We start from the raw sequence: 112411 nt of genomic DNA on the forward strand, positions 1-112411 counted from the left end.
CGCAGGGACCTCCTGACCTTCGGCGAGGTCAATGCGCTGGTAATGTCCGACGACATCGACCTGTTCGTGATCGCCGACCAACTGGTTTCAGGCAAACTCGATCATATCGACCATTCCTTCCGGATGCGCCATGCCAACGGCCACTGGATCTGGCTCCGCGTCCGCTGCGAGCTGAGCCAGGGGCAGAACGACAGCGGCAGCCACCTGATCGGTATTGCCGTCGATATCACCGAACAGAAGAGCCTCGCCGAGAAGACCGTCGAAGCCGACCTGCGGCTGCGCGACGCCATCGAGACGATTCCGGAAGCCTTCGTGCTGTGGGATGCCGACAACCGCCTCGTGCTTTGCAATTCGCACTTCAAGCGCCTGCACAAGCTCCCCGACTCCGCCGTCAAGCAAGGCACGTCCTACGAAACCGTCATCCAGGTCGGCCGTATGCCGGAAATCCGCACCCGGATGCCGAATTCGCCAGCCCCCGGCGCGCGCACCTTCGAGGCGCAACTGGATGACGGAAGCTGGCTGAATATCAGCGAACGCCGCACCAAGGACGGCGGCTACGTTTCGGTCGGCACCGATATCACCCAGATCAAGCTGCACGAGCAGAAGCTGATCGATAACGACCTCCGCCTCACCGCGAACGTGATCGACCTGAAACGCTCGCAATCCGAACTCGAGCGCCAGGCCCAGTTGCTCGCCGAACTCGCCCAGAACTACGCCGACGAGAAAAACCGCGCCGAGGAAGCCAACCAGACCAAGTCCAAATTCCTGGCGAACATGAGCCACGAATTGCGCACGCCGCTGAACGCCATCATCGGTTTTTCGGAAGTCATGGGCAGCGGCATGTTCGGCGCGCTCGGCTCCGAGAAGTATCAGGAATACTGCCACGACATCATGACCAGCGGGAATTACCTGCTGGACGTCATCAACGACATCCTCGACATGTCGAAGATCGAAGCCGGCCGCATGAAACTCGACTACGAGCCGCTCGATCTCGCCCAGACGCTCACCGAATCCCTGCGGGTCGTCTCCGGCCGCGCCGAAAACAAGAACCTCACAGTCAACGCGGATATTCGCGGCGCGATCCCGATCCTCGCCGATCGGCGCGCCATGAAACAGATCGCGGTCAACCTGCTGTCGAATGCCGTGAAATTCACACCCGACGGCGGCAAGGTCACGGTACGCAGCAGGATGCGAGATAATACAGTCCTGCTCACCATCGCGGACAGCGGCATCGGCATCGCGCCACAATCACTGGCGAAACTTGGACGGCCGTTCGAGCAGGTCGAAAGCCAGTTGACCAAGACCTATCACGGCTCGGGTCTTGGCCTCGCCATCGCCAAGTCGCTCGTCAACCTGCATGGCGGCTCGATGAAGCTGCGCTCAAGGCTCGGCGCCGGGACCATCGTTTGCGTGGCGCTGCCGTGCGGACACGGCGCGAATATCGCACCGGGCATCAGTGCCGGGGCGTCCCCTCAAGCAGCGCCAGAAACACCTCGCGTACCTCATTCTGCGTTTCCCGTACACGCGCTTCAAGCGACGAAAAGTCCGGCGCATCGCCCGCCCGCGTCATCACCCGCAGAAGATCTTCCCCTGCTGTTTCAGGCTTGAACTTCCCGATCACGCAAAGCCGGATGATTTGCGTCAGATCGTGATAGAGACGTGACGCCGCGCGAAGGACATCGGCGTCGGATTGCGGCAGCACGCCCAGCCGCGCCGCGCTGTCCAGCACCTGCACCGTGCTGACGTTGAGAATACCGGGCTTGTCCGCCGCGTGGATGAGTTGCAGATACTGCGCGATGAACTCGATATCGACCATGCCGCCGGCGGCGTTCTTCAGATCCCATATGTCGCCCTCGCCCTTTTCCTCGGCGATGGCGCGGCGCATTTCGAGAACATCGTTGGCAATGATGCCGGTTTCGCGCTTGCGCGTCAGCACGTCACGGATGGCGGCTTCGATCTTAGCGGCGAACCGGGGCGACGCGGAAATTACGCGGGCGCGCGTCAGCGCCATGTGTTCCCATGTCCAGGCTTCGTGTTCCTGATATTCCGCGAAGGAATCGATCCGCGACGCCAACGGCCCCGCCCGGCCTGACGGCCGCAGCCGCATATCGACCTCGTAGAGCACGCCGTAGTTGGTGCGCGTGGTGAAGGCGCTGATGAGACGCTGCGTCAGCCGCGCGAAATACTGCGAACCGTGCAGCGGGCGCGGGCCGTCCGAGTCCGGAGCCTCGTGATCGAAGTCGTAGATCAGGATCAGATCCAGATCGGACGATGCGGTCATCTCGCGGCTGCCGAGCTTGCCCATCGCCACGATGGCCGTTTCCTGATCCTTGATCCGCCCGTGCTGCTCCGCGAACTGGCCCATGACCAGATCGTGCACGGTATGCGCAATGCCCTCCGCGACGTCCGCGAACGCCACGCTCGCCTGCTGCGCCGACACCGTGCCGGACAGGATGCGCGTGCCGATCAGGAACAGGCTCTCCTGCCCGAACAGCCGCAGACGATCCAGAAACTCCTCGTAGGAATTGGCGTCGGACAACGTTGCGGAAAGCCGCGCGGATAATTCGCTCTGATCCGGCATCGCGCCGAAGAACCGCGGATCGATCAGGCCGTCCATGATCTGCGGCTTCCGCGCCAGCATGTCGCTGAGGCGCGGCGCGGCGCCCAGCACCAGCGCCACCAGCGCCACCAGTTCCTTGTTCTGGCTCAGCAGCGAGATTAGCCGCCCGCCTCGCTGCAAGGCTTGCAGAAAGCGATCGAATGCGGTCACCGCGTCGTCCGGCTCCTCGGCGCGCGACAGGCCGCGCATCAGGTCGGGCACGAATTCATTAAACGCCTGCCGCGTCGCCTCGATCTTGAACACGCGGTAATCCCCGCTCATCCAGGTGCGGACGGTTTCCGCCACCATCTTCGGCTTCTTGAAGCCGAGCGTCAGCAGATGCTCCAGCAGGCCCTTGTCGTCGGGCCCCGCGTTGTAATCGATGTCCGGCAGCTTCTCCGTGCCGGTGGGGTCGCCCTCGAACAGGCGGCCGTAGTGATTCTGCACGCAGGTGAGATGCGCCAGCAGATCTTTCGCAAAGGCGGCGCGGTCGTCGTATCCGAAAAAGCGCGCGAAACGCTCGACCGCCTCCACCTCGGCGGGCAGCGCATGGGTCTGCTCGTCGGCCAGCATTTGCAGCCGGTGCTCAACGCGACGAAGGAAGTCATAGGCCGCCGTCAGTTCGTCACGCGCCTCGACCGTGATCCAGTTGCTCGCGGCGAGAACGTTCAGCGCCTCGAGCGTCGGGCGTACCCGGAGTTCGGGATGTCGCCCGCCCGCAATCAATTGCTGGGTCTGCGCGAAGAACTCGATCTCGCGAATGCCACCGCGCCCGACCTTGACGTTATGGCCCTCCACGGAAATCTCGTTCTGGCCGCGGAACGTCTGCATCTGGCGCTTCATGTCGTGAACGTCGGCGAGCGCCGCAAAATCGAGATGCTTGCGCCAGACGAACGGCGCGATTTCCGCCAGCAGCGCGTTGCCCGCTTTCAGATCGCCCGCGCAAGGCAAGGCCTTGATCATCGCGGCGCGCTCCCAGGTGCGACCTTCGCGCTCGTAATAATGCAGCGCCGCCGCGATCGAGATCGCAACCGGCGTGGATGCCGGGTCCGGCCGCAGTCGAAGATCGACGCGGAACACATAGCCGTCGCCGGTGCGCTGTTGCAGCAGCCGCGACAACCCCTGCGCAATCTTGACGAAGAACGGCGACGGCTCGATGCCTTCCGCGAGCGTTGCCGCCTCCAACTCGTAGAAAACGATCAAGTCGATGTCGCTGGAATAATTCAGTTCGCCCGCGCCCATCTTGCCCATGGCGAGGACGACAAGACCGCTGCCCTCTTCCGGATGCTCGGCATCGAGCGGCAGCAGACGCCCGCGCGCGGCTTCCTGCTTGAGCAGGAAACGAATAGCGCACTGGACCGACGTGACCGCGATGTCGGTCAGCGCCCGCGTCACGCGCATCACCGGCCAGACGCCGCCGATGTCGCAGAGCGCGATCAGCAGCGCCGCCTCGGACTTCATCCGGCGCAGCGCCGTCATGATGTCGGCTTCGCTCGCGGCGGCGGCGGCATCGGCCACCGCCTTGCCGAGCAGCGCGGCGATATGGCCGTCCGGTTCGCATTGAAGCAGACGCAATGTCCGCCCCGCGTCCGCGCGCATCAGATCGAAAAGGTAGGGCGACGCCTCGGCAATACCTTCAAGGATCGCTTTCGCCTGCGGGAACTCGCGGGAAATATCCTTGAGTGCGTTCGCATGCTCGGGCGAACAGTCGCCCAGCCAGTCCGCAAGCCGCTGTTCGGCGGCCTCGCGCGCGAACAACTTCGGTCCGGCCACGAAACGGGCCGCCAGGGGACGGTCCGCGCCGCCCATCGCGGGTGAAGTCATACGCTCTTTTGTTCCACGCCCCGGCTCGGGATCACAAGCGTCACGCGCAGCCCCGGCTGGCTGTCCGCGAGTCGCAGGCCGCCACCATGCAACGTCGCGACGGCCGATGCCAGACTCAAACCGAGCCCCGACCCCGGCTGGGTCCGGCTGGCCTCCAGCCGCACAAAACGCTCGACCGCGCGCTGGCGGTCGGCCTCGGGAATGCCCGGCCCGTGATCCGTGACACTGAGAAGAACGTCGTCGCCGTCCCGTCGGGCCTCGATCAGAATGTCGGACGGGTTGCCCGCGCCGCCTGCGACCGGCTGGCCGTATTTGATCGCGTTCTCGACGAGATTGGCGAGCGCCTGACTGATGAGCTCGCGGTTGCCGTGGATTGTCGCGGTGTCGGCCTTCACGGTCAGCGTGAGGCCCTTGTCTTCCGCCAGCGGCTCGTAGAGTTCGTGAATGCCGTGGGCGATTTCAGCGGCGTCGAAGTCGGTCATGTTGTCGCGGGCCTGGCCGGATTCGGCGCGCGCGATCATCAGCAGCGCGTTGAAGGTCCGGATCAGTCCGTCGGATTCATCGATGGTCCGTTCCAGCGCGGCGCGGTATTCGCCTTCGTTGCTGGATTTCGCCAGCGCTTCCTCGGCACGATTGCGCAGCCGTGTTAGCGGCGTCTTGAGATCGTGGGCGATGTTGTCGGAGACTTCCTTCAATCCCGCCATCAACGCCTCGATGCGCTCCAGCATGGCATTGAGATTTTCCGCGAGCCGGTCAATCTCGTCGCCGCTGCGCCCCACCGGGAGGCGTTCGCTGAGATCGCCGGCCATGATCCGCTGCGTGGTGCCGGTCATGGCGTCGATCCGGTGCAGCACGCGCCGCGCCACGAAGATGCCGCCGCCGAGGCCCAGCACGACAACGATCAGGACCGACCATTGCGCGGCCTTGGCGACGATGCCGAACAGCCGCCGCCGTTCATCGAGATCGCGCCCCACCAAAATCCGGAAGCCGCCGGTCAGCTGCGACACCTTCACCAGCGCGAAGTGGTTCTTGGTGTCGGTTTCTTCCAACCGCTTGTAAGACGTCTCGGCCCAGCCGGGCTTGTCCATCACGCCAGGCGCGAGCGACGACACGTTGCCCGCGACGCCCTGCCCCTGCGGCGTGGTGACGAGATAGAGATTGGCGCCCGGACGCAGCGCGCGGCCTTCCACCCCGGCGACCAGTCCGCGCAGGCCGCCGCGCTCATACTGGCTGATGAGTTCGCTTAGTTCGGAATTGACGGTCTCGGTGATCTGTTCGGTGATCAAGCGCCGCGTGTTCCAGGCGAAATAACCCAGCAGTGACGCAGCAAACAGCGCGAACAGGAAAAGATAAACCAGCGTCAGCCGGAACGCCGTGGTCCGGATCAGTTTACCGAATGCCGTCACGGATCATGTATCCGGCACCACGAATGGTGTGCAGCAGCGGACGATCGTGTCCCTTGTCGATCTTGGAGCGCAGCCGCGAGATATGCACATCGATCACATTGGTTTGCGGATCGAAATGATAGTCCCACACGTTCTCAAGCAGCATGGTGCGGGTCACGACCTGCCCCGAATGCTTCATCAAATATTCGAGCAGCCGGAATTCGCGCGGCTGGAGCGTGATCTCGGTCGTGCCGCGCTTGACCTGATGGGACAACCGGTCGAGTTCGAGATCGCCGACACGATAGGTTGTCTCTTCGGACGGTCCGCCGTGACGGCGCGACAGCACCTCGACGCGCGCCAGCAACTCGGCGAATGAATAAGGCTTCGGCAGATAGTCGTCGCCGCCAGCCCGAAGTCCCTTGATGCGGTCATCGACCTGGCCGAGCGCCGACAGGATCAGCGCGGGCGTGTGATTGCCCTTGCCGCGCAGGGTGCCGATGATCGACAGGCCGTCGCGCTTGGGCAACATGCGATCGATGACAAGCACGTCGTAGTCGCCGGACTCCGCCAGCGCGAGACCCTCCTCGCCGTCGCTCGCGAGATCGGCGACATGACCGACCTCGCGAAATGCCTTCACGAGGTAGTCCGCCGACTCGCGGTCGTCTTCAACGATGAGCAGTCGCATCTGTGATTCGGTCTGGCTCGATATGACAGGGCTTTGTAGCACCATGGCGCGATGATCGTCCTCATGCAAGGCAACGAAACGTGTCGCTCGCCCCGGCTGAAAAAAAACGGGCGGTGAAGCTGGGGGACCTCACCGCCCGCACTGCACGACCGACTGGAGTGCGATCGCGCCTGCACTCGACGGAGGGGGGCGTTTTCCATCGAGAGCAATCCGGGCATGACGGCTGGGGGACCGTCACACTCTGATTTCAAGGGACGGGTTTTTAAGGCCCGTCCCCGGGAAGGAGCCGTCGGCGGGGGCGAATTTGCCGGCGACAACTCCCCATTTCTCGTCCGCTCGCGCGGACCGTTAACTGTCGAAGTGGGCATGATCTGATCCGAAAACCGGTGCCCACTTTTTGCCTCAGCCCTTGGAGACCGGCATCGCAACGAAGCGCGACGAGTCACCGGACTTCACGCGAACCAGCACGCTGTTCTTGTTGTCGGCGCGCGCCGCGGTGATCGCATCGCGAACCTCGCCCGGCGTTCCGACCAGCTTGCCGGCGACTTCGAGAATGACGTCGCCTTCCTTGAAGCCGCGCTCGGCCGACGGGCTGTTCGGATCGACGTCGGTTACGACGACGCCGTCCTTGCCCGCACCAGCCACGCTGTTGGCCGGAGCCAGCGTCAGTCCGAGGTTGGGCACCGTTACGCTGCCCTTCGAGAACTTGCCGCCACCATCCTTCTGATCGGTGTCGGCCTTCGCCTGCCTGGCGTTCGGCAATTCACCGAGCGTCATGTTCAGGATCTTGTCCTGGCCCTTGTGGACCACAACCAGCTTCACGGTCTGGCCGGGAGCCATGCCGCCGATGGTCCGCGCAAGCTCGCGCGCATCCTTGACCGGCTGATCGTTCACCCGCGTGATGACGTCGCCGGATTCAACGCCCGCCTTCGCGGCCGGGCCGTTGGCCTGCGGTTCCGCAACCAGCGCGCCTTCGGTCTTCTTCAGGCCGAGGCTGTCGGCAATCTCCGGAGTCACCTGCTGGATCTGAACACCGATCCAGCCGCGGCTGACCGAGCCCTTGTCCTTGAGTTGCTGCACGACGCTCTTCACCGTGGAGGCCGGGATCGCGAAAGCGATGCCGACGCTGCCGCCGGACGGCGAGTAGATCGCGGTGTTGACGCCCATCACGTCGCCTGTGGTGTCGAAGGTCGGGCCACCCGAGTTGCCCTTGTTCACGGGCGCGTCGATCTGGATGAAATCGTCATAAGGTCCGTTGCCGATGTCGCGGCCGCGGGCCGAGACAATGCCGGCGGTCACGGTGCCGCCGAGGCCGAACGGATTGCCGACCGCCAGCACCCAGTCGCCGATGCGCGGCTGACTGTCGGAGAGCTTGGCGAACGCCAGATTGCTGACGCCGTCGACCTTGATCAGCGCGAGATCGGTGCGCGGATCAGTGCCGATCACCTTCGCGGTGTGGACCTTGCCGTCGTCGGTGGTGACTTCAACCTTGTCCGCGCCGTCGACCACGTGGTTGTTGGTCACGGCAAAGCCGTCAGCCGAGATGAAGAAACCCGAGCCCTGCCCGGTCATCTGGCCACCGCCGCGGCCACCGCGGCCGCCACGTCCACCCGGGAATCCATCGGGACCGCCGAAGCGCTTGAAGAAGCGCTCCATCGGCGAATTAGGCGGGAACGGCGAATCTTCCGAGGGGCCATCGTTCGAGACCTGCTTCTCGGCCATCTTCACGCGCACCGAAATCACCGACGGCTTCACGCGCTCGACAATGTCCGCGAAGCCGATCGGCTGCTGAACCTGCCGGACTTCCTTGTTGACCTGCGCATGGGCGGTCGTGGTGAGCACGTCGAAGTTGTTCGCGGGGCTGAGGCCGTAACCGGCAACGCCGAGACCCGCGACGACCGAAGCCATCAGCGCGAACTTGCGCGCGGAGAACAGCGAACGGCGCGGCGCAAGATAGGACGGGAGTTTCGAAAGATCGGTGGGATGGTCGGTCATGAATAATCTCCAGGAGGGCGAAAGCGGACGGGAAATCTCGCGGTGCCGAATCTTGAAAGACGCTGCACCTGTCCTCTGGAAGATGGGACACGCGGCCTTACCGCGCTCTGACGGGGGAATTAATGTTTTGTAATAAAAAAGCGGCCTGAAACAGCCGCCGGAACCGGCTTTCGACTGGTCCTGGAACCGCGCAAAATCCCGCGTCAGACGGGCTTTTTCGCAGCTTCCTCGCCGGCGATCAGCTTTTCCAGCCGGGCCTCTTCCTCAGGGGTGAGCTGGAATGACGCACCCTCCTCGTCGGCGGCAACGCGCGCGCGGCGACGGCGATTCCCGAGCCAGAGCGCCAGCCCGCCACCGGCCATAACCAGCGGGGGAACAAGCCACAACAGCAGCGTGCTGCTTTGAACGCGCGGCTTGAGCAGTACGAACTCGCCGTAGCGCGCCACCAGGAAATCCATCACCTGTTCGTCGGTGCTGCCGGCGGCGATGCGCTCGCGTACCAGGAGCCGCAGGTCGCGCGCCAGCGGCGCATCGGAATCGTCGATGGACTGATTCTGGCAGACCATGCAGCGCAATTCGCGCGACAGATTTCTGGCCCGCGCTTCCTGCACAGGATCGGCCATGATCTCGTCGGGCTGCACGGCGAAGACCAGCGACGGCATGAGCGTCAGCACGATTGCAAACAGCGCCGGCAGAATACGTTTCATCGCAGCTACTCCGCCGCCTGCAACGCGCCGGTCTTGCCGGTCTTGCCGGCCTTGGCGGGCTTCGGCGCACCGACGCGCAGCCGCCGGTCGGTCAGCGAGAGAAATCCGCCGAACGCCATCAGCAGCGGGCCGAACCAGATCAGCAGCACCATCGGCTTGTGATAGATGCGCGCCGCCACCGACCCATCGGCGTTGCTATCGCCGAGCGAGATATAAAGCTGGCTGAAGCCGCGCGTCAGCAATGCGGCTTCCGTCGTCGACATCGCGCGCGTGGAGAAATTTCGCTTCGACGGCGTCATGACGCCAATGGTCTTGCCGTCCAGCGACACCGTGAAATGCGACACCACCTCGCGGAAATTCGGACCCTGCTGCTGCGTCACGTCGTCGAGCCGCACCTGATAACCGCCGACGGTCACCGTGTCCTTCGGCTGCATCGATGCGATGCTCTCGCTGTTCCAGGTGGTCTCGCAGACGATCCCGATCAGCGCCACGCCGAGACCCGCATGGGCGAACGCCGAGCCCCAAGTGGAGCGCGGCAGGCCGCGTGCGCGGCTGAACGATGTGGCAAGCGGCGCGCGGAACAGTTGCGTGCGCTCGGTAATGTCGGTGATGGCGCCCAGCACGACAAAAGCCGCGATACCGATTATCAACGGCGCAAACGCGCCGCCGCCGCGGGTCCACGCCCACAGCACGGCAATGGTCACCAGCGCCACGATGCCCGCCGCCATCAGGCGCTGCGCCGCGCCCACGATGTCGCCGCGCTTCCACGCCAGTTGCGTGCCGAACGGCACCGCGAGCAGCAGCGGCAGGAACAACGGCGCGAATGTCAGATTGAAGAACGGCGCGCCGACCGAAATCTTCTCGCCGGTGAGAACCTCGAGCGCCAGCGGATAGAGCGTGCCGACCAGCACCGTGGCGCAGGCTGTCGTCAGCAGCAGGTTGTTCAGCACCAGCGCGCCTTCGCGCGAGATCGGCGCGAACAGCCCGCCCTGCTTCAGCGCCGACGCCCGCCACGCATAGAGGCCGAGGCTGCCGCCGATGAACAGGCACAGGATCATCAGGATGAACACGCCGCGCGATGGATCGCTGGCAAACGTATGCACCGACGTGAGCACGCCCGAACGCACAAGGAATGTTCCGAGCAGCGAGAGCGAGAACGTCAGGATCGCAAGCAGGATGGTCCAGACCTTCAGCGCCTCGCGCTTCTCCATCACCACGGCGGAATGCAGCAGCGCGGTGCCCGCGAGCCACGGCATCAGCGACGCATTCTCCACCGGGTCCCAGAACCACCAGCCGCCCCAGCCAAGTTCGTAATAGGCCCAGTAAGAGCCCATCGCGATGCCCAGGGTGAGAAAGATCCACGCCATCAGCGTCCACGGGCGCACCCACCGCGCCCACGCCGCATCGATGCGGCCTTCGATCAGCGCGGCGACGGCGAACGCGAACGAGATCGAGAAGCCGACATAGCCGAGATAGAGCATCGGCGGATGGATCGCGAGGCCGATGTCCTGAAGGATCGGGTTGAGGTCGCGGCCCTCGATCGGCGGATTGGCGATGCGCGCGAACGGATTCGAGGTGGCAAGAATGAAAAGATAGAATGCCGATCCGACCCAGCCCTGCACCGCAAGGACATGCGCGCGTAGCGCGCGCGGCAGGTTGTTGCCGAAGGCCGCCACCAGCGCACCGAACAGCGCGAGGATCAGCACCCACAGCAGCATGGAGCCTTCGTGGTTGCCCCATACGCCGGTGATCTTATAGAGCAGCGGCTTCAGCGAATGGGAATTCTCGTAGACGTTCAGCACCGAGAAATCCGACGTGACGTGCAGCCAGGTCAGCGCTGCGAACGACAGCGCGGTGAACATGAACTGCGTCAGCGCGGTGGAGCGCGCGACGTTCATCAGCGCCGGATCGTGCAGCCGCGCACCGATCACCGGCACCACCGACTGGATCAGTGCCAACGCGAGCGCCAGCACCAGTGCATAATGTCCGGCTTCCGCGATCATTTCGCGTTCCCCTGCACGCTTGACGCGCCGGACGGTTTCTTGTCGTAATCGTCCTTCCAGTGGCCGGTCTTTTTCAGTTCGTCCGCGACGGCTTTCGGCATGTAGGTCTCGTCGTGCTTGGCCAGAACCGTGTCGGCCTTGAACACGCCGCTGGCGTCGAGCGCGCCCTCGGAAATGATGCCCTGCCCCTCGCGGAACAGATCCGGCAAAATCCCTTGATAAGTCACCGGCAGGGTTGCATTTCCGTCGGTCACTTCAAACTTCACTTTAAGCTGGTCGCCGCGCACCAGCGATCCCTCGCGCACCAGACCGCCGAGCCGGAACCGCTTGCCGGGCTGGATTTGCTTTTCAGCGGCCATGGACGGCGTCGAGAAGAACACGATGGAGTCGCGCAGCGCGTTCAGCACCAGCGCAGCCGCGATCGCGAGCACCGCGAGCGCTCCACCGATCAACGTCAATCGCCGCTGCTTGCGCGTCATTAATTTACCCGTCTAATCCGAGACTCTTGAGACCGTCGTTCAACTGCTGCAGCCGCGCGGCGTCGCCGCCGACCGCCTGCCGCGCCTCGCCGCGCGCCGCCTGCGCCTTGTCGCGCTCGCCGAGAACCATATAGGCGCGCACCAGCCGCAACCAGCCCTCGACATCGTCACCGTTATCCTTCAGCCGCGTGGCGAGGCGATCCACCATGCCGCGGATCATGCTGTTGCGGTCGCCCTCGGTCATGCTCTTGGCGGCGGCGACATCCTCATCGGACAGCTTGGGAGCCGCAACGCCGATGCGCGTCAGCGCGTCCTGCACCAGCGGACGCCACGGCGCATCGGCCGGCGCCGAGACCAGCATCGCGCGCCAGATCTTCGCGGCGTCGTCCTTGCGGCCGTCCTGTTCGGCGGCAAGGCCGACAAAATAGCGCGCCTTCACTTCGTTCGGATCGAGCGCGATGGCGCGCTCGAATTCAGTCTTTGCCTCCGCGGTGACGACGCCGCCGCTGGCGGCCGCCATCGCCTCGCCGAGATCGGCGCGGCGTGCCGCGCTGTCGCCGTTATAGGTAATGGAATTGCGCCAGGCTCGTGCGGCATCGTCGAAGCGGCCGAGCTTCACCAGTACGGGCGCGAGCACTTCCCAGCCGCGTCCGTCGGTCGGATTCTTTTCGAGATGGGTTTCGACCTGCGCGACCAGCTTGTCCATCGGCGTGGATGCGGCCGGCGCCTGGGCGCGCTCCGCGAGCGGAAAGTCGCCGAGCGAGGGTGAGCCGAACTGCGCGTACATCCCGGCGGCGAGCAGCGGCAGGCCGACCAGTGCGACCACGGCGACGACGCGGCGAAACGTCGTGCTCGACGACGACGTTGCATTTGTCTCGGCGTCGGACGCCGCGAGCAGCCGGCGGCTGATTTCGACGCGCGCGGCTTCGGCTTCGCTGACGCCGATCATGCCTGCGGCGGCGTCGCGCTGCACCTCGGCGAGTTGATCCTTGTAGACCACCGCCTCGCTGCCCTCGCGCGCCGGCGACGTGCCGCGCCCGAGCGGCCACAGCACGGCAAAAGCCGCGGCGGCAGTCATCAGCGCGAACACGAACCAAAGCGTCATTTCAACGGGTTCCCGGCGAGAATAGAGCCGTTACAAGCGGCCCTTTCGTGCCGGGTTACACCACGGCTGGCGGAACCGTGCAATTGACATTTCCGTCACGGATTCAACGGGATTCCGGGCCGCCTTGCGGCATTTCAGCACGAAAGAATATGGGGAAGGACTAAGGCGCGAGGCTAGGATCAACTCGCGCGCGAGGGCTTGCGGTCGGTGGCGCGCGTCGCCTCGGGTGCCTTGCGCTCGGCGGGGCGCGCCATTTCGGCGGCCTTGCTCATCAGCGACGCGTAGTCCGGTCCGAACAGGACTTCGCAGAACCGGATCGCGGCCTGCATCTGCATCAAACGGAAGGCGCGGACCTTCTGGTCATGGGTGCGGAGCGATTCCACCAGCGTCTCGGTGGCCTTCTCGACGTAGTGCTGCAATTCGGTGTAGGCGCGCAGCGACACTTCGTTGATCGCGAGTTCGCTGGCATAGGAACGGCAGACCGCGACGAAATCGATCAGCGCGGCCGTCTCCTCGATGTCCACCGGATCGATCCGGTTGGCGGAGGTCACGTCCTTGTCCGGCCCCTGCCGCAGCAGCCGCCGCACCCGGCCCGGCACGCTGTCGATTTCCGATTGCAGCGCATTGGAAATCTCGGAGCGGATCGAGGCCAGTTGCTTGCCCCACGCCGAGTCCGAGCGGATGTCGAGTTCGGTGCGCAGGCCGCGCATGCCGTCGTGCAGCGTCTTGAGATGGTTGGAAGTGTCCTTGAACTGGCCGCGCTTGATGTCGTTGCGCAGGTCGGAGGCCGTGCGCGAAAGATCGTGCATCGCCATCGTCACGGTGACGCCGAACGGCGTGCCGGCAACGCGGATCTCGTCGTCGGATCCGGCCACCATGATGCCGAGACGGACGATCTGCCAGGGCGCCGCGAGCCGCTGCATCAGCAGCGACACGGCGAACGGCAAAACCTGCGGCGTTTGCAGCGATGGCATGTTGAGCGCCGCCATCGCCGACCTGATGTGGGATTCGGCGAACACGCGGATATTGCCGGGCAGCTTGTGATTGAGCTTGTCCAGTGAGTCGCGGGCGCCCAGCACGGCGCCCATCGGCGCGATGTCCTCGATCACGCTCGTCGCACCGAGCCGGCCGAGCGTGCGCTGCCGGTCGCCGCCGCTGACGGCGGCAATCGCTTCCGAGGCGGCAAGCTGGAGGGTCCGCACGGCGGCGTTGAGGTCGGGAGCGCCTGCCGTGTCGTGCGGATGCGCGAGCGCCGCAGCGAAGGCGGCGACGGCTTCGGGGCAGCCTTCGCGGCCGAGCCAGAGCCAGACCGGGCCGAGCGACGACCGCCTGATCTGGCCGGGACGGACATGAGGAACGTTTTCTACCAGAAACGGCTCGAGCGGCCGAAATACCTGCCGCATCGGGTCTTCGCTGCGCGGGGTTATGTCCTCGCTCGGCGCGCGGACGATCATGCGCAACTGCTCAAGCACGAAATTCGCGACGGTTACGTCCTCGCCGCGCTCGATGGCGCGCTCGAACTCGCGCATCAGCAGGGCCTGCGCCTTCGGCGGCAATTGCCCGAGATAGTCCCTCAACCGCTCGATCGACGATTGGCTCATACGCCCAAACGCTCACTGGCCGGAGCCCGACAGACGGGGTCCACCGGGTGTCATAGCCGGAACGTCGTTAATTTGGGGTTGAGGAACAAGAACCTGAATTCGCCAAAAGCTGTCCGAAGCCGGAATATTAAGCGCTTTTGGATGCTGATAAGCTCAAATTCTCTGCAATCAGATGTTCCGGTATCGGACCAATAGCTACTCGAAAATCATGGATTTCCATTTCATTCTCTGGATCGGAACGCAACGACAGCGTCATCCTATATCGACCGGCTTCAGAGAGTTTAAGGCTATTAAATTGAAATCCCATAATCGATCGCCCCTCAGTACCTTCTTGAGGAGGCGACGGAGACAACACGACATCACCGCCTATAACCGTTGCACCGCTTGGGGCACGAATCCTCATTGTCAAATCGATCTCATTCGATGGGCTCCGAGCGAACACAGTGAAAACCAAAATTGGAATCACGGTGGGCAGTTGGGGTACAATCATGTCCTCAGTATACATTCCTCCGATTACAAATTTTCCCGACTGATCCAGCGTCGCGAAATCTGACATCAAAACAAAACGGATATCTGGAAGCTCAATCATTTAGTTGCCTGGCCGATAACCGTTGAAATCACGTTGGAAGTTTTGGGCAACCGATTTCCGGTCAGGAGAAAACTTCCGACAATATTTCTGGCTGACGAGGTGGATGAATTTGCAGTTGGCTCCGCCGTCCAATTATGAGGTCGCATCTCTTCAATTGCCTCAGGAAGAAAAGCCAAGCGAAAACCGAGCGCAGATGTCAGAAGAACAATGGTATCTAAGGTTATTCCCGAGCGTGCGGATAAAACTCTGGAAATTTGACCTTTGTCTCGTCCCAATGCGTCGGCCAACGATTTTATTGTTACACCGTTTTCCTTCGCGCGTTTTTTGAATGCCGATTTGAGCGCTAAATAAGCTCGCATACGCCCATCGGCCTTATAATCTGCCTGCTCAACCTCAGACAGTTTCTTCAGTTCAAATCCCGCCATCGAAATCTCCCAACAACTCTACGCGAGGCGCTTTCAACATTTTGCGATCAGGAAAGAGGACTTCCCACCGCTGGCGAACGAGATCGATTATTGGTTGGAAACCGTACGCGGCCAACTGGCTGCGAATTCCATAAGAAAGCGCAACAAATTCGCCTTTCCTAAGGAAACCTCCCAAGACACGCGCTTGGGGAAAATAAATGATCTTGATTTCCCATATTCCGAGTTTGCCGTCCGGACCTTTAGTGATCGGCTTGAACATAGCGTCATCATCAAAGTCGGCTCCTCCCACAAAAGAACGAAATACGGCGCGAACGCGTGCGCCATACTCAACACCTTCGTCTGGCGCATTAGCCCATGCATGGACTTTCGGATGGAGCCAAAGGCGCCGGTTACAAGATCGGTCAGGCCACAAATCAGGAGAGTGATGGACAAGACTACGGACCTTATGAAGCTCCGAAAGATGATCTTCTGTTGACTTATTTGTCAACCACCACCCCTTAAATATGATGAACGTTAGCAAATGGAACCCCAGTATGGAGGATGGTGATGCAATAGTGCAACCTTTGTACGCCTAGCGGGCGAAACCTTCACACCCCCGGCAGGGTCAGTTCGGCCCGGAGGCCCCCGATCGGGGCCGTTCCCAGCGTAAGGCTGCCGCCATAAAGGGCTGCGAGGTCGGTCACGATGGACAGGCCGAGGCCCGAACCGGGTTTGGTCTCGTCCAGCCGCTGGCCGCGGCGGGCGACCTGACTTCGTTCGGCGGGCGACAGTCCCGGCCCGTCGTCATCGACGATGATCCGCAGCGTCGGGTCGAGCGCCCCGCCCGGCGTCAGTTCCAGCAACACCTCGATGAACACCCGCTGCTCGGACCACTTGCAGGCATTATCGACAAGGTTGCCGGTCATCTCCTCGAGATCCTGCTTCTCGCCGCGGAACTTCACGCCACCCGCCGCCTCGACGTCGATGAGAATGTCGCGGCCGCGGTGAATCTTTTCCATGGTGCGGGCCAGCGCCTCGAGAACTGGCGCGACCTCGGTCACGGTGCCGATCGTCTGCACCCGCGCGGCGATCCGCGCGCGCTCCAGATGATGCGCGACCTGATCGCGCATGATGCCGGCCTGCTCCAGAACCTTCGCCGCGAACGGATCGTCCCTGTTGGCGGCAGCCTCGTTGACGATGACGGAGAGCGGGGTCTTGATCGCATGGGCCAGATTGCCGACATGCATGCGCGAGCGCTCGACGATGGCGCGATTGGCGTCGAGCAGCGCGTTGGTTTCGCGCGCAAGCGGCGCGATCTCCAGCGGGAATTTACCCTCCAGCCGCTCGGCATTGCCGGAACGGATGGCGGAAAGCGAATTGGAAATGCGCTTGAGCGGCGCAAGACCGAAGCGCACCTGAAACAGCGTGGTGAGCAGCAGGCCGGCGGTCAGCGCCGCGAACGTCACCCCGAGATAGGTGTTGAAGGTCCAGGTTTCTTCCTCGATCTCGGTGGCGTCGCCCGCCACTGAAGCAAGGAATTTTCCATCGACCCCGAGATCGACCGGCCGCTCGACCATGCGCAGATACTGGTTTTCCGGCCCGTTGACATAGGCAAGACGAACGCCGGAGGGATCGAGATCGATACCCATATCCTCGAGCCTGGGCAGCTTGACGTCCCACAGCGACCGCGACGCGCGCACCTCGGGCTTGTCGCCGTCGATGCGCTCCATCCGCCAGTACCAGCCCGACAGCGGCAGTTCGAACAGCGGCTCGCCGAGCGACTGCACCGACTTGTCGGATTTATCGCCCTTGTCGTTCGGATCGTCGGGCTGCGCGGCTTCGGCGATCAGGGTGCGCAGATAGAAATTCAGCCTGCGATCGAAGGCGCGCTCGGTGGAGCGCTTGTAGACCGAGGACAGCACGAAGCCGGTGATGAGCAGAATCAACACCACCCACGCCGTCGCGGACAGGAAAAGCCGTGTCGCGAGTGAGTTCGTGCGGTTCAAAAGGTCTTCCCGTGCCTGTCGCGCCTCTGCACACGCGTCATTGCGAGGAGCCGTGGTTTCACGCCCACGTTAACCGATTATCCCCTAGCGCGCATCGGTTGCGGGAGACTTCGCATCAGCCACCGGCGGCGTCAGCAAGTAGCCGAGGCCGCGCACGGTCTGGATGATGTCGACCTCAAGCTTCTTGCGGATCCGGCCGACGAAAACCTCGATCGTGTTGCTGTCGCGGTCGAAGTCCTGATCGTAAAGATGCTCGACCAGTTCGGTGCGCGAGACCACGCGGCCGGAATGATGCATGAGATAGGCCAGCAGCCGATACTCGTGCGACGTCATCTTGATGGGATTGCCGTTGACGCTGACGCGGTTGGTGCGGGTATCGAGCATCACCGGCCCGCAGGTCAGCTCGGACTGCGCATGTCCGGCAGTTCGGCGCAGCAGCGCGCGAATCCGAGCGAGAACTTCTTCGAGATGAAACGGCTTGGCGACATAGTCGTCGGCGCCGGCGTCGAAGCCCTGCACCTTGTCGCTCCAGCGGTCGCGCGCGGTGAGGATCAGAACCGGCATGGTGCGCTTGTTGCGCCGCCACGCCTCCAGCACCGAAATGCCGTCCATCTTGGGAAGGCCGATATCGAGCACCACCGCGTCATAGGGCTCGCTATCGCCGAGGAAATGCCCCTCCTCGCCATCGAAGGCACGGTCCACGACATAGCCCGCGTCCGACAGGGCTGTCGTGAGCTGACGGTTCAAATCCGGGTCGTCTTCAACGACAAGAAGGCGCAAGGCGGTCTCCGCAAATCTGACATTCCACTAACGCTATCATGAACGGCGCGGCGGTGAATGATGGATGAACGGCGGCGCCCCCAGGACAACTTCCAAGATTACTTTTTCGTCACGGTCGCTGTTTTGCCGGTCACCGCCCTGGCCAGTTTGTCGAACACGCCGGGAGCATCCTGGCCGGTAGCTGCGCAGACCTTTTCGCGGGTGCGGCCGCTCATGTAGACGCCTAACACGCCGAATCGGAAGCCCCAATAGCTCACGAGAAGGCCCGTCGCGCCGACCAGCGCGTTGATCGCCGCCATGTCGCCAGTCCAGAACTCATGAACAAGAACACCCCACAAGGCCGCGCATTCCACGGTCAATTCCAATGCATAAAGCGGACGCCACCAGCGCTGCAGCGCATCCTCGCCGGTGAGTTCCGCGCGAATCGTCGCCTGGGTTTCCGCAATGGAGCCGCGCGCCGCTTCGGCCTCAGCGCGAACAGCCTCGGCCCATGTGGATTCGGCCTGCGCGATCCGGTCCGCGCCGCCGGCCGACAGCGCCTTGCCCACCGCCTCCGGCGTGGCATCGGTTGCGCCGACGACATCCGCGAGAATTCGTCCTGCGGCAGCGCCGAGCGGGCCGCCCAGCGCCGTGCCGAGAATCGGCGCGCCGAGCCCGATCACCTGTCGCGCCACATCAGCCCAATTCATGGGATGTCCTTTCAGCCAAAGGCGGCACCGCCGCTTCCTGATTCACGCGCCGGCGCCAGCGCCAGATGAGAAAGATTGCGAGCGCTGTGAGCCCGGCTGCCGCGGCGACTGCCGCCGCCACCTCAAGCCGCGACGTCGCCACCGCAGCCGCCGCGCCAGCGGCGATGACCGCGCCCGCGGACGCCTGCCCCGCCGGAATTGTCGCGGGCACAACGGCCTTGCCTTCCGACGGCGTGCTCGCGACGGGCGCAGGCGGACGGCTCTGTGCCATCGCCAACGCCGCTGTGCGCACGCCGCCCACGCGCGCGGTCCAGCCGCGCCCGAACACCGGAAATGTTTTCAGCGATTTCAGGAACGCGAGACGCTCCGCGCAGATCGCAATGACGAGATCGCCCGCGTGACGCCGCGCGGCGGCAGCGACCACATCGTCGGTGATCGCACTCGTATTGTCGGACATCGTGAGCATGCGCCGCAGCACCTTGCCCGCGCGGCCGGTGCCGGAATTCACGCCGTAATCGAACACCGCGTAATCGACACCTGTGGGAAGCTCGTCGCAACGCATCGCGTTCCAGTAGCGCTCGCGATAGATTTTGCGCGCGACGCTTTGCGGCAGCGCGCGCACGTCGTCGGCGGTGGCGTTGACCTTCCAGTAACGCCGCGCGTCGGCCAGCGTGATGCCGAAATTGGTCGGCCCGCCAGGATCCGAGGGATGATCGGTGTAGCCGCCCTCATCGCGGAGCAGCCGCGTCAGCGCCTGATCGTAGGACGCCGCCGCCATCTCAAAACGCCCACGCGACGACGATGAGCGAGACGAGCCACACGACAAGCACAGCCTTCAATGTGATCCAGGGCCGCGCCGCGATCTGCCTTGCAATCCATTCCAAAGGCACAGCGAGGCGATCACGCAATGAAGCGAGCGTCATTTTGATTTCTCCGTGGGACAGCGGCCCGCGACGGGCAAAGAAAAAGCCCCGCACGAAGCGAGGCTCGGGTTCGTCAACCTTGTGGTACGGCGCCCATAGCGCCTTCCCCGTCGCCTGCCCGCGGCTGGCGTTGATGATCGCTGGAAATTTGTAATCCGCGCTGTAGGAGCCTCTTTTTAGCAGGTTGGCCGTTTCCCCGGCAGCCTTGATCGCATTCACACGCCCTTCGGGAACGTGAAGTCGCCCGGCACCATGCTACCTCCAAAATTTTGTTTCTGGCCGGCCCGCGCCCGCACGAGCTGTTCGCGAAAATCTTCCCAGCGATTGCTGCGGGCTCCGGCCGAACGAGAGGCTTGGCATCAGTGCGGGAATCTGCCTAAGCCTTCAGTAACTAATCAGAAAGAAAGCGATGACGGATACAGGAGCCCCCGAGAAAGCTCAGGGCCGCAGAGGAAAACTTCTTGTAACCGCTGTCCTTCTCTTGGCCGCAACGATAACGGCTGTTTACAACACCACATTCGCCAATTTTACGGATTCGATCGCGCGATTTAGTGCGCATGGCCTCGTGTTGATCGTGTGCGCGATCTTGACCGCGTTTCTGGTTGCAGCATTCAGACTGAAGCTGATCGCCGCCGACTTCGGTTATCCTCTGACTTTTTCCCAAAGCGTCGCGACGGTCAGCGTTGGCCAGGTCGGAGGATTCCTCTTTTTCCAGTTGATCGGCCAGCTGATGGCGCGCGGCGCATACCTCGCTCGTCACAATATCTCGATGACCGGAACGGTGCTGATTACCGGAACAGAGCGGGTTGGAGCGGCTTTGATTTCTGCCGCTCTCGCCGTGTCGGGAGCGATTTACATTTTCAGCGGACTAACGCTGCAGGTGAACCTCAGTCCGATCCGCCTGATCGTGGGGATGTCATTCGTTCTCCTCGTCTCAGGCTATATGTGGCGCGGTGCGCTTTTGACCGCATGGCGCGCAATAACATTCAGCGACGTCAAAAAGCTGCTGCGATCCCTCGCGGTTTCAGTTCTCGTTCAGCTTCCGATGATGGGCGCGTATGTAACCGCCGCCCACGCGATAGCTCCGCAGATTCCGCTGCTTGATCTGGCCGCCGCCGCCACTCTCGTCATGTTCGCCGCTAGCATTCCGATCAGCTTCGCCGGTTGGGGCGTCCGCGAGTTGAGCGCCGTCGCAGCCTTAAGCGCAATCGGCGTTCCCAAAGAAGGCGCACTGCTCGTTGCCTTGCTCATCGGAACAATATCGATCTTGGCCGCGTTCTTTTTGACTGCGGTATCGACGGTTGGCCGGGTCAACAAAATCGAGGCTCCCGCAGCGTCACCACACGCCGATCGATTGACGGCGCGCGATCTCCTGCTGCCGCAGATCATTCCCGTCGTCGCAGCCGTCCTGATTTTCTTTCAAGTCAACCTTCCCACCCAATCGACTCTGATCAATGTCAATCTTGCCGACCCGATATTGATTCTCGGCGGATTGATTTCCTTGTTTGCGATGTCTCAGGGGCGATTTCCGCAATGGCGGATTTCCGGAATGAATCTGCATTTCATTGCCTGCACTCTCGCGATGACCCTGGCGCTCCTGATCGGCGCTCACTCGATCGGCTGGACCGAATGGGCCCTGGCAAACAAGTATCTTGGATGGTTCGTTCTCATGGCGACCGCGCTCACCGGAGCGATGTCAGCCAACATCGGCCTTGAGAAGATATTGAGAACTTTTGTCGTTGCCGGTTGCGCGGTTATTGTCTTCCAGTACGGCTCGAACCTTCTTCAGATTTTTGGCATCATCAAAACCAGTCTGACGGTCGGTTTTACGCAAAACTCAAATGCTTTCGCATTTCAATGCATCATGGTTCTGTGCGCGGCCTTGGCGCTGCCAGGGCGGCGAACGCTATTCATAGCCATCGCGTTCACTGGACTGTGGCTGGCGCTTTCAAGGGCCGGCTTGATTGCCGGCATAGCCGTCATCCTGATAGCCTCCATCTATATCAGAGGCGTCGTTGTCCCAGTTGCACTCGCTCTGTGCATCGCGGCGCTCGCGACGATCTCACTTCTGCTTGTTTCAGGTTACTCGACCGGACTTTACACCGGGGGCGGTTTGCAAGCCGTCGATAAGCTTGCTGTCTGGCGTGTGGATTCTTCCACCACTGAGCATCTGACGAATGCGACGGGCGCGGTCAAAATGTTTACCGAAAATCCGTTGTTCGGAGGCGGGCTCGGTGTCTACATCCATCAGTGGAAAACAAATGCTTTGGTCATCCACTCCACACCTCTTTGGCTCCTTGGTGAGTTCGGCCTGGTCGGACTACTTGTCTTCTTTGCCCCGATTGCGCGCATCGTCGGCGTCGAGCTGCCGCGATTTCGTTCCAACGATATGGCAGGCAATTTTACGGTTCTGATTATCGTTGCGCTTGCTGTCATGTCGCTCTCTCACGAATTGCTCTACCAGAGAACTTTCTGGTTCCTGCTGGGCGCCGCCTTGATACCGCGCCCGCACGAGTTACACGTCGGACAACCAGCCGCACAAATCCGCGCTTGAGTTCGCTCGCTAATGCACCGTGAGCCCCACGCCGTAAATCGGCACGCTCTTGCTGTTCAGCGTCTTGATCCGCGCCTGAAACGATGTACCCGACGTAAGAGCCGTGTCCGCCGTCTCTGCGACCTTGCGGCCGCCCTGGCTGTAAGACGTGACCGCGGACAGCGTTGCGCTTGCCCAGTTCGTTCCGCCGTTCGCGGAAATTTCCACCGTCAGATCGGTGTTGAGCGCAGGCGCTGCCGTATTATCGTATTCGATCAGAACCCTGCCGGTGCTCACGGATGAATCCGCCGTCTGCGCCGTCGTCACCAGTGTCATGTCGGCGGGGGCGCTGGTCGCCGTGTGCGTGTAACGCATCGGATAGGTGCTGCCGGTGTCTTCGCCCGCCGTGGCCTGCCCCGTTCCGGTCAAATCGGCCGCGACATAGGCGCGCCCGCCCGACGTGTTCTTGACGTTCGGATTCGATCCACCGGCGCCAACGTAACCCGCAAGATAATACGATCCGCTGCCGGGCACGGCATAAGACGAAGTGAGCGCAAAATCCTCCCAGCCAGAACCGGTATGTGAGAACGTCTGGGAAACGACCACATCGTAATTGTTCGCGGAATTTCGCTTTACAATCTTGGCGGTCACGCTGCGCGCAACCGTCGAATACCAGCCGATGCGGGAAACCGTCACACTGTTCACAAGCGCTGTGGTGCGATCGACAAAGGTATATGTCTGACCGGCCACCGTGGTATCGGCGGAATTGATCGTGACCGTCGTGCCGCTGACGGTTGCCGTCGGAAGAACATATCCGCTCGCGGCTGCATTCGTGGCGTCGTAGTTGCTCGACGATCCTGCGACGATCCCGCGCAGCGTATCGGTCGAGGCCTTGAACCCTGTTGCAAACAGGTTCACCAGCCGCCGGATATCGCCGAGCGACTTCGACTGGTAGATCAGACCGAGCACCGAGTTCTGCCGCTCGGTGTCGGTCATCCCGGCTGCACTTCCTCCGCCGCTGCTCGTCGACGCGATCGCGCGCCACCGCTGCGTGGTGCCGTCGTAGCGCAGCGACAGCGAGGCATTCGCAGCGAGCGTGACATTGCTGCCCAGCAGGAAGCGATTGGCCGCCGCCGATGCCGAATCCTGGTTGGTCAGGACGATGTTCTGGGAGCCGACGTTGTGAATGATGATCGTTCGCCCGTCCGCGCCGCCCGCAAGCCCGGTGACGTTCCGGCTGGCATCGCTCGACAGCCGGAGCGTCGAGGCAGCAGCAAAGCCGGTCGGCGCATAGTCGTTCTGCGCCGACGTGATCTGCGACGGCGAGATCACGCCGGTCAGCGCAAGCCCGCGCTGGAGTGAGGCGTTGCCGGTGCTCTGGTTGAACGTGATCGCCTCGACGAATGTCGATCCGTCGTTCGAGACCTTGAGCTTGAACGTATCCGATTCCACGAGGCCGAATTCTGCGCGGCCGGAGAACGCATCGGAGAACACCACCGACGCGGTATTAGCGCTTCCCTCCTTCGAGATCTGCACGCGCATGTCGCCGGAGCCGCCATCGGCCACGCCGACGGCGTTGAAGAGCGCCGCGTTGGATTTCACCGTCAGCAGGTTCGGATCGCTCGCGGTGTCGTTGATGCCGAGTTGCGCGACGCTGCCGGACACGGCGCCGATCCCGCCGCTCGCCGCCGCGGTCCATGCTGCACCGTCATAGACAAGCAACGCGCTGTCGGCGTCGGACCACGCGCACCAGCCAAGCTTCGGCGTGAGAAAGCGCCACGCCCCGTCTTCGTATACGGCGACCGCGTCATCCTGTCCGGCCCACGTGCCGGTCGCACCACTCGCCACGATATGGCGATCGCCCTCCGCTGGCGTCGGCGGCGGCAGGGTTTGATCGGTATCGAGCACTCCGATCTGGATCGCGGCATCCAAGATTCGCAACGCTTCATTGTGCGTAATATGTTTCTGCGCCTGGCTGCCTTCGATGAAGGGCATCCCGAGATGAGGTGTGTTTGTCATGATTGCTCAGATCGTGAGAGTGAATTCTGCCGGATGCCCGCGCCCGACCGTGCTTGACATCTGCACAACGCGGCCATGGAGGCTTGTTTGCGGCGCGCCGAAATCCGCGAGTTCGTCGGCGCTCGCGTAGAACGCCGCAGGTGCGATGCAGGGAATGCTTCGCACCACCGACGCGCCCGAGAGAATGTCCAGCGCGTAGGCCTCGGTATCTTCGCCGAGCGGCACTTCCACGCCCCAGCTGTCGCCGTCGCGGCGCGTCCTGCGAATCCAGGACACATGAATGCCGTCACCCGTGCGCGCGGCCTTCACATGCACCGGCGACAACGGCATCAGCGCGGTCGGCTGCGGCGTCACGGTCAGCGACAGCGCCGACGGATCGTCGTGACTGCGGCCTGTCGCGACAATGCGCAGATCGATGGCGCGGTCGAGCGCGCCGAGGCCCCGCGCGATTGCGAGCAGATGATCGTCGAGCAGCACGAACGGCGCGCCGGCGGGCAACGGATCGGCGATGGCCTGCTCGCTGCCCGCCTGCCCGCGTAGCAACCGCGAAAGCCTGTAGGTCTTGTCGTCCACCAGTTCGGCGTTGGCGAACTGAAGAATTTCCCACGCGCCCGTGGTGTTGAGCACCGCAGCCGCGTTCGCGCCGTCAAGCACGCGCGCGTCCGCGACCGACGCCAGCGCGCCGCCATAAAGCTGCACGCGCATGTTGCCACCGCGATCCCACCGGCTCGTCGGTCCCGCCGGCAGCGGATCGAGCGTCTCGCCGATGATCGAGGGTGCAAACGCCGTCGCGGCTTTCTCAAAACTCAAGCCATCGGTGGAGCGCCACACCGTCATCGACCCCGGCCAGGGATCGGCGAAGATCGCGAGCCGCGTCAGCACCGGCGGCTCGGACGCATCGATGCCCGGAAGATCGAGCACCAGCGCCTGCACCGGACCCAAAGCCGGCGGAATCACCGGCGGCTTCACGCGCGGCGCGAACAGTGGCACCGAGAAAACCTCGGGATCGATGCTGCGCGCCTTGACCTGTCGCGAGGTCGTATCGACCAGTTCACCGATCTCGAACAGCCTGCGCCGCGCGTTGATGGTCACGCCGACCACATCGCCGGGCGTCAACGTCAAAGCCCTCATGCCGAGCGAGAACTCTACGCTCTCGCGTCCCGCCCACAGATCCTGCAACCAGATGTCGGCGCGGCGCGTGGCGGCGGCATCGTCCGTCACCACCGCGAAATCCGAATGCAGCGCGCGGTTCGATCCGCCGGTGAGACGCCGCGAGGTAACGGCGGAACGGCGATAGTCCGCCGCGCCATCGGTGAATCCAAAAGAAACCTCGCGCGGCAGTTCGGTTTCCTGTCCGCGCGTCAGCCGCGCCAGCGCGCCCTTCGCAGGGTCCACAAGCTCGTCTTCGGTAATCTCCGCAACCGGTGGCGCGCCACACTGCACGAACGTCAGTTCGCCGCCCGCGACCGTCGCATCAAATGCGTAAGCCATCGCCAACGGATCGATCGCCGCGCGCGGCGACATCGGCCGGTCGATGACATAGCCGTCGCAGCTTTCGCGCAGTTCATCTGTGCGCGCGCCGGTCACAGCCGCGTCGTCGAGAATCGCCCCGACCAGCGCATCAAGCGGCGCGGCGCCGAGCCGTCCGGTCAGCCAGTGCCCGGTCTGCCAGTTCGGCGCGTCGCTCCAGACATCGGCAGCCGCCGGAAACACCGGATACGGCCGCGCGTCCCAAGTCCACAAATGCAGTCCCGACACATCGATCATCCGCCCGCCATAGACGGGTGACACCGGATTCAATGCGCCACCAAACGCGGGATCGAACGCGGCGATGATCGTCTCGATGTAGCGGCGCTGGATCAGGTCGTCGCGCTGCCCGTTCGAGAAATAAGGAATATTGCCCTCGGCGGATTTAGCATCGGGAAACACGCTGGGCTGGTTCGCGCCCTTGTCCACGGCGGGACAGCCGACTTCCGTGAGCCAGATCGGCTTGCTGCGCGGCGTCCACGCGGTCGCGCCGCCGAGTTCGACGCCGCCGACGCGCTCCACATGCGCGTTGGCCCACCAGTTCCACAGATCCTTGGGGCGATAGGTCCACGGCTTGCCGAGGCCATCGGTGATGCTTGCGCGGGTCTGCGCGGCGCGTGCCGCATCATCGGCGTAGTACCAGTCATAGGCTTCGCCGCCGTCGAGGTTCGAGCTGAGATAATCGCGGTCATGGATCGACGACGTGATCGACGCGTCGAGTTGCCCGGCGGCGTCGCGCCAGTCCGACAGCGGCGCGTAATAATCGATGCCGACGACATCGATGGCGGAGGACGCCCACAGCGGGTCGAGCGGAAAGCGCACCTCGTCGCCCACCACATGCGAGCCGTACTCGGTCCAGTCCGCGCCATAGGTCACGACGGTGCCCGCGCCGACGACAGCCTTTACATCCGAGGCCAGTGTCGTCAGCGCAGTCACCGCAGGATAGACGCCCGGCGACGAGCGCACGCGCGTCAATGCCTTCAGCTCCGAGCCGATCAGAAATGCATCGACGCCGCCGCAGGACACAGCGAGGCTGGCGTAGTGCAAAATCATGCGGCGATAGTTCCAGCCGCCCGGCCCGCCGCCGGAAAAGAAATTCGTCACCTGCGACGCCGCCGTGCTGATGCCGTCCACCGAGCCGCTGACTCCCGGGGCGGGATGACAGGTGATGCGGCCGCGCCAGGGATAGACCGGCTGCGGCGCGACGCCGGTCCATGGATCGGTCAGCGAGTTCCCTGCCGCAATGTCCATCATCAGGAACGGATAGAGCGTGACTTTAAGCCCGCGTGCTTTCAGCTCGGCGATCAGATGGCGCAGGCTGTCGTCCGACGGAGTGCCGCCATAGGCCGGACGCCCGTCGATGGACGAGACAACGTAAGCACCTGCCCGGCTCAGGCCCGCGACCGACCACGTGCCGCCCGACGTCACTTTGATGGCGTTGTCCACGCCGGGGCGCACGGTGCAGTTGCCCGCCCGCAGATCGTTGCCGAACCAGGCCACGACAATGGCGACGCGTTCGAGGTTGGGACACGTCGCCTGCAGATCGTCGAGCGACGCCATGACATTCGACGCGGCACTGGTGACGTGACGGTTTTCCGGCGCGGACTGGCCGGGGCCGAGCACGCGCACCACGGCGGATGTCTCGTAGCCGAATTCGGTGGTGCCGGGGATCAGCGTCACCGCGCGCGCCATCTGTTCGAGCTGGCCGATGGGCCGCACGATCTCGAACGACAATTGCGGAATCCGGTTGCCGAAATCCGCCAGCGGCAGCCGCTCGAACACGACATAGGCGACGCCGCGATAGGCTGGCGCGTTGGCCGCGCCCTCCTTGGCGACGATCAGATCGTCCGCCGCCTGATCCTCGCCGCCGCGATGAACGCGCATGGTGAGTCCGGACACATCCAGCGGCTTGCCGTCAGCCCAGATGCGGCCGACCTGGCCGATCTCGCCTTCGCACAGCCCGACCGCGAAGTTCGCATAATAAGAGTATGTGGTCGTCGTGGTGGTGACGGCGCCGCCGCCTCCGCCGCCGTCACCGAAGCCCTTTCCTCCGCCGCCGCCTGACGTCTCGGTGCGCGTCGAGACCACTTCCTCGAGCCGCGTCGCCCAGATCACCTGGCCCGAGAGACGCGCGCGTCCATAGACACGCGGGATCGGCGCGCCTTCGGTCGAGGCCATAATGTCGAGATCGGCGAGCCGCGGCCCCTGCACACTGCGGCTGGAATTTTCCGCGAACAGCGAGCGGTCGAGAATGTTTCCGGCCAGCGCGCCGGCGATGCGGCCGGCGATCGCGCCCGCAGGCCCGAACACCGCGCCCGCAGCACCACCGGCCACTGAAAGAACAAGGGCTGCCATCTGGATGTCTCGTGTTGGCGTCCCGGGCGCGATGCAATGCGCAGCGTTGCTTCGCAGAACCGGGACCGCAAAATCTCGTATGTAACGGTCCCGGCTCTGCGGATCGGCACTACGTGCCGCACCGCGTCCGGGATACAGCGGGAACTCAATCTTCCGCCACTCCCGGAAACCGGAACGCAAATGCGAGCCGCCTGCGCCACCACGCCGACAGCGCGACCTCGCACACCGCAGCGCCGTCATGCGCGTGGATCATCGTGCCCTCGGATGTGGCAATCGCCGCATGCTTGGCGACAAAGCCGTCGCGCCAGCGAAACAGCAGCACGTCGCCGCCGCCGATCTCCTCACGCGCCACCGGCACGAGATGCCGCAATGCAGCTTCAGCAAGCGTCTCCGCGCCCGATGCCTCCGCCCAGTCCGGCGCGTAAGCCGGCGGCGTCTCTGGCTCGGAGCCGACGCAGTTGCGCCAGACCCCGCGCACCAGACCGAGACAATCGCAGCCGATGCCCTTCAGCGAACCCTGATGGCGATAGCGCGTGCCGATCCAGTCGCGGGCCTCGGTGACGATGGCGGCGCGGGTGAGAGATGGGGTCATTGAGTCTGATCCGATTAGGCCGTCGAGCCGCCGTCATTGCCCGCGCCCGCGTCCGGCGAGGCGATGACAAAGTCGTTGCCGGGAATTTGTGGAAAGCCGCGAAAGTTGACGACGTTGGCGAAGCGGTCGCGGCAGGTCGCCAGCCGCTTGTCGCATCCGGCGGTGACGACAAACGCGTCGCCGTCCGCAATCGGTTCGGGCATCGCCTGCCACAACGACAGCCGCGCATGGCCCGCGACGATCCGGTGATCCTTGATCTCCACCGCCAGCCCGTCATTTTCTCCCGACGTCCACGTCAGCTTGCCGCCGGTGAAAACACCTTCGGAAAATCCGTCGAGCCCTGCGGCGACAAGTGTGGACGTGGACTCGATCGATGACACGCTGCCCTCGCCTTCCAGTCCCGCCGCGGCGAGATCGAATTTGCAATGCACGTCGCCGAGATCGGCGCTGCATCGCGCGGTGAACAGCCGCCCGTTCGCCTGCGACAGGGAATCCGCCAGACCGCGCAGCTCGGCGCTGAACGCCTGCCCTTCACGCCGCACCTCGCCGAGGGTGGAGCGCGCGGTCAGCACACGCAAGCTCACATCGCTCCAGTCCACCAGCCAGGTCTCGACGCGTGCGGCATCGTAGCGGCCCGCCGCCAGATCGCTTTCAAGAAGCGCATCGTCCGACAGCGCGCCCGCGATTTCCGCGCCGTCCACCGACAGGTCGAAGCGGCTGGTGGCCTCCGACGAGGTGAAGCCAGTCCCCGCGCGATAGGTCACGCCTTCAATAAGCAGATCGTCGTCATGATCGGTGAAGCCCTGAACGACATCGTCGCGCCGCGTCAACCTCCAGCAATGACACAACGTGGTCACGCCGGAATCCAGCTTCGCCTGCAAGGCGGTTGGGATGTCCCTCATGGCCGGATCTCCACCAGCGGAATTTTCGGGATCGCACCCGCAGCGAAGGCCGACAGATCGACCTCGAGATAATCCGTATCGAACCGCACCGGCACATCGAACTGAAAGCCCGCCGTCACCGCCGCGCCCGATGCCGGAACATGCCCCGGCAGGAACGTCACCACACCAGTCGCCGTGTCACAGGTGAACGCCGTGCCTGACGGCACTTCACTGCCCGCGACGGCGACACGCACGCTGCCGGGCACCGGCTTGGACACGGCGCGCGTATACGGCGCGTAGGTGCTGCCGTAGGTTTTCAGCAGCTGGAACGCTGTTTTCGTGCCATCGCCCGTGCCGAGCGCCTGGTCCAGCGGCGAAATCGCCGACGCCGGCGGCGCGGACGAATGATCGAGCCGGTCGCGCCAGCGGAAGCCATAGAGCTGCCCGCGCCGCTCCTCGAAGAACGCGACCACCTCCTGCAATGCATCGAGCGTTTTCACACCATAGCCGGCATCGAAGCGGCGGCGCGAATGCGCCCAGCGCGCATTGCGTTCCTCGCGTCCCGAACCGAACGTAATAATGTCGGTGCGCCGCTCCGGCCCGCCCGCGCTTTTCAGCGCGATGTCGAGCGGGAACAGCACCTCATGAAAACCGGCGGGCATCGTTCAACCTCGGCGTTTGTTTGAAGGTGGACCGGGAACCGATGCGCCCGGCAGCCATTGACTGATCGGATGTCGAGGCAACCAACGGGAGATCAGACATGACCCAGTGCGAAACCTGCGGAAACGACTACGACAAGGCATTTCAGGTCACGACGGGCGGCAAGACCCACACCTATGACAGCTTCGAATGCGCGATCCATGCCCTGGCGCCGACATGCGCAAACTGCGGCATTCGCATCGTCGGTCACGGGCTCGAGGCTAGCGGCAAGTTCTATTGCTGCGACCACTGCGCCGAGCACAAGGGCGTCAAGGGGCTGCGCGACCGCGTGAACTAGAGACCGGTTCGGCCTGTTGGTTTTGTCCTCACCGCGCTTGTCCCGGGCGCGATGCAGCGTGTAACGCTGCTTCGCAGAACCGGGACCATCACAGGCTCAGAGCCTCGAACGGCGTCGGCTCAGCAGTGCACTGCTGCGCACTGCACTGCGTCCGGGGCACGACCGAAACGTTTTTGTAAGAGTGGCTTTCACAAACTTCGCTGCCCGCGCGAGACGGCGCGCGCGATCTGGCCGGTGATGTAGTTTTCCGAGCGGCGGAAACTTTCCAGATCCGGCGTCGCGATCTGGATGGTCACGCTGTTGCCGCCGCCGCGCCCGGCGACGCCGAGCTTGCCGTCGGGCCCGCGCGCCAGCGGCATGATCGCCTCCGGCCCGGCCTCGCCGGCGAGACCGACGCCGCCTTGCATCAGCGGGAAGTAAGTCGGCGTGCCGATCACGCCGCCACTCGCGAACGGCTTCACCGCGCCGCTTGCCGCTGCGAGGGAAATCGTTGAAGGCGACTTCGCGCCGGTCAATCCCGAGAGAAGGCTGCTCAATCCACCTGCGAGGCCGGTCTCCAGCGGCTTGAACGCGAGTCGCACCGCGAGATCCGACAGCCGCAGTGTCAGCGATTTGAGAACGTCATCGAACTGCTTGCCGCCGACCACCGACGCCGTGAACGCGCCGGTCATCGCGCGCGAGAAGGCGCTGGCGCCGAGCGCGAGATCGCGGGTGCGCAGACCAAGCGTGCCCAGCGTGAGCGAGACGTCCTCGCCGGATGAATCGAGCGCCATCGTTTACTCTCCACGCTTATCTGGAAACATCTGCATCAACGCGGCGAGCCCGGCGCGATCGATCGGCTGATGGTTCGGCCCGCGCACCGCAGCCACTGCGTAAGCGAGTTCGCGCGGCGTCATGCGCCAGAAATGCTCCGCCGGCAGCCGCAATACACCTAGCCCGAAGCCGATCGCCTCTTGCCAGGGGAACGGCTTCATGCCGCGTCCGTGACGGGCGCGCCGTCGAACGTCGCCGCGATCAGGTCGGCCGCCACGCGCACATAGCCCGCGGCTCCGCCGTCCACGGTCATGGCTGCGACCTCGTCGTCCGAGATGGTTTCGCCCGCGCCGCGCAGTCCAGCCGCGATAATGCGCACAAGATCGCGCGCCGACAGCCGGCCGGTGCCGAAGCGTTCCGCCAGCGCCATCAGGTCGTTTGCGCCGAAGGCGGACTCCAGTTCGGCCAGCGCGCCGAGCGTCAGCACCAGGGTGCGGCGCTTGCCGCCGAGGTCGGCGGCGATTTCCCCACGATAGGTGTTGGGCATGATTAGCTCGCGGTGAAGGTGAGCGCACCGGCCGACTCCAGCGCAAGATCGAACGTCACCTCGCCGTTATGCTCGCCAGAGAATTCAAGGCTCGAAATCTGGAACAGGCCCTCGATGGCGCCGAAGTCCGGCACGATCACCTGACAGGTCTTCAGCACACCGTCGAAAAACGCCTGGCGCACCATCGCGTCGGACGCGGCGTCCTTGAACAATCCCCTGCCCGACACCGATGCACGCTTGACGCCTGCGCCCGCGAGCAACTCGCGCCATCGCTCGGTGGATTCCGCGTGGGTGACGTCGACGGTTTCGGCGTTGAACGCGATCCTGCGGCTGCGCAATCCGGCGACGGTGACGAAGCCCGCGCCGTCGTGCATCTTCAGCAGCAGGTCCTTGCCTTTCTGGGCGGCCATTGGTTTCTCCTCAGATCAGGGGTTCGGTGACGGCGCGAAACCGCACCAGCGCGTGATAGGTGCGCCCGTCGGACTCGCGGCGGATGTCGGCAATCGAAAATCGCAGGTTCACCAGCCGATGCCCGTCGGGCGACAGCGGCGCGTCGTCGAGCGCCTGCAGCAGCGCGCCGGCGATGACATGCGCTTCCCGGTGCCCGCCCTTGCGCGACCAGGCGTGCAAGGTGAGCTGATGTTCCTGCGTCTGCCCGCCGTCGGACGAGACATCCAGCAATCGCGCCTCGCCCAGCGTCACATAGGGAAACTCGGCGTCGCGCGGCGGTTCGTCGTAAATCCGTTCGCCACCGAGTGCGCTCGTCAGCGGCGCGTCCGCGCGCAGCGCATCGTGGATTGCGGCGCGGAGCGCGACATTGGCTGTGGTCATGACGGGTCCTCGATCAGGAGATGCGCATGTCCGCATCGATCTCGATGAGGCGGCGGTCGTCGCGGTCGCGGATGGCGATGATGCGATAGATCCGCGCGCCGTCGCTGAAACGATGCTGCAGCGTGAGACTGAGATTGCTGCGCAGAACGATGCGATAGCTTTGCGTCGCGCCGTCACCGTCGGCCTGCATGTCGCGTTGCGCAGCGAGCGGCGTCACCTGCGCCCATACCGTCGCGAATGTCGTGTAGCTGCGGACCACGCCGCCCTGGTCGTCGGGCGTCTCCACAGGCTGCTGGATCACCAGCCGCGTCCTGAGTTGTCCGGGATCGATCATAGCGACAGCACCCGATGCGAGGAGATCATGGCGTTGACGGAAGCCGGCATCATCGCGACGGATTGGCCAATGGCGATCAGCCCGCGATTTTCATACCAGTGCGCCACCAGTATCCGGATCGCCTGACGCAACGCCGGCGGCACATCGGACGACGCATCGCCGTACCCGACCTCGATGTCGAGTTCGATTCCCGCGACGCCCCGCCCCGGTGCCGGCAGCGACCAGCCGGGTGCCGCGATCACGCCCGCCGCGCGATCGAACACGAATGTCTCGGGATCGATCGTGCTCGCCTCGCCGGACCCGCTGAACACACGCACCGCCGCGAGCGACCGCAACGGACCGATCCGCAGTTTGATCCGCCCGCCGTCCGGCCATCGGTCCAGCACCAGCCGCCAGGTCTGCGCGATCAGCGCGTTGCGCGTCAGCGCCTCGACATGGTTGCGCGCGGCCGACACCAGTGCCGCGATGATCGCATCGTCGGCGTCGTGTTCCACGCGCAGAAAGTTCTTCGCCTCGATGAGCGACAGCGGCTCGGCCGCGGGCGCGGTGAGAAGGCATACAGACATGGATTGAAACTTTCGTGTTCGAAGAAGTCACCCGTAGCGGTTGACAAAACGCGCGCATCAAGGCTCAACCTTGCGGATGATCCATCCGCCCCGTCTTCTCTTTATTCTCGTTGCCGCAGTGCTTGCGCAGCCGGCACACGCCATTACCGGCAGCCGTTCCGCACCGTCCGAGGCGGTTGCGCGGTCGATCGTCACGGTGATCGGCTCGCGCGGCAACGTGTGCACCGGATCGCTGATCGCGCCGAACATCGTGCTCACCGCCGGTCACTGCATCACACCGAACACGTCGTACCGGGTCGTCGATTACTCGACGCAGCCGCCGCGCCTGCTCACCGCGCAGAAGACCGTCACCCATCCGCAGTTCAACATGCAGGCGATGAACGCGCATCGCGCCACCGCCGATGTCGCATTGCTGCAACTGCCCTCGCCCGTTCCGAACAAAGCGCCTGCAACGCTCGGCCTGCCGCGCATCCCGATCATGCCGGGCGCGCCATTCACCATCGCCGGCATCGGCACCACCGCCTCGGGCAGCGACGCAGGCGTCGGCACGGTTCGCGCGGCGGGGCTTACGGTCACGGGAAATCCCGGCACGCTGCAGGTGCGCCTGGTCGATCCGCTCACGCAGAACAAGCGCGCGGGCATCGGCGCATGCACCGGCGATTCCGGCGCACCGGTGTTTCAAGATCAGAATGGCATAAGCGTCATTGTCGGCGTGGTGAGTTGGTCCACCGGCGCAAACAACACGGACGGCTGCGGCGGCCTCACCGGCATGACGCCGCTGACATTATATAAAGACTGGATCGTGAAGACCGCGCGAAGCTGGGGCGCGGTCTTCTAGGACAGGCGACGCGCTCGCGGCGCACCGATGCGCGCAGGAACGAGGAACTGACCATGGGACGAGGTTTGGCGACAATCTTCCGGTTCGCGATCACCGCTGTGGCGTTCGTCGTGCTGACCCCGGCCGCGCTCGCGCAACAACCAGATGCAACGCTTTCGCGACCGCGCGCGAAAGCTGCAACATCAAAAGAAACCCAGAAACCGAAGCCCATCGCGCAGCCCCGCGCCGCGACACCCTGCACGGAATTCGGCGCCGGGTTTGTCCGGATGCCGGGCTCGGACACCTGCGTTCGCGTCGGCGGATCGATCGATGTGGGCGTCGGCATGTCGCGCTGAAGCGCGCTAACTCTCAGCGCCGTCCGCGATGCCGCCACTTCTTGCGCGGGTAGACTGACGGCGGCTGCGTATAAGGCTGTGAATACGAGTCTCGATACCTCTGCCGCGACTCCTGCAGCGCCCGCTGATAACCCGGCGAGCCAGTGATATTCGCCGCCCCGCCGCCGCGCGCGGAGGCTGGGCCCGAGAAGGTCAGCGCAGCAATAACGAAGAGCAACAAGCACGCGATCGCGGATTTATAGGAGTGTCTCATAACAGATGCCTCATGGCGGACGCGCCCCATCATCCTACTCTCCAAAGATAGAAAATCCGGATTAAATCAACTTGTTCCACGCCATGCTGAAGAAATAGACCGTTCGATCGCTTCAGGTCGGCTTGTAAAAGCCGGTATCAAGATTATGAAGACACATCCCCGCATCCCCAGCCTGTGGAAACCATTTCGAATCGACAATCGCTTGAAGCTGACTGCGCGCCTCAAGCGGCGCAACGGCCAGCGTTAATTTAGCGGCCTGCAACCGGGCGTGCATATTGGGAAATTTGTAAAGCTGAATGAGCATACGGCGCTGATCGCCGGGGCGGCGCTTCAATTCATCATGGATATCCTTCATACGGTCAAAAAGCCGATTATATTTTGCTGTTTGACCGACAAGGAGAGCCTTGTCTTGTTCTCGTGTGTTCTCGGCGAAGAGTCGAACCAGATCGTTGTCGCTAACCCCTGAAAGATCGACTTTCTTCATGGCTTGAGAACCCCGAACAGAACCATTGCGTTGCGTCCGACCTTCATCCGCTCGTCCCAATTCTTATCTGACAAATATTCTCGCGGCGATTTCCAGCCATATTCCGGGTTACGCGCCCCGTACCAACCCGTGATCTGATAATGTTTCAATCTCGGAATACTAACCAGATTGGAGGGATCATCAATCTGGCTTCTTGAGAAGCCGAAATATTCCGCCCATGTCTGTTCGACAACATAGTGCCTGTCGTAGCCGGCCCTGCTTAAACTGACTCCTCCCTGGAGTTCTTCGTAAGCCTTCGGTTCGTCACGAGCAGCCTGGATCAGATCCCGATCGAATGTCAGGTTCCTTCATCCGGCATTCAGACACGTGGCACGAGGATGATCTCCGCAGCCTCGTCATGCGGGAACTGCGCCGGCGCTACTGCCGATCACGAGGAGATCATGCGATGAAGAAAATTCTGTTCAGCCTTGCCATTGCCCTGCCCGTCGCGTTTGCGGCATCGCAAGCCTCGGCGCTGCCTGCCCACTCAACAAGCCCCATGCTCAGCCACACCGCGTCCTCCGACATCGTTGAAGTCAAGGGCGGCCACGGCAGAGGACACGGCTTTGGCAAGCACCACGGCTTCAAGCGCCACGGCTGGAGCCGTGGCCGCAAGGTCGGCTGGCGCGGCCGCGGCTGCCCTCCCGGACTCTGGAAACAGGGCCGCTGCTGAAGCGAAACAGCGGCGCGCTGTGATGCGCGCCGCTCATTCATCCCTCAACTCGCCGCGAACTTCACCAGCTTGATGGCGTCGAAATCCTGGACGCCGCCGCCGACGCGCTTGGTGGTGTAGAACAGCACATAAGGCTTGGCGCTGTACGGATCGCGCAGCACGCGGACGCCGACACGGTCCACGATCAGGTAGCCGCGCTTGAAGTCGCCGAACGCGATCGACAGCGAATTCGCGCCGATGTCAGGCATGTCCTCGGCCTCGATCAGCGGGAACGTCATCAGCGATGCGCGACCGCCCGCCTGCGCCGGCGGCTGCCAGAGATAACCGCCGCCGGTGTCCTTGAACTTGCGGATCGCGGCCTGCGTCTTGCGGTTCATCACGAACGTGCCGTTCTGCCGATAGCCCGCCTTCAGCGCGTAGATCGTATCGACCAGCACATCGGACGGATTGGAGCCGGGGAACGCGCCTGCCGATCCGCTCGCGACGTAACCGAGATTGCCCCAGGTCCACGAGCCGTTGGCCACCGCGGTATAGTTGAGGAAGCCCTTCGGCTTGTTGCTGCCGTCGCCGCTGACGAAGGCGGCGCCCTCCTGCACAGCGAAGGTCATCTCGACTTCGGAAGCGATCCACTCGTCGATATTCACCGCCGAGTCGTCGAGCAACGTCGCGGTCGCCGCCGGCATGGCGTAAAGCTCCATCGCTGGGAAGCTCAAGGCATCGAGTGTCGGCGACGTGGTCTGCGAACGTGTGTCGGTCTCGCCCACCCAGCCGGTGGCGGGGCCCGCGGTCATGAACGGCTTCTTGTAGACGTTGCCGGAAATCTCCCGCACCGAGGAAATGGCACGGATCGGCGAGATGGCGGCGAGCCGCGATCCGATTTCGTGTTCGAGTTCGGCCGGCACGAGGTAGCCGCCGTCCGCGTTGGAGCCAACCGACAGCGCCTTGGTTTCCACTGCGCGCAGCCCGCCGCTTTCGCCCTGGCGCACATAGGCGTCGAACGCGCTCTTGTGCTCCCGCGCCTGCGCATCGGTGGCGCGGGCACGCGAACCGTCCAGCCGGCCGCCTTCAAGCAAGGGCCGCGCGCCCTTCAGCGCGAGATCGTCGATCCGCTTCATCTGCGCGTCGAGCGCGCCATTGATGCGGTCGACTTTCTCATCGAGCAGCACGTCGGCACGGCGGCCGAGCGAGGCAAGACGTTCGTCGTTCGAGGCCTTGAACTCCTCGAACATCTGCATGATGGCGTCGTGCTCGCCGCGCGCGGCGGACGAGATGCCGGATTTATGCTCCGGCGCGGCGTCGTTGATGTCGTAGTCCATTTTCATTGCTCTCCTGATGTTGGTTCGTGTTGAACTTGAAATGCACAAACAAAAACGCCGCCCGAAGGGGCGGCTGGTCGGTGATAGCTCAGGGATAGTCGTTAACAGAACAGAACGTCGATTTTCACTGAGCCTCTGCGATCTAATCGAAAATAATGTTGCGAAGGTTTTCGGAGAGACACTCGCGCTTCAGTTCATCTTTAAAACGGTCCGCGAATACATAGGCACCCATACCAGGCTGTTTGTCCGTAAATTCTCTCATCACCTCCATGGTGATCGACCAGTCCGGGAAATCTGCGAGAATGGATTGTCATCACTCGCACCGCTCGCGACAAAATTGATGCAGCCGTCCAACTCAGAACGTCATGTCGCGCAATTCTGCCGGCAAGAATTCCCGCCTGAGTTCGTCCTTGATGCCACCGACGGAAACAACGATGCCCATGCCGGGCTGCTTGTCCGTGTATTTTTTCATCACCTGCATGGTGATCCGCCAATGCGGAAAATCAGCGAGAAGAAGCTGAAACCTTCGCGCGATCTGCGGCCACAAAGGAGAGAAAACGAGCTCCGTCTCCACAATATCCCAGCCCAAATCGTCCTCGACGACAAAATAATCGCGCTCTTTGAGCATTCCCTGCTCGCAGAACTCTCTGAGTACCTCAACGACCGGAGCATGGAGTTTCCGCCAGATGGCCTCGTGGGCTCGGATCGCCTCGAGTTTATCGCTCACCTTTCACTCCCTACCACTACGAAAGATACGACGGATCATCCTCATAACACGGTTATAGTTTCGAATTCGGGGCTCTTCTGTTTCTCTAATTTCCTTTAGAAGATCCCTGGCTTGTTCCGGTGTCATTTTACTGACTTCGATCTTCCGATCTTGGAAAAATTCTTCACTCAGTTCATTTATCGCATCATTGTATTCACGGTGAGGCCGATCCCAATAGTGCCCCCTCATCTCTCCATCAACATTGACACGTCCCTCCTTCAGCGGACCTGTCGTCGCCTGATCGAAAATGCGGCGAGTTTCGGGAGGCAAATCCCACTTTCCAAAGACGGCTTGCGGAAGTTCGTGGTGACCGCCCGGAGCATAATACGGCTCTCCGAAACTATCGAGAAGAGGCTTCCCGTCACTAGCAAGCTGAATACCTCCGAACGCGCCATCGCCGGGTGTGATCTGAAACAGCCCGAACAGGTCACTAAAACTCGGCAAGTCGCCGAAATTGATCCGCCCCGTCTGCGAGGCTGAATCGCCACCGGCACCGCCTCCGCCGTCCGTCCATCTGCCGCGCCAGTCACGCGGCTGACTCGGACTATATTTCCGCTCGTCGGGATGCGGTGGCGCCAGCCATCTGTCCACATCCGGCCGAATATACCGCGCCGCATCCGGCCGCATGAATCGCGCACGTTGCCGCGCGTGAAAAATTTCGACGTGCCGCAACATCAGCGCCCCGTCTTCGACAGCGAGCGCCACTCAACTTCAGCGCGCGTCCGCGGCGGCGACAGCTTTGGCTTGGGGAATGAGTCAAAGCCGCGCGTGCTCTGATCGCAAAACCGGTTTCCACTTTTGCGGAGCACGCGACCTTTCACCGCGCGAACGCGCGCGCCCGCCAGCAGCGGGAACGTGACGATCGAAATCTCCCAGAGATCGACCTGATACAGTTTACGGATGCGCGTCTTCGGATCGATCTGGCCGCGCACGGTGCGGTAGCCGATCGAGAGCCCGTCGATCGCGCCCTCGCTCACCAGCGCCAGCAGCTCGCGCCCGCGCGCGACATCGGGAATCAGCCGCCCCCTCGCCCATAGCCCGCGAAAATCTTCATGCAGGTCGAGCCAGATGCCGACCGGCTCGGCGGGATCGTGCTGGAACAGCATCGGGATCTTGCGCAGGCCCCGCTGCGCCAGCGTCTTGGTAAACGCGCCGGGCATCACCATGTCGCGCGCCTGGTCCACTTCGCCGAACAGGCTGGCGTAACCTTCCACCGTGCCGTCGCTTGCGAGCGACATGCGTGATGGCGATGACATCGGCGCGTGCATGGGCATCCTCGCGAACTGCGCGTGGTGGGGTTGGCCTGGTGATCGAAAATGTGCCGGAGGTGTTACGTCGCCTTGCGCTTCGCCTTGCGCCGCGCGGATTTGCTGCGCGCGGGTTTCGGCGATGCGGGCCGCGCCGGCGCCTTGTGCTGAATCCTGCCGAGATGCGCGAGAAATTCGCGGAACACCGTCAGATGGTCCGGCGTGGATTTCTGTTCGGGCTGTATCGCGCGCAACACCGTGTGCAACGTATCCATGAATTAATCCTCGTTGATGAAATGAGTGAGACCGCGATGGCTCTTTGCCCTGCGATTGAAACGCGACAACTGACGAACGAATTCATCGAACCGGCGCGACGCGGCGGCCAGCTCGCGCAGCGTGAACAGAAACGCGGCGCTCGCCGCCAGCGCCCACAGCAGCAGCGCCAGATGCGCGAGATCGCCGCGCTCGGTGAAAATGCGGATCAGGTCGGACATGGAAAGTCATCCCAAACGGTCGCCATCGGCAACCGGCGCATAGCCCGTCGCCTCGCGCTTCTCGTTCAGCGTGAGGAACGGCGCGCTCGCCACGCGGTCCCACAGTGCAGCGCGATCCGCCGCCAGCGCATCGATCCGGTCGGTATCGACGACGATGCGCAGCTCAGTGCCGAATTGCGGCGACAGCCATTGCGCCAGCGATGCACCGACGCGCGAGGCCAGCGGCAAAATCGTTTGCCGCCAGAACACGCGGTTGGCTTCCTGGAAATTCGCGTAGGTGTTGTCGCCGGGAATGCCGAGCAGCATCGGAGGAACGCCGAACGCCAGCGCGATCTCACGCGCGGCGGAATTCTTCGCCTCGAGAAAATCCATGTCCTTCGGCGTCAGCGACATCGCCTTCCAGTCGAGCCCGCCTTCCAGCAGCAGCGGCCGTCCGGCGTTCACCGCGCCCTGATAGGTCTCGGTCAGTTCGCGCTTGAGCCGGTCGAACTGTGAATCCGACAGCACCGCGCCTTCCGGCCCGGAGTACACCAGCGCACCGGAGGGCCGCGCCGCGTTGTCGAGCAACGCCTTGTTCCAGGCACTGCTGGCGTTATGGGTATCGACCGCAACCGCCGCCGCTTCGATCGGCGCTAACCCGTAGTGATCGTCGAGCGGATGGAAGAATGTCAGATGCAGGATCGGCGGCACCTGTGACGCAAGCTGATCGAACCGCACGCTGCGCCCCGCGACGCTGTATTCATAGGCCTCCGGCCAGCCGTCGGCGCCGGGCACAACTTTCATGCGGTCGGGCCGCAGCGCGTGCAGCTCGCGCACCTGGTCGCCGAGCGCAACGGCTTCGACATAGGCGTTGCCGGCCAGCAGCATGTGCGCGTAGAGCGCCTCAAAAAAACTCGCGCCGTCCTGCCGCGCGTTGGGCCGCGTCAAAAGCAGCGACAGCGGATGCGCCTCGCGCTCGACAGCGCCTTCATAAAGCAGAAATCCGCATGACGCGGCGTTCTCGGCGATCAGCCGCACCGCGCGATGCACGATGGCGTTGGCGAGATAACCTTCGCGCGCCAGCGCCGAATAATCGCGCGGCGTCCACCGCGCCCGCCCGCCGGATTCGAAGGCCAGCACTTTCGCGGTGCGGCTGGCCTTTGCTTCAGGGGACCGGAACAGGTTTTTGAAGTTAAGCATTTGAAATGTCCAGTTCTCGTGTCCCGGACGCGGCGCGGCATGAAATGCCGCTCCGCAGAGCCGGGACCGTTACAGACTCATAACTCTTGACGATCCCGGTTCCGCGAAGCCACGCTGCGGATAACTTCACGCTCGGGGCATGGATTGATGAGCAATCAGTTCTTCGTCTACATTCTCGCCAATACACCGCGCGGCGTGCTCTATGTCGGCGTGACAAACGATATGGCGCGCAGACTCACCGAGCATCGTGCGAAGCTCGCTCCCGGATTTACTGCTGCATATGGCGTGACAAGATTGGTACATCTCGAGGCATACACCTCGGTGATCGAAGCCAGATCACGCGAACATTCGCTCAAGCGTTGGCGAAGATCATGGAAATTTGACATGATCGAGAAACACAATCCGGACTGGTGCGATCTAAGCGACCAAATTTCAAACTGACCCTCTTGCGGTCCCGGTTCTGCGAGGCAGCGTTGCACGCTGCGTCGCGCCCGGGACACAAATTCCTCACAACCCCCGCACCCTCGGCGCGGCGCGCGTGGTGAATGTCAGTGACGCGATCGCCCACACCAGCGCGTCGAGCCGGTCCGGCGAGCGGCCCGACGTCAGGCCGGTCGGTCCGAAGTCGCACATCTCGTCTTCCAGCCCCAGAAAATTCCCGGCGTGCTTGACGCGGCCCTGCTCATACAAGGTCGCGACCGGCTCCGCGCGCAGCCACTTGCCCCGCGAGGCGCGCACCGAAACGACGGGCACGCTCGCATCGACCTCGTTGATGACCGCGCGGACCATCTCGCCGCCCTGATTGACCTCGGCCACCAGTGAATCCGCCTCCACGCGCCGCCACAGCGCAATGGCCTTCGCCGCCCACACCGCAGGCGTCGCGCCCGACACCGTGTCGTCGGCGATCACATAGATTCCGCCCTCGCCCGTGATGCCCGCAGCGACAATGCCGCAGGCGTCGGCGCGCTTGCCGGATGACGCCGGCGGATCGACCGCGACCACGATGCGCGACAACGCCGGCGTCTCGTTCACGCGGCAACTCTCGAGCAGTGTGCGCGACCACAGCGCGTCGGGCCGGTCCTCGATGATCTCGCCGTCGAGTTCCTGCCGCCCGAGCCGCGTATCCTTGTAACGCGCCAGCACGCCCTTCAGAAACGTCGGCGCGAGATGGTAAGCATTGGCCTGCGTCGCCGCGCGCGTGACGACGCTGGTCGGCTCGAGCATCAGCCTCTTGATCAGCGCGGTCGGACGCGGCGTTGTGGTAATGAGCTGGCGCGGCTGGCTGCCGAGCCGCAAACCGAACTGCAGCATGTCGAACGTCGCCTGGGCATAGCGCCACTTCGCCATCTCGTCGGACCAGGCGCAGCCGAATTGCGGGCCGCGCAGGCTTTCCGGATCTTCGGCGGAGAACGCATAGGCCACAGCGCCATTGCTCCATTCCAGCCGCCGCCGCGATGACGTCCAGACCGGACGCTCATCGCGGCGATGCACCGTGAGCAGCCCCGACACGCCCTCGATCATCACCTCGCGCACGTCGTGTTCTGTTTCGCCGACCAGGGCGATATTTGTGACCGGCGCCTCGGCCAGCGGCGCGATGCCGAGCGCCTGCGCCCTCACCCATTCCGCGCCCGCGCGCGTCTTGCCGGCGCCGCGTCCGCCGATCAGAAGCCATGTCAGCCACGGCTGACCGTTCGGCGCAAGGATCGGCGGCACCTGATGATCGTGCGCGAACACATCCCATCGCGACAAAATCAGTTCGAACTCAGCCCGGCTCATTCCCTCCAGCAGGAAACGGCGCTCCATTGGCGACCAGCCCTTCCAGGCGTCGCGAAAGTTCGCGGCGGAATTCGTCGAGGTCTCGGGGAACGGCGTCGTCATCGGCGGCTTTCGCTTTGTCGTCTCCGCTCGCCTCGCTGCGCAGCCGCATCACTTCCTTCAGTGTGCGTGCAAGCGACGCCAGCACGCGTGCGCGGCTCTCGGTCTCGATGCGTTGCGCGGGCGCGATGCGCATGGGATTGCCGATGATGCGCTCGATCTTCGACAGTTCGCGCTCGATGGCGTCGCTCACGCGCTCGACCATTGATGCGGACGGCGTTTCCCCCGGAGGCGGATCGTTGGCGTTGTCCACGGCCGTGCGTTTGCGGGGCCCGCGCACCGGGCGCGCCGCCCTCGCCCGATCGAGCGCGTCCCGCGCCTCATGATCGTGCTCATCCACGGCGATATTGTCGGGATGCTCGTTCAGCACTTTCGTCCGCGGACGCCGTTGCTTTTCAGGTTTGGTTTCGGCGGGCTTGATAGCCTTCGGCTTTTTGGCCGTGGTCCTCCGAGGCACCGCTTTCTCGCCGGTCGCGACCTTCCTGACGGCAACCTTTGCTCTCTTCTTGGCGGCTGTCTTGCGCGCAGCTTTCTTCGCCACCGGCTTTTTCATCGGCGTGGAGGAAGGCTTGCTGGGCATCGTGAAACTCGCGAGCTGATACGACAACGCCGCGCTGAAGCGCGGCGTTTAGGAAAATTCAGAATTCCGCAACGAGGGCGATGCGCTCCCTCGCCCCGCCTGCGGGGAGAGGTGAAGAAACTAGGTCCGGAAGAACACGAACCAGATGATCGCGAGCACGAAACCCGCCGCGATGGTGCTGATGGTCAGGAGCGCCAGGATCGACGGCCCCGGCTCTGCGCCCCGCGCTTCGGTGGGTGTTTCGACGATCCGGCGTTCGCCTTCGATATGCTCGACTTTTGCCATGACGTCCTCATTCATTCGAATGCGCGAAGATGCGCGGTCATATGAAGGAAACGCCTGATGCCAAGGGTGGTTCCGGTGTGGTGCGGCAGCTTGCCCCGAAGCACAATTCTGGAGCATGACGCAACACTACTGCGGCAGCGTTACGCTGTCAAGGATTATTTTCCTATAAAAGAATTCTCGGAAGCGAACGCCGCTCCCTCCGCCTAGTGCACCGCGTGCCGACGGCAGGACTGCTCCGCCTCGCGCAGCAATTCCAGCGGCAGCCACGGCTTCGGCATGAACATGACATTGTCGGGAATGTCTTCGACATCTTCACTTGAGGTGACGATGACGTCGATATGCGGATAGCGCCGCGTGGCGATCTTCGCCAGTTCGATTCCCGACATGTCGGCGAGATCCGCGGTGAGCATCAGCGTCAGGTCGCTTCCGGATTTTTCCAGCACAACAGCCGCCGCCTCCGCGCTTCCGCACTGAATGACATGCATGTCGCTTTCCTCGAGAATCAGGCTGACGAGTTCTCGCTGCAACTGGTCGTCTTCAACGACCAGCACGATGTGTTTCCAGGCGCGTCCCATCGTTGCCTCCCGTTCCATGAGTAAAGGCAATGCGTCCGCGTCCCATAAGTTCGATATATTGCATAAGGAACGAAATCCTCGGAACCACGTTTGACTGGAAAGAGGTGCGTCATGAAAGAAGTGGTCGAGCGGGTGATGAAGGCGTTCGCGCAAAAGCACACGGAGATGACACCGGAGCAGGAGCGCAAGGTGCGCGCCGAAGTTTCCGATTTCGTGGCGGAACTTCTGTCGAAGCGCGCGGCGCAATTGACAAGGTTCAGCGGCGTCGAACCTCGAACCTGATTTAATTTGTAACGAAAAATTCCAGCACCCCGCCCTCATTGCGAGAGGCGGGTTTTCGTTTGACCTTCGATCCCAGGGAACGACCAGGAACAACGAGGAACGGAACCCGCGCGAGGCCGTTGCCACCTGACAGTGTGGAGGTTCCCGTCATGACACATCAGGAGCGTGTTCTCGACGCCGTGCTGCGGGCACAGGGTCTTCTGGCGCAGTATATCGAGCCGGGCCCGCATGATTGCGCCCAGACCCTGAGCAGGCTTTTTCTGATCTTCGACGACCAGGAACTGACCGCCGCCGTCAACCTGTTGAATCTGGAAACTGCCGGGGCGGCCATGGCGGCGGACGCTGTCAGGCGCTCACCCACCTCTCCTCTTTATAATCGAACCAGCGGCTGAAGCGTTTGCCGTCCCATTCGTATTGCAGATGCCGCTCCTGCACCGGCACACCGATCACATCCGGCCAGAACGCCGCAACGCATGAGCCGCCTTCGTCGCGCACGCTCGGATAAACGATGCCGTCGCTGTCCGCTTCGCGCAGCCCCGCAGCAAACGGCCGGCTGTGGACATAGGACTTCGGATCGAGGATTCGCCGCCTCGATTTGTCATCGAGCCGCGACACGTCATGCAGCCGCGCGTCGATGCCTCCCAGCAGCACGCGCATGTCCTCGCGGCGCGGCGGATCGTTCGAATCCGAAGCAAAGCGCGCGAAGTGATAGCCAGTCTCTTTAATTGCGGTCTGCAACGTGCGCGCGGCGTAATAGACGCCGTAGCTGCCGTCCGAAAACCGCGAGCCGTGCCTGTTGATGTGCGTGAACGGCGCCATCACCCATGACGCGTTCGGCCCGGTCACGCGCCGCTCCGGCGGCACCAGCGCGATCTCGCCGGTCTCGTCGCGCACGCGCGGATTGGTGGCCTGCTCGAGTTCGATCAGCACATCCCACACCGCGGGATTGTCGGAGACGCGCTCAAACAACGCGATCGGCGGATAGCGCGAGGCGATGATCCGCCACGCCTCCCGCCAGCGCACGCGCGTTAAGGCCGGTTCATCCGCCACGCGTTAAGACCACGGCGCGCGCGCGGCATCGACATAAGCGCGCACCGCCGCGAGATCGGTGACGTCGCCCGCGGTCATCCGCGCCAGCGGCGTCTGCCCGGCGAAAAACTTGTTCGGCCGCATGATCCAGCCGTCGGCCAGCGCGGCGTCAGAATAGACGATCTGCAACGCCTTCCAGATGCCGGCGACATAGCCGATCCGGCGCAGCGTATCCTCCGGCACCCGCGCCGCCTTGCCGCTCTTCCATTGAAAGAACGTGCGCTCGGCCGGGTTGCCGAGGATGCGGCGGGCTTCGGTGTTGCCCACACCCCACCGCGCCATGATCTGGAAGAATCCTTCCAGCGCGCGGCCATGGCGGGCGGCGGGAATGATATCCAAGACTTTCTGCGGATTTGCAGTCATTGGCCTACTTTATGCGATATTGCATAAGATAGGGATTTGGCCTGCGGGCGTCAACGGGCGGCCCGACGTATGCCGGGAGCCGTGAAACGCAATTCTGGAGCATTCCTGAACCCTACAGCGGCAGCGTCACGCTGTCAAGGATTAATTTCCTATACCCGAAGCCGCCAGATTGACACCCGACGGGGGAGTGTTCCCGGCAACAAAGGGAGCTGACTGTAAATCAGCCGCCGCCGATATCCTGCGCGGTGCAAATGCCTCTGGCGACACGCTGCCGGACCTTGGCCTCGCAATAACTGTTGCAGATCTGGCCGTTCAGCTTGCTGCATTTCGTCATGCAGGCCTGATAGGTGCAACTTGCGCCGCCCGCGGATCCGGCAGTCGCGGCCTGCGGCGCGGACATCGCGCTCGCGAACAGATGCACGATCAGCAACCCGCCCTTCAACATGCCCTGCTCCGTCTCATGCGGCTCGGTTTGGCAGAATGCAGCACCGCGCGGCATCCGGCGCAACCCGGACGCGCGCCGTCGCCATTTTGCCTTATGCGCCGGAGTTCGTCACCGTTTCGCCTTTTGGTGTCAGCGGGGCGTTTTGCTACTCCGCCATCTCGGCGGCGGGCTGCGGCGGACCGGCGAGCGGACGCTCTTCCATCAACGCGATGAGCGTCGCGGCGGTCGCAAGCAACACGGCGGCGGCGGCGAATACATAACGGAACGCCGCGATCATGTCGGCGCTCGCGATGGCATGTTTCGCGCCGATCTGATGCTCCGCGCCGATGGTGAGATTTCCGCCGAGCACCATCAGCAGGATCGCGGTGAAAATCGCCACCGTGAATGAGGCCATCAGCGAACGGAAGAAATTCATCGCGCCGGTCGCGGTGCCGACCTGCATCCGCGGCACCGCATTTTGAATCGAGACGACACTCACAGGAAACACCGTGCCGAGACCCACCGCCATGAGCGACAGCGCCGCAAGCAATTGCCACAGCGGCAGCGGTGTCGCTACCGCCAGCGCGAACGCAGCACTGGTCGCAAGACTCACGCCGGCAATCGCCGCGCGCTTGTAGTGCTTGGTGAACATCATCGCACGGCCCGCGATCCACGCGCCAAGCACCGACACCGCAACCAGCGGAATCAGAGCAAGCCCGGCTTCGCTCGCGGTGAGGCCATAGACGACTTCGTAGTACAGCGGCATATGCACCGTGAGACCGATCATGGTGCCGATGGCGCAGCCGCCCGCCGCCATCGCGTACGGCACCACCGTTCCCGACAGCAATGGAATCGGCAGGAACGGTTCGTCGGTGCGGCGCGCATGCCAGACGAAGGCAGCACCGAGAAAAATTGCCGAGCCAACCATCGCAATGATCGCGGGCGACGCCCAGGCGAAACGATTGCCGCCCCATGTCAGCACCAGCATCACGATCACTGCGGACGCCATCAGCAGCACGCCGCCGAGCCAGTCGACCTTGCGCTTGCGATGAAAGACCGGAATCTTTTTCATCTTCGGCAGCAGCAGCGCGAGCGACAGCGCGCCGAGCGGAAGATTGATCCAGAAGATCACCGACCAGTGCAGATGTTCGGCGAACAATCCGCCGAGCACCGGACCGCCGATGCCGGCCGCGACCCACACCGATGAGAAATAAGCCTGGTACTGGCCGCGTTCGCGCGGCGTTACCACGTCGGAGATCACGGTTTGCACCAGCGGAAGAATGCCGCCGCCGCCGATGCCTTGCAGCGCGCGCGCAAGAATCAGCGTCAGGATATTCGGCGCGACTGCGCACAGCACGGAACCGAGCAGGAACAGCGCCAGCGCAATGACGATCATGTTGCGGCGGCCGTAGATGTCGCTCAGCGTGCCGTAGACCGGCGCAACCGCGGTTGATGACAGGAGATACGCCGTGATCACCCAGGACAGATTGCTGACGTCCTGAAACTGGCGTCCGATGGTTGGCAGCGCAGTGGCCACGATGGTCTGGTCGAGCGCGGTGAGAAACATCGTGAGCATCAGGCTCAGCAGGATGGTCCGCACTTCGCTTTTCGAAAGCGGCGGCGCCGGGACGATGGGCGGCGCGTCGGTCAGATCGATCACTTCAGTCGCGATGTTGGAAATTTCGTCCGTTGCGTCCAGCGCCTCGTCGGTTGCGTCGCCGCGCTGTCGATGTGTCTCGGTCATGAATCGTCGGACGTTTTTCTGAGACGGTTTCCTGAAAGGAAGAATATTCCGGAGAATGGCCCGAGGGCAAAAGGCCTGCACTCAAAATCTCTCGGACGACGGCAAACATAGCCTGTTTCGCGCGGCCCCATAAGGAGTACAGGCGCATGGGTGCATCGCGCGGACGGTGCATCACGTGGCCGTTATCGCACGCGCGTGCAATCGCCGGATGCTTATCGGGCGGGCCGCTTCTTCAGCCGCGCGCGCTTCGGCAGCACGCCGGGCCACTGCACGATGTGGTCCTCGAGATCGGCTTCCGCCACCTCGTCTTCACTGCCCCACACCCTGCCCCGCACCGACACGCCGGCTTCATGGACGGTGTTGGGATCGCCCGAAATCAGCGGGTGCCACCAGTACAGGTCGCGGCCTTCCGCCACGAGTTTGTAGCCGCAGCTCGGCGGCAGCCATGTCAGCGTCCGGACATTCTCGGGCGTCAGCCGCACACAGTCGGGGACTTTGGCCGACCGGTTGGGATAGTCCTTGCAGGCGCACAGGCCCGCATCGAGCAGCGTGCAGGACACGTGGGTAAAGTAGATCTTGCCCGTATCCTCGTCTTCGAGCTTTTCCAGGCAGCAGCGTGCGCAGCCGTCGCACAGGCTTTCCCATTCGCTGTCGGACATCTCCTCCAACGTCTTGGTTTTCCAGAAAAATTCGCTTTGGGTCGAGGGCCGCCGAGGCGGGGCTGTCATGGTTTTGAACCTGTCGGGATCGCGAGGCGCCGTTACATTACCGGGAAGCTTTATGGGCCTTGGAGGCGCTGGCGCAAGCGCGAAGGTGAAGGGCGGCTTTTCCGGGACTGAAAAGCGTGGGCAGCGTCCACCCTCGCCATCAAAAAACCAGCGCGGCCATTGGTTTATGGTGCATGGTCAGCTAGAAGGTTCCGGATTCCCGATGTCGAAATCGCCTTCCCGGCCGCCTTGGGGATGCCGCAAATTATCGAGCATCGTCTAACCAGCGCTTTTTATCGGCGACTCGTGATCCGTCGCCGCGTCATTTGGATTAAGGGTTCCGGTGCGCCAGATCGTACCCAACGAGTGGAAAAAGCGGTTCCGGCATTTCCTGCTGGACCTCGACGCGCGCATCGATTCGACGCTGTTCTCGTCCGCTGTCGGACTGCGCGAACTCTGGGAACGCTACTCCACCTTCATGGACCGTTTCTATGTGGGCCGCTGGAAGCGCTGGGTCTTCATCGAACCGCTGTCGGAAGGCGCAACCATTGGTCTCGCCGGCCTTGTGCTGATGCTGGCGCTGGCCATCCCCGCCTTCCGCGAAACGTCCGACGACGACTGGCTGAAGAAATCCGATCTCGCGGTGTCGTTTCTCGATCGTTACGGCAACCCGATCGGCAACCGCGGCATCAAGCACAACGACTCAATTCCGCTTGAGGATTTCCCCGATCATCTGATCAAGGCGACGCTGGCCACCGAGGACCGCCGCTTCTACGATCACTTCGGCATCGACGTCGCGGGCACCGCGCGCGCGCTGATGACCAACGCGCAGGCTGGCGGCGTGCGGCAAGGCGGATCGTCGATCACGCAGCAGCTTGCGAAGAACCTGTTTCTCAACAACGAGCGCACCATCGAGCGCAAGGTGAAGGAAGCGTTCCTCGCCGTCTGGCTGGAAACGCGGCTGACCAAGAACGAAATCCTGAAGCTCTATCTCGACCGCGCCTACATGGGCGGCGGCACTTTCGGCGTCGACGGTGCGGCGCATTTCTATTTCAACAAGTCCGCGCGCGACGTGAACCTCGCCGAATCGGCGATGCTTGCCGGCCTGTTCAAGGCCCCGACCAAATACGCGCCGCACATCAACCTGCCCGCCGCGCGCGCCCGCGCCAACGTCGTACTCGACAATCTGGTCGATGCTGGATTCATGACCGAAGGTCAGGTGTTCGGTGCTCGCCGCAACCCGGCCAACGCCATCGACCGACGCGACGAGAACTCCCCGAACTATTATCTCGACTGGGCCTTCGACGAGATGCGCAAGCTCGTCCTGACCTTCCCGAAATCCTATACCGAGCGCGTGTTCGTCGTTCGCACCGCGATCGATATGAACGTGCAGCGCGCGGCGGAAGCCACCGTCGAAAACCAGCTCCGCCAGTTCGGCCGCGATTACCACGCCACGCAGGCCGCGGTGGTTCTCGCCGACCTTGATGGTGGCGTGCGCGCAATGGTCGGCGGCCGCGACTATGGCGCCAGCCAGTTCAATCGCGCCGTCGATGCGATGCGCCAGCCCGGCTCCTCGTTCAAGCCTTACGTCTATGCCACGGCGCTGATGAACGGCTTCACGCCGAAGTCGATCGTGGTCGACGGCCCGGTCTGCCTCGGCAACTGGTGCCCGCAGAATTACGGACGCTCCTATTCCGGTTCGATGACGCTGACGACAGCGATCACCCGCTCGGTCAACGTCATTCCCGTGAAGCTTTCGATCGCGATCGGCAACAATCCGCGCAACCAGTGGGAAGCCGCAAAGAAGGGCCGCGCCAAGATCGTCGAAACCGCGCGCAAGTTCGGGATCACGGCCCCCTTGATCGATACGCCGTCGCTGCCGATCGGCTCCACGGAAGTCAGCGTCGTGGAACACGCCGTTGCTTACGCGACTTTCCCCAACAAGGGGCGCTCCGTGAAGCCGCATTCCGTGCTGGAAGTCCGCACCGGCGCCGGCGATCTGGTCTGGCGCTGGGACCGCGACGGCAAGAAGCCGACACAGGCAATCCCCGCATCGGTCGCTGCCGACATGGCGGAGATGATGAGCCACGTCGTCGATGAAGGCACTGCCCGCCGCGCACGGCTCGACGGCATTCCGGCGGCAGGCAAAACCGGCACCACGAACGCGTTCAGGGACGCCTGGTTCGTCGGCTATACCGGCAACTTCACCATGGCGGTCTGGTACGGCAACGACGACTATTCGTCGACCAACCGCATGACGGGCGGCTCGCTTCCCGCACAGACATGGCATGACATCATGGTCGCAGCGCATCAGGGCGTCGAGATCAAGGACCTGCCCGGCGTCGGCGCGGGCAAGAAATTGCCTGACTCTGTCGCCTCGAACGCCAACGCGAAGGCTGCCGAAATCAATCCTGGTCCCCCGCCGATCCTGACCCGGCGCGGCGCAAATATTCTGGTGCGGGTGGAAAAACTGTTCGACGATGCGGCGAAGACCGCCATCGTGCCGGGCAAAACCTCCTCGAACGATGGCGGCAAGCCGGCGTCGCCCTCCACCGTCGCCTTTCCGGACAGTTTTGCATCGGCGACATCCGATCCGGCGGCACCCGCGCCTCCGCGCAAAAACTGACCGCTTCATGATGGCGCTTCGATCGTGCGGTTGATCTTCATCACTCTCGTGACACTGGCGATTGCAACCATCGTCGGCCTCGGCGCGACATGGACGACGGCGACGCGCGGCGTCAACGTCGGCACCATCACGATTGGCGCGTGGACCGCGCGGCCGAAGACCGGAACCAGCGACATCGACCCCTACTCGCGCGCATCGGTTGCGCGCAGCGGCGAACTTCCGGTCGGAACCGGCGATGGCGTAATGTTCACCGCAACCGCTGACGATTCAGGCCGCCCGCTCGACGGGCGGTGCGACGTCGTGGTGAAGGGTGTCACGCCCGCCGCGCGATTCTGGACCATGACGATCTACGACACCAAGGGTCAGCTCGTCGCCAATTCACTGCAACGTTACGGCTTCACCAGCCAGGAAATCGTGCGCGGATCGGACGGCGGATTCGAACTCCGGGTCACGTCACGTTCGCGCGCCGGAAACTGGCTTCCGACCGGCGGACTTGACCGGTACATGCTGGCGCTGCGGCTTTACGATACGCCGGTCGGCGTCGGAACACGCACTCAGAAAGATGCGCCGATGCCCTCGATCAAGACGGTGGGGTGCCCATGATCCGCTGGCTGTTCGCGATCCTCGGCGGCGCGTTGCTTGGCGGCGTCGTCCATCTCGTGAGCGTGCTGGTGCTTCCGCGCGTCGCGTCACTCGACGCCTATTCGCGCCTCGCGCCGATCACCAGTCTGAATGCCGTCACGGCGCTGCCGCCCGCAGCGCCCGGCACCGCGCCGATGCCGCTCATGGATCCCGCCTTCGCGAACGCCGCGTGCCGCTACGATCTCTCCAAAGGCCCGCTCAAACTCACCGTGCCGGTGAGCCAGTCGTACACATCGGTGTCGTTCTACACCCGCAACGATATCGCCTATTACGCGATCAATGACCGTTCCGCAGGACGGCGCGTGATCGAACTCGACCTGATGACGGAAGCACAACACGCCCAACTTCCGGAAGAGGAAGATGTCACCGCCGCCGACCGGCTGATCATCGATTCGCCGACGACGACGGGCCTCATCGTTCTCAAGGCGCTCGCTGCGGAGCCCGGCCTGATGCCGCAGGCGCAGGCCTCGCTCGCGGCTGCGAGTTGCGAAATTCAGACCGAAACACCGCAGGCAAAGCGTTAGTCCGCGATCAACCGATGCTGCCCGCAAACCGTTCGGCAAGATGCTCGCGGCGGAAGGCTTCGGCGACGAAATCGACAAACGCGCGCGTCTTTGCCGGCAGCAATGTCCGGGTTGCGTAATAAACCGAGATCGAACCCGCGTCGGCGTACCACTGCGGCAGGACACGCACGAGCGCCCCACTTTCGAGGTGGTGTAGCGCATCCGGCACCGCGATCAGCGTCACACCGAGACCGAGCAGCGCGGCGCGGCACATCGCAGAGGGATCGTTGAACACGATCGTGCCGGGCAATTGCACATCGACCTCCGAACCTGCGGCGTTGCGCATGGTCCAGCGGCGCACACGTCCCGTTCGCGCAGCACGCATCACGATGCCGTCGAATGCCGCCAGTCCTGAAGGATCGACCGGCAGCGTGCGGCCTTTCAGATAGGCGGGCGAAGCAACAGCGATGATATGCAACGGCGCGAGCGGCCGTGAGACAACACCTGGCGCGAGGTCGATGCCGCCGCCAATAGCCGCATCGAAATTCTCAGCAATCAGATCGACCTGCCGGTTGTCGAAGTGCCAGTCGATGCGAACGCGCGGATACCGCGCGAGAAACGCAGGCAACAGAGGCAGGATGTGGCCGATCCCGAGCGTCGGACTGAGGCTGACCCTGAGCACGCCCACAGGCTCGCCATGGTCGGTCGCAGCTCCAGCGATGGCCGCTTGAAGCCCTTCGAGATTGCCCCGGATCTCAAGCAGAAAGCGCTCGCCCGCTTCGGTCAGCGTGAGCTTGCGCGTGCTGCGCTGAAACAGGCGGATTCCGAGATTCCGCTCCAGCATCGCGACGTTCCGGCTGACCGCGGCCGGCGTCAACGCCAGACGGCGGGCAGCGGCAGAAAACCCACCATTTTCAGCGCTTTGAACAAAGGACTCGAGATTGGCCAGTGTTTCCATGCAGTTATTTTATAGCAATACTTGAAAATAAATCCAGTCATTACCGTCTAATCAGGAGCCAATAAACCGGCGATATCGGATCCGTCACCAGCCAAAACGGAGCCCGACAATGTCCCAGCCCCTCTTCACCACCCGCCGCAGTTTTCTGCTCGGCCTCGCAGTTGCTGGCAGCGTCACCCCGGCATTTGCCCAGATCACCGGCGCTCACCTCGAAGCCAACAAGGCCGTGGTGCGCACGGTCATCGAGGATGTGCAGCGCGACGGCAACTTCACGAATTTCGAAAAGCTGTTCGCGGCAAGCTACGTCGACCGCACCGCGTTCCCCGGGTTCGCCAGCGACCGCGAGGGCACCCGCAATATCTACCTCACGCTGCGTAAAGCCTTTCCCGGCTTCCGCGCCGTCATCCATCGGCAGGTTGCGGAAGGCGATCTTGTCACGACGCACAAAACCTACCACGGCAAACACCTCGGCGAATTCAACGGCGTCGCCTCGACTGGCCGCAACATCGCGTTCGAGGTCATCGACATCATGCGCGTCCGCGACGGCCAGATCACCGATCACTGGGGCGTCACCGACATCGGCGCGCTGATGCGCCAGATCAGCGCGCGCTGAATCCCGTCGCTCGTTCTCCCCTCCAAACCTGAAAGGAACACGTCATGACCAAGACCATCGGAATTATCGGCTCAGGCTCGATCGGTTCGGCCTTCGCACGCAGACTTGCCAGCGCCGGACTGGAAGCAACCGTCGCCAACAGCCGCGGCCCAGCGTCGCTGAAAGATCTCGTTCGCGAGATTGGCCCGTCCATCAGTGCTGGTACGGTAACGGACGCCGCAAGCAAGGACATCGTCCTCGTTGCCGTCAACTGGTCGAAACTATCGACTGCGCTTGCCGATCTGCCCGCCTGGAACGGCCGCATCGTGATCGACGCCAACAACCCAATCGAAGCGCCGCTGTTCAAACCTGCTGAACTGAACGGCCGGATCTCGAGCGAAGTCTTCGCCGGGCTTGTACCGGGCGCACGCGTGGTCAAGGCATTCAATCATTTGCAAGCGCATGTGCTCGCAAGTGACCCGCAAGCCGACGGCGGCAAGCGCGTGCTGTTCTATTCCGGCGATGACAGTGCGGCGAAGGCGGACGTCGCAACGCTGATCGACACGCTCGGCTTCTTCGGCATCGATCTCGGCTCGCTCGCCACAGGCGGCAAGCTCGTTCAGTTTCCCGGCGGTCCGCTGCCGGTCCACAATCTCGTCAAGCTCGGCTAAACGAAATGGGGCTGCCTGCAATCTCGCGGCAGGCAGCCCCTTTTTGTGCGCGTTATTTCAGATGCGGCCAGACCTCGATGACGCCGCGATAGATCATTTCACCGGCGACATAGAGGATAACCGCGAGGCCGACATAGGCAATCCAGCGGTGCTTTTGCAGCAGCTTCGCGATGAACGATGCGGCAACACCCATCATCGCGATCGACAGCGCAAGGCCGAAAATCAGCACCATGGGATGTTCCCGCGCCGCGCCGGCGACGGCCAGCACGTTGTCCAGCGACATCGATACGTCGGCGACGATGATCTGCCAGGTCGCCTGGGCCAGCGTCTTGGTCGGGGCACCCGAAGCTTCCCCGTCAGACGGCACGGCATGTTGCTCGTGCCCGGCGCTCAATTCACGCCACATCTTCCAGCAGACCCACAACAGCAAGATGCCGCCCGCGAGCAACAGACCGACAATGGCCAAGAGCTGGGTCGTCAGAGCTGCGAAAATTATTCGTAGAAGTGTCGCGGCGCCAACGCCAATCAGGATTGCCTTGTTGCGCTGCTCTTTTGGCAGACCCGCAGCGGCAAGGCCGATGACAATGGCGTTGTCACCAGCGAGTACGAGGTCGATCAGGATGACCTGTACGAGTGCCGTCAAAGCTTCTGGAGTAATGAGATCAAACATGAGCCGGGCTTCCCTGTGTGTGGAAGAGCGGCCTCCTGTCGCAGGCAAATATCGAACGCATCGCAACGTGTCACTGATCGACGAGTAACGTCGATGCGTCACACGGAACGCGCGTTCCGCATATCTAAAAGGGGCCACTCCAATTGAATTCCAGTCCGACATCGCAGCATGAGGCTGCCAGAGGGGCCCGGCCTGGTGGTTCTGGTGTTAGTCTTTCTCCTGCTATTGCTCGTTGGATCGACGTTCGAACAGATGCTCGAACAATTGTGCAACCTGCTCCGGCTCACCCATCACGGATGCGGCGCAGCCGGTAATAACGAGGCCGCCTGCAACGTCCCAGAGATTGAGATTCTCCGTGTTTTTTTGAGTCCTGATCGAAAGCGCCATGATTGCGGCCAGCGCCGCTGCCGAAAAAAGCAGCGCACTGAACGCGGGCAGCACCAGATGCGATTCCAGCGCATAGACGATAAAGGCCGCGGGTGCCGCAACAGCCATCGTCAGCGCCGTCAGCACGCCATGGGATCTTCCGAAAACAAGCATTTTAGCGACTGGGGAACCTGTCATTTCATCCCCCATTCTCAGATGACAAATCAGTAGTTCGATACTGAAACCAAACAACCGATGGCGCGCAGAAACAACGCGACCTTCAGCCGCGCGCGCGAACGTCGCACGATGGAACCGGGGTCAGCCGCCGACGCGAAGGGCGCGGCCGACGACGGGCGGCGCGCTGGTCCATGCGTCTGACGCACGCTGGGACAATTGCAGGATAAGGCGGTCGGCATCCGCCGCCATCTGGTCCGGCGCATGAATCACCAGACGATCGAGCGCCCATTTGTAGGACGCAACGCGCTGTTGCAGGCACTGCTGCACCCACTGCACGACCAGAACGTTCTCGCGCATGCGCGCTTGCGCGTCGTCGTATTCACGCGGCGACAGCTCCGAGACCATCCCGAGCGCCTTGTTGCGCTTGATGTCGAGATCGTTGATACGCACCGCGACCGGAATGAACTGGTCAAGCATGACGCCATCGTTGCGCACATCTTCCATGAGGCCGGTATAGGCCGACGCTTGCGACCGGTGCGGCTCGTCGATCATGCGGCGTCCATAAGCCGTGCGATCGAAAACCACCTTCTGCCGCCAGGGCGCGGGAATTTTCAGATAGTCCCCGAACACGGCCTTCCACGCCGGATGAGAGTGCGGCGGCTCGATAAAATAGTAGGCGAGATCGCGCAGCATCCGCTCCTGATCGGTGAGCTGGAACTGCGACGGCCGTCCGCCAAGGCTGGTGGTGGCTTCGACACCGACCCAGCTGTGCATGTCTTCATGATAGAAGGTCGCGCGCGTGCGGCCGAAGTCGTCGCTCGGGCATGCGAGGCTCGCAACGAAGGGCAAAAGGTAAAGCGGATTACACATCGCGGCCCGGTCTGAAAGCGTTGCCGATCCGGCGAGGCTGCGCCGGCAGAAAAGTCTGACCTGTATTCAGGACCGCGCGCGGCGCTTGCGGCGGCGCCCCGGAGCCGTTCCCTCCTCGGGCCCTACTCCATCGTCGGCGTAACGCTCGATCCTGATGGAAGGGAGAATCAGAATTGTTGCCCTGCTTTCGCGCGGGGCCATGTGCGCATCCGGGACGGCGCGACGCGCCGCTGCATCCGCCGGGAATTCAACAACGATGCCCATTTCGCTCTCTCCTGGCCCCGATTCTTCAAATGCCCGGCGGCCTAGTGTCCTCAGTGACGGTGATTAAGGACAATCATGGTTAACGGCTTATTAAAGAGCCCGCGATAACGTCAGCCGAGATTTAAACCTGCGTACCCCGGCATGACGATACCCCCGATGTTTCACGGCTTCGACGGCCTGATGACACTGTCCCGGCGCGAGGGCGTTGATATACGCCCGACGCTGCTTCGCGTGCTCACCGATCTGTATGTCCAGACCAGCGACCATACGCATGATGAGGAACGGCAGTTCGTCGAACTGGCCTCGCGCCTGATCGATGAGGTCGATGACGCCACGCGCGCGGCGGTGCGGGCGCGGCTGGCGATCTATTCGCGCACGCCGCGCGAAATCGCCTGGAAGCTGCAACTGCGGCACACAGCAGATGAGCGTCCGTCCGCTCCGCGAAACGAGCCACAGTTTGAGGACAGGCTGGAGATCGATCCGGCGTCGGATCTGGAAATCGTGTCGGCACCCGAGGGGCCCGCCGCCCCCGCCATGCCCACGCCAACCATGTCGATGCAGCCCGACGATGCGGCCAAACTGATCGAGATGTTTCTTGCCGCCGACAGCAGCCATCGCGCCCAGATACTGCACGGCCTGACGGACGCCCCGCTCAAGCCCTCGACTCCGGTCGATCCGCGCCGGGCCGCACGCGCACTCGCGACCCTGGAGCAAGCCGCGATGGCTGCGGATTCTGCGCGCTTCGTGGATGAACTCGCCGATGCTTTGATCCTGACTTCGCGCGTCGCGACGCAAATCGTCAACGAGCCGGGCGGCGAGCCGCTCGCATGCGCGCTCAAGACGCTCGGCATGCCGGGCGAATCCTACCAGCGCGTGCTGCTGTTCCTCAATCCGTCGCTCGGTGCATCGGTGATGGATGTCTACCGGCTCGCGCGACTCTACGAGGTTATCGAACCACGCGCCGCGCTGGTTATGCTGGCTGCGTGGCGCGGAGCAGCGCTGGCCGCCACGCGCGCGAAGTATCGCCCTGCCCTCTACGACGACGAACGCCAGCGCGCACGCGCCGCGGCGGCGCAACCGCGTTCCCCCGTTCAGCCGGCCTCGCAGGTCATCACGCGCAATACCTCGCGCGGATAATCGTCAGGCTTTCACGCGTCAGGTCTTGGTCAGATCGAGGAAGTGCCGGCCCGCCCTGTCTTCGATCTCGACGATCCAGACGTCCGGGTCGAAACCGATTTCCTTCGCAAGGCGTGCTTCGATCGCCTGTTCCTCGACGGCCTGCGGCGGCGATGCCGTGAACACGCGCTCGATAGGCCGGCTGTCATCATAGGCGGTCTGGGGTGCAGGCACGAACAGCATCGCGGTGCCGTCCATCAGGGCGACCTTGACGAACACGGCGCCCGCCTCTTCCGCGCCGCGCCTCCGGACCGCGCCGAACACGCCCGCGCTCTGGCATCGCCGAAGATACCCTGCGACCCAGATGGACGATTTCAGACGGGACATGTGGCCGAACCGATCGCACGAAGACAACGATGGAAGCGTGCTAGCACAATCGGGACGTGGAAGCCGCCTATTCGATCGGACGGCCGGTCAGAACGGTCAGATCCTTGATCAGCCGATCGGACAACTGGCCTGTCGGCGGCATCTTGCGATCCCGCTCGAACTTCTGAATCGCCGCCTGCGTATCGGTGCCGATCACGCCGGTCGGCTTGAGTTGACCATAGCCATATTCAGTCAGCGCGCGCTGGACGGCAGCGACGCGCCGCGTCGAAACGATCAGATCGCCGACCGGATCGCTCCGGGTTGCGGGAACAGCGGCGGGCGGACGCAGCGCAGCCGATTTCGCGGGCGCAGGTGCAGCGTCCGCAGGCTTGTCGATGACGCGCGCTTCGGCTTCCACCGGGCGGACCCGTGGCAACGGCGCGGATGCGGGCGCCGCGACAGGAAGCGCAGATACCGTCGCGGTGCTGAACATTGGCGATGGATGACGGCCGGCTTGCAGGAACATGGCATTGGTGACGATGGCGATGACAGCGGCCACCGCTGCGCCTGCCGCCAGCGTGTCCTTCGGGCTGTGGAGCAGCACGCGCAGAATCAGGCCGCGTTCGGGCTCAACAGCAACTGCAGCCGCGCGCTTGCGGCGGCGGGGTTTTTCATCGTCCATGGCAATCTGTCTAGGCACGTTTCTTCACCTGATAATTTTGGGATTCTGCGCGCGGCGGCGCAAGCGTTGCGATATTGGATGAATCTTTCAGCGGCGGTGTAAACACCATCGGCAGCGCAATGGTGACGGTCGTGCCTTCGCCGATCTCGCTCTGGACCGTCATCTCGCCGCCGTGCATGGCCACCAGGCTCTTGACGATGGAAAGGCCGAGCCCCGTGCCTTCATGGCGGCGCTGATAGGTCTTGCCGGCCTGGAAGAACGGATCGCCGATCCGCTTCAAATCCTCGGCGCCGATGCCCACGCCGTTATCGATCACCCGCACCAGCAGGCGCGACCCTTCGACGGCGGCGGTCACCATGACGGAGCCGCCACGCTCGGAGAACTTGATGGCATTGGACAGCAAATTCAGGATCATCTGCTTGAAGGCGCGCGGATCGCCGGTGATCTGCGGCAGATCCGCGGGAGCGCGGGTCACGATGTCGATGCCGCCTTCCCGGGCCTTCAGCACCATCAGGTTGCAGCAGCCGATCAGGGATTCGCGCGGCGCGAACAGCTCGGGAAGAATTTCAAAGTTGCCGCTTTCCATCTTCGACATGTCGAGGATGCCGTTCACCACGGACAGCAGATGCAGGCCGGATTCATTGATGAGCTTCGCGTATTCCTGCCGGCGCGCGGCATCGATCATCATTTCGTTCTCGCGAACGATCATTTCCGAGAACCCGATAATCGCATTCAGCGGCGTGCGCAGTTCGTGACTCATGGTGGCGAGGAAGCGGGATTTGGATGCACCCGCGCGCTCGGCTTCAATATGCGCCAGTTCCAGCGCCTGTTCCTGCGTCTTCCGTTCGGTGACATCACGCATCACGGCGACAACCTCGACGCCCAGCGACGCATCGATCGGTCGGCAGCGCATTTCGATCCAGACGAATTCGGTGGCCTGCGTATGGTCGCGCCTCACGCGGAATTCGACGCTGCGCTCGTGTCCGCTTCGCGCGGCCTCCGAGAGAGCAGTGAGATAAGCTGGCCGGTCGGCGACATGGACACGATCGAACAGGCCGTGTCCCAGTAACAGCGCCACCGGCGTGCCGAGCAACGCCTCCGCGGCGGGCGAAATGAACTGGATTGCGCCGTTGCGGCTGTGTCTGGAAATGACATCGCTGATGTTGTGCGCAAGGAGACGATAGCGCTCCTCCTCCACGACCAGCAGTTTCCGGCTGGTCTGGGCCAGCGATTCGGCGCTGAATGCCAGAGCCGAGGCGTACATGGTCGCGCTCGCAATGCCGAGCGCCTCGAACAGCGAACTGTACTGAGCGGGAATTTTGGAGGCCGGCAACGCGCCGAAAACATCAATCATGACGAGACCGAGCGCACAGCCAAGGGCCAGTACGACGGCGATGGCGACCGCGCGGCGCGAATTCGACAGCGCCGCATCGAGCGGCACGGCGACAAGCCAGATCGCCGCGAATGACGAAATACCGCCGGTGTTGATGCAGACGGCCATGACGACGGCTGCAAGCGCGGTCGATGAGAGAATATGCGCGCGCTCATAGTGGCCGGTGCGCGACAGATAGTATGAAACGAGGATGGGCGCGATCAGCCATGCAAAGACCATGACTTCGATTTCCTGCGGCGCGCCGCGCAAGGCAAGATAGATCGGAAGCATCGCAAGCGCCGCGAGGCCGCCCAGCAGCCTCGGCCCGATAAAGGCGCGGTGGCGGGCGCTCGTCATCAGATCCCGCCGCGCTGATGGATGCAGCAGCGAATCCAGATGATCGCGTATGATGCCGGATAATCTCACGTTGTTCTCACCGTTCGGCCGGTCGTCGTATTCGACTGCCGGAACGCCCCCGTTTTTCGTTTGGCCGATGGTGTCAGAGCGAACTTAAGCGAACGCTAAGGCGCGTGGCCGATTGCGAATTGCATCGGCCGAATGCGGGTTTTCGCGCACAATTGGTGTTTTCATTCGGCGGGAATGGTGAACGCGAAGTTTCCATGCCGGGTCGTTATGGTTTCGAAATCGTGCACGGCGGAACGATCGGCAAGGACCGGTGCTGACCCGATCGAATCAAACAATTCGCTTATCAATCGAAAATTTACGCCAAATCAAACCATTCAAATTTTAGACAGCGCCCAAACCGGAGATTTATCCGCGCCTGATATGACAGATAACGATTGCGGGCTAATCGCAACGGGGCGGAGCGCTTCAACAACAATGAAGCATCTCCGGCATAAGACCGACGGGGTGTGTGATGTTCTTCCTTCTTCGCATGGCGTTCTGGCTGGGACTGGTTCTCGTGCTGCTGCCGACCGACAAGACGCCCGACCAGGACAAAGGTCCGCAGATCGGCGCGTCGGATGCTATTTCGGCCGCAACGGCCGCCGTGTCCGACATGAGCCAGTTCTGCAATCGCCAGCCGGCGGCATGCACCGTGGGCGGACAGGCCGCAACCGTGATCGGTGCGCGCGCGCAATCGGGCGCCAAGAAAGTTTATCAGTTCATCACGGACAAGAACGAGAAGAACGACACAAAGGCGCCTGAAGCCGCGGAAAAATCGAACAAGAAAGCACCGGATCATACCGGCTCCATCGGCACGCCATACGACACCTATCCCGCCGACATGCAGAACGTCGCGGCGCGCCAGACGTTGACGCAAGACGACCTTGCGATCGACTGGCAACCGGTACCGCCGGACACGATTCCGGCGGAATAACGCCCGGCAAAGGCGCCATATTCCGGACCGGAACGACCCGGAACTTATGGCTATCGAGGCTCCGCGATCTCATATAAGGCTCGTGCCAAGAATTTTGACACGAGTTTTGACATGAGTTTGCGGACCGCCATGACCATCGACGAGATCAGGGACAATTTCGAACTGCTCGAGGAGTGGGACGACCGCTACCGCTATGTCATCGAGCTTGGCCGCACGCTGGCCCCGATGTCCGATACCGAGCATTCCGCGACGAACAAGGTTCAGGGCTGCGCCAGTCAGGTCTGGCTGTCGCGCGAGATCGACCGCGACGGCAGTGAGCCGGTGCTGAATTTCAAGGGCGACAGCGACGCGCATATCGTGCGCGGGCTGATCGCGATCCTGCTGACCATCCAGTCCGGCCGCACGGCGCGCGAAATCCTCGACGCCGATCCCATCGCCATTTTCGACGAACTCGGATTTCGCGAGCACCTGACGCCGCAGCGCTCCAACGGGCTCCGCGCAATGGTGGAGCGGATCAAGAACGACGCCCGCGAAACGCTCGCGTCCGCTTCCTGAACTGTCACGGCGTGAAGGCCGCATCGTCCGCGAGCCACGTCCTGATCGCCGCGCTGCCGCCGCGGGCATCCGTCCGCAATCCGTAGTGCCGCGCCAGCCGGTCGAGCGCCAGTTGCAGTACCACCTTCGCCGAACGTGACGGCCAGCCGCGCTCGCGCTCGACGTCTTCCAGACCGCGCAAGAAGCAGCACACGTCGAGTAACAGTCCCGAAAATTCCGGACCGCAGGCCTCAAGCGCGTGCCGGACACGCTGGCGCGACGCCACGATCAAATCCGTCATCTCGCCGCCGCCGCCGAATCCCCGAGTCCGGCCGATACCGGACCAGCTTGATGTGACACGCGGCATCAGATGCCCGCGTGTGAAGTCGGTACGCAGGCGTTCGCCCGCGATGAACTGGTCCGGTCCGATCATCGCGCGCCCGTCGCGGCCCTTGCGCCGCGCCAGCCAGGCCAGCGGACTTTCGCTGTCGTTGACAATGACCTGCGTCAGGCCGGTGTCCGTCATGAGATCGCGCGTCGAAAGATCGAGATGCTTGGCACGGAATGCGCCGACGTCGTCTGGCGTCTGCACGGTTTTGCCGGAAAGTCTGCTGCGGCCTTGCTGTTGCTTCATCGGACTGCTCCGCCAGCGGCTGCGCGGCAGATCAGTTCGAGCGTCGCGACGCGGCAGTCGAACCAGATGTCGTCGCGACCGTCTTCCACGACACGGCACGCATGGGCTACCGTGGTGCGGTCACGTCCGAAAGCGTACCCGACGCTCTCGAAATTCAGCCCGAATCCGACATGAGCAAGATACATCGCAATCTGGCGCGCGAAGGCCAGCCGCTGTGAACCGCGCAGCCCGCTTTCAAGTTCGGCGGCATCAAGCCCGAAGTCAAAAGCGACACAGGCCGCGACCATGCGGCAAATGTCGTTCGGGCTATCGGCGGCTGTGCTAGACGGAGCTAACGGAACGGGAGCAACAGGCGATCTGATTTCAAGCATCGTGACCTCACTAGGAATTTATACCTATATCCTAGATGAGACGCAAATCGCGGGGATAACTATCCCCTCAAAAACCCAAAGTTTTTCGGCTTGACTTCCGGAACGTATAATATGTGGAATTATTCCTAGATTGCAGCAAGTCCATGATCGCGCAAAGCCGCTATTTCCTGCGGCGGCGCTGCTGGCCGAGGCCCATTTTCTTGGCAAGTTGCGAACGGGCGACGGCATAGTTCGGGGCGACCATCGGATAGTCTGCCGGGAGACCCCATTTCTCGCGGTATTGCTCGGGGCTCATGTTGTACTGCGCCCGCAGATGCCGCTTCAGCGACTTGAAGCGCTTTCCGTCCTCCAGGCACACGAGATAATCCGAAGTCATCGATTTCTTGATTGAAATAGCGGGCTTGGCCGGCTCAACCGGGGCGTCCGTCCCGCCGTGCGAAACCCGCACCAGCGCCGCATGGATCTGGCTAATCAGCGCGGGAAGTTCGGACGCAGGGGTCACGTTGTTACTGACATAGGCAGAGACGATCGACGCGGTCAGATCGACAAATCCCTTGGGAGTGGTCTCGCTCATCGTGATGTCTTTCAAAGCGGTCGCCGGATTTACAGTCGAAAAATCAGACAATCCAAGCAAATGCCCGCCAAACCAAAGTTTCGGCGGAATCTATACTTGGAAGTATGGGAGAAGTCGCACCGGCCTGACAAGCAGGACGGCACGGCGCCGCGCTTTATTTACGAGCCGGATTTACAGGTCGCCGGCTAGGTGCGCTCATCCAGATGCGCGCGCAGTTCGTCGATGGATGCGAACCGCACCATGCCTTCCGGCATCTGCGCCTCGATCGAACCGTCGGAGTACAGCGAATAGGCCATCGAATCGACCACGCCGGACTTCACGATTGTTACGGACGAAGCATCGGCGCGGCGCGGCAGCTGAAACCGTTCGCGGGCAGGTTCCGGCGCTTCATCTTCGTCGGTGGATTGCGGAGATGGCGCAGCGCGGCCATTCCGCGCCGCTGAAGTGTCCGGCCGTGACCTGCTGCTTTGGGGCCACGCGCTGTCAAACGGATTGGCCGCTTCGGGTTCAGCCTCGCGAGACTGAGAGTCATCGGCAGGAGGCTGAGACGCATTGTTGTCGTCCGCCGGCGGCGGATCGCGCGGGGGAAACTCCCTGCTTTTGCCGTCGCGCCGGTGCGACGAGAACATGATATTGCGCCGCGGACGCTCGGCAGGTTCGGCCGGTGGCTCGAGCGATTCCATAGTTGGTTCAGGATCGCGCGCGCGGCTGATGGGATGATCCGGCCAGGAAGTCGGTGAAGACATCGGCAAGGGTGCTGGAGGCTCGGCCCATCCCGCCGGCAGCGGTGGTACGCGCGAGCGGTCGTCGTCATGCCGAGCATCGCGCAATGACCCCTCTGCGAACTCGTCCCGGTCGTCGGTCAAATCGGACGGCTGATCGCGTGCGAACAGCGTATCGTCGTGGGCAGGCTGTGCTTTCGGAGGAACTGCAGCCCTGTCACGGGGCAGCGCCACGGCAGCCGGAACCCCTGTGTCCAGCCGGTGGGTCAGGTTCCTGAGTTCGCGGCCAAGAAAATACAGGCCAATCAGAATCAGCCCGGTGCAGGACACGACGGCTCCAGCCAGGATCATCGTGTTGCCGAAGCTGAATTCCTTGATCGGGATACCGAAAACGACCGTCAGGAGGCCGATACATAGAACGACCGTGCCGCCGATCAACAGCGCAATCATTACAAGCTCCAAATCCGCGCCGCAGACTCGCGCGATGCCTCATAATACTTTCATCGCAGACGCATTACCAATTGGTAATTCACCCCCCGTACATCGGGCGTGCTGCATCGTTAACGCGTAACACGGGAAAAGAACCAACCCCGATCGACGGGATTGCCTGCTACGTCCCTCCGCCGAACTGGTTTTACCCTGATAGCAATGTTGCGTTGCAATTAGGGAATTTACGCCACAATTGAGAATTACTCGAATACCAAATTGGGGTACAAAGTTCCCGGGAAAAGCCTGACCGGACAAGCACGCAGGCGTGGAACGCTGGGTTAACTGACCGAGATGTCATCCATTACTACATCGGCCCTCGAAACGCCGGCCGGGCGTTCGATCGAGCAGACTTGCGACGACCTTGCGCTCGCCATCCTGGCGGTCGTCGCGGTGGTCGCGGGCCTGACGTTCCGCGACTACGGCCTGGGCTGGGACGATTACACCCACGCGGAATATGCCGATCTGCTGCTCAAGATGTTCGGCAGCGGATTTACCGATACCAGCGCGCTGTCGTTCGCCAACCTCTACATGTACGGCGGCGGCTTCGACATGGCCGCCGCGCTTCTGCACAAGATCGTACCACTCGAACTGTTCGAGACCCGGCGGCTGCTGGGCGCCATCGTCGGCGTGATCGGCCTTGGCGTAACGTGGCGGGTGGCGCGGCGCATCGGTGGACCGGTTGCCGGCCTCGCCGCGATCGTCCTGCTCGCGCTGTGCCCAACGTTCTACGGGCACATGTTCATGAATCCGAAGGATGCACCGTTCGCAGTCGCGATGGTGATCCTGATGCTCGGACTGGTGCGGCTGGCGCAGGAATATCCTTCACCGACGCCGCACACGATCCTGATCATAGGCCTCGGCGCGGGACTGTCCATCGGCTCTCGCATTCTGGGCGGGCTGGCGCTGATCTATGCCGTGATCGGTTTCCTGCCGATCTGGATCGAAGACATCCGCACGCACGGCCTGCGCGAAGCCGCGCACCGGCTCGGCCACGTCGTTTATGTGCTGCTGCCCGGCGTGCTGCTCGGCTATCTCATCATGGGCCTGATCTGGCCCTGGTCGATCATCGACCCGGCCAATCCGTTTCGCGCGCTGACGTACTTCTCCCACTTCTTCGAGAAGCCCTGGAAAGAACTGTTCGACGGCGCGATCGTTTCCGTGCCCGATATGCCGTGGTCGTATCTGCCGACGCTGTTCGCGTTGCAACTTCCCGAGGTGATGCTCGGCCTGCTCGGCGCGGGCATCGCAGGCACAATCGTCGCGCTGTTCCGCTCCAACGTCGACACCCGGCGCAAAAGCATTCTGCTGATGCTGACGCTCGCCGCGATGCTTCCCCTCATCATCGCGATGGTGAAACGTCCTGCGCTTTACAACGGCATTCGTCATTTCATTTTCGTCGTCCCGCCGATGGCGATCCTTGCAGGCGTCGCCTTTGCCGCGATTGTCGGCTGGCTGAAGCAGCACAGCCGCGCGGCGCAGGCCGTGTTCGCCGCGTTGTTCCTGTTTGGCCTGATGCTGCCGCTCAATGAAATGATCCGGCTGCATCCTTATCAATACACGCACTTCAACCACATCGCGGGAACCGTGCGCGGCGCCGACGATCGCTACATGCTCGATTACTGGGGGCTTGCGCTCAAGCAGGCGTCCGAGGGATTGCGGCAGGAGATCGAGGAACGGCAGGAACCCGCGCCGCGAAATCGCAAGTGGCGGGTTGCGGTGTGCGGTCCGCAGCGCCCCGCGCAGGTCGCGCTCGGCCCTGATTTCACCATCGGGTGGGATAGCCACGCAGCGGACTTCGCCATGACGCTTGGCGAGTTCTACTGCAAGGGCTTGAACGCGCCCGTGGTGGTCGAGATCAAGCGCGACGACGTGGTGTTCGCCCGGGTTTACGACATCCGCGGCAAGAGCATCGCCAGCCTCCTCGCCATTCCGGCTCCCTGAACCGACAAACGCTGTTTTGCAGCCCGGAGCATGGCGCCCCTGCGAAGGCGTCATGTTGCGATAGCTGGATCGCAAGGCTAGGCTCGCGGCACAGAAGACCAATAAATCGCAGAGGAAATCGTCATGTCGCCTGCCGAAGCACGCCTCAAGGAAGTTCAATCCACGATGTCGGAAGCCGAGTGGGAGCAGCGCGTCAATCTCGCCGCCGCCTATCGTCTTGTGGCGCTTTATGGTTGGGACGATCTCGTGGACACTCACATTTCAGCGCGGGTGCCCGGCCCTGAGCATCACTTCCTGATCAATCCGTATGGTTTGATGTTCGACGAAATCACGGCGTCCAGTCTCGTGAAGGTCGATCTCGACGGCAATCAGCTCAGCGAAAGCGACTACAGCATCAATCCCGCCGGCTTCACGATCCACTCCGCCGTTCATGAAGTGCGCGAAGACGCCGGCTGCGTGATGCATCTTCACACCGCGGACGGCACCGCGGTCGCAAGCTGCATGGAAGGCCTGCTGCCCCTGAACCAGACCGCGCAGCTCGTCACCGGCGACCTCGCCTATCACGACTATGAAGGTATCGCGCTCGACCATGACGAGCGCCCGCGCATCCAGAAGGACCTCGGCACCAAGAACCATCTGCTGCTGCGCAATCACGGCACGCTGACCGTCGGCCGCTCCGTGGCCTCGGCGTTCGAGCGCATGTACCACCTCGAGCGCGCCTGCACGATGCAGGTTCGCACCCGCATGCTGGGGCCGACCGCCTACCCTGTCGACAAACTGGTGATCGAGAAAAACGAGAAACTGGTGACCGACCCGGAACGCTCAAATCTTCGTTCCACCAAACTTGTCTGGCCCCCACTGCTGCGCAAGCTTGACAGGATCGATCCCAGTTATAGAAATTGACCCGTCAGCCTCTACACTGACCGGACTGCAAACGCCGCCCAATTCCGGGCGGCGTTTTTGCGCGGGTGCCTGATACCTCAGCGCGGCGAGTCAGCGAACGCCGCAAGAATGCGCGCCCACGAGCGGATGCCCTTGTGGAAGCTCCTGAGATCGTACTTCTCGTTCGGCGAATGGATGTTGTCATCCTCAAGCCCGAACCCGATCAGCACCGTATCGAGCCCCAGCGTCTTCTTGAAATCCGCGACAATGGGAATCGACGCCCCCGAACCGATAAGTAGCGCGTCCTTGCCCCATTCATCGGTCAGCGCACGCTTGGCGGCCGCGAGCGGCTTCATGCCCCAGTCGAGCGCGATCGCGGGCGCACCGGCGTGATCGATAAATTCGGCGGAGCAATCGGCAGGCAAACGCGCCGTGACGAAATCGCGGAAGGCCTTGCGGATTTTCTCCGGGTCCTGTCCTTCCACAAGACGAAACGACACCTTTGCCGAGGCATGCGACGGAATGACGGTCTTGGAGCCCTCGCCGGTATAGCCGCCGAAGATGCCGTTGATGTCGCAGGTCGGACGTGACGACACCTGCTCGATTAGCAGCCGGTCTTTTTCGCCGGCCGGAACCGACAGGCCGATCGGCTTGAGGAAAGACTCCGGCGTGAGATTGAGCTTCTCCCACTGCGCGCGAATGTCCGGCGGCAGATCCTTCACGCCATCGTAAAATCCCGGAAGGGTGATGCGTCCATTATCGTCATGGATGCCGCCGAGAATGCGCGTCAGAACCCGGATCGGATTCTGCGCGCCGCCGCCGAAGATGCCGGAATGCAGGTCGCGGTTCGCCGCCGTGATCTTCACTTCATCGTAGACAAGGCCGCGCAGCGACGTGGTGATCGCGGGCGTGTTCTGGTCCCACATGCCGGTGTCGCAGACCAGCACGAAGTCCGCCGCGAGATCTTTCTTGTGCTTGTCGAGAAATGGTCCGAAATTCTTCGAGCCGACTTCCTCCTCGCCCTCGATCAGGATCGTAACATCGAGCGGCAGCGATCCGGTGACGTTCTTCCAGGCGCGGCAGGCTTCGACGAAGGTCATCAACTGACCCTTGTCGTCCTCGGCGCCGCGCGCGACGATGATCTTGCGGCCGTCGGCATGATCCGTGACGACGGGCTCGAACGGCGGCCGATGCCACAGATCGAGCGGATCGACCGGCTGCACGTCGTAGTGACCGTAGAACAGCACACGCGCGCCGCCGTTTCCGTTGCTCTTGCCCACAATCGCCGGGTGCCCGGCGGTCGGGCGCACCTCGGTCGCGAATCCGATGGATGCAATGTCGGCGGCGAGATGATCCGCCGCCTTCTTGCAATCGTCCGTGAAGGCCGGATCGGCCGAAATCGACTTGATCCGGAGCAGCGTAAACAGGCGCTCAAGGCTCTTGTCGAAGTCCTTGTCGATGTGATCGAGAACGGCGGAGAGTTTTGGCGCGGCTGACATATTTCACTGATCCTTCCGGTCCGGCTGCACCGCCAGCGACGGCGCATAACTGGACTTGATGAGCGATTTCTGCTTGATCCTCTATCATCTTTTATCACGTCGCTCGCGGCTTTTTTTACTGCCCGGAAGCATCGATCGCACATGCTATTCTACGAACCGCTCTTCCTGACGATCTTCCCCGCGCTCTACGCATTTTATCTGATATTGACCAGCGCTCCTGCGAAAAAATGGACGCTGCTGATTGCGAGCACGCTGTTCTATATCTGGGGCGAACCGGTCTTTGTTCTGGTGCTGTTCGCTTCGACCGCCATCGATTACGCCTTGTCGTTTCATCTTGGCCCTGCAGGTCCGGCGCGCATCCGCAAGCTGGCGTTGACCACAGGCATCCTCGGCAATCTCGCCGTTCTTGTTTTCTACAAGTACGCCGATTTTCTCGCCGCCAATCTCAACGTCGCCGTCACACCGCTCACCGGCGGCAGCATTCCGCTGTTGCATCTGGCTTTGCCGATCGGCGTATCCTTCGTCGTGTTCGAGAAAATCACCTATCTGGTGGACACCTATCGCGGCATCTCGAAGCCGGCGGACAGGTTCTCGGATTATTACCTGTTCGTGCTGTTCTTCCCGAAGCTGCTCGCGGGCCCGATTCTGAAATACCACGAGATGCGCGACGCGATCGCCAGCCCGCCGCCCGTTGTCTGGACCGATTTTCAGGAAGGGTTTCTGCGCTTCGCGCGCGGACTCGGCAGAAAACTGTTCATCGCCGACCCGCTCGGCGCATTCGCCACACAGATTTTTGCCGCCGATCCCGCAACGCTGGGCGCAGGCAGCGCGTGGCTTGGGCTCGGCTGCTTCACGCTCCAGATCTATTTCGATTTCGCAGGTTACTCCGATATGGCCATCGGCCTTGCGCGCATGTTCGGATTTCGTCTCAACGAAAATTTCAACGCGCCCTATGCGTCGCGCTCGATCACGGAATTCTGGCAGCGCTGGCACATCTCGCTGACCACATGGATTCGCGATTATCTGTATGTGCCGCTCGGCGGTAACCGCAGCGGGAACGCCCGAACCTATCTCAATCTCTGGATCTGCTTCCTGCTGTCCGGACTGTGGCATGGGGCCAGCTGGAATTTCGTTCTATGGGGTGCCTACAACGGCCTGTTCCTGACACTGGATCGCCTGTTTCTCCGCAACCTGCTCAATCGCTGCGGCGCTTTCATCGCGACGGCTGTGACACTGTTCATCGTCATGATCGGCTGGGCGATCTTCCGCTCGGAGTCACCGGCACACCTCGGTCCATTCCTGACCGCACTGTTCGGACTGTCCCCTGCCCGCGCACCGATCAGCATTCCGGCGGATGTCCCGCTGACGCTGATCTTCGGCGCGGCCATTGCACTGTTCCCGGCAACGATGCTGTTCGCGCCGCTCAAGGCGGCATACCATCGCCATGGCTGGCTTCGGCTTGTCACCGCGCTCGCGCTCGTGGTGCTGTATGTTCTTGCGATCGCCCGTTCGGTGACGGTGCCGTTCCAGCCCTTCATCTATTTCAGGTTCTGAGACGATGAACAGGCTCTCCTCTTTTCACCCTGCCGTCCGCGCCGCTTGCTGCCTGTTTCTGCTCGTGCTGCCGGTGCTGACTGCGTGGAATCTTGCGAACCCGAAACAGGAGATCAAGATCGGGCGGAAACTCGCGGGCGTCACGCGGCCGCCGGTGCTCGACTGGTCGCTGCCGGCCATGATCGACGGCAGCTTGCAAAAAGCAATCACAAGCCGTGTCACAGAGGCGCTGCCGATCCGTCCGCTGCTGGTGCGTTTCAACAATGAACTGCGTTTTGAGCTGTTCGGCGACCTGACTTTGCCCGGCGTGGTTCATGGCGCAAACGGACACCTGATCGAGCAAGTCTATCTCGATGAATACTGCAGCCGCACCGAAGACATGGCGGAGACGCGCGCTCAGGCGATCATCCCGAAGCTCAAGGACATTCAGGAGTATTATCGCTCTCGCGGCGCGGTGTTTCTTTACGTGATCTCACCTTCCAAAGTCGCGCACTTGCCGGAGTACTTCGTAAAGCCCGGGCAGTGCCCGAGCACGCCCGCGGCACGGACGGGATTCGTGCCGAAATACGCGAGCCTGCTGAAGCAGGCCGGCATCGCGGTGGTGGACACCGCGACCTTCATTCATTCCCTGAAGGGGAAGTATGAAATCGAACTGTTTCCGCAGGGCGGATCGCACTGGAACGAAATCGGGGGCGCGCGGGTCGCAACGCTGATCGCCGAAGAGATCAACCGTCAGGCCGGCCAGGTGCTCGCTCCGCCATTTACATTTACTTACAAAATATCGGGGGTCACACAGGGCGTCGACCGCGAACTGGCCGATTTGCTGAACGTCTTTTTCCCGCCGCTCGGCTATCAAACGCCGAAGGTGACGTTCCAGCCATCGGCGTCATGCGCGGATCATCCGTCGGCGAAGCTGAACGTCGCGGTGGTCGGCAGCAGTTTCACGCATCTGCCGGCGGAAATCCTCGCGCGCGACAACTGCCTGTCGGCGTTGAATACTTATTTCTATCTGACGCTGAGCCGCCACGGCGGATTTCCGTACCGGCGACTCCAATCCGACCTGACGCCAAACGACCTCATGCCTCTGCGCGATGCGAAGATCCTGCTCCTCGAGGAGAACGAATCCTTCGCGGGCGCCAGCGGCTATGTCGAGGCGTTTCGCGAACTGCTCGCGAAACGCTGATCGTTGGCGCTATCGTCAGCGCCGCAGCAGGCTGCCAAGCACATTGCGCACGATTGAGCGACCGATTGATCCACCGAGCGAGCCGCCGACCGACTTGCCGAGGCTCGCGGCAACATCGCCGGCAACCTTGTTGGTCACCGAGCGCGTCACGCTGCGCGCAATCACCTGGCCGGTCGACATCTTCCCGCGCGGCGTGTTGGTGCCGAACACCGTGCCGACGATCGAACCGAGCTGGCCGAGCATTCCTCCTCCGCCCGCTTCACCGTCAGCGGGCGCGGCTGTTCCTGCGACGCGCTTTTGCAGAACCTCGTAGGCAGAATCTGAATCGATGGTGGTGTCGTATTTACCCTTCACCGGGCTCGCGGCCATGATCGCCTTGCGCTCCTCCGGCGTGATCGGTCCGATCCGCGCGGTGGGCGGCCGGATCATGACGCGCTCGACCATGGCCGGCGTGCCGTTGCCTTCGAGGAACGATACCAGCGCCTCGCCCTTGCCCAGTTCCGTGATGACCTGAGCCGTATCGAGCGCGGGATTGGGACGGAATGTCTGCGCGGCCGCCTGCACGGCTTTCTGATCGCGCGGCGTGAAGGCGCGCAAGGCGTGTTGAACGCGATTGCCCAGCTGGGCGAGAATCTTGTCCGGCACGTCGATCGGATTCTGGGTGACAAAATAAACGCCAACCCCCTTCGACCGGATGAGGCGAACGACCTGCTCGATCTTGTCCATCAACGGCTTCGGCGCGTCGTTGAACAGCAGATGCGCCTCGTCGAAGAAGAACACCAGTTTCGGCTGGAGCGGATCGCCGACCTCGGGAAGTTCCTCGAACAGTTCCGACAGCATCCAGAGCAGGAACGTCGCATAGAGTTTCGGACTCTGCATCAGCTTGTCGGCGACCAGAATGTTGACCATGCCCCGGCCGTTGGCGTCGGTGCGCATGAAATCCTTCAACTGAAGTGCCGGTTCGCCGAAAAATTTGCTCGCGCCCTGATTTTCCAGCACCAGAAGCTGGCGCTGGATGGTGCCGACCGTCTGCTTGGAGACGTTTCCATATTGCGTGGTCAGACTATCGGCGTTTTCGGCGATGAACGAGAGGATCGCGCGCAAGTCCTTCATGTCGAGCAGCAGCAGCCCCTGCTCGTCCGCCACGCGAAACGCGATATTGAGAACGCCTTCCTGCACGTCGTTGAGGTCCATCATGCGCGACAGCAGCAGTGGGCCCATTTCAGAGACCGTGGCGCGCACCGGATGGCCCTGCTCGCCGAACACGTCCCAAAATACCGTCGAAAACTGGTCGGGTTTGAAGTCCAGTCCCATGTCCTTGGCGCGGCTGAGCAGAAAATCCTTCGCCTCACCCATCTCCGAGATGCCCGACAGATCGCCCTTGATGTCAGCGGCGAACACTGGAACCCCAGCGCGCGCGAAACCTTCGGCCATGATCTGGAGCGAGACGGTTTTGCCGGTGCCGGTCGCGCCGGTGACAAGACCGTGGCGGTTTGCAAGACCAAGCGTCAGGAACGCCGGCTGTTCGCCCTTGCCGATGAAGATCGACTTGTCGGTATCGGCGGATGCAACGCCGCCAGCACTGGCCTGTTTCGCCGCTGGCGCGGCTTTCGGACTGGATGCGGCCTTGTCGGCAACGGTTTTGATTGTCTTTTTTGCCATCTCTCGCCTTTCGCAGGCTCTCGAACCCCTGCGCCTCGCCCAACGCGAAGCATATCTGATCTTGCAGGCTGAATCCGGCTGGTCAACCCGCCGAGAGCCCAGGCTGATACCGCGCCGCATTATATTTATTGTCTCCTGGAGCAACGGATGAGCAAATTCCTGCAGCAAGCTGCCTACCTTCTCCTTGCATCGGGCGGTCCATTGCCGGTGCGGATCGCACATCGTGCAAAATGGACGTTTCGTTTTGAAACGTCGTCGCGCTCACCGCGTCATTCGGGATCGTGCAGACACAAATTCTTCTTCTACCGCGGCAATTGATTGCAAAATCAACTACGACTCTTGCATCTCGGCAACACTTCACGATCGATTGCGCTCAAATGCAGGATTCAAAAGCCTGCATCGCTTGTAATTCGCACCGCACGCGCTCAAGATAAAATCCATAACAAGGATCCGGCACGCAACCGGAAGGCACGGGGCATTTTATGGACGAGCTGATTGATCGGCTGGCTGCAAAAGCCGGCATCGAGAAAGCCGTAGCTGAAAAAACAGTTGGCGCAATCCTCGGGTTCCTCCGCAAGGAAGGCCCGGCCGACCACGTGCAGGCTTTGTTCGACAAAATTCCCGGCGCTGAAACTGCAATTGCCGATGCCGGTTCCAGTGGTGGTTTTGCAGGTATGTTGGGTGGCGGCGTCATGGCCCTTGGCGCGAAGCTGATGGGCTTCGGGCTCGGCATGGGGGACATTCAAACGATCGGGCGCGAACTGTTCAGCTTCGGCCGCGATAAAATCGGCGCGGACGATATGAATGCGATCATTGCCGGAACGCCCGGTCTTTCCCGGTTCGCGTGAACATTCATTACTAGTTTGATCCCATGTCTGATTCCGTTTCATCATATCCCATCTCGAAGATTGACGGACTTGGCCCGCATGCCCAGGCCAAACTCAAGGCGCAGGGCATTCGCACGACCGCCGGTCTGCTGGACAATGCAAGCACGGTGAAGGCGCGAAAAGCCCTGGCTGCCAAGACGGGCCTCAGCGAACAGCAGCTGTTGGCGTGGGCGAACATCGCCGACTGTATGCGCATCAAGGGCATGGGGAGGGCCAAGGCCGAACTGCTGCGGGCTGCGGGTGTCGTGACCGTGCGCGAGTTCGTGCAGCGCAATCCCGAGCGGCTGGCGCAGGCCATGAAGGAAGCCAACGACAAGCGCAAGCTGGTCCGGGTTCTGCCCTCGGACAAATCCGTCGCTGAGCTGATCCAGCGCGCCCGCAAGCTGCCGCTGAAGATTTCCTACTGAAAACGGCCAACTCCCCGGCCCGCGCAGGCGTCACCGCGCATCTTCAGCCGCGGTCTTGGGCCATCTCCCCCTCCGCCATCGCTTGACAGGCCAGCGGGGACCGCGCAAAGCGACGCCATGATGGCCGCTCCGTCCCGATCTTCGAATCCGGCTGCCGCGCAGCATCATCCGGTACTGCGGCCGTTGCTCGCACGGCCGTTTCCGGCGGTCATGGGCGTGCTCAACATCACACCGGACTCGTTCTCCGACGGCGGCCGCTTCGCCGCGCCCGAGCAGGCTCTCGCGCAGGCATCACGCATGATCGCCGAGGGCGCCGACATCATCGACATCGGTGCTGAATCCACCCGTCCCTACGGCTCGCAACCCGTCTCAGCCGAACAGGAAATGCAGCGGCTGGAAAATATTCTGCCGGCGGTCGTCGCCTTCGGCACACCCGTGTCCATCGACACCATGAAGGCGTCGGTCGCGGCATGGGCGCTCGGCAAGGGAGCGGCTATCGCTAACGACGTATGGGGCCTGCAACGCGATCCCAAGATGGCGCGCGTGATTGCGGAACACGGCGCGCCGGTCGTGGTCATGCACAACCGCGACAGTGCTGATCCCGCCATCGACATCGTGCAGGACATGCTGGCGTTTTTCGCCCGCTCGCTCGACATCGCGGCCAAGGCAAACATCCCGGCGGGGCATATCGTGCTCGATCCCGGCATCGGGTTCGGCAAGACCCCCGAGCAAAGCATGATCGCGCTGGCGCGGCTTGGCGAATTCAGCCGGTTCGGCCTGCCGCTGCTGGTTGGCGCCTCGCGCAAGCGCTTTATCTCATCCGTGATGCCCTCCGAGCCGCACCAGCGGCTGGGCGGCTCCATCGCGGCGCATGTGCTGGCGGCGCTGCACGGCGCCAAAATCATTCGCGCCCATGACGTGGCTGAAACGGTGCAGGCCCTGCGCGTGGCATCGGCAATCGAGGACAAACGATGAGCGACACGATCTTTATCAAGGGGCTTCTGATCCACGCCCGCCACGGCGTCATGGAGCACGAAGCCGAGGTCGGCCAGCGCTTCGTGATCGATCTCGAACTGTCCATCGATCTCGCCGAATCCTCCCGCACCGACAAGCTGGCCGACACCGTCTCCTATTCCGACGTGGTCGCGACAGCGAGCGCGGCCTTCAAGGGCCATAACTACTATCTGCTGGAGCGCTCCGCAGGCGCTGTCGCGGAGGCCATCCTGAAAGCCTTTCCGCGCATCAGCACGGTCAAGGTGACTGTCCACAAGCCGCACGCGCCGATCGCCGCGATCTTCGACGACGTCGGCGTGGTCATCACACGCACACGGTCCTGAACAAATGGCGAATGTTCTCATTGCTCTCGGCGGCAATGTCGGCGATGTCCGCGCAACCTTCGGCAAGGCCATCGCCAACATCTGCGGCATGACACAGGCCGTGCTGGTCGCGCGATCCTCGGATTACGCGACACCGCCGTGGGGCGACGAACAGCAGGAGCCCTTCATCAACGCCTGCATCGAGATCGAAACGCCTCTCGATCCGCACGCGCTGCTGTTCACGCTGCACAAGATCGAGAAAAAATTCGGCCGCGACCGGGCGCAGGAACGGCGCTGGGGCCCGCGCACGCTGGATCTCGACCTGATCGCCTACGACGACATTCGTCTCGACAAGCCGGAACTGATCCTGCCGCACCCCCGCCTGTTTGAGCGCGCTTTCGTGCTTGTGCCGCTCGCGGAGATCGTGCCCGATCGTCTCATTGCGGGGCAAACCCCGCGCCAGGCCCTCGCGAGGGTTTCGGCTGATGGCATCGAACGCCTGCCCGACTTGCACTAGACGCGGCAAACAGCCATTGGCTTGCGCGCAGCCACGTGGCATTTTCCGGACAACAAAATCCAAAGCTCCGGGAGCTAACCGTCTGAATGTCAATCAAAACCGACAACCTGCCGCTCGCGGCCGATTTCGCCCCCGCCACGCATGACGACTGGCGAAAGCTGGCCGACGGCGTGCTGAAAGGCGCACCGTTCGAAAAGCTGGTGGGCAAGACCTATGACGGGCTGCGGATCGATCCGATCTACGAGCGCGCGCGAAACGCGACGGCGATTCCTGCCCGCGCAGCGGGGAGCCCGTGGCAGATCATGCAGCGCGTCGATCATCCCGACGCGGCCATCGCCAATGCGCAGGCGCTGCACGATCTCGAAAACGGCGCCAATGGACTGACGCTTGTTTTCGCGGGCGCCAACGGCGCGCGCGGTTACGGCCTCCCTCCGACCAAAGAGGCGTTGGCGCGCGCGCTCGACGGCGTGTACCTCGATGCCGGCATCGGCATCGAACTTGAGATCGGCCTGCAATCGCGCGACATGGGGCAGCATTTTGCCGAGCTGCTTGCCGCGCGCAAGATTTCACCGGCTGCGGTGAATGTCCGCTTCGGCCTCGATCCCATCGGCGGCAATGCCGTGCGCGGCGGCAGCCCCGGCAGTTGGGAATCGACAGCAAAGGTGTTCGGCGACAAGATCGCGAAACTTTCAAAGCTTGGCTTTCGCGGCCCGTTCGCACCAGCCGATGGCCGCGTGATCCATGACGCGGGCGGCTCGGAAGCACAGGAGCTCGCTTTCGTGCTCGCAGTCGGCGTCGCCTATCTGCGCGCGCTGGAAGCCGCCGGCATTCCGCTCGACGATGCACGCGGCATGATCTACGCGCGTCTTGCCGCCGATGCGGATCAATTTCTCACCATGGCGAAATTCCGCGCACTGCGGCTGCTGTGGGCGCGGATCGAACAAAGCTGCGGACTGACGCCGAGGCCGCTTTTCGTCGCCGCCGACAGCGCATGGCGGATGCTGACGCAGCGCGACCCTGACGTGAACATGCTGCGTGCGACCATCGCGGCGTTCTCGGCCGGCCTTGGCGGCGCGAACAGCATCAACGTGCTGCCGCACACGCTGGCGCTCGGCCTGCCGGATGCGTTTGCGCGGCGCATCGCGCGCAACACGCAACTGGTGCTGCTGGAAGAATCTAATCTCGACAAGGTCTCCGATCCCGCCGCCGGTTCCGGCGGCATCGAAACGCTGACGAAACAGCTTTGCGAAGCCGCGTGGACGCTGTTTCAGGACATCGAAAAGGCCGGCGGTGCGTTCGCCGCACTCGAGAAGAATATCATACAGACGAAAGTCGCCGCCGTGCGCGCCGCGCGCGACGTCAACATCGCCAAACGCAAGGATGTGCTGACCGGCGCCAGCGAATTCCCGAACCTGCACGAAAAGATTCCGGCCGTGCTGGATGCGAAGCCCGTGGCGTTGCCGCCCGGCGAAGCGCCAACGATCACGTTCGACCCGCTCGCACCCATCCGTCTGGCGTCTCCGTTCGAAGCGCTGCGCGACATGTCGGACCGGATTCTGAAGGACACCGCCGCGCGGCCAAAAGTGTTTCTCGCCAGCCTCGGAACGCCGGCTGACTTCACCGCTCGCGCGACATTCGCGAAAAGTTTTTTTGAGACCGGCGGCATCGAAGCCCTCGACACCGACGGCTTTTCCGATCCGGCAGCGCTGGCGGCCGCCTTCAAGAGTTCCGGCGCGGCGCTGGTGTGCCTCTGCTCGTCGGACAAAGTCTACGCCGCCAGCGCCGTTGCCGCCGCGCAGGCCCTTCAATCTGCAGGTGCAAAACATATCTATCTGGCAGGGCGCCCCGGCGATCTGGAATCCGGCCTCCGCTCGGCCGGCGTCGGTGAATTTATCTTTGCCGGCGGGAATGCCCTCGCGACACTGAAAGCTGCCTATCAACTCATGAGGTAGGTGTCATGAAGAACAGAGAGCCCGTTATGACCGGCGGCTGCCAGTGCGGCGCGGTTCGCTTTGCATCGTACAGCAACCCCGGACGGATCAGCGTCTGCCACTGCCGAATGTGTCAGAAGGCTGTGGCCGGGCCGTTCGCGGCGTTCGTGGAAATACCGCATGGCGATTTCGCGTGGACCCGCGGCACGCCGGGAACGTTTCGCTCGTCGTCGCTGGCGGAACGCGACTTCTGCACGGCCTGCGGAACGCCGCTCAGCTATCGCAAGCTTAACGGCTCGGCGATCGAGTTACTCACCGGCGCATTCGATCGGCCGGATCGCGTCATCCCGACCTATCAGATCGGTATTGAATCCAAGCTCGCCTGGGTCGGCCATCTGCACAACCTTCCCGGCAAAACCACCGCAGAAAGCGCTGGTTTCATCGAGGCTGGCAGCATTGTCAGCTATCAGCATCCGGACCATAATACGTAGCCGCGCGTTGCCGGCTTGATTGCACGCAAAGTCGAGACAGTAGAATGAGCCGTATTCCGAATTTCGCAGATGTCGCGTTCGCGCCAGCCACCGTCACCGGCGGCGAGAGCAACGCACAACCGTGGCTCACGCCCGAAGGCATTCTGGTCAAGCCGGGCTACACCGAAGCCGATCTGCAAGGCATCGATTTTCTCGACACATGGCCCGGCATCGCGCCCTATCTGCGCGGCCCCTATCCCACAATGTACGTCAACCAGCCGTGGACCGTGCGTCAGTACGCAGGCTTCTCGACGGCGGAAGATTCCAACGCCTTCTATCGCCGCAATCTAGCTGCGGGCCAGAAAGGTCTTTCGGTCGCGTTCGATCTCGCCACCCATCGCGGCTATGACTCGGATCATCCGCGCGTGTCCGGCGACGTCGGCATGGCGGGCGTCGCCATCGATTCCATCTACGACATGCGTACGCTGTTCGCCGGCATTCCGCTCGACCAGATGAGCGTGTCGATGACCATGAACGGCGCGGTGCTGCCGATCCTCGCGCTGTTCGTCGTCGCCGCCGAAGAACAGGGCGTGCCGCCGGAAAAGCTTTCAGGAACCATTCAGAACGACATTCTGAAAGAGTTCATGGTGCGCAACACCTACATTTATCCACCGACGCCATCGATGCGCATTATCTCGGACATCTTCGCCTACACGTCGCAACGGATGCCGAAGTACAACTCCATTTCCATTTCCGGCTATCACATGCAGGAAGCCGGCGCGACGCAGGATCTCGAACTGGCCTACACGCTCGCCGATGGCGTCGAATATCTCCGCGCGGGCCTTGCCGCCGGACTCGATGTCGACCGTTTCGCGCCGCGGCTGTCGTTTTTCTGGGCCATCGGCATGAACTTCTTCATGGAAGTCGCCAAGATGCGCGCGGCGCGGCTGCTGTGGGCAAAGCTGCTGAAGCCGTTCAATCCGAAGGACATGCGCTCGCTGTCGCTGCGCACCCATTGCCAGACCTCCGGCTGGTCGCTCACCGCGCAAGACGTGTTCAACAACGTGGTCCGCACCAACATCGAGGCGATGGCGGCCACGCAGGGACACACCCAGTCGCTGCACACCAACGCGCTCGACGAGGCGCTCGCGCTGCCGACGGATTTTTCGGCGCGGATCGCGCGCAACACGCAGCTCTTCCTGCAACAGGAAAGCGGCACCACCCGCATCGTCGATCCGTGGGGTGGCTCGTTCTATGTCGAACGGCTGACACACGATCTCGCCGCCAAGGCATGGGCGCACATTCAGGAAGTCGAGGAACTCGGCGGCATGGCCAAGGCCATCGAGGCCGGAGTGCCGAAGCTGCGGATCGAGGAAGCCTCGGCCAAGACGCAGGCGCGCATCGACGCGGGACGTCAGTCCGTCATCGGCGTCAACAAGTACAAGCCGGAGAACGAGGCAGCCATCGACGTGCTGAAGGTCGAGAACTCCACCGTGCGCCGTTTGCAAATCGACAAGCTGAAGCGCCTTCGCTCCGAGCGCAAACAGGCGGACGTCGATGCGGCGCTCAACGCCCTCACCCGCTCGGCTTCCGAAGGCACCGGCAACCTGCTGGCGCTGGCCATTGATGCTGCGCGCGCAAAGGCCACCGTCGGCGAGATTTCCGACGCCATGGAGAAAGTGTTCGGCCGTCACCGCGCCGAAATCAAATCCATCACCGGCGTCTATAAACGCGAGGCCGCCACCATGTCCGACAGGGTTGAGAAGGTACAGGCGCTGATCGATGCGTTCGAGGACGCGGAAGGCCGCCGCCCGCGCATTCTGGTCGCGAAAATCGGTCAGGACGGCCACGATCGCGGACAGAAGGTGATCGCTTCGGCTTTCGCGGACGTCGGCTTCGACGTCGATATCGGGCCGCTGTTTGCGACTGCCGACGAGGCTGCGCGTCAGGCGGTGGAAAACGACGTGCACATGCTCGGCCTGTCGTCGCTGGCGGCAGCTCATCTCACCGCCGTCCCGGAATTGAAGGAAGCGCTCAGGAAGCGCGGCCGTGACGACATCATGATCATTATCGGCGGCGTGATCCCGCCGCAGGATTACGACGCGCTGTACAAGGCCGGCGCGGAAGCGATCTTCCCGCCAGGCACCGTGATCGCGGACGCTGCGGAAGAATTGATCCGCAAGCTCAACCTGCGGCTGGGACACTCGAGCGCGGCTGCGGAGTAAATGGCGATTGGAATTCGCGTTGCCTTCACCGGTCATCAGCTCAGGTAACACGATGCCGCAACTCGCCGATGCCCTCCGTTCCGGCGACCGCGCCGCGCTGGCCCGCGCCATTACCCTGATCGAAAGCCGCCGCGCCGATCATCAGGCGCAGGCGCGCGATCTGGTGCAGGAACTGCTGCCGTTGACCGGCAAGGCGGTCCGCGTCGGCATTACCGGTTCGCCCGGTGTCGGAAAGTCCACCACCATCGATGCGCTCGGCATGGCGCTGATCGCCAAGGGCCACAAGGTCGCGGTGCTGGCGGTCGATCCATCGTCGGCGCGCACCGGCGGATCTATCCTGGGCGACAAGACGCGCATGGCGCGGCTCTCGGCGGAAGACAACGCTTTCATCCGCCCCTCTCCCGCCTCAGGCACGCTCGGAGGCGTCGCCGCGAAAACCCGCGAGGCGATGCTGTTGTGCGAGGCCGCGGGCTTCGATGTCGTGCTGGTGGAAACTGTCGGCATCGGCCAATCGGAGACGGCCGTCTGCGACATGACCGATTTTTTCCTGGCGCTGATGCTGCCTGGCGCCGGCGACGAATTGCAGGGCATCAAGAAGGGCCTCGTCGAACTGGCGGACATGATCGCCGTCAACAAGGCCGACGGCGACAACATCAAGCGCGCCAACCTCGCCGCCGCCGAATATCGCGGCGCGCTTCACATCCTTGCGCCACGCTCCGAACATTGGCATCCGCCAGTGGTCACCTATTCTGCGCTTGCCGGAACCGGCATCGATGCGCTGTGGGAGAAAATCCTCGCGCATCGCACGGCCATGAGTGCATCGGGCGACTTCGACGCGCGCCGCCGCCAGCAGCAGGTCAAATGGATGTGGACCATGCTGGAGGGCCGGCTGAAAGCGCGGCTGCGCTCCGACCCCGCCATCCGTGCGCAGGTCAAGGAGACCGAGGCCGCGGTTGCCGATGGCCGCATGACGCCCGCCATCGCGGCCGATGCCGTCGCGGCGCTGCTCCATCAATGACAAGCCGCAAGCCGCGAATTCTGGTCACGGGCTTCCGCCCATTTCCCGGCGCGCCCTACAATCCGACGGAAAAACTCGTTGAGCGGCTGCTGCGCTTGCGTCGGCCCGCGCTCGACGGCGTCGAACGGATCGGACATGTTTTTCCCGTGACATACAGCGCGGTCGATCGCCAATTGCCCGCGCTGATCACGACTCATCGTCCCGATGCGCTGCTGATGTTCGGGCTCGCGTCACGCACATCCTTCGTTCGCATCGAGACGCGTGCGCGCAATACCGTCACGCAAATCTGGCCCGACGCCGAACATGCATCGGTTCGCAGCCGGACCATTGTCCACGGGCCGGATTCGACGCTGCGCTTCGGGCCGCACACGCGCGGGCTGCTGCGCGCCGCGCAACAGACCGGCGTGGATGCCCGCGCCTCATTGAGCGCAGGGTATTATCTCTGCAACTACCTGAGCTGGCGCGCCATCGAGGCGACCCGCATCAGCGACGGCCCTCGCCTTGCCGCCTTCGTCCATGTGCCGCTGGTGCCCCGCGCGCCGGTGCACCGTCGCAGGGGACTTTCCGAGCCCGTCACGTTCGAACAACTGGTCGATGCCGGGGAAGCCGTGCTCATGGAAGTGGCACGTCTGGCGCGACCTTTGGCGAGGAACAGAGCCGAGGCCTGATCGGTCGCCGATTCCGGCTGGCAGCCATACGGGAACTGACGTTGTGCGCCGCAGCATCAATCCTTAGATAGAGGGCTCCTTGTTGCGAGCCCTTCATGACCGACACCAGCGCCAATTCATGGATTTCCTCGACCCATCGCCCGATGGGCTTCCGGGAATTCGTCGCCATCGTAGCGGCCATCATGGCCCTCAATCCGCTGGCCATGGACCTGATGCTCCCAGCCCTGCCGGACGTGGCCTCGGCCTTTCATATTAGCAACGCCAACCGCGTGCAGGCCGTGCTGTCGGTGTTCCTGACCGGCTTCGGAGCGGGCCAGTTCATCATCGGGCCGCTTGCGGACCGTTACGGCCGACGACCTATCCTTCTTGGCGGCTTGATCGTCTACGGTATCGCCAGTTTGCTTGCGATCATCGCACCGTCCTTCGAGACGCTGCTGCTTGCCCGCGGATTGCAGGGGCTCAGCACCGCCGCTGCGCGCGTGATCGCGACCTCCATTGTCCGGGATTGTTACAGCGGCCGCCGTATGGCGAGCGTGATGTCGCTCGCCATGATGATCTTCATTTCGGTGCCGGTGATCGCGCCGTCGTTCGGACAGGCAATCATGCTCGCCGCGGAATGGCACGGCATTTTCATCGTCCTGCTGGTGTACGGCATACTGACGTTGGGCTGGGTTGTCGTTCGCCTTCCCGAAACCTTGCCGCTCACCGAACGCAAATCCCTCGCTGTCCGTGAAGTGGCCAAAAATTTCCTCCAAACGATCAAGACGCGGCAGACCTTCGGCTATGCGCTCGCCGCCGGCAGCATCCAGGGAATTCTGTTCGGATACGTTTTGTCCTCGCAGCAGATATTCACGGGTGTCTACGGACTCGGCCACTACTTCCCGCTGGCTTTCGCCGCCATCGCCATCGGAATCGCCGTCGCTGGTTTCGTGAATTCGCGCATTGTCGGCCGCTACGGAATGCGCATGATTTCGCACATTGCCCTCGTGGCGCAACTGCTCCTCGCCACGGTCATGCTGACGACAGCCCTGGCGGGATGGCTTCCGCTGTCCTTGTTCATGGTGTTGGCCACAGCCAGCCTGTTTACGTTCGGATTGATGTTCTCCAATTTCTCCGCACTGGCGATGGAGCCTCAGGGACATATCGCGGGAACCGCCTCATCGCTGTTCGGATCTATCACGACCCTGATCGGAATCGCGGTCGGATCGGCGATCGGCCAGTACTATGACGGCACGGTGATCCCGCTTTCGATCGGCGCATTGCTGAGTTCGGTGGTCGCACTTGCCGTTGTGTTCGCCGTCGAAAAAGGCCGGCTGTTCAAGCCCCACAACGCGCCAATCTGACCGGCGCGCGGCTTCATTCCATTAACCCTACCACCGACAATCGCGCGCAAACGCGCGGGTAGAGGCATCGTTCGCTGCATTCCTGCATTAGGTCTTAGCGTGCATTTTCGCACAGGGCCGCATCATGGACATCAGCCGCCGCAGCCTCATCAACGCCACCGCCGCGGGTGCGGCAGCGGGCGTGCTGACGGCCGCGCCTGAGCGCGCACAGGCAGCGCCGCTCATGTCCACGCTCGGCCGCGATGCCGCGCAATACGGCGTGCGGCCGAACAGTCCCGACGACCAGACCAGGGCCTTGCAGCGCGCGATCAACGAGGCTGCCGGCGCGCAGATGCCGTTAGCGCTGCCGCCCGGCGTTTATCGCACCGGGGCGTTGCGGCTGCCGAGCGGCGCGCAGCTTGTCGGCGTGCGCGGCGCGAGCATCCTCAAATTCACCGGCGGCCCTTCCCTGCTCGGCAGCGACGGCGCCAGCGGCATCGGGCTTTCCGGTCTCACGCTCGACGGCGCAGGCATCAAGCTCGCCGACCGCCGCGGGCTGGTGCACTTCCAGAACGGCCTCGATGTCCGCGTGCAGGATTGCGACATTGTCGGCAGCGGCGGATATGGCATCTGGTTCGAGAGCATCGCGGGCGAAGTCAGCGGCAACACCATCCGCAAGACGGCGAATACCGCATTCACATCGTTCGATGCGCTGGGACTGCTGATCGCGCAGAACACGATTCAGGACGCCTCCGACAACGGCATCGAGATCCTGCGCACCACGATGGGCGACGACGGCTCCATCGTCGTCAACAACCGCATCGACGATATCAGAGCCGGTCCGGGCGGCTCCGGACAGCACGGCAACGCCATCAATGCGTTTCGCGCCGGCAATGTCATTGTCAGCGGGAACCGGATTCGCAATTGCGATTATTCCGGCGTGCGCGGCAACTCGGCATCGAACATCCACATCACCGGCAACAGCATCAGCAACGTGCGCGAGGTCGCGCTCTATTCGGAATTTGCATTCGAGGGCGCGGTGATCGCCAACAACACCGTCGACATCTGCGCGGTCGGCGTTTCGGTCGCAAATTTCAACGAGGGCGGCCGCATGGTGACGGTCCACGGCAACATCATACGCAATATTCTGCCGAAGCGTCCCATCGGCACGGCACCCGACGACGACGCCGGTATCGGCATCGTGGTCGAAGCCGACGCCGCCGTGACCGGCAATGTCGTCGAGAACGCGCCTTCATTCGGGATCATGGCAGGCTGGGGCAAATATCTGCGCGACGTGACCATCACCGGCAACGTGTTGCGCAACGCCTTCATCGGCATCGGCGTATCGGTGGTGCCGGGCGCCGGCACAGCGCTGGTCAGCAACAACCTGATTTCGGGATCGAGGGGCTCCGCGATCGTCGGGCTCGATCATGCCAAGACAGTAACGGCCGATCTTGGCGCCGACGGAGCTTCACGCTTTGCGCAGATCGTTCTCGGTCTTAACGCCGTGCGCTGACGAGATATCCGTGAACGGCTGTGTCGGGACCTCGGCATTCGCCGCCTGCGCCAGCGCGACCTCGACCGGCTTGTCCAGCACCGGATCGGGCGGTGCCAGCTTCTCCCACGTTTTCAGCGCCGCGCGGGCTTCCTGAATGACCTTCAGGAAGTCCGGCTCCTTGTAATAAAGCTTCCAGCGGCCGGTTTCGTAAAGTTCGACCAGATAGGTCAGGCGTCGCTCGGCCAGCATGCGCCAGCGTGTCACGACATTCCGTCCGTGTTCGGTATTGCCGGAATTGGCCATTTCGAATCCAGGAAATTGCTGCAGCAAATGTCACGCAACGCAACCGGAATCGCCCGCAGGCTAGCAACGCAAAGCAGATAGCTCACTCTTTACCGCGGATACATGCGACTTTCGTGACCCGCGTTCGCGGCAACCACGACTGCCTGAAATTAACGCACCTGTAGCCTGATCGCAGCGCGAAGCGACACCCGCGATCCCGCCGCCGGCGGCTCGCGGCCTGAAACCGCCACCCCGCCGGTATTTGTTGTGCCGGATACCGATGACGTTCCGGGCTTGATGGCCTCCACCGCGATCGATCGTGCAAGTGCGGAGGTGTAGTTCGGTACCGGCGTGAACTGGTTCTTCTTGAAGTCGTGCTGGATGCGGTCGCCGCCACCGGCCTGCGTCGCGCATACAGCCGTCACAGTCTCAATGCCCTTGTCCTTCATTCGGAACTGAAACGGCGCACCGGCTCCCGGGAAGCGAATCGGTACGCCAGCCCGAAGAAGGTTATCCTGCTGGAAGCTGTTTGGCAGCAGCACGGTGCCCTCGCCGCGCTCGTCGATGTCGGTCAGGGTCAGGAAGCAGTCGCGCGGCGCCACGATGGTAAAGACCGGCGTATCGCCGAGATTGTAGCTGTCCTTGTCCGATGTCAGGGAGAGATCGTCCCTGCTGACAATCGGCCTTGTCAGGGGTTCGGGCGGCCGCGCATTCCTGATCGCAACAACCGTCAGATCCGTGAGGTCGGGGGCGATCTGGCGGAACGCCGCTTCGAACTGATCGCGCGGAACGGCACCCTGGGCGAGCCGCCGGACCAGCGGGCGGAATTTCTGCTCGACATCCGCGACACCCTCGTTGAATTCGGACTTCGTGAGACCGAGTTCGGACGCCGCCAGCGTCAGGTCGAGATCGTCTTCATAGCGCTTGGCAAGCGCGTTGATCATCTCGATGCCGTTCAATTTCAGCGTCGCATCGAGACCGGCGCGCTTCATGGCATCCGCAAAGCGTTTCGCATCATCCTCGATCATCGCGTCCATCTTGTCATGCGGGGGATACAATCCCTCGACCGCATCGCGCACATCCTTCGGGAACGTCCGCCCCTTCAGAACCAGGTCGCGGACGTCGTCCTTGGCCTTGCGCATCCCCTGATCGTGGCAGCCCATGCAGGAAATGCCGTTGGTCACGGTGAAGTCCTTGCGCGACGGATCGCGCACGATGGCGGTGGGTCCCTTGTCGAGGCGGTCGCCCTTCGCAGTGTTCAGGTAATAGGCCTGAAATCCGTTCGGCAGGCTGAAGATGGTTTCGCCGCCATCATGATGAAACGCATTGGCTCCGGTCGGCCCGAGCGGATGATCGAACAGGCTCTGGCGGTCGCGGTTGCCGGCAAAATCATATGAGGTCCAGAAGAAGCCGCTGCGTGAAGGGTGCCGCTCAATCAGCCGGTTGTTCTGGCTGACGCCCGAGCGCTGGAACGCGGCGCGCTGCGCGACGAAGTTGCGGATATTGCCCTCGACGTCGATGCCCTGCTCCCGCGCAAGCTGCTGAAACGTATTCGGCAATTGCAGCAGCACGTCATAGAGCGGCGGCTGCGACGCGGTGAATGCGAACCAGTCCGCGCGAACATACGGCATCGGTGTCCGCGCGCCCGACGCCAGCGTGCGGCTGAACTCGGTGTCCGGCGCGATATTATAGGGATAGACCGCGATCACATTGTCCCAGTCAGATGCCTTCCAGCCGAGATCGGCGAGATTGAAGCGCAGGATGCTGCCCTCGGGATCGATGGTCTCCAGCCTGACGACATCGGACGAGCGCGAGAGCGAGTTGAGAAACTTGACCGCGGCCTGCTGGTAAACCTTCATCGCCGCAGGATCGGTGCAGATATTGGTGAGATGCGTCAGCGTCAGGTAACGGGTCGTGGCCCGGCGTTGCGGACGCTGCTTGTCGAGGTCGGACCCCATGAAGGACACCATGTCCTCCGGCGTGATGAACTTGTGGGTCTCGCAGCTTGCGACGGCCTTGGTTCCGAGCGCCGTGACCCAGCTTTCCAGTGCCTTGAGATCGGCCTCCGACGGCGGCGCGTGCGACGCGCCTTCGTAATAAATATCGTAGGGCATTTCCTTGTCGACGATCTGCCGGAACAGCTTCGAGCCAAGCGGATTGCCGGGAAGAACGTAATGCGGATTGGCGGCGATTTCGTCGAGCTTCAGCACGTTGCCGAAATTCTTCGCCGGGCGCTCGCGCTCGACCAGCTTGCCGGTCTGATGGCAGCGCGCGCAATGCTTGTCGAGGACGTCGAACGCGGCCTTCGCAACCGGATCGGACGGCGGGGCGATCGCCCCGGCGTCCTGCGCCAGCGCAGTTCCGGCCACACCGAAGGCCAGCCCTGCGGCAGCCGTCACACGGAGCGCGCGCAGACCAAACCCCGGAAATCTCATGAACGTCCCCTTCAAATCAGTCGCTTCGGCGAAATCCCGCCATGCATTGGTCACGCCGGCCTATCGTCAGGTTCAGACGTTCATCGCCCGGCCGTCGCCTGCACGGTGGTGTTGACGATCTGCACGCGGCGATTGACCTCGCCGAGCGGATTGGCGGGGGTTTTCAACTGCTCCTTGCCGAATCCGGCGGCAATCAGGGTATCGGGCGCGAGCTTGTATTGTTCGATCAGAACGCGGCGAACCGAATTGGCGCGGCGCTGCGACAACAACTGGTTGTAGTCGGCGCCACCCGCCGCGTCGGTATGGCCGTTGATGAAAAACACCGAGCCCTTCAAATCCTGCCGCGACAATGCGTTGCCGAGCGCAACCAGTGCCGGCGCTGCTTTGGGGCTGATATCGGCGGAATTGTATTCGAACAGAATTTCGAGATCGATCGCGGGCTTGTCGCGCGCGATTTCAGCGATCTGGGCGCGTTCGTCGGCCGTCGGCGCAGCCACGGCTTCGACGGCGATAGAGCGCGTCCGCAGCCGGTCGATGATCTGCTTCTCCGCCGCGGCTTTCGGATCGGGCGCTGCCGTGATGCTGCGCGTCAGCGGTTTCTTCGCCTGGAGCGCGGAGCCGATCTTGTCTTCAAGCGATTGAGCGTGCAGCGGCACCGGGCTCAACGCGAAAAAGATCACCAGCGCGATCAGACCGCGGGCCCGTTTCGGAAACTGGTTCGGCATTGCACGGTCCCTGATCAAATACTTTTCGCGGCAAATGGATGAATCTGCCTCATCCTTGTCCACATCGCCCAAAGCGGTCAAGAGTCGCAACGGGCTATCGCTTAACCGATGCAACGATTGCGACAAGACGGCCCGCCCGGGGGACACCGGGCGGGCCAAACCATGACGGCGCGAGGGTGGATGGGCGCCCGCACCAACCTGGCTGCGAGAGACGAGCGTGTCGTCGCCCCGCAGCCATTGGTCGGCGGCAACATTCATCAGGTTCAGGAAATTTACGAACTTGACGGCACCCTGTCAGCGACGGCGCTACTGCTTCGGGCTGCTGTCCGACGCTGCGGCCATCGGAGCCGCCGTGATCGCGGAAACCGCGCTGAACGCATCGGCCTGCCCTGCCCCGAACTGATCGTCGCGGCCCTTCGGCCCGAGATCGCGCGCGGTCGACAACAGTGTCCCGCGAACTTCGGCAGCAGAGACGCCGGGATTCCGGGCGATCATCAATGCTGCCACACCGCTGATGAAAGCAGCAGACATCGAGGTGCCCGACGACATCTGATATTTGCCGTCAGGAGCCGGCGACAGGATGTCCACGCCGGGCGCGGCAATCGCAACGTAGCTGCCCCGATTCGACTGCGCGAACAGCCGGTCGGACTGGTCGGTCGCCGTCACTGCGATGACATTGCGGTCCGCGGCCGGATACAGCGGCGGCGATTTCGCCCCGGCGTTGCCTGCGGCGGCCACCAGAACGATGCCCTTGGCGGCGGCGGCGGCCAATCCACGCTCCATGGCGGGATCGTGCGGCCCCGCGAAGCTCATGTTGATGATCTGTGCATTCTTGGCGAGTGCGTAATTGAGGCTCTTGAGAATGATGAAAGACGTACTCTCCGCGCCGCTCTTCTGCGCGCCGAACGCACGAATGGCCAGCAGGCGCGACGACGGCGCCGTTCCCATCAGCCGCGCATGGGAGGCGATGACGCCCGCGATGCCGGTGCCGTGAGGATGCGCCGCTTCGCCGTTGTTCAACGCATCGAACGTCCCGGCAATCACGCCGGCCAGTTCGGGATGGGTCACGTCGATGCCGGAATCGATCACCGCGACCGTCACGTCCGCGCCGACCGACAGAGCGTGCGCCTCGGGCAGCCGCATCTTGGCAAGCGCATATTGCGCGGGATCGCCTTCGGACTTCGGAGCCGTATCCTGCTGCAGCTTGAAGATGTTGTTGCGCTGTGCCGCCTTCACGTTACCGCCGGCAACAAGCTCGCGCACGACAGCGTCGACCGATCGTCCGTCGGAAATGCGCCAGCGAAAAAACGTGCTGTTGGTCAGCGGGAAATTCTGCGACTGAACGCGCGTCAACCGATGGCGGCGCGCGAGATCGTCAGCCTGCGCATCGGTGGGGCTGCCGTCGACCTCGATCAGCACTTCCTTGGCGACATAGGTTCTGTCGATAGCGACCGGCGTGTTCTTGCGGGCGGCGCGGCGCGGCGGTCCGCCTCGATCGTCTGGCGGCGGACCTTGATCGGCGTCACGCATGATGCGCGGGCGCGGCCTTGGGCCAGCATCGTCATATCCGTCGTAACGAATGTTCGGCGAAAAGCGGATCGACGGATTCACGTTGATCCGCGGCCCCGTATTGATGCTCGGCGCCGTGCGCATACTGAAATTGCCGTAGCCCTGCGCAAACACCGGCGGAGCCGCCAGATTGAAGATCACCGCAGCCACCGCCACCGGCCGCGCGGACCGAACGAGACCTGATCGCCGCTTGCCCTTGCCTGTCTCGGTCATCTGGCGTCCTCGGATGTTCTTGATCGGCCGTTAGTCGGCAGCCACCGCAAGGCTGACGATTTTTTCAGCCTGGAGCCGCGTCAGCAGTTGCGCCGCTTCCTCCTTCGACAACGCCTTGTCGCCGAACCGAACGCGGAACACCCCGGCCTTCGGACCCGAAACGATGGATGCATTGTAGGTGTTGAGCAATTGCGTGATGTCGTCGGCTTTTGCATCCGGCGAAAAGCGCAGCAACCCGAAAGTGCCCGCACTCGACTGGGTCGGGAACGCGGCTGTCTGGAAATTGCCGTCTGCGCGATCCTTGACCAGCGTGCCGATGACGCCGGCCTGCAACAACAGCGCCACTGCGCCAACGACCGCGGAATAAGCCAGCGTTCGCGGCGAAAGGCTAGAGAAGAACCCGACAACCCGCATCACGGGATTGAACGATGCATTCTTGCGCGCGGGCTCGGCATCGATGGCCGCGAACAGCTTCTGCATTGCCCGCGACGACGGCGCGCCGAGGCTCTCGTTCAGCAAAATCGTCTCGGCATACTCGTCCTGGATTGCCGCATACTGCCGCGCCAGATCGGGGTCGCTGGCCAGCGCCTCGTCGACGCGGCGGGCGTCACGCAGGTTGAGAGTCCCGGCAGCATGGAACGGCAACAGAGCCTCAAGCTCGGTGGGTTCGCGATCGGCGGTTTGCTTCGTGGTCTTGCTCGCAGAAGTCATGGCCAACCTCGCTCTATGCCGGCTGCCTTGAGCAACTCGGCTAATTTCTTTCGCGCGTAAAACAGGCGCGTCTTCACCGTGTTCTCCGGGATGCCCACGATTTCGGCCACTTCCTCCACGGATTTCTCGTGGTAGTAGACGAGATCGACGATCTCCCGATGGTCTGGCGAAAGTGCGGTCAGGCAATTCCGCAACGCGTTGCTCGTGTCTTTCTTCGCAACTGCGACTTCCGGATTGTCGGACGTATCCTCGATCGCGGCAGCCGCTTCGTCGTCCAGTTCCGCGTCCTTCCTCTTGCGGAGGGCAGACAGGGCCTTGAACCGGGTAATCGCCAGCAGCCACGTAGAGACGGCGGACCGGCCCTCAAACTTGCCGGCCTGACGCCACACATCGAGGAAAACCTCGCTGATGAGGTCTTCCGCGATGGACTCGTTCCGAACGAGCCGCAGCGAGAAGCGAAACACCCTGACGTGGTGCCTTCCGTAAAGCACCTGCATCGCGAGCCGGTCACCTTGGGCGATGCGACTGATCAGGACTTCGTCCGAAGTCGCGTGAGTTGCACTCAATGGCCGTCTCGCAAGGTTGGTCGCATGCGACTGGGAAGGGGTTCGATCAAATCTGTGAAAATCTTCGCGATTTCCCAGAACTGTCCGGATCGGCGAAACGCAAAATGCCCCTGAATCATGAACAAGGGCAAGTTATCAGGTTAGGAATACGATTTAGGTATTAATTTACCGGTTTCGGACTAATCGAGACATCACGAAAGGCTCGGGGCAGCCAAGGTGGCCTGTCCCTCCCAATGATACCAAACCTAAAGGCTTTCCCGCCTACAGTTCCGCATTGCTTACCTTCAGCGGCGAATTTCATGCGCAGCGCGGCGTCATCAGCACCTGAATCATTGCTAGGCGCTTCTGGCCCAGTGCCTTCGGTGCTTGAGATCGAATTAACGCCCGAGGTCCTCGCCCGCCGAACGAAACAGCGGCGGCAGATGCTCGACATGGTTGGCGTCAGCTACACAATCGACGCCGCGATCCTGCTGATTTACGCCTATGCGGGCACCACCACCTTCACGGTTGCGGCAGCCTATGGGGTCTGCGGCTTGCTGTCGGTGGCTGCGTTTATTGCGATATCCGAAGCCAGGGTGAACGACAGGTTCAAGGATCATTATTTCATCAGCCAGCAAAGCACCATCAGCCTGGCGATCATGCTGGTGTTCCTGTACGTCGCGCCCGAAGTCGGCTGCCTGTTCCTTTGCTCGATCTTCCTTGTCTACACATTCGCAGCCCTGCGTTCGTCTCCTCGCCAGACGATCCTCGGATGGACCATCGCCGCCATCGGGCTCACGGTTCTCTTTCTTCTCACGGACAAGCCCATCGCCCTGCCTCACGAAACGCCGCTCGAGCGTTTCGCAACCATGCTGGTTTTCATTCTGGTACTCGGCCGCGGCATGACCGTCGGACTGTTCAGCTCCTCGCTGCATGAATCTCTTTACAGGCGCGGCATCGAACTGAAAGCGGCCTACAAGCGCATCGAAGAACTTGCCGAACTCGACGAACTCACCGGCTCGCTCAACCGCCGCAGCATCATGCACACGCTCGACGAAGAGATCGCCCGCGCGCGCCGCAGCAAGATGCCCTGCGCTGTCGCGCTGATCGACCTCGACTGGTTCAAGCGGATCAACGATCAGTTTGGTCATCCCGTGGGCGACGAAGCGCTGCGGGCATTCGCGATTACCATATTCGCCAACATCCGCAGTATCGATAAGTTCGGCCGGTATGGCGGCGAGGAATTCCTGCTCATTCTCCCGGAGACGTCCGAGGGCGCAGCACTGCGCACGACCGACCGGCTGCGCATGATTGTGGGCGATCTCGACTGGAGCGCGATTTCGCAAGAGATGCGCGTCACGATGTCGGCCGGCCTTGCAATGCTGCGGCCGGATGACTCCGCGGACAGCATTCTCGCTCGCGCCGATCAACTGCTTTATCAGGCCAAGGCCCTCGGGCGTAACAAGGTCGTCGCTGTTTAGTTTATTTCAGGCCGCCAAGAATTCGGCGGCCCGTGTTGTTTCAGTGTTTCAGGACAGAAAGTCATGAGTTTGAGATCCGCGGCGCGGCCGGTAAATCTTCTCGACGAGTTGCAGAATGCCCTTGCGAGCGGGAGTGTCGCCCGCCGCGTGGAAACTTTGCGCCGGGTCACCGACCTCTTCCTGCACGGCGTGGTGGACTATACCGACGAACAGATCAACGTTTTCGACGACGTCTTCCATTGCCTGATCCAGCAAATCGAAACCTCCGCGAAGTCACGGCTGGCGAATCGCATGGCGCCCGTATCGAAAGCACCGCCGCGCCTGATCTATACGCTGGCTTTCGACGACGAGATCGAGGTCGCAGCACCCGTGCTGTCGCATTCCGAGCGGCTGGACGACAACATGCTGATCGAAAACGCGCGCAGCAAGAGCCAGGGCCATTTGCTCGCGATCTCGAAACGAAAAATTCTGAGCGACGTCGTCACCGACGTCCTCGTCGAACGCGGCAATGCCGAGGTGGTGGAGAGCGCGGTCAACAATCCGGGCGCGGAGTTTTCCGACAAGGGCTTTACGCAACTGGTATCCCGCGCCGAAGGCAACGACGACCTCGCGACATGTCTCGGATCGAGAAAAGGGATTCCAAGGCCGCACTATCTCAAGCTGATCGCACGAGCGTCGGACTCCGTGCGTGCGCGCCTGCAGGCCGCCAATCCGCGCGCTTCGGACGACATCTCTGTCGCCGTCAAGGAAGCCGCTCGCGATGCCAGCCAGGACGCGTCCGTGGGCATGCAGGCCGCCAACGCACAACGCCTCGTTAAATCCCTGTTTGACGACGGACGTCTCGACGAAAAGGAAATCGCCGCGTTCGCAGCGGCCGGAAAATTCGAGGAAACCAGCGCGGCGATCGCGATCTGCGCGAACGTCTCCGTCCCGACCGTCGAAAGCATGATGATCGAGTCACGCTCCGAAGGGCTGATGGTTCTCGCCAAGGTCACCGGGCTGTCGTGGGCGACACTCAAACTGATTTTCGCGATGCGAACCGCGGCGGGAGATGACATGGGCGACATCAACGAGCATCAGTCGAGCTACGACCTGCTGCGCCCATCCACCGCCCAGCAGGTCTTGCGCTTCTACCGGATGCGACAGGACACGGCGCAGACCGAAACGATATAGCCGACGACGGCGGCCTAGAATCTCAGGACGCGCGATCCCGCAAGCGCGCCGATCGCGGTGACGAGCGCAATTGCAATCGAATACCAGGTCGCCACGAACATCGGCGAGTCGTCGGTGCAGTGCGAGGCATAAAGCGTCGCGGCGAGGCCGGCGGACAACAGCCCGGCGAATGCGCCGGCCACCGCGGGGCGCGACGGCGCGCCGCGGCGCAGGGCGATCAGCGCCGCCGCCAGCAGCGGCAACGACAGCAGCGGGATCGCGGTGAGGCAAACCTTCGAGTTGGAGCCGATCAGCCGCGTCGACATTGATGTCCGGTGCGGCATCATCATCTCGCCCATCAGGCCGATGCCCAGAAGGCCAAGCGGAATTGCCAGCAGCCAGCCCCAGCGTCCGAGCGAGGCTTCCGGCCGCGACAGATGCAGGCTGATCGCGATGGCCGAACCGGCAAGGGCCAGAGTGATTGCAAACTTGAGATCGAAGAACGGATTGCCCATGGCGGTCATGACATCTGGCCGCATTCCCAGTCCGGCGAGAAAAAGCGCGAATGCCACCGGCATGGCGAGCAGCAGCGCGACCAGCAGCACGTTGCCGACCGGGCGCTGGTGCGTGTCGTTATCGGCGGCAAGGGTGCGGATCAGATCGTTGGTATCCATGGTCATTCTTTCCGCAGTTTGCTGGCGAGACCGGTCAGCCCGCGATGCAGCGCCACGCGCACCGCGCCTTCGGTCATCGACAGCCTCAAAGCCGTCTCCTTGATCGACGCACTATCGACCGCAATCGCTTGCAGCACATCCCGCTGCCGTTTCGGCAACCCTTCGAGATGGGTGGCGACTTCGCCCGGCGGTACGGTCTCCTCGACCGGCGCGCCCGGCAGCGTCTCCGCGAAATCGTCGATGTTGACGAAGATCCGGCGGCCACGGCGGCGCAGCGCATCGATCAGCTTGTTACGGGCAATGGCGAACAGCCACGGCGCAAACGGGGCGTTCGTGTCCCAGGTGTGCCGCTTCAAATGCACCGCGAATAAAATGTCCTGCACGATGTCCTCGGCTTGATCGACCGGCTGACCGGCGCGGGCCAGACCCCGCCGCGCCGCCGCTCTCAGGACCGGTGTGACGGCCTTGAGGAGGCGAAGATATGCGGCGTTGTCCCCGGCATTGGCCGCCTTCATCAGGTCGGTCCATTCGTCTTCACGTCCGCGCACGCGCGCTCCTATCAAGGCAATTCGCTTCTGTTCCTAAAGTGTTACGGGCGGAAGTTGCAATCACGCAATCGTGAATAACTGATCCAAGAGCATGAGTGGGCCTGCGCAGCCGTCCCGGTCTGAGCCTTTTTTAGGGCAGCAAGTCACAAGATTCCCTTTTTTCGCCGTCCTGTGGCCATTCCGCACCGGTCTGGTCCGCTTGTGCTGGTGGCTCTGGCAAAAGGGGAAATTGCCATGCGGACAAGGACTGCTGGAATAGCGGCGCTGGTCGCAGCGGCCGGAATCTGGATGAGCTTTTCCGGCACGCCGGCGATGGCCGCCAAATCGACCGCCAAGCCGGTTGCAAAAAGCAGCGTGGCTGCCGCGGATCGGCCGATGGTCCTTTCGAAATTCAAGAAGCAGCGGCGCGCGCAGGCCACGAAGAAAACCCGGACGGCTCATGTCCGGCACGTGAAAAAATCCGCGTCGAAAGCGTCCTCCAAATCTGTCGCGAAAGCCGTCGCGCAGAAGCCCGCTCCGCAAAAACTTGCGGAGAAGGATGACGCGGCAAAATCCACCAAGCCCAAGCTGTCGCCCGAAGTCGCGAACGCCCACGCGGAATCATTTGCCAATGACGAGGCGCGGAACATTGCCGCGCTCGACAGCACCAACGTATCGTCCGTGAATGGCGTTTTGATTGCCGCCGCCGACCCGCCGAACGATTCCGACAGCAATCAGCAGATTGCGCAAGATGCCGCGCCGGCCCCTCCGGTCGCCGTCGCGCCAGCTCCCCCCGCCTCGAACGGCAAGATCGTCCGGGCAGTGTCGTCGTCGGAAAAGCCGGTGTTCAAGGGGGACGACAGCGACCCGTGGAGCAAGACCTCGCTGATCGGCAAGATCTTCATCGCCTTCGGAAGCCTGCTGACGCTGGCTTCGGCGGCGCGGCTGTTCATCGCCTGACGCAAACACCGTCTGCATTAAATGCAAACGCCGGTCCGCATCCCCTGCGGATCGGCGTTTTTGCTTCGCGCGCCTTAACAGACCCGCCGTCACCGGTCTTGCGGATCGATGCCGCGAAAGGCAGATTGCGGCCAACGGCGCGCGACGCGCTCCATTTTCACAAGCACATCAGGGGCGAAACATGACGGCATTCGAACACATCATCGTAGAGAACAAGGGCGCGGTCGGCATTGTGCGGATCAACCGGCCTAAGATGCTCAACGCCCTCTCCTATGACGTGTTCAGCGAGATCGCCGCCGCCGTCGACGATCTCGAGGAAGACGAAGCCATCGGCTGCATCGTCATCACTGGCAACGAGAAAGCGTTCGCCGCCGGCGCCGACATCAAGGAGATGCAGCCGAAGCAGTTCATCGACATGTTCAGCCAGGATTTCATGGACATCGGCGGCGATCGTGTCACCACCTGCAAGAAGCCGACTATCGCCGCGGTCAGCGGCTATGCGCTCGGCGGCGGCTGCGAGCTCGCCATGATGTGCGACATCATCATCGCGTCCGACACCGCCAAATTCGGCCAGCCGGAAATCACGCTGGGCACCATTCCGGGCCTTGGCGGAACGCAGCGCCTCACGCGCGCCGTCGGCAAGTCCAAGGCGATGGACCTCTGCCTCACCGGCCGCATGATGGACGCCGCCGAAGCGGAACGCTCCGGACTCGTGAGCCGCATCTTCCCGGCCGACAAGCTGATGGAAGAAGTGCTCGCCATTGCGGACAAGATCGCGGCGATGTCGCAGCCGGTGGCCGCGATGGCGAAGAGTGCTGTCAATCGCGCGCTGGAAACGACCCTTGCCGAAGGCATGAATGTCGAGGGCGACCTGTTCCACGCGACGTTTGCGCTGGAAGACCGCTCCGAGGGCATGGCTGCATTCATCGAGAAGCGGAAGCCGAACTTCAAGAACCGTTAAAGCACGATCCGGAAAAGTGGGTACCGGTTTTCCGACAAGATCATGCTCAACTAAATTTTGCTACGCGCCAACGCGGCGCTGACCAGCGCACGGTAAAGCCGGTCGGCGAACGACGCCGGCTGGTCGAGTTGCAGCCGCGCCAGACAGGCGGCTGTTTCCTCGTCCGGCGGTCCTGCGCGAAATCCTTGCCACGCAAGCTCAAGCAGATCGAGCTTGCTGGCCAGGGCTTCCTTCAAGATCTGCAAGGCCGGAATCAGCCGCCGCTCGACGTCCGTGAAATCGCTGCCGAACGGAAACGCGGGCAACAGGCCGGCGTCGCGCGACGGCTTGAGCGCGGCGGCAATGCGGTCCGGAAAGTTCTCGCGATGCGCGGTGGGGATTTCGTAAATCTTCGGCAGCTTGCCCGCGCCCTTGGCCTCCCGCATCAACTCGCCCTGAAATCGTGAATCCGCGACGCTCAGCATTGCCGCGATGACGTCGGCATCCGATTTGCCCCACAGATCGGCAATGCCGTATTCGGTGACGATCACATCGCGCAGGTGGCGCGGAATCGTGGTGTGACCGTAGGACCAGCGGATGTTGGATTGGGCATTCCGGCCGGAGCCGCGCACCGATTCCAGCGTCAACATCGATCGCGCACCCTCCAGCGCGAATGCCTGCGCCACGAAATTGTACTGGCCGCCGACGCCGCTGACGACCTGACCGCTGTCCAGACCGTCGGAGATCGCAGCCCCCATCAGTGTCGCCATCATCGCGTTGTTGACGAACCGCGCATCGATCCGCGCGCGGCGCTTGGCGTCCTCGCCTCCGTAAAGCTGGTTGGTGAACGACACCGGCACCATCTGGATGCGTGCAATGTGCTCCGGTTTCATGTCGCGCAAGGCGCGATAGAACGATTTCGGCCCAAGGAAGAAAGCTGCGTGCAGCAGTGCGCCATCGACTTCGCGCTTCAGCACACCGGCGTCGATCAGCGCGAGAAATGCCTCGAAGAACATTTCGCTGAGGCCATAGAGACCGGTCGCAAACGGGCCCGCTTCACGCGGCGTGAGCCCCGGGGCCAGCCGCGACATGACCGCGCGATAGGCGGCATTGTCGCGATGACGAACGATCAATCCCTGCGCCAGCGCATCGCCGACCTGACCGATGCCGATCTGCAAGGTGCCGCCATCGCGCACCATCCCCGCCGAATGGAGCCCGATGGCGTATTTCGTATCGGAGATCGGCTCGGATGGCGGGGCGAACAGTGGAAAGTCCGTTTCCGGGCTGTCGAGCACCGCATGAAACTCGTCCGCGGGCAGATCGCCCTGCCCCGGCATGAACGGCAGTTCGGAGTTCACCTGACCCACGATCTTGAATGCGATCTTGCCGTCAGCCCGCGCCCGCATCAGATCGAGCGTGGTGTCGGTGTTGCTGCTCAGGCTGTAGCGTGTCTCCCCATCGACGACCCGCTTGGCGACCAGTTGCGCGATGACGTTGACGCCCCGCGTCAACAGATAGGACGACGCGTGGGTGTAGTTCGCCGAGATGTAATGCTGCTGCGAATAGGGATTGCCGAGCCACTTGCCGGCGAGGAAGAAAAACTCGACGATTTCGATATTCGGCGGCAGCTTCTTTGCGTGGAGCGCCCGGGCGTAGTCGAGGTCGGGATAGCCGCCGAACAGCCGGTCGATCACCGGCGCGATGAACCGTCGCTCGAGGTCCGCCGCCGGCGTCGGCTTTTCCAGCGTCAGGGCGGTGAAGATGGTGAGATGGATCGAACTGTCGCTGGCCGCCCGCCGAAACAGCGCATTGACGATGTGGTTAGCCTTGCCGAGTCCTAACGGAAGCCCGACCACCAGTTTCTTTCCGACCTCGCGGATGATGTCGCCCGCGATCGCATCTGGATCGGAATAGATTTTCGGCATCGGATATCTGCTGGTCCACCACGCCGGGGGGCCCGGCAACGCACAAGGGAGGCGCGGCATCGTACTCCCGAATGGGGTCCGCTAGCCTGTAATTTCATCAGAAGGCCTTGAACGGTCAAGCGAATACCGCTCCGCGCGATAACAAATCAGTGCACATTGTCACAGTCGCCGATTTTCTTTGCCGGGACGTTTGCCCGCGCCAACAACGCGCTCTAAACAGTGTACGAATGAAGCGTGCTGGTTCCGGATTGATGCAATCCCCACCGCGACTTGTTACGGGACACGATGGTTCGGCGGGCTTCAAGGTTTGGCGACGTAGGCTGGCGCTTTGGTGTGTCGGGCGCAGCTATCGGCGTCGTGCTGTTTGCCGGGTTCACGACCGCCGCGCAGGCGGAAACGCTGAACGAGGCCCTCGCCCGCGCCTATCAATCCAACCCGCAGCTCAACGCCACGCGCGCCCAGCAGCGCGCCACCGACGAAAACGTGCCGCAGGCGCTGGCCGGCTACCGCCCCCAGATCATCGCTAGCCTGAGCGCAGGGTTGCAGCCGGTTCGCAACCTGCTTGTCGACAACACGATCCAGACCGCCACGTTGAAGCCGTGGACCATCGGCGTCACCGTCACCCAAAACCTGTTCAACGGTTTCAAGACCTCGAACAGCGTCCGGGTTGCTGAATTCCAGGTGCTGTCGGGCCGCGAGGCATTGCGCAATGTCGGACAGGGCGTGCTGCTCGATGCCGTCACTGCTTACATGAATGTGATCTCCAATCAGGCGCTGGTGGAAACCCAGCGCGGCAACGTGGCTTTCCTGCGCGAAACGCTCGGCATCACGAAAAAGCGCCTCGACGCGGGCGATGTCACGCCGACCGATACCGCGCAGGCGGAAGCGCGGCTGAGCCGCGGCCTCGCCGATCTCAACGCCGCCGAGGTCGCGCTGGAAACCAGCCGCGCCGTCTACGAGCAGGTGGTGGGCAACATGCCGGGCAACCTTGCCGCCGCGCAGACCGTCGACCGCTTCGTGCCGCGCAGCCGGCAGGAAAGCATCGATACCTCGATCCGTGAGAACCCGGCGGTGATCGCGGCGACCTACGACGTCGACATCGCCACGACGACCATCAGCGTCGCCGAAAGCAGCCTGCTCCCCCAGGTCAACGTGCAGGGCAATGTCAGCCGCAGCGCCGACAGCGATCCCAATCTGGGCACCAAGCGCGCCGATCAGGCGTCCATCGTCGGCGCCCTTACCGTGCCGATCTACGACGGCGGCACCGCCGCCTCGCAGACCCGGCAGGCGAAGGAAACGGCGGTGCAAAGCCGCCTCGTGCTGGAGCAGGTGCGAAATCAGGCGCGCACGGCGGCGATCAGCGCATGGATCAGCAGCGAAGGCACCAAGGTCGCACTCGCGGCTGCCGAAGCCGAGGTAAAGTCCGCGAACATCGCCTTGCAGGGCGTGCGCCGCGAGGCGCAGGCTGGTCAGCGAACCACCATCGATGTGCTTAATTCACAGCAGGATCTCACAGCAGCGCGGTCACGCCAGATTCTCGCGCAGCGCGATCGCGTGATCGCGTCCTACACGTTGCTGAGCGCCATCGGCCGCCTCGATGTCCGCACCCTCAACCTCAACACGCCCGACTATCTGCCCGAGGTGCATTATCATCAGGTGCGCGACGCCTGGCACGGCGTGCGCACGCCGTCAGGACGTTAGTTTCGGGAGCGCTAGTTCTGCGGAACCCGGCGCGAGAAGATCGAGATCAGCACCGGTAGCGTGACGAGAATGACCAGCGGCGCAAGCATCATGCCGGTCACCACCACCACCGCGAGCGGCTTCTGCACCTGCGATCCGATGCCTGACGACATGGCCGCCGGCAGCAATCCGATGCCCGCCACCACGCAGGTCATCAGTACGGGACGCAATTGCAGTTCGCCAGTGCGGATCACAGCCTTGACGCGTTCGTACCCTTCATCGATCAACTGATTGTATTGCGACAGAATGATGATGCCGTCCATCACGGCAATACCGAACAGCGCGATGAAGCCGATGGCCGCCGACACGCTGAACGGAATGCCGCTGAGCAAGAGCCCGAGCACGCCGCCGAGCACCGCCATGGGGATCACGCTCATCGCCAGCAGCGTGTCCACCATTGATCCGAAATTGAACCACAGCAGAACTCCGATCAGCGCGAGGCTGATCGGGACCACGATGGAGAGCCGCCGGATCGCGTCCTGAAGATTGCCGAACTCGCCAACCCATTCCATGCGTGAGCCGGGCGGCAGATGCACCTGCTCGGCCACCTTGTCCTGCGCTTCCTTGATCGCGCCGCCGAGATCGCGTTCGCGTACCGAGAACTTGATCGGCAGGTAGCGTTCCTGCCCTTCGCGGTAGATGTAGGCGGCGCCCGACACCAGCGTGATCGATGCGACTTCGGATAGCGGAATTTGCTGGATGCCGTTCGGACCCTGCGCGCCAATCCGCAGATTTTGGATGGCTTCCGCGCTCTTGCGGTATTCGGGCGCGAGGCGGACGATGATCGGGAAATGCCGGTCGCTGCCCGGCTCGTAAAGATCGCCCGCGCTGTCGCCGCCGATGGCGACGCGGATGGTCGCATTGATGTCGCCGGGGGACAGGCCGTAACGGGCCGCCCGCGCGCGATCGATGTCGATCTGGATCGTCGGCTGGCCCAATGAGGTGAACACCGACAGGTCCGTGACGCCCTTCACCGTCGACAGCACCGACTTGATCTTGTTGGCCGTATTGGTCAGTTCGACAAGGTCGTTGCCGTAGAGCTTGATGGAATTTTCGCCCTTCACGCCGGACACCGCCTCGGCGACGTTGTCCTGAAGGTACTGCGAGAAGTTGAATTCGACGCCCGGAAATTTTTTCTGCAACTGCCCGAGCAGTTCGGATGTCAGCTCATCCTTGTCCTTGGAGCCCGGCCATTCGCTGACCGGCTTCAGCGGCGCAAAGAATTCCGCATTGAACAGGCCGGCAGCGTCGGTGCCGTCGTCGGGCCGCCCGTGCTGCGACACCACCGATTCGACTTCCGGCCGCTGGCGAATGAGCTTCCGCATCTCGTTGACATAGGAATTGCCCTCTTCGAGCGAGATCGTCGGCGGCAGCGTGGCGCGAATCCAGAGATTGCCCTCCTCCAGCTTCGGCAGGAATTCGAGCCCGAGCATCCGCACCGCGATGAAGGTCACGACCACGAGGCCGGCCGCCACCGTCATCACGATCCGCCGGTTGCCGACGGCCCATCGCAGCAGCGGCATGTAGGCGGCGTGCAGCCAGCGCATGATCCGGGTTTCAGTCTCCTGCATGTGGACGGGCAGAATGATCGCGCTCAGCGCAGGCGTGACCGTGAAGGTCGCAAGCAGCCCGCCCGCCAGCGCGTAGGCATAGGTCTTCGCCATCGGCCCGAAGATGTGGCCTTCGACGCCGGTCAGCGTGAACAGCGGCAGGAACGCCGCGATGATGATCGCAGCGGCAAAGAAGATCGAGCGCGACACGTCGGCCGCCGCGCTGAGAATGGCGTGCGTCTTCATACCCATCAGGGTTTCGGGCGAGATCGCGCTCTGCTCGGACGGCGAGAGTTCGGTGGTGTGCGACAGGCGCCGGAAGATCGCCTCCACCATGATGACGGTGCCATCGACGATCAGGCCGAAATCGATGGCGCCCACCGACAGCAGGTTGGCGGATTCCCCGCGCAGCACGAGAATGATGACCGCGAAAAACAGCGCGAATGGAATCGTGGCCCCGACGATGACGGCGCTGCGCAGATCGCCTAGAAACAGCCATTGCAACAGCACGATCAGCAAAATGCCGATCACCATGTTGTGCAGCACCGTGTGGGTGGTGGTGTCGATCAGGTCCTTGCGATCGTAAATGCGCTCGATCCGCACGCCGGGCGGCAGGACGCTGGATTTGTTGATCGACTGCACGAGTTGCTCGACCCGCGCGATGGTCGGCGAACTCTGCTCGCCGCGGCGCATCAGCACGATGCCCTGAACGATGTCGTCGTCCATGTTCATGCCGGCGATGCCGAGGCGCGGCTTCTCGCCGACGGTGACATTTGCAACATCACGCACCAAAACCGGATTGCCGCCGCTCTGCGAGATCATCGTGGTTGCGAGATCGTCGATGGAGCGGATCAGCCCGACGCCGCGAACCACCGCGGACTGCGCGCCGATGTTCACGGTGTTGCCGCCGACATTGATGTTGGCGTTACCGACCGCCTGCAACAGTTGCGGCAATGTCAGGCCGTAGGCGATCAGCTTGTTGAAATCGACCTGCAACTCGTAGGTCTTGGTCTTGCCGCCCCAGCTTGTGACGTCGATCACGCCGGGCACGCTGCGGAAGCGCCGCTGCAGCACCCAGTCCTGCAACGTCTTGAGATCGAGCACGCTGTAGTTCGGCGGTCCGACCAGCCGGTACCGGAAGATTTCGCCGATCGGACTTAAGGGAGAAATCGTCGGCTGCACGCCTCCCGGCAATGGGGTCAATTGCCCGAGGCGATTGAGCACCTGCTGCAACGCCTCTTCATAAGTGTAGTCGAACGAGAACTGCAGTTTGACGTCCGACAGCCCGTAAAGCGAAATGGTGCGGATGGTCCGCAGGTTCTTGAGACCCGCCACCTGCGTCTCGATGGGGATCGTGATGTAACGCTCGATCTCCTCCGCCGACAGGCCGGGACTTTGCGTCACGATGTCGACCATCGGCGGCGTCGGGTCGGGATAGGCTTCGATGTTGAGCTGCTGAAACGCGATGACGCCGCCAACGAGAGTGATGGCGAACAGCACGACCATCAGGAAGCGGCGATTGACCGCGAGAGCGACGAGACGATCCATCAAGACCGGGTCTTTCGGAAGGAGCTGAATCTTGGGGAAAACACGACCGGACTAGCTTCCGGATGCCGCGCGGTCGATGAACAGGCTGCCCTTGGTGACGATCTGCTCGCCCGGAAACAGATTGCCCTTCACCTCGACAAGATCGCCGTTGGCGAGGCCGACCTTGATCTGGCGCAGTTCGATGGACTTGTCGTCGCGCACGACCCAGACCCGCACCTGATCGCCTTCGTAGATCAGGGCCGTCTTGGGCACGCCGACAGCCGGACGATCCGCCGACGAATAGATCGTCACGTTGGCGAACATCTCCGGTTTCAGCAATCCATCGGGATTGTCGATGGTGGCGCGCACCATCAGCCGGCGGGAAGCAGGATCGATCGCCGCCGAGACGTAGTTGATGCGCGCGGTCATCGTGCGCCCCGGAAAGGCCAGAACACTGAATGCGATCTCCTGCCCCATCTCGATGGCGGGCGCTTCGGTTTCGCGCACGAATGCGGTCAGCCAGACCGTCGACATGTCGCCAATCACGAAGACCGGGTCGCTCGCGCCCGCGTTGACATATTGTCCTGGGCCGACCTTGCGCTGAACCACGGTGCCGGCGATCGGCGAGAAAATCGTGGTCTCGGGATTGATGCGGCCCTTCTCCTGAAACGTCGCGATGGCCTCGTCGGTGAGACCGAGAATGCGCAGACGGTTGCGCGCGGCTTCCAGCGCCGTCTCGCTCGACCGCATGTCGTTCTTCGCGGAAATCAACGCCGCCTGCGACTGCTGATAGTCCTTCAGCGGGACGGCCTTGCCGTCATAAAGATCGTGGGCGCGCTTGTCCTGGATTTGTGCCAGTTCAAGTTGCGACTTCGCCTTGTTGTAGCCGGTCGCGGCGCTGATGAAATCGTTCTGCGCCTGGACGTTGTCCGGCGCCTCGATCACGAACAGCGCCTGCCCCTGGGTGACGTGATTGCCCGGCCGCACCAGCAATCTCGTCACGCGGCCGGCATAGGGCGAGAACACCGGCGTCGACCGGTCCTCATCGATGGCGACCTTGCCTTCGGTGACATGCTCGGCGCGGAACGGACGCTGCACCACGGGCTGGACGGTCATGCTCGCCCACTCCGCCGCGGTCGGCGTATAGCGCAGCAGATTCTTCCGCGACTGGCTCGATACGTCGGAATGATTTTTCGGCGTGGTGGCGCCGCGCGTCAGGCTGAACACGGCGAGCCCCGCGATGACCGCAAGACCGGCGGCCACGGCCAGCCGCCGCCGGTGCATGGCCCGCACTCCGGCAATAAACGCACTTGGTTTGGTGGTCTTCTCGGTCACGTAACGGCTCCTGCGGCGCGCTGACGCGGCTTGCAGCTATTAGTGCCACTTCATGGATTTGGACAATCCAAAAACGTCGGGATGGAGATTATTTTCGGTTAACGTCAGGGCCGTGACGGCCACTCCGGGGCATCGGACCCCAGCGGCACGGCCGGACGCAGCCAGAATGCGGGTGTTGCCGACATCACGGCGGCGTGACGAACCGCTTGCAATGCACCAAAACCGGACTGACTTTGCTCGATCAACGGCAGAATCCTGTCCGCCGTCAGGTCCGCCGCGGCAGGACCATCCGCCAGCCGGCCAAGATTCCACAGCCAGCGTCCGGTCTGGGCCAGGGAAACCCGGACATGCCAGCTCCCGCCTTCGCGGGCCTGCCGCAGCCGCGCCATCATCGCGCCGAACGCCATCAGATAGCCGGTGGCATGATCGAGGATCTGCATCGGCAGTTCCTTCGGCCCGTCAATGCTGGCGGCCGCGCCCTCGGCATGGTTGAAACCTGTCGAGGTCTGCACCAGTGAATCGAAACCCCGGCGACCGGCCCACGGCCCGGCATGGCCATAGGCGCACAGCGACACGTAAACGATGCCGGGGCTGATCCGCGCCGCATCGTCCGGTGAAAAACCGAGCGCGGCGATGGAGTCCGGGCGATAGCCTTGCGAAAAAATATCGGCCCGTCCCAGCAGACCGCGCAACGTGTCCGTTCCCGCCTCCGTTTTGAGATCGGCAAAGCTCGACAGCTTGCCGCGCCCGGTGTCGATCACCAGCCAGGGGATCGACGGCAGATTGGGACTTGAGATCAGCATGACATCCGCGCCGTGAGCAGCCCATGTCCGCCCCGCGACCGGACCGGCGATGACACGCGACAGATCGAGCACGCGCAATCCCGCCAGCGGGCGATCGCCATTGGGCCATGGCCTCGGCGCGGCGTCGCCAATCTTCTCGATCTGGATCAGCGGCAATTGTTCGAGCGTTTGGGCCTGCGGCGTCGCCAGCCATTCGTCATGGGAGCGCATCATCGAGACGACGCAGCCGCCGGCATAGGCCGCGGTCTCGAATGCCTCGCCCTTCCACTGCATCAACGCGCGCTGCACATCGTCGCGCTCCGGCTTGCAGTTCAGCACCTTGCAGACGTTGTCGCGATGATGCGGGAAGTTGGTGTGGAGCCGCACGAAGCGTCCATCGCCTGTCTTGTAGACGCCCGCGATGGCGTCCCACGCCGACGGCGGCGGTTTATCATCGACGCGCAGATAGCGTTCGCTGCGGCACTCAACGGCGGCGTGCGTCATGTCGACGGATATACTTTGCGCCTCGCCGCTGCGCGCCTGCCAGACCTGCGCGGCAGCCAATCCGGCGGCGGCAACGGTAACTTGCGACGCTGCTCCGACACGAAACGACGACGGCAGCACCGGCTCGCTTCCGGTCAGCGTGACGGTGTCGAGCGCGGACGGCTCGCCGCCACCAAGGGCCCAGAGGTCGGCGAGAGCATCGCGGATGGATTGCATGAGCATCTCCGGCGGAATCGCAGCGGAGCATCGCGCTGAAAATACGGCGCATCAAGGACGCTTAATGAAAATCCCGCGACCGTGGAAGAATACGTACATTGCGCGGATGGCGTATCTTGTGAACCGGACTGCCGTCACGCGCGGGCAATTCATCCGCCAGCGGCTCGATCACATCCGCGCCCGCAGGAACAACATGTTTCCGGCTCAGCGCATCGTTGGCGAGCATCATCAGATCGTGCGAGCGATCGACCAATCGCTCGGCCACCAGATGCACGACCTTGTCGGGGCTGCTCTGGATTCGTCCTTCCACCTCGATCAGCCGCGCGCCCATCACTTCCTTGCGGAAGGTTTCCATGACCTTCGGCCACACCACGATGTTGGCGATGCCGGTCTCATCCTCCAGCGTCATGAAGACGACGCCCTTGGCGCTGCCGGGCCGCTGCCGCACCAGCACCACACCGGCGCAACGCACGCGGCGCCTATCGTTGACATGGGTCACGGTCTCGCACGGGATCACCCCCTCCTGCGCGAACATCGGCCGCAGGAATTCCATCGGATGCCCCTTCAGCGAGAGACGGATGGTCTGATAATCGGCCACCACCTGCTCCGGCAGCGGCATTTCCGGCAAGGGCTGCGCGGCCTCGTCAGGTTGCTCGCGCGCCGCAGCCATCTCGAACAGCGGCAGCAGAACATCGTCCGGCAACCGCCGCACCGTCCACAACGCTTCGCGGCGGTCGAGGCCGAGCGAGCGGAACGCATCGGCATCGGCCAGCAGGATCAGCGCGCGTTTCGGCAGTCGCGTCTCGCGCGCAAAATCTTCCAGTGACGTGAATGACTTTCGCGCGCGCGCGGCGACAATGCGCCGGTCCCAGTAATCCTCGCGCGGCTTTTTGCGGCTCTTTGAATCGGCGGGCTTGCTCTTCTCAAGTTCCTCCCCATCCGGATCATACACCTCAAAGCCGTCGATCTGACGGAAGCCGAGCCGCATGGCGCAATACTCGCCGCTTTGCTCTTCCAGAGTGTTCTGGCCGAAGCTGAACGACACATCGATCTCGCGCACCTCGACGCCATTTTTCTGAGCATCGCTGACGATCTGCGCCGGTGCGTAAAAGCCCATCGGCTGCGAGTTCAGCAGGCCGCAACAAAATGCGTCGGGATGATAATGCTTGAGCCATGACGACACATAGACAAGCTGCGCGAACGCGGCGGCGTGGCTTTCCGGAAAACCGTAACTGCCGAACCCCTTGATCTGGTCGAAGCAACTGTTTGCAAACACCGGATCGTAGCCGCGCGCGATCATGCGATCGACCATGCGCCTTTCGAATTTCGGCATGGTCCCGACATTGCGGAACGTCGCCATGGCGCGGCGCAGGCCATTCGCTTCTTCGGAGGTGAATTCTGCCGCGACCATGGCAATGCGCATCGCCTGTTCCTGAAACAGCGGCACGCCGAGCGTCTTGTGCAGGACGTTCCTGAGTTCGTCTTTGTCACCACTCTTCGGATAAGGATAGTCGATCTCTTCAGGCTTCATGGCACGCCGCTTCAGATACGGATGCACCATGTTGCCCTGGATCGGGCCCGGCCGGACGATGGCGACTTCGATGACGAGATCATAGAACGTGCGTGGCCTGAGGCGCGGCAGCATGTTCATCTGCGCGCGGCTCTCGACCTGGAACACGCCGAGGGATTCGCCCCGGCACAGCATGTCGAAGACTTCAGAACTGTCTTTATTCTCCGCCTTGATGTCCGCCAGCTCATAGCGCTGGTTTTTATGTTCTTCGATCAGATCGAAGCACTTGCGGATGCAGGTCAGCATTCCAAGCGCCAGCACATCGACCTTCATCATCTTCAGCGTGTCGATGTCGTCCTTGTCCCATTCGATGAAGGTGCGGTCGTTCATCGCGGCATTGCCGATGGGCACATAGGTGTCGAGCCGGTCCTGCGTCAGCACGAACCCGCCGACATGCTGCGACAGATGGCGCGGAAACTCGATCAGTTCGGTAGCAAGTTCGACCGCGCGGCGGATCATCCCGTTTTGCGGATCGAATCCGGCTTGCCGTATCTGCATGTCGCTGACGCCATCACCCCAGCTTCCCCACACCGTATCGGCAAGTGCTGCCGTGACGTCTTCCGTCAGCCCCAGCGCCTTGCCGACATCGCGGATGGCGCTGCGCGGGCGATAGTGAATGACGGTCGCGACAATGGCCGCGCGATGGCGCCCGTAACGCCTGAAAACATACTGCATCACCTCTTCGCGGCGCGAATGCTCGAAATCGACGTCGATGTCGGGAGGCTCCAGCCGCTCCTCGGAAATGAAGCGCTCGAACAGCACATCGGTCTCGGCCGGATTCACCGACGTGATGCCGAGCAGGTAACACACGGCGGAATTCGCCGCCGAACCGCGGCCCTGACACAAAATATGCTGTGAGCGCGCATAGCGCACGACATCATGCACGGTCAGGAAATAATGCGCGTAACCGAGCTTGTCGATCAGCCGCAATTCCTTCTCGATCGTCGCGGCGAGCTTCTCATCGATCCCGTTCGGAAAACAACGCCGGATGCCCTCCTCGGTGAGATCACGCAAATGCCGCTGCGCGGTCTTGCCGGGCGGCACCGGCTCGTCGGGATACTGATACTGCAATTGATCGAGAGAGAACGTGATGCGGTCCGCGAAGCGCATCGTCTCTTCGATGGCCTCCGGCAAATCGCGAAACATCCGGCTCATTTCCGCCGCAGGCTTCATATGCCGCTCGGCATTGGCCTGAAGTTTTTTCCCGACGGCATGGATGGTGGTCTTTTCGCGAATGCAGGTGAGCACATCCTGCAAGGGCCGGCGCGCGGGATGATGATAAAGCACCTCGTTGGTCGCCAGCAGCGGCACGCGCGCAGTCGCCGCCACACGATACAGCCGGGACAGACGCCGCTTGTCGTCGCCGCGATACAGCAAACTCGCCGCGAGCCAGATGTCCTTTGCGCCATCGGCGCGGCTGCGCTGCAAGCGATCCAGAACGTTAAGTGCTGCCGCAGTCTCGAAACGATGCGGCAGCATCAGAACAAGCAACTGCCCTTCGGCAAATTCCAGCAGATCGTCCAGCTTGAGATGGCACTCGCCTTTTTCGGCGGCGCGCTTGCCGCGGGTCAGCAACTGGCACAGCCGGCCGTAGGCGGCGCGGTCGCGCGGATAGACCAGAATATCCGGCGTGCCGTCGATAAAGACGAGACGCGCGCCGATCAGCAGCTTCGGCTTGTGGATGATCTCCGGATTGCGCAACTCGCTGTAAGCGCGCACCACTCCGGCCAGCGTGTTGCGATCGGCAATCCCGATCGCCGGAAGACGAAGTTCGCCCGCCTGATGCACGTATTCCTGCGGCTGCGATCCGCCGCGCAGGAACGAGAAGTTCGTCGTGATGCCGATTTCCGCATAGGCCGTCATGCGAACAGTCCGTGCACGAACCATTTGGGCGGAATGGGTTCGCCTTCCGCGTTGACAGGTTCTCCGTAAAGTCCGTCGCGATAAACCCAGAACCGCAAGCCCTCCGCATCTTCCATGCGGAAGTAATCGCGCGTCAGCGTTTGCTCCTCATGCTTCCACCATTCCATGGCGATGCGCTCGGGGCCTTCGACGCGCATCACCACATGGGTCGCCCGCCGCCATGTGAAATGACGCGGTGGTCCATCCGGCACCGTTGCAAAGGGAACGTCGATCATTTCCGGCCGCTCGAACAGCCGCAACGGACGCAGCGGCGGCTCCGCCTCGACGCGCGCTGGCCAGTCGGCAACAGCTGCTGCCGCAAGATATTGCTGTGCGGGCGCGGCCAGCGCCGCGCGTTCCGGGATATGCGT

Annotated in this window: 111 protein-coding genes and 1 pseudogene (2 of these 112 running past the window's edge); 38 read left to right on the top strand and 74 right to left on the bottom strand. The window is 62.8% G+C overall.

Annotation, left to right across the window (positions count from 1 at the left end):
- Positions 1-1608 carry the 3' portion of a PAS domain-containing sensor histidine kinase gene (locus tag AC07UB_RS05550; RefSeq protein WP_492792891.1) on the top strand. It extends 849 nt beyond the left edge of the window, so only the last 1608 of its 2457 coding nucleotides appear in the window; the start codon falls outside the window, past its left edge; its stop codon occupies positions 1606-1608.
- Here AC07UB_RS05550 and AC07UB_RS05555 read toward each other — a convergent pair.
- From AC07UB_RS05555 to AC07UB_RS05635, 17 genes and pseudogenes are all read right to left on the bottom strand, one after another.
- Positions 1529-4423, bottom strand: a pseudogene (locus AC07UB_RS05555) (bifunctional [glutamine synthetase] adenylyltransferase/[glutamine synthetase]-adenylyl-L-tyrosine phosphorylase); the annotation flags it as partial. The gene AC07UB_RS05550 and the pseudogene AC07UB_RS05555 sit on opposite strands and share 80 nt — an antisense overlap.
- Positions 4420-5829, bottom strand: a complete 1410-nt coding sequence (locus tag AC07UB_RS05560) for an ATP-binding protein (RefSeq protein WP_492792892.1) — start codon at positions 5827-5829, stop codon at positions 4420-4422. The gene AC07UB_RS05560 and the pseudogene AC07UB_RS05555, both read right to left, overlap by 4 nt.
- Complete coding sequence (locus tag AC07UB_RS05565) at positions 5813-6538, bottom strand: response regulator transcription factor (RefSeq protein ID WP_492792893.1); 726 nt, start codon at positions 6536-6538, stop codon at positions 5813-5815. The genes AC07UB_RS05560 and AC07UB_RS05565 overlap by 17 nt, the downstream gene beginning before the upstream one ends.
- Before the next feature lie 357 nt (positions 6539-6895).
- Positions 6896-8488, bottom strand: coding sequence for a Do family serine endopeptidase (locus AC07UB_RS05570; protein WP_492792894.1), 1593 nt, complete (start codon positions 8486-8488; stop codon positions 6896-6898).
- Between the two features lie 203 nt (positions 8489-8691).
- Entirely contained in the window at positions 8692-9195 is a 504-nt protein-coding gene (locus AC07UB_RS05575; RefSeq protein WP_492792895.1) for a cytochrome c-type biogenesis protein, read from the bottom strand.
- Between the two features lie 5 nt (positions 9196-9200).
- A complete protein-coding gene (locus tag AC07UB_RS05580; protein ID WP_492792896.1) occupies positions 9201-11198 on the bottom strand; it encodes a heme lyase CcmF/NrfE family subunit in 1998 nt (665 codons plus the stop codon).
- Positions 11195-11677, bottom strand: coding sequence for a cytochrome c maturation protein CcmE (gene ccmE, locus AC07UB_RS05585; RefSeq protein WP_492792897.1), 483 nt, complete (start codon positions 11675-11677; stop codon positions 11195-11197). The genes AC07UB_RS05580 and ccmE overlap by 4 nt, the downstream gene beginning before the upstream one ends.
- A 4-nt stretch (positions 11678-11681) precedes the next feature.
- Positions 11682-12782: a c-type cytochrome biogenesis protein CcmI gene (gene ccmI / locus AC07UB_RS05590; RefSeq protein WP_492792898.1), complete on the bottom strand. Its 1101-nt coding sequence runs from the start codon at positions 12780-12782 to the stop codon at positions 11682-11684.
- 179 nt (positions 12783-12961) lie between these two features.
- Entirely contained in the window at positions 12962-14383 is a 1422-nt protein-coding gene (locus AC07UB_RS05595) for a hypothetical protein (protein ID WP_492792899.1), read from the bottom strand.
- A gap of 127 nt (positions 14384-14510) precedes the next feature.
- Positions 14511-14972 (bottom strand): DUF6941 family protein, encoded by a 462-nt coding sequence (locus tag AC07UB_RS05600; RefSeq protein ID WP_492792900.1) that lies wholly within the window; start codon positions 14970-14972, stop codon positions 14511-14513.
- The gene (locus tag AC07UB_RS05605) at positions 14969-15397 is read right to left on the bottom strand and encodes a helix-turn-helix domain-containing protein (protein WP_492792901.1); all 429 of its coding nucleotides are present in this window, start codon (positions 15395-15397) and stop codon (positions 14969-14971) included. The genes AC07UB_RS05600 and AC07UB_RS05605 overlap by 4 nt, the downstream gene beginning before the upstream one ends.
- Positions 15384-15884 carry a hypothetical protein gene (locus AC07UB_RS05610; protein ID WP_492792902.1) on the bottom strand — a complete coding sequence of 167 codons (501 nt, stop codon included), beginning with the start codon at positions 15882-15884 and terminating at the stop codon, positions 15384-15386. The genes AC07UB_RS05605 and AC07UB_RS05610 overlap by 14 nt, the downstream gene beginning before the upstream one ends.
- A 100-nt stretch (positions 15885-15984) precedes the next feature.
- Positions 15985-17382: a sensor histidine kinase gene (locus AC07UB_RS05615; RefSeq protein ID WP_492792903.1), complete on the bottom strand. Its 1398-nt coding sequence runs from the start codon at positions 17380-17382 to the stop codon at positions 15985-15987.
- An 84-nt stretch (positions 17383-17466) separates the two neighbouring features.
- Positions 17467-18162 carry a response regulator transcription factor gene (locus AC07UB_RS05620; protein WP_492792904.1) on the bottom strand — a complete coding sequence of 232 codons (696 nt, stop codon included), beginning with the start codon at positions 18160-18162 and terminating at the stop codon, positions 17467-17469.
- A 98-nt stretch (positions 18163-18260) separates the two neighbouring features.
- Entirely contained in the window at positions 18261-18851 is a 591-nt protein-coding gene (locus AC07UB_RS05625) for a 3TM-type holin (RefSeq protein ID WP_492792905.1), read from the bottom strand.
- Complete coding sequence (locus tag AC07UB_RS05630; RefSeq protein ID WP_492792906.1) at positions 18838-19629, bottom strand: glycoside hydrolase family 108 protein; 792 nt, start codon at positions 19627-19629, stop codon at positions 18838-18840. The genes AC07UB_RS05625 and AC07UB_RS05630 overlap by 14 nt, the downstream gene beginning before the upstream one ends.
- Position 19630: 1 nt before the next feature.
- A complete protein-coding gene (locus tag AC07UB_RS05635; RefSeq protein WP_492792907.1) occupies positions 19631-19993 on the bottom strand; it encodes a hypothetical protein in 363 nt (120 codons plus the stop codon).
- Positions 19994-20183: 190 nt separating this feature from the next.
- On the opposite strand from AC07UB_RS05635, the gene AC07UB_RS05640 reads away from it, so the two are divergent.
- Positions 20184-22328, top strand: a complete 2145-nt coding sequence (locus AC07UB_RS05640; RefSeq protein ID WP_492792908.1) for a lysylphosphatidylglycerol synthase domain-containing protein — start codon at positions 20184-20186, stop codon at positions 22326-22328.
- Positions 22329-22337: 9 nt separating this feature from the next.
- On the opposite strand, the gene AC07UB_RS05645 is transcribed toward AC07UB_RS05640, so the two are convergent.
- The 5 genes from AC07UB_RS05645 to AC07UB_RS05665 form a co-directional block, all read right to left on the bottom strand.
- Positions 22338-24326: a DUF2793 domain-containing protein gene (locus AC07UB_RS05645; RefSeq protein ID WP_492792909.1), complete on the bottom strand. Its 1989-nt coding sequence runs from the start codon at positions 24324-24326 to the stop codon at positions 22338-22340.
- Between the two features lie 6 nt (positions 24327-24332).
- Positions 24333-28208 carry a baseplate multidomain protein megatron gene (locus AC07UB_RS05650; protein ID WP_494651800.1) on the bottom strand — a complete coding sequence of 1292 codons (3876 nt, stop codon included), beginning with the start codon at positions 28206-28208 and terminating at the stop codon, positions 24333-24335.
- A gap of 145 nt (positions 28209-28353) precedes the next feature.
- The gene (locus AC07UB_RS05655; protein ID WP_494651798.1) at positions 28354-28800 is read right to left on the bottom strand and encodes an NlpC/P60 family protein; all 447 of its coding nucleotides are present in this window, start codon (positions 28798-28800) and stop codon (positions 28354-28356) included.
- Between the two features lie 14 nt (positions 28801-28814).
- Positions 28815-29702, bottom strand: a complete 888-nt coding sequence (locus AC07UB_RS05660; RefSeq protein ID WP_494651796.1) for a phage/gene transfer agent baseplate hub protein — start codon at positions 29700-29702, stop codon at positions 28815-28817.
- Positions 29699-30343 carry a phage distal tail protein, Rcc01695 family gene (locus tag AC07UB_RS05665; RefSeq protein ID WP_494651794.1) on the bottom strand — a complete coding sequence of 215 codons (645 nt, stop codon included), beginning with the start codon at positions 30341-30343 and terminating at the stop codon, positions 29699-29701. The genes AC07UB_RS05660 and AC07UB_RS05665 overlap by 4 nt, the downstream gene beginning before the upstream one ends.
- A 98-nt stretch (positions 30344-30441) precedes the next feature.
- On the opposite strand from AC07UB_RS05665, the gene AC07UB_RS05670 reads away from it, so the two are divergent.
- The gene (locus AC07UB_RS05670) at positions 30442-30678 is read left to right on the top strand and encodes a metallothionein (protein WP_492792914.1); all 237 of its coding nucleotides are present in this window, start codon (positions 30442-30444) and stop codon (positions 30676-30678) included.
- A gap of 188 nt (positions 30679-30866) precedes the next feature.
- On the opposite strand, the gene AC07UB_RS05675 is transcribed toward AC07UB_RS05670, so the two are convergent.
- The 7 genes from AC07UB_RS05675 to AC07UB_RS05705 are packed head-to-tail and all read right to left on the bottom strand — an operon-like array spanning position 30867 to position 33709.
- The gene (locus AC07UB_RS05675) at positions 30867-31451 is read right to left on the bottom strand and encodes a phage tail tape measure protein (protein WP_494651792.1); all 585 of its coding nucleotides are present in this window, start codon (positions 31449-31451) and stop codon (positions 30867-30869) included.
- Positions 31452-31454: 3 nt separating this feature from the next.
- The gene (locus tag AC07UB_RS05680) at positions 31455-31652 is read right to left on the bottom strand and encodes a rcc01693 family protein (RefSeq protein ID WP_494651790.1); all 198 of its coding nucleotides are present in this window, start codon (positions 31650-31652) and stop codon (positions 31455-31457) included.
- Positions 31649-31978, bottom strand: coding sequence for a gene transfer agent family protein (locus AC07UB_RS05685; RefSeq protein ID WP_494651789.1), 330 nt, complete (start codon positions 31976-31978; stop codon positions 31649-31651). Before AC07UB_RS05685 ends, AC07UB_RS05680 begins: the two co-directional genes overlap by 4 nt.
- 2 nt (positions 31979-31980) lie before the next feature.
- Positions 31981-32388, bottom strand: a complete 408-nt coding sequence (locus AC07UB_RS05690; protein ID WP_494651787.1) for a phage major tail protein, TP901-1 family — start codon at positions 32386-32388, stop codon at positions 31981-31983.
- 10 nt (positions 32389-32398) lie between these two features.
- On the bottom strand, positions 32399-32809 hold the full coding sequence (locus AC07UB_RS05695) for a DUF3168 domain-containing protein (protein WP_494651785.1): 411 nt from the start codon (positions 32807-32809) through the stop codon (positions 32399-32401).
- Positions 32810-32822: 13 nt separating this feature from the next.
- On the bottom strand, positions 32823-33143 hold the full coding sequence (locus tag AC07UB_RS05700) for a phage head closure protein (RefSeq protein WP_494651783.1): 321 nt from the start codon (positions 33141-33143) through the stop codon (positions 32823-32825).
- Positions 33140-33709, bottom strand: a complete 570-nt coding sequence (locus AC07UB_RS05705; protein WP_494651781.1) for a head-tail connector protein — start codon at positions 33707-33709, stop codon at positions 33140-33142. Before AC07UB_RS05705 ends, AC07UB_RS05700 begins: the two co-directional genes overlap by 4 nt.
- 76 nt (positions 33710-33785) lie before the next feature.
- Here AC07UB_RS05705 and AC07UB_RS05710 point away from each other — a divergent pair, with 76 nt between their 5' ends.
- Positions 33786-34547 (top strand): S1 family peptidase, encoded by a 762-nt coding sequence (locus AC07UB_RS05710; RefSeq protein ID WP_494651779.1) that lies wholly within the window; start codon positions 33786-33788, stop codon positions 34545-34547.
- A gap of 53 nt (positions 34548-34600) precedes the next feature.
- A complete protein-coding gene (locus tag AC07UB_RS05715; RefSeq protein ID WP_494651777.1) occupies positions 34601-34882 on the top strand; it encodes a hypothetical protein in 282 nt (93 codons plus the stop codon).
- A 365-nt stretch (positions 34883-35247) separates the two neighbouring features.
- Here AC07UB_RS05715 and AC07UB_RS05720 read toward each other — a convergent pair whose 3' ends face one another.
- Complete coding sequence (locus tag AC07UB_RS05720; RefSeq protein WP_494651775.1) at positions 35248-35619, bottom strand: DUF2019 domain-containing protein; 372 nt, start codon at positions 35617-35619, stop codon at positions 35248-35250.
- 445 nt (positions 35620-36064) lie between these two features.
- Here AC07UB_RS05720 and AC07UB_RS05725 point away from each other — a divergent pair, with 445 nt between their 5' ends.
- A complete protein-coding gene (locus AC07UB_RS05725; RefSeq protein WP_494651773.1) occupies positions 36065-36331 on the top strand; it encodes a hypothetical protein in 267 nt (88 codons plus the stop codon).
- Between the two features lie 44 nt (positions 36332-36375).
- Here the strand turns inward: AC07UB_RS05725 and AC07UB_RS05730 are convergent, their stop codons facing one another.
- The 7 genes from AC07UB_RS05730 to AC07UB_RS05760 form a co-directional block, all read right to left on the bottom strand.
- The gene (locus AC07UB_RS05730) at positions 36376-37647 is read right to left on the bottom strand and encodes a phage major capsid protein (RefSeq protein ID WP_494651771.1); all 1272 of its coding nucleotides are present in this window, start codon (positions 37645-37647) and stop codon (positions 36376-36378) included.
- A 355-nt stretch (positions 37648-38002) separates the two neighbouring features.
- Entirely contained in the window at positions 38003-38374 is a 372-nt protein-coding gene (locus AC07UB_RS05735; protein WP_494651770.1) for a hypothetical protein, read from the bottom strand.
- A gap of 3 nt (positions 38375-38377) precedes the next feature.
- Positions 38378-39118 carry a hypothetical protein gene (locus AC07UB_RS05740; RefSeq protein WP_494651768.1) on the bottom strand — a complete coding sequence of 247 codons (741 nt, stop codon included), beginning with the start codon at positions 39116-39118 and terminating at the stop codon, positions 38378-38380.
- The gene (locus tag AC07UB_RS05745; RefSeq protein WP_494651766.1) at positions 39088-39681 is read right to left on the bottom strand and encodes an HK97 family phage prohead protease; all 594 of its coding nucleotides are present in this window, start codon (positions 39679-39681) and stop codon (positions 39088-39090) included. The genes AC07UB_RS05740 and AC07UB_RS05745 overlap by 31 nt, the downstream gene beginning before the upstream one ends.
- 62 nt (positions 39682-39743) lie before the next feature.
- Entirely contained in the window at positions 39744-39935 is a 192-nt protein-coding gene (locus tag AC07UB_RS05750; protein WP_492792931.1) for a hypothetical protein, read from the bottom strand.
- 3 nt (positions 39936-39938) lie between these two features.
- On the bottom strand, positions 39939-40154 hold the full coding sequence (locus AC07UB_RS05755) for a hypothetical protein (RefSeq protein ID WP_494651764.1): 216 nt from the start codon (positions 40152-40154) through the stop codon (positions 39939-39941).
- Between the two features lie 6 nt (positions 40155-40160).
- Positions 40161-41333 (bottom strand): phage portal protein, encoded by a 1173-nt coding sequence (locus tag AC07UB_RS05760; protein WP_494651762.1) that lies wholly within the window; start codon positions 41331-41333, stop codon positions 40161-40163.
- Positions 41334-41480: 147 nt separating this feature from the next.
- On the opposite strand from AC07UB_RS05760, the gene AC07UB_RS05765 reads away from it, so the two are divergent.
- Positions 41481-41774 (top strand): GIY-YIG nuclease family protein, encoded by a 294-nt coding sequence (locus AC07UB_RS05765; protein ID WP_492792934.1) that lies wholly within the window; start codon positions 41481-41483, stop codon positions 41772-41774.
- Between the two features lie 66 nt (positions 41775-41840).
- Here AC07UB_RS05765 and AC07UB_RS05770 read toward each other — a convergent pair whose 3' ends face one another.
- The 4 genes from AC07UB_RS05770 to AC07UB_RS05785 all read right to left on the bottom strand — a co-directional run bounded on the left by AC07UB_RS05770 (position 41841) and on the right by AC07UB_RS05785 (position 44648).
- Positions 41841-43109 carry a DNA-packaging protein gene (locus tag AC07UB_RS05770; protein ID WP_494652671.1) on the bottom strand — a complete coding sequence of 423 codons (1269 nt, stop codon included), beginning with the start codon at positions 43107-43109 and terminating at the stop codon, positions 41841-41843.
- A complete protein-coding gene (locus AC07UB_RS05775; RefSeq protein ID WP_494651760.1) occupies positions 43096-43788 on the bottom strand; it encodes a hypothetical protein in 693 nt (230 codons plus the stop codon). The genes AC07UB_RS05770 and AC07UB_RS05775 overlap by 14 nt, the downstream gene beginning before the upstream one ends.
- 120 nt (positions 43789-43908) lie before the next feature.
- Positions 43909-44073: a hypothetical protein gene (locus AC07UB_RS05780; RefSeq protein ID WP_492792936.1), complete on the bottom strand. Its 165-nt coding sequence runs from the start codon at positions 44071-44073 to the stop codon at positions 43909-43911.
- 203 nt (positions 44074-44276) lie between these two features.
- A complete protein-coding gene (locus tag AC07UB_RS05785) occupies positions 44277-44648 on the bottom strand; it encodes a response regulator (protein WP_494651758.1) in 372 nt (123 codons plus the stop codon).
- Positions 44649-44759: 111 nt separating this feature from the next.
- Between AC07UB_RS05785 and AC07UB_RS05790 the strand changes: the two genes are divergently transcribed.
- A complete protein-coding gene (locus tag AC07UB_RS05790; protein WP_492792940.1) occupies positions 44760-44930 on the top strand; it encodes a hypothetical protein in 171 nt (56 codons plus the stop codon).
- A gap of 149 nt (positions 44931-45079) precedes the next feature.
- Positions 45080-45322, top strand: coding sequence for a hypothetical protein (locus tag AC07UB_RS05795; RefSeq protein WP_494651756.1), 243 nt, complete (start codon positions 45080-45082; stop codon positions 45320-45322).
- Here the strand turns inward: AC07UB_RS05795 and AC07UB_RS05800 are convergent.
- The 5 genes from AC07UB_RS05800 to AC07UB_RS05820 form a co-directional block, all read right to left on the bottom strand.
- Positions 45276-45980, bottom strand: coding sequence for an RES family NAD+ phosphorylase (locus AC07UB_RS05800; protein WP_494651754.1), 705 nt, complete (start codon positions 45978-45980; stop codon positions 45276-45278). The genes AC07UB_RS05795 and AC07UB_RS05800 overlap by 47 nt on opposite strands.
- A 3-nt stretch (positions 45981-45983) precedes the next feature.
- Entirely contained in the window at positions 45984-46358 is a 375-nt protein-coding gene (locus AC07UB_RS05805) for an antitoxin Xre/MbcA/ParS toxin-binding domain-containing protein (protein ID WP_494651752.1), read from the bottom strand.
- A 244-nt stretch (positions 46359-46602) separates the two neighbouring features.
- Entirely contained in the window at positions 46603-46881 is a 279-nt protein-coding gene (locus AC07UB_RS05810; protein ID WP_492792944.1) for a hypothetical protein, read from the bottom strand.
- A gap of 91 nt (positions 46882-46972) precedes the next feature.
- Positions 46973-48550: an MDR family MFS transporter gene (locus tag AC07UB_RS05815; protein WP_492792945.1), complete on the bottom strand. Its 1578-nt coding sequence runs from the start codon at positions 48548-48550 to the stop codon at positions 46973-46975.
- 212 nt (positions 48551-48762) lie between these two features.
- Positions 48763-49278 (bottom strand): YcgN family cysteine cluster protein, encoded by a 516-nt coding sequence (locus AC07UB_RS05820; protein WP_492792946.1) that lies wholly within the window; start codon positions 49276-49278, stop codon positions 48763-48765.
- A 322-nt stretch (positions 49279-49600) separates the two neighbouring features.
- On the opposite strand from AC07UB_RS05820, the gene AC07UB_RS05825 reads away from it, so the two are divergent.
- Genes AC07UB_RS05825 through AC07UB_RS05835 form a run of 3 tightly spaced genes read left to right on the top strand, consistent with a single transcriptional unit; the run spans position 49601 to position 53049 of the window.
- Complete coding sequence (locus AC07UB_RS05825) at positions 49601-51883, top strand: transglycosylase domain-containing protein (RefSeq protein ID WP_494651750.1); 2283 nt, start codon at positions 49601-49603, stop codon at positions 51881-51883.
- Positions 51884-51907: 24 nt separating this feature from the next.
- The gene (locus AC07UB_RS05830; protein WP_492792948.1) at positions 51908-52486 is read left to right on the top strand and encodes a DUF1214 domain-containing protein; all 579 of its coding nucleotides are present in this window, start codon (positions 51908-51910) and stop codon (positions 52484-52486) included.
- On the top strand, positions 52483-53049 hold the full coding sequence (locus AC07UB_RS05835) for a DUF1254 domain-containing protein (RefSeq protein ID WP_492792949.1): 567 nt from the start codon (positions 52483-52485) through the stop codon (positions 53047-53049). The genes AC07UB_RS05830 and AC07UB_RS05835 overlap by 4 nt, the downstream gene beginning before the upstream one ends.
- Before the next feature lie 7 nt (positions 53050-53056).
- On the opposite strand, the gene AC07UB_RS05840 is transcribed toward AC07UB_RS05835, so the two are convergent.
- Positions 53057-53986 (bottom strand): LysR family transcriptional regulator, encoded by a 930-nt coding sequence (locus tag AC07UB_RS05840; protein ID WP_494651749.1) that lies wholly within the window; start codon positions 53984-53986, stop codon positions 53057-53059.
- 109 nt (positions 53987-54095) lie between these two features.
- Here AC07UB_RS05840 and AC07UB_RS05845 point away from each other — a divergent pair, with 109 nt between their 5' ends.
- Positions 54096-54599, top strand: a complete 504-nt coding sequence (locus tag AC07UB_RS05845) for an ester cyclase (RefSeq protein WP_494651747.1) — start codon at positions 54096-54098, stop codon at positions 54597-54599.
- Between the two features lie 44 nt (positions 54600-54643).
- Positions 54644-55249 carry an NADPH-dependent F420 reductase gene (locus AC07UB_RS05850; RefSeq protein ID WP_494651746.1) on the top strand — a complete coding sequence of 202 codons (606 nt, stop codon included), beginning with the start codon at positions 54644-54646 and terminating at the stop codon, positions 55247-55249.
- Positions 55250-55301: 52 nt separating this feature from the next.
- Here AC07UB_RS05850 and AC07UB_RS05855 read toward each other — a convergent pair whose 3' ends face one another.
- The 4 genes from AC07UB_RS05855 to AC07UB_RS05870 all read right to left on the bottom strand — a co-directional run bounded on the left by AC07UB_RS05855 (position 55302) and on the right by AC07UB_RS05870 (position 57596).
- A complete protein-coding gene (locus tag AC07UB_RS05855; protein ID WP_492792953.1) occupies positions 55302-55919 on the bottom strand; it encodes a TerC family protein in 618 nt (205 codons plus the stop codon).
- A 222-nt stretch (positions 55920-56141) separates the two neighbouring features.
- Positions 56142-56432: a hypothetical protein gene (locus AC07UB_RS05860; protein WP_492792954.1), complete on the bottom strand. Its 291-nt coding sequence runs from the start codon at positions 56430-56432 to the stop codon at positions 56142-56144.
- Positions 56433-56603: 171 nt separating this feature from the next.
- The gene (locus tag AC07UB_RS05865) at positions 56604-57332 is read right to left on the bottom strand and encodes a hypothetical protein (RefSeq protein WP_494651745.1); all 729 of its coding nucleotides are present in this window, start codon (positions 57330-57332) and stop codon (positions 56604-56606) included.
- A gap of 66 nt (positions 57333-57398) precedes the next feature.
- On the bottom strand, positions 57399-57596 hold the full coding sequence (locus AC07UB_RS05870; RefSeq protein ID WP_494651744.1) for a hypothetical protein: 198 nt from the start codon (positions 57594-57596) through the stop codon (positions 57399-57401).
- Positions 57597-57737: 141 nt separating this feature from the next.
- On the opposite strand from AC07UB_RS05870, the gene AC07UB_RS05875 reads away from it, so the two are divergent.
- Complete coding sequence (locus AC07UB_RS05875) at positions 57738-58733, top strand: DUF2336 domain-containing protein (protein ID WP_494651742.1); 996 nt, start codon at positions 57738-57740, stop codon at positions 58731-58733.
- Positions 58734-58751: 18 nt separating this feature from the next.
- Here the strand turns inward: AC07UB_RS05875 and AC07UB_RS05880 are convergent, their stop codons facing one another.
- The 3 genes from AC07UB_RS05880 to AC07UB_RS05890 form a co-directional block, all read right to left on the bottom strand.
- Positions 58752-59099 carry a DUF1491 family protein gene (locus tag AC07UB_RS05880; RefSeq protein WP_494651741.1) on the bottom strand — a complete coding sequence of 116 codons (348 nt, stop codon included), beginning with the start codon at positions 59097-59099 and terminating at the stop codon, positions 58752-58754.
- A gap of 67 nt (positions 59100-59166) precedes the next feature.
- A complete protein-coding gene (locus AC07UB_RS05885; RefSeq protein WP_494651740.1) occupies positions 59167-59760 on the bottom strand; it encodes a peptidoglycan-binding domain-containing protein in 594 nt (197 codons plus the stop codon).
- Between the two features lie 10 nt (positions 59761-59770).
- Positions 59771-61558, bottom strand: a complete 1788-nt coding sequence (locus AC07UB_RS05890) for a sensor histidine kinase (RefSeq protein ID WP_494651739.1) — start codon at positions 61556-61558, stop codon at positions 59771-59773.
- A 451-nt stretch (positions 61559-62009) separates the two neighbouring features.
- Between AC07UB_RS05890 and AC07UB_RS05895 the strand changes: the two genes are divergently transcribed.
- Both AC07UB_RS05895 and AC07UB_RS05900 read left to right on the top strand, forming a co-directional pair.
- On the top strand, positions 62010-62471 hold the full coding sequence (locus tag AC07UB_RS05895; protein WP_494651738.1) for a DUF5330 domain-containing protein: 462 nt from the start codon (positions 62010-62012) through the stop codon (positions 62469-62471).
- 129 nt (positions 62472-62600) lie between these two features.
- Complete coding sequence (locus AC07UB_RS05900; RefSeq protein ID WP_494652669.1) at positions 62601-63026, top strand: SufE family protein; 426 nt, start codon at positions 62601-62603, stop codon at positions 63024-63026.
- Positions 63027-63030: 4 nt separating this feature from the next.
- Here AC07UB_RS05900 and AC07UB_RS05905 read toward each other — a convergent pair whose 3' ends face one another.
- The 4 genes from AC07UB_RS05905 to AC07UB_RS05920 all read right to left on the bottom strand — a co-directional run bounded on the left by AC07UB_RS05905 (position 63031) and on the right by AC07UB_RS05920 (position 65756).
- On the bottom strand, positions 63031-63639 hold the full coding sequence (locus tag AC07UB_RS05905; RefSeq protein ID WP_494651736.1) for a DUF6456 domain-containing protein: 609 nt from the start codon (positions 63637-63639) through the stop codon (positions 63031-63033).
- On the bottom strand, positions 63636-63926 hold the full coding sequence (locus tag AC07UB_RS05910; protein ID WP_494651735.1) for a helix-turn-helix domain-containing protein: 291 nt from the start codon (positions 63924-63926) through the stop codon (positions 63636-63638). Before AC07UB_RS05910 ends, AC07UB_RS05905 begins: the two co-directional genes overlap by 4 nt.
- Before the next feature lie 244 nt (positions 63927-64170).
- Positions 64171-64584: a Ros/MucR family transcriptional regulator gene (locus tag AC07UB_RS05915; protein WP_492792964.1), complete on the bottom strand. Its 414-nt coding sequence runs from the start codon at positions 64582-64584 to the stop codon at positions 64171-64173.
- A 185-nt stretch (positions 64585-64769) separates the two neighbouring features.
- Positions 64770-65756, bottom strand: coding sequence for a hypothetical protein (locus tag AC07UB_RS05920; RefSeq protein WP_492792965.1), 987 nt, complete (start codon positions 65754-65756; stop codon positions 64770-64772).
- A 330-nt stretch (positions 65757-66086) separates the two neighbouring features.
- Here AC07UB_RS05920 and AC07UB_RS05925 point away from each other — a divergent pair, with 330 nt between their 5' ends.
- The gene (locus AC07UB_RS05925; protein ID WP_492792966.1) at positions 66087-67736 is read left to right on the top strand and encodes a glycosyltransferase family 39 protein; all 1650 of its coding nucleotides are present in this window, start codon (positions 66087-66089) and stop codon (positions 67734-67736) included.
- 123 nt (positions 67737-67859) lie between these two features.
- A complete protein-coding gene (locus tag AC07UB_RS05930; RefSeq protein ID WP_494651733.1) occupies positions 67860-68639 on the top strand; it encodes a class II aldolase/adducin family protein in 780 nt (259 codons plus the stop codon).
- A gap of 77 nt (positions 68640-68716) precedes the next feature.
- On the opposite strand, the gene AC07UB_RS05935 is transcribed toward AC07UB_RS05930, so the two are convergent.
- The gene (locus AC07UB_RS05935) at positions 68717-70117 is read right to left on the bottom strand and encodes a M20/M25/M40 family metallo-hydrolase (RefSeq protein WP_494651732.1); all 1401 of its coding nucleotides are present in this window, start codon (positions 70115-70117) and stop codon (positions 68717-68719) included.
- Positions 70118-70258: 141 nt separating this feature from the next.
- Here AC07UB_RS05935 and AC07UB_RS05940 point away from each other — a divergent pair, with 141 nt between their 5' ends.
- Both AC07UB_RS05940 and AC07UB_RS05945 read left to right on the top strand, forming a co-directional pair.
- On the top strand, positions 70259-71671 hold the full coding sequence (locus tag AC07UB_RS05940; RefSeq protein ID WP_494651731.1) for an MBOAT family O-acyltransferase: 1413 nt from the start codon (positions 70259-70261) through the stop codon (positions 71669-71671).
- A 4-nt stretch (positions 71672-71675) separates the two neighbouring features.
- On the top strand, positions 71676-72854 hold the full coding sequence (locus AC07UB_RS05945; RefSeq protein WP_494651729.1) for an alginate O-acetyltransferase AlgX-related protein: 1179 nt from the start codon (positions 71676-71678) through the stop codon (positions 72852-72854).
- 15 nt (positions 72855-72869) lie between these two features.
- On the opposite strand, the gene AC07UB_RS05950 is transcribed toward AC07UB_RS05945, so the two are convergent.
- Positions 72870-74516 (bottom strand): helicase HerA-like C-terminal domain-containing protein, encoded by a 1647-nt coding sequence (locus AC07UB_RS05950; RefSeq protein WP_494651728.1) that lies wholly within the window; start codon positions 74514-74516, stop codon positions 72870-72872.
- 482 nt (positions 74517-74998) lie between these two features.
- On the opposite strand from AC07UB_RS05950, the gene AC07UB_RS05955 reads away from it, so the two are divergent.
- The 12 genes from AC07UB_RS05955 (at position 74999) to AC07UB_RS06010 (ending at position 86793) form a co-directional block, all read left to right on the top strand.
- Positions 74999-75364, top strand: a complete 366-nt coding sequence (locus AC07UB_RS05955) for a DUF2267 domain-containing protein (protein WP_494651727.1) — start codon at positions 74999-75001, stop codon at positions 75362-75364.
- 23 nt (positions 75365-75387) lie between these two features.
- On the top strand, positions 75388-75810 hold the full coding sequence (locus tag AC07UB_RS05960; RefSeq protein ID WP_494651725.1) for a DUF4332 domain-containing protein: 423 nt from the start codon (positions 75388-75390) through the stop codon (positions 75808-75810).
- Between the two features lie 117 nt (positions 75811-75927).
- On the top strand, positions 75928-76785 hold the full coding sequence (gene folP, locus AC07UB_RS05965; RefSeq protein WP_494651724.1) for a dihydropteroate synthase: 858 nt from the start codon (positions 75928-75930) through the stop codon (positions 76783-76785).
- Positions 76782-77147 carry a dihydroneopterin aldolase gene (gene folB, locus AC07UB_RS05970; protein WP_492792975.1) on the top strand — a complete coding sequence of 122 codons (366 nt, stop codon included), beginning with the start codon at positions 76782-76784 and terminating at the stop codon, positions 77145-77147. The genes folP and folB overlap by 4 nt, the downstream gene beginning before the upstream one ends.
- 4 nt (positions 77148-77151) lie before the next feature.
- Positions 77152-77643, top strand: a complete 492-nt coding sequence (gene folK, locus AC07UB_RS05975) for a 2-amino-4-hydroxy-6-hydroxymethyldihydropteridine diphosphokinase (RefSeq protein WP_492792976.1) — start codon at positions 77152-77154, stop codon at positions 77641-77643.
- A gap of 86 nt (positions 77644-77729) precedes the next feature.
- The gene (locus AC07UB_RS05980) at positions 77730-79595 is read left to right on the top strand and encodes a methylmalonyl-CoA mutase family protein (protein WP_492792977.1); all 1866 of its coding nucleotides are present in this window, start codon (positions 77730-77732) and stop codon (positions 79593-79595) included.
- A gap of 5 nt (positions 79596-79600) precedes the next feature.
- Entirely contained in the window at positions 79601-80065 is a 465-nt protein-coding gene (locus tag AC07UB_RS05985; RefSeq protein ID WP_492792978.1) for a GFA family protein, read from the top strand.
- Between the two features lie 44 nt (positions 80066-80109).
- Positions 80110-82269 (top strand): methylmalonyl-CoA mutase, encoded by a 2160-nt coding sequence (gene scpA, locus AC07UB_RS05990; protein WP_492792979.1) that lies wholly within the window; start codon positions 80110-80112, stop codon positions 82267-82269.
- Between the two features lie 52 nt (positions 82270-82321).
- Entirely contained in the window at positions 82322-83287 is a 966-nt protein-coding gene (gene meaB, locus AC07UB_RS05995) for a methylmalonyl Co-A mutase-associated GTPase MeaB (protein WP_492792980.1), read from the top strand.
- Positions 83284-83955: a pyroglutamyl-peptidase I gene (locus tag AC07UB_RS06000; protein WP_492792981.1), complete on the top strand. Its 672-nt coding sequence runs from the start codon at positions 83284-83286 to the stop codon at positions 83953-83955. The genes meaB and AC07UB_RS06000 overlap by 4 nt, the downstream gene beginning before the upstream one ends.
- A 95-nt stretch (positions 83956-84050) precedes the next feature.
- On the top strand, positions 84051-85298 hold the full coding sequence (locus AC07UB_RS06005) for a multidrug effflux MFS transporter (protein ID WP_492792982.1): 1248 nt from the start codon (positions 84051-84053) through the stop codon (positions 85296-85298).
- Positions 85299-85422: 124 nt separating this feature from the next.
- A complete protein-coding gene (locus AC07UB_RS06010) occupies positions 85423-86793 on the top strand; it encodes a TIGR03808 family TAT-translocated repetitive protein (protein ID WP_492792983.1) in 1371 nt (456 codons plus the stop codon).
- Here the strand turns inward: AC07UB_RS06010 and AC07UB_RS06015 are convergent.
- The 6 genes from AC07UB_RS06015 to AC07UB_RS06040 form a co-directional block, all read right to left on the bottom strand.
- Complete coding sequence (locus tag AC07UB_RS06015; RefSeq protein ID WP_492792984.1) at positions 86749-87078, bottom strand: TIGR03809 family protein; 330 nt, start codon at positions 87076-87078, stop codon at positions 86749-86751. The genes AC07UB_RS06010 and AC07UB_RS06015 overlap by 45 nt on opposite strands.
- A gap of 149 nt (positions 87079-87227) precedes the next feature.
- On the bottom strand, positions 87228-89492 hold the full coding sequence (locus AC07UB_RS06020) for a DUF4384 domain-containing protein (RefSeq protein ID WP_492792985.1): 2265 nt from the start codon (positions 89490-89492) through the stop codon (positions 87228-87230).
- Positions 89493-89572: 80 nt separating this feature from the next.
- Entirely contained in the window at positions 89573-90217 is a 645-nt protein-coding gene (locus AC07UB_RS06025; RefSeq protein ID WP_492792986.1) for an OmpA family protein, read from the bottom strand.
- A gap of 306 nt (positions 90218-90523) precedes the next feature.
- Positions 90524-91999 (bottom strand): S8 family serine peptidase, encoded by a 1476-nt coding sequence (locus AC07UB_RS06030; RefSeq protein WP_492792987.1) that lies wholly within the window; start codon positions 91997-91999, stop codon positions 90524-90526.
- A gap of 30 nt (positions 92000-92029) precedes the next feature.
- Complete coding sequence (locus AC07UB_RS06035) at positions 92030-92710, bottom strand: hypothetical protein (protein ID WP_492792988.1); 681 nt, start codon at positions 92708-92710, stop codon at positions 92030-92032.
- Positions 92707-93276, bottom strand: coding sequence for a sigma-70 family RNA polymerase sigma factor (locus tag AC07UB_RS06040; RefSeq protein WP_492792989.1), 570 nt, complete (start codon positions 93274-93276; stop codon positions 92707-92709). The genes AC07UB_RS06035 and AC07UB_RS06040 overlap by 4 nt, the downstream gene beginning before the upstream one ends.
- Before the next feature lie 299 nt (positions 93277-93575).
- Between AC07UB_RS06040 and AC07UB_RS06045 the strand changes: the two genes are divergently transcribed.
- On the top strand, positions 93576-94736 hold the full coding sequence (locus AC07UB_RS06045) for a GGDEF domain-containing protein (protein WP_494651721.1): 1161 nt from the start codon (positions 93576-93578) through the stop codon (positions 94734-94736).
- A 63-nt stretch (positions 94737-94799) separates the two neighbouring features.
- Entirely contained in the window at positions 94800-95909 is a 1110-nt protein-coding gene (locus AC07UB_RS06050; protein WP_494651720.1) for a DUF2336 domain-containing protein, read from the top strand.
- A gap of 14 nt (positions 95910-95923) precedes the next feature.
- Here AC07UB_RS06050 and AC07UB_RS06055 read toward each other — a convergent pair whose 3' ends face one another.
- Both AC07UB_RS06055 and AC07UB_RS06060 read right to left on the bottom strand, forming a co-directional pair.
- On the bottom strand, positions 95924-96562 hold the full coding sequence (locus AC07UB_RS06055) for an NrsF family protein (RefSeq protein ID WP_492792992.1): 639 nt from the start codon (positions 96560-96562) through the stop codon (positions 95924-95926).
- Positions 96563-96564: 2 nt separating this feature from the next.
- On the bottom strand, positions 96565-97110 hold the full coding sequence (locus AC07UB_RS06060) for a sigma-70 family RNA polymerase sigma factor (RefSeq protein ID WP_494651718.1): 546 nt from the start codon (positions 97108-97110) through the stop codon (positions 96565-96567).
- Positions 97111-97344: 234 nt separating this feature from the next.
- Here AC07UB_RS06060 and AC07UB_RS06065 point away from each other — a divergent pair, with 234 nt between their 5' ends.
- Entirely contained in the window at positions 97345-98049 is a 705-nt protein-coding gene (locus AC07UB_RS06065) for a hypothetical protein (protein ID WP_494651717.1), read from the top strand.
- 181 nt (positions 98050-98230) lie between these two features.
- Positions 98231-99010 carry an enoyl-CoA hydratase gene (locus tag AC07UB_RS06070; RefSeq protein ID WP_492792995.1) on the top strand — a complete coding sequence of 260 codons (780 nt, stop codon included), beginning with the start codon at positions 98231-98233 and terminating at the stop codon, positions 99008-99010.
- A 50-nt stretch (positions 99011-99060) separates the two neighbouring features.
- Here AC07UB_RS06070 and AC07UB_RS06075 read toward each other — a convergent pair whose 3' ends face one another.
- A complete protein-coding gene (locus tag AC07UB_RS06075) occupies positions 99061-100914 on the bottom strand; it encodes an acetyl-CoA hydrolase/transferase C-terminal domain-containing protein (RefSeq protein WP_494651716.1) in 1854 nt (617 codons plus the stop codon).
- A 285-nt stretch (positions 100915-101199) separates the two neighbouring features.
- Between AC07UB_RS06075 and AC07UB_RS06080 the strand changes: the two genes are divergently transcribed.
- The gene (locus tag AC07UB_RS06080) at positions 101200-102615 is read left to right on the top strand and encodes a TolC family outer membrane protein (protein ID WP_494651715.1); all 1416 of its coding nucleotides are present in this window, start codon (positions 101200-101202) and stop codon (positions 102613-102615) included.
- Positions 102616-102626: 11 nt separating this feature from the next.
- Here the strand turns inward: AC07UB_RS06080 and AC07UB_RS06085 are convergent, their stop codons facing one another.
- The 5 genes from AC07UB_RS06085 to AC07UB_RS06105 all read right to left on the bottom strand — a co-directional run.
- On the bottom strand, positions 102627-105752 hold the full coding sequence (locus tag AC07UB_RS06085; RefSeq protein ID WP_494651714.1) for an efflux RND transporter permease subunit: 3126 nt from the start codon (positions 105750-105752) through the stop codon (positions 102627-102629).
- A 51-nt stretch (positions 105753-105803) separates the two neighbouring features.
- A complete protein-coding gene (locus AC07UB_RS06090; protein ID WP_492793245.1) occupies positions 105804-107015 on the bottom strand; it encodes an efflux RND transporter periplasmic adaptor subunit in 1212 nt (403 codons plus the stop codon).
- A gap of 155 nt (positions 107016-107170) precedes the next feature.
- Complete coding sequence (locus AC07UB_RS06095) at positions 107171-108568, bottom strand: CoA transferase (RefSeq protein ID WP_492792999.1); 1398 nt, start codon at positions 108566-108568, stop codon at positions 107171-107173.
- Positions 108569-108629: 61 nt separating this feature from the next.
- A complete protein-coding gene (locus AC07UB_RS06100; protein WP_492793000.1) occupies positions 108630-112001 on the bottom strand; it encodes an error-prone DNA polymerase in 3372 nt (1123 codons plus the stop codon).
- Positions 111998-112411, bottom strand: the final stretch of a protein-coding gene (locus tag AC07UB_RS06105) for a Y-family DNA polymerase (protein WP_492793001.1). The gene runs 1173 nt beyond the window's last position; only the last 414 of its 1587 coding nucleotides appear in the window; its start codon lies off the right edge, out of view; the stop codon is at positions 111998-112000. The genes AC07UB_RS06100 and AC07UB_RS06105 overlap by 4 nt, the downstream gene beginning before the upstream one ends.

Source organism: Afipia sp. GW821-FHT04G03, from assembly GCF_059419985.1.

Excerpts from the sequence above, each read along its gene's own strand:
- scpA (WP_492792979.1), top strand. The coding sequence starts at position 80,110 with ATGAGCCGTATTCCGAATTTCGCAGATGTCGCGTTCGCGCCAGCCACC.
- AC07UB_RS05695 (WP_494651785.1), bottom strand. The coding sequence starts at position 32,809 with ATGACCACAGCCAATGTCGCGCTCCGCGCCGCAATCCACGATGCGCTG.
- AC07UB_RS05595 (WP_492792899.1), bottom strand. The coding sequence starts at position 14,383 with ATGAGCCAATCGTCGATCGAGCGGTTGAGGGACTATCTCGGGCAATTG.
- AC07UB_RS05815 (WP_492792945.1), bottom strand. The coding sequence starts at position 48,550 with ATGACCGAGACACATCGACAGCGCGGCGACGCAACCGACGAGGCGCTG.
- AC07UB_RS05985 (WP_492792978.1), top strand. The coding sequence starts at position 79,601 with ATGAAGAACAGAGAGCCCGTTATGACCGGCGGCTGCCAGTGCGGCGCG.
- AC07UB_RS05855 (WP_492792953.1), bottom strand. The coding sequence starts at position 55,919 with ATGTTTGATCTCATTACTCCAGAAGCTTTGACGGCACTCGTACAGGTC.
- AC07UB_RS05750 (WP_492792931.1), bottom strand. The coding sequence starts at position 39,935 with ATGGATACGTTGCACACGGTGTTGCGCGCGATACAGCCCGAACAGAAA.
- AC07UB_RS06095 (WP_492792999.1), bottom strand. The coding sequence starts at position 108,568 with ATGCAATCCATCCGCGATGCTCTCGCCGACCTCTGGGCCCTTGGTGGC.
- AC07UB_RS05910 (WP_494651735.1), bottom strand. The coding sequence starts at position 63,926 with ATGGTCGCGGCCTGTGTCGCTTTTGACTTCGGGCTTGATGCCGCCGAA.
- AC07UB_RS05710 (WP_494651779.1), top strand. The coding sequence starts at position 33,786 with ATGATCCATCCGCCCCGTCTTCTCTTTATTCTCGTTGCCGCAGTGCTT.
- folB (WP_492792975.1), top strand. The coding sequence starts at position 76,782 with ATGAGCGACACGATCTTTATCAAGGGGCTTCTGATCCACGCCCGCCAC.
- AC07UB_RS06005 (WP_492792982.1), top strand. The coding sequence starts at position 84,051 with ATGACCGACACCAGCGCCAATTCATGGATTTCCTCGACCCATCGCCCG.
- AC07UB_RS05885 (WP_494651740.1), bottom strand. The coding sequence starts at position 59,760 with ATGGACGATGAAAAACCCCGCCGCCGCAAGCGCGCGGCTGCAGTTGCT.
- AC07UB_RS06010 (WP_492792983.1), top strand. The coding sequence starts at position 85,423 with ATGGACATCAGCCGCCGCAGCCTCATCAACGCCACCGCCGCGGGTGCG.
- AC07UB_RS05700 (WP_494651783.1), bottom strand. The coding sequence starts at position 33,143 with ATGATCGATCCCGGACAACTCAGGACGCGGCTGGTGATCCAGCAGCCT.
- AC07UB_RS05840 (WP_494651749.1), bottom strand. The coding sequence starts at position 53,986 with ATGGAAACACTGGCCAATCTCGAGTCCTTTGTTCAAAGCGCTGAAAAT.
- AC07UB_RS05775 (WP_494651760.1), bottom strand. The coding sequence starts at position 43,788 with ATGCCCAGCAAGCCTTCCTCCACGCCGATGAAAAAGCCGGTGGCGAAG.
- AC07UB_RS05960 (WP_494651725.1), top strand. The coding sequence starts at position 75,388 with ATGTCTGATTCCGTTTCATCATATCCCATCTCGAAGATTGACGGACTT.
- AC07UB_RS05690 (WP_494651787.1), bottom strand. The coding sequence starts at position 32,388 with ATGGCCGCCCAGAAAGGCAAGGACCTGCTGCTGAAGATGCACGACGGC.
- AC07UB_RS06100 (WP_492793000.1), bottom strand. The coding sequence starts at position 112,001 with ATGACGGCCTATGCGGAAATCGGCATCACGACGAACTTCTCGTTCCTG.
- AC07UB_RS05670 (WP_492792914.1), top strand. The coding sequence starts at position 30,442 with ATGACCCAGTGCGAAACCTGCGGAAACGACTACGACAAGGCATTTCAG.
- AC07UB_RS05675 (WP_494651792.1), bottom strand. The coding sequence starts at position 31,451 with ATGGCGCTCGATTCATCCGGCGAGGACGTCTCGCTCACGCTGGGCACG.
- AC07UB_RS05920 (WP_492792965.1), bottom strand. The coding sequence starts at position 65,756 with ATGATTGCGCTGTTGATCGGCGGCACGGTCGTTCTATGTATCGGCCTC.
- AC07UB_RS06020 (WP_492792985.1), bottom strand. The coding sequence starts at position 89,492 with ATGAGATTTCCGGGGTTTGGTCTGCGCGCGCTCCGTGTGACGGCTGCC.
- AC07UB_RS05770 (WP_494652671.1), bottom strand. The coding sequence starts at position 43,109 with ATGAGCCGGGCTGAGTTCGAACTGATTTTGTCGCGATGGGATGTGTTC.
- AC07UB_RS05940 (WP_494651731.1), top strand. The coding sequence starts at position 70,259 with ATGCTATTCTACGAACCGCTCTTCCTGACGATCTTCCCCGCGCTCTAC.
- AC07UB_RS05870 (WP_494651744.1), bottom strand. The coding sequence starts at position 57,596 with ATGGGCATCGTTGTTGAATTCCCGGCGGATGCAGCGGCGCGTCGCGCC.
- AC07UB_RS05835 (WP_492792949.1), top strand. The coding sequence starts at position 52,483 with ATGATCCGCTGGCTGTTCGCGATCCTCGGCGGCGCGTTGCTTGGCGGC.
- AC07UB_RS05795 (WP_494651756.1), top strand. The coding sequence starts at position 45,080 with ATGACACATCAGGAGCGTGTTCTCGACGCCGTGCTGCGGGCACAGGGT.
- AC07UB_RS05880 (WP_494651741.1), bottom strand. The coding sequence starts at position 59,099 with ATGTCCCGTCTGAAATCGTCCATCTGGGTCGCAGGGTATCTTCGGCGA.
- AC07UB_RS06030 (WP_492792987.1), bottom strand. The coding sequence starts at position 91,999 with ATGACCGAGACAGGCAAGGGCAAGCGGCGATCAGGTCTCGTTCGGTCC.
- ccmE (WP_492792897.1), bottom strand. The coding sequence starts at position 11,677 with ATGACGCGCAAGCAGCGGCGATTGACGTTGATCGGTGGAGCGCTCGCG.
- AC07UB_RS05895 (WP_494651738.1), top strand. The coding sequence starts at position 62,010 with ATGTTCTTCCTTCTTCGCATGGCGTTCTGGCTGGGACTGGTTCTCGTG.
- AC07UB_RS06070 (WP_492792995.1), top strand. The coding sequence starts at position 98,231 with ATGACGGCATTCGAACACATCATCGTAGAGAACAAGGGCGCGGTCGGC.
- AC07UB_RS05730 (WP_494651771.1), bottom strand. The coding sequence starts at position 37,647 with ATGGACTACGACATCAACGACGCCGCGCCGGAGCATAAATCCGGCATC.
- AC07UB_RS05980 (WP_492792977.1), top strand. The coding sequence starts at position 77,730 with ATGTCAATCAAAACCGACAACCTGCCGCTCGCGGCCGATTTCGCCCCC.
- AC07UB_RS05785 (WP_494651758.1), bottom strand. The coding sequence starts at position 44,648 with ATGGGACGCGCCTGGAAACACATCGTGCTGGTCGTTGAAGACGACCAG.
- AC07UB_RS05755 (WP_494651764.1), bottom strand. The coding sequence starts at position 40,154 with ATGTCCGACCTGATCCGCATTTTCACCGAGCGCGGCGATCTCGCGCAT.
- AC07UB_RS05905 (WP_494651736.1), bottom strand. The coding sequence starts at position 63,639 with ATGAAGCAACAGCAAGGCCGCAGCAGACTTTCCGGCAAAACCGTGCAG.
- AC07UB_RS06090 (WP_492793245.1), bottom strand. The coding sequence starts at position 107,015 with ATGCACCGGCGGCGGCTGGCCGTGGCCGCCGGTCTTGCGGTCATCGCG.
- AC07UB_RS05715 (WP_494651777.1), top strand. The coding sequence starts at position 34,601 with ATGGGACGAGGTTTGGCGACAATCTTCCGGTTCGCGATCACCGCTGTG.
- AC07UB_RS06050 (WP_494651720.1), top strand. The coding sequence starts at position 94,800 with ATGAGTTTGAGATCCGCGGCGCGGCCGGTAAATCTTCTCGACGAGTTG.
- AC07UB_RS05565 (WP_492792893.1), bottom strand. The coding sequence starts at position 6,538 with ATGGTGCTACAAAGCCCTGTCATATCGAGCCAGACCGAATCACAGATG.
- AC07UB_RS05720 (WP_494651775.1), bottom strand. The coding sequence starts at position 35,619 with ATGAAGAAAGTCGATCTTTCAGGGGTTAGCGACAACGATCTGGTTCGA.
- ccmI (WP_492792898.1), bottom strand. The coding sequence starts at position 12,782 with ATGACGCTTTGGTTCGTGTTCGCGCTGATGACTGCCGCCGCGGCTTTT.
- AC07UB_RS05790 (WP_492792940.1), top strand. The coding sequence starts at position 44,760 with ATGAAAGAAGTGGTCGAGCGGGTGATGAAGGCGTTCGCGCAAAAGCAC.
- AC07UB_RS05685 (WP_494651789.1), bottom strand. The coding sequence starts at position 31,978 with ATGCCCAACACCTATCGTGGGGAAATCGCCGCCGACCTCGGCGGCAAG.
- AC07UB_RS05655 (WP_494651798.1), bottom strand. The coding sequence starts at position 28,800 with ATGACCCCATCTCTCACCCGCGCCGCCATCGTCACCGAGGCCCGCGAC.
- AC07UB_RS06045 (WP_494651721.1), top strand. The coding sequence starts at position 93,576 with ATGCGCAGCGCGGCGTCATCAGCACCTGAATCATTGCTAGGCGCTTCT.
- AC07UB_RS05705 (WP_494651781.1), bottom strand. The coding sequence starts at position 33,709 with ATGTCTGTATGCCTTCTCACCGCGCCCGCGGCCGAGCCGCTGTCGCTC.
- AC07UB_RS05925 (WP_492792966.1), top strand. The coding sequence starts at position 66,087 with ATGTCATCCATTACTACATCGGCCCTCGAAACGCCGGCCGGGCGTTCG.
- AC07UB_RS06080 (WP_494651715.1), top strand. The coding sequence starts at position 101,200 with ATGGTTCGGCGGGCTTCAAGGTTTGGCGACGTAGGCTGGCGCTTTGGT.
- AC07UB_RS05630 (WP_492792906.1), bottom strand. The coding sequence starts at position 19,629 with ATGGCGGCGGCGTCCTACGATCAGGCGCTGACGCGGCTGCTCCGCGAT.
- AC07UB_RS05645 (WP_492792909.1), bottom strand. The coding sequence starts at position 24,326 with ATGACAAACACACCTCATCTCGGGATGCCCTTCATCGAAGGCAGCCAG.
- folK (WP_492792976.1), top strand. The coding sequence starts at position 77,152 with ATGGCGAATGTTCTCATTGCTCTCGGCGGCAATGTCGGCGATGTCCGC.
- AC07UB_RS06035 (WP_492792988.1), bottom strand. The coding sequence starts at position 92,710 with ATGACTTCTGCGAGCAAGACCACGAAGCAAACCGCCGATCGCGAACCC.
- AC07UB_RS05680 (WP_494651790.1), bottom strand. The coding sequence starts at position 31,652 with ATGAAGCCGTTCCCCTGGCAAGAGGCGATCGGCTTCGGGCTAGGTGTA.
- AC07UB_RS05600 (WP_492792900.1), bottom strand. The coding sequence starts at position 14,972 with ATGATTGAGCTTCCAGATATCCGTTTTGTTTTGATGTCAGATTTCGCG.
- AC07UB_RS05765 (WP_492792934.1), top strand. The coding sequence starts at position 41,481 with ATGAGCAATCAGTTCTTCGTCTACATTCTCGCCAATACACCGCGCGGC.
- AC07UB_RS06085 (WP_494651714.1), bottom strand. The coding sequence starts at position 105,752 with ATGGATCGTCTCGTCGCTCTCGCGGTCAATCGCCGCTTCCTGATGGTC.
- AC07UB_RS05665 (WP_494651794.1), bottom strand. The coding sequence starts at position 30,343 with ATGCCCGCCGGTTTTCATGAGGTGCTGTTCCCGCTCGACATCGCGCTG.
- AC07UB_RS05640 (WP_492792908.1), top strand. The coding sequence starts at position 20,184 with ATGACGGATACAGGAGCCCCCGAGAAAGCTCAGGGCCGCAGAGGAAAA.
- AC07UB_RS05875 (WP_494651742.1), top strand. The coding sequence starts at position 57,738 with ATGACGATACCCCCGATGTTTCACGGCTTCGACGGCCTGATGACACTG.
- AC07UB_RS05725 (WP_494651773.1), top strand. The coding sequence starts at position 36,065 with ATGAAGAAAATTCTGTTCAGCCTTGCCATTGCCCTGCCCGTCGCGTTT.
- folP (WP_494651724.1), top strand. The coding sequence starts at position 75,928 with ATGATGGCCGCTCCGTCCCGATCTTCGAATCCGGCTGCCGCGCAGCAT.
- AC07UB_RS05845 (WP_494651747.1), top strand. The coding sequence starts at position 54,096 with ATGTCCCAGCCCCTCTTCACCACCCGCCGCAGTTTTCTGCTCGGCCTC.
- meaB (WP_492792980.1), top strand. The coding sequence starts at position 82,322 with ATGCCGCAACTCGCCGATGCCCTCCGTTCCGGCGACCGCGCCGCGCTG.
- AC07UB_RS05575 (WP_492792895.1), bottom strand. The coding sequence starts at position 9,195 with ATGAAACGTATTCTGCCGGCGCTGTTTGCAATCGTGCTGACGCTCATG.
- AC07UB_RS05915 (WP_492792964.1), bottom strand. The coding sequence starts at position 64,584 with ATGAGCGAGACCACTCCCAAGGGATTTGTCGATCTGACCGCGTCGATC.
- AC07UB_RS06075 (WP_494651716.1), bottom strand. The coding sequence starts at position 100,914 with ATGCCGAAAATCTATTCCGATCCAGATGCGATCGCGGGCGACATCATC.
- AC07UB_RS05900 (WP_494652669.1), top strand. The coding sequence starts at position 62,601 with ATGACCATCGACGAGATCAGGGACAATTTCGAACTGCTCGAGGAGTGG.
- AC07UB_RS05810 (WP_492792944.1), bottom strand. The coding sequence starts at position 46,881 with ATGCCGCGCGGTGCTGCATTCTGCCAAACCGAGCCGCATGAGACGGAG.
- AC07UB_RS05955 (WP_494651727.1), top strand. The coding sequence starts at position 74,999 with ATGGACGAGCTGATTGATCGGCTGGCTGCAAAAGCCGGCATCGAGAAA.
- AC07UB_RS05605 (WP_492792901.1), bottom strand. The coding sequence starts at position 15,397 with ATGGCGGGATTTGAACTGAAGAAACTGTCTGAGGTTGAGCAGGCAGAT.
- AC07UB_RS05780 (WP_492792936.1), bottom strand. The coding sequence starts at position 44,073 with ATGGCAAAAGTCGAGCATATCGAAGGCGAACGCCGGATCGTCGAAACA.
- AC07UB_RS05930 (WP_494651733.1), top strand. The coding sequence starts at position 67,860 with ATGTCGCCTGCCGAAGCACGCCTCAAGGAAGTTCAATCCACGATGTCG.
- AC07UB_RS05950 (WP_494651728.1), bottom strand. The coding sequence starts at position 74,516 with ATGGCAAAAAAGACAATCAAAACCGTTGCCGACAAGGCCGCATCCAGT.
- AC07UB_RS06015 (WP_492792984.1), bottom strand. The coding sequence starts at position 87,078 with ATGGCCAATTCCGGCAATACCGAACACGGACGGAATGTCGTGACACGC.
- AC07UB_RS05580 (WP_492792896.1), bottom strand. The coding sequence starts at position 11,198 with ATGATCGCGGAAGCCGGACATTATGCACTGGTGCTGGCGCTCGCGTTG.
- AC07UB_RS06025 (WP_492792986.1), bottom strand. The coding sequence starts at position 90,217 with ATGCCGAACCAGTTTCCGAAACGGGCCCGCGGTCTGATCGCGCTGGTG.
- AC07UB_RS06000 (WP_492792981.1), top strand. The coding sequence starts at position 83,284 with ATGACAAGCCGCAAGCCGCGAATTCTGGTCACGGGCTTCCGCCCATTT.
- AC07UB_RS05745 (WP_494651766.1), bottom strand. The coding sequence starts at position 39,681 with ATGCACGCGCCGATGTCATCGCCATCACGCATGTCGCTCGCAAGCGAC.
- AC07UB_RS05850 (WP_494651746.1), top strand. The coding sequence starts at position 54,644 with ATGACCAAGACCATCGGAATTATCGGCTCAGGCTCGATCGGTTCGGCC.
- AC07UB_RS05820 (WP_492792946.1), bottom strand. The coding sequence starts at position 49,278 with ATGACAGCCCCGCCTCGGCGGCCCTCGACCCAAAGCGAATTTTTCTGG.
- AC07UB_RS05650 (WP_494651800.1), bottom strand. The coding sequence starts at position 28,208 with ATGGCAGCCCTTGTTCTTTCAGTGGCCGGTGGTGCTGCGGGCGCGGTG.
- AC07UB_RS05660 (WP_494651796.1), bottom strand. The coding sequence starts at position 29,702 with ATGAGGGACATCCCAACCGCCTTGCAGGCGAAGCTGGATTCCGGCGTG.
- AC07UB_RS06065 (WP_494651717.1), top strand. The coding sequence starts at position 97,345 with ATGCGGACAAGGACTGCTGGAATAGCGGCGCTGGTCGCAGCGGCCGGA.
- AC07UB_RS05935 (WP_494651732.1), bottom strand. The coding sequence starts at position 70,117 with ATGTCAGCCGCGCCAAAACTCTCCGCCGTTCTCGATCACATCGACAAG.
- AC07UB_RS05865 (WP_494651745.1), bottom strand. The coding sequence starts at position 57,332 with ATGTGTAATCCGCTTTACCTTTTGCCCTTCGTTGCGAGCCTCGCATGC.
- AC07UB_RS05570 (WP_492792894.1), bottom strand. The coding sequence starts at position 8,488 with ATGACCGACCATCCCACCGATCTTTCGAAACTCCCGTCCTATCTTGCG.
- AC07UB_RS05760 (WP_494651762.1), bottom strand. The coding sequence starts at position 41,333 with ATGCTTAACTTCAAAAACCTGTTCCGGTCCCCTGAAGCAAAGGCCAGC.
- AC07UB_RS05625 (WP_492792905.1), bottom strand. The coding sequence starts at position 18,851 with ATGAATTGGGCTGATGTGGCGCGACAGGTGATCGGGCTCGGCGCGCCG.
- AC07UB_RS06055 (WP_492792992.1), bottom strand. The coding sequence starts at position 96,562 with ATGGATACCAACGATCTGATCCGCACCCTTGCCGCCGATAACGACACG.
- AC07UB_RS05945 (WP_494651729.1), top strand. The coding sequence starts at position 71,676 with ATGAACAGGCTCTCCTCTTTTCACCCTGCCGTCCGCGCCGCTTGCTGC.